109 protein-coding genes and 4 pseudogenes (2 of these 113 cut by a window edge) are annotated in these 115,343 nt (G+C 37.1%); 77 read left to right on the top strand and 36 right to left on the bottom strand.

Annotated elements, in window-relative coordinates; genetic code table 11:
- Positions 1-818 carry the start of a urocanate hydratase gene (hutU, locus tag GLW08_RS03360; RefSeq protein WP_160847153.1) on the bottom strand. It extends 841 nt beyond the left edge of the window, so only the first 818 of its 1,659 coding nucleotides appear in the window; it begins with the start codon at positions 816-818; its stop codon lies beyond the left edge, outside the window.
- A 27-nt stretch (positions 819-845) separates the two neighbouring features.
- Entirely contained in the window at positions 846-2,348 is a 1,503-nt protein-coding gene (hutH, locus tag GLW08_RS03355; protein WP_202406392.1) for a histidine ammonia-lyase, read from the bottom strand.
- A gap of 340 nt (positions 2,349-2,688) precedes the next feature.
- Between hutH and GLW08_RS03350 the strand changes: the two genes are divergently transcribed.
- Entirely contained in the window at positions 2,689-3,246 is a 558-nt protein-coding gene (locus GLW08_RS03350; RefSeq protein ID WP_160847151.1) for an NAD(P)H-dependent oxidoreductase, read from the top strand.
- A 452-nt stretch (positions 3,247-3,698) separates the two neighbouring features.
- Here GLW08_RS03350 and GLW08_RS03345 read toward each other — a convergent pair whose 3' ends face one another.
- Complete coding sequence (locus tag GLW08_RS03345) at positions 3,699-4,040, bottom strand: DUF3889 domain-containing protein (RefSeq protein WP_160847150.1); 342 nt, start codon at positions 4,038-4,040, stop codon at positions 3,699-3,701.
- Between the two features lie 196 nt (positions 4,041-4,236).
- A pseudogene (locus tag GLW08_RS22350) lies at positions 4,237-4,515 on the bottom strand (3D domain-containing protein); the annotation flags it as partial.
- Positions 4,516-5,046: 531 nt separating this feature from the next.
- On the opposite strand from GLW08_RS22350, the gene GLW08_RS03335 reads away from it, so the two are divergent.
- A complete protein-coding gene (locus GLW08_RS03335; RefSeq protein ID WP_160847148.1) occupies positions 5,047-6,147 on the top strand; it encodes a M24 family metallopeptidase in 1,101 nt (366 codons plus the stop codon).
- A 103-nt stretch (positions 6,148-6,250) separates the two neighbouring features.
- On the opposite strand, the gene GLW08_RS03330 is transcribed toward GLW08_RS03335, so the two are convergent.
- Entirely contained in the window at positions 6,251-6,820 is a 570-nt protein-coding gene (locus GLW08_RS03330; RefSeq protein WP_160847147.1) for a 3D domain-containing protein, read from the bottom strand.
- A 332-nt stretch (positions 6,821-7,152) separates the two neighbouring features.
- Here GLW08_RS03330 and GLW08_RS03325 point away from each other — a divergent pair, with 332 nt between their 5' ends.
- A complete protein-coding gene (locus GLW08_RS03325; protein ID WP_160847146.1) occupies positions 7,153-8,850 on the top strand; it encodes a BCCT family transporter in 1,698 nt (565 codons plus the stop codon).
- Positions 8,851-9,145: 295 nt separating this feature from the next.
- On the opposite strand, the gene GLW08_RS03320 is transcribed toward GLW08_RS03325, so the two are convergent.
- Positions 9,146-9,484, bottom strand: a complete 339-nt coding sequence (locus GLW08_RS03320) for a hypothetical protein (RefSeq protein WP_160847145.1) — start codon at positions 9,482-9,484, stop codon at positions 9,146-9,148.
- A gap of 163 nt (positions 9,485-9,647) precedes the next feature.
- Here GLW08_RS03320 and GLW08_RS03315 point away from each other — a divergent pair, with 163 nt between their 5' ends.
- The 7 genes from GLW08_RS03315 (at position 9,648) to GLW08_RS03285 (ending at position 17,903) form a co-directional block, all read left to right on the top strand.
- The gene (locus tag GLW08_RS03315) at positions 9,648-10,523 is read left to right on the top strand and encodes a DUF1028 domain-containing protein (protein WP_160847144.1); all 876 of its coding nucleotides are present in this window, start codon (positions 9,648-9,650) and stop codon (positions 10,521-10,523) included.
- Positions 10,524-10,891: 368 nt separating this feature from the next.
- Positions 10,892-11,458 (top strand): RNA polymerase sigma factor SigX, encoded by a 567-nt coding sequence (locus GLW08_RS03310; protein WP_337193909.1) that lies wholly within the window; start codon positions 10,892-10,894, stop codon positions 11,456-11,458.
- The gene (locus GLW08_RS03305; protein ID WP_160847142.1) at positions 11,445-12,611 is read left to right on the top strand and encodes a zf-HC2 domain-containing protein; all 1,167 of its coding nucleotides are present in this window, start codon (positions 11,445-11,447) and stop codon (positions 12,609-12,611) included. Before GLW08_RS03310 ends, GLW08_RS03305 begins: the two co-directional genes overlap by 14 nt.
- Before the next feature lie 64 nt (positions 12,612-12,675).
- Positions 12,676-13,629, top strand: coding sequence for an ABC transporter ATP-binding protein (locus GLW08_RS03300; protein WP_160847141.1), 954 nt, complete (start codon positions 12,676-12,678; stop codon positions 13,627-13,629).
- On the top strand, positions 13,613-14,476 hold the full coding sequence (locus GLW08_RS03295) for an ABC transporter permease subunit (RefSeq protein WP_160847140.1): 864 nt from the start codon (positions 13,613-13,615) through the stop codon (positions 14,474-14,476). Before GLW08_RS03300 ends, GLW08_RS03295 begins: the two co-directional genes overlap by 17 nt.
- Before the next feature lie 561 nt (positions 14,477-15,037).
- The gene (locus GLW08_RS03290) at positions 15,038-17,314 is read left to right on the top strand and encodes a YcdB/YcdC domain-containing protein (protein ID WP_160847139.1); all 2,277 of its coding nucleotides are present in this window, start codon (positions 15,038-15,040) and stop codon (positions 17,312-17,314) included.
- A 391-nt stretch (positions 17,315-17,705) separates the two neighbouring features.
- Positions 17,706-17,903, top strand: a complete 198-nt coding sequence (locus GLW08_RS03285) for a hypothetical protein (protein ID WP_160847138.1) — start codon at positions 17,706-17,708, stop codon at positions 17,901-17,903.
- A 95-nt stretch (positions 17,904-17,998) separates the two neighbouring features.
- On the opposite strand, the gene GLW08_RS03280 is transcribed toward GLW08_RS03285, so the two are convergent.
- The 4 genes from GLW08_RS03280 to GLW08_RS03265 all read right to left on the bottom strand — a co-directional run bounded on the left by GLW08_RS03280 (position 17,999) and on the right by GLW08_RS03265 (position 21,805).
- Positions 17,999-18,793, bottom strand: coding sequence for a hypothetical protein (locus tag GLW08_RS03280; RefSeq protein ID WP_160847137.1), 795 nt, complete (start codon positions 18,791-18,793; stop codon positions 17,999-18,001).
- Positions 18,790-19,389 carry a sigma-70 family RNA polymerase sigma factor gene (locus tag GLW08_RS03275; protein WP_237458283.1) on the bottom strand — a complete coding sequence of 200 codons (600 nt, stop codon included), beginning with the start codon at positions 19,387-19,389 and terminating at the stop codon, positions 18,790-18,792. Before GLW08_RS03275 ends, GLW08_RS03280 begins: the two co-directional genes overlap by 4 nt.
- Positions 19,390-19,781: 392 nt before the next feature.
- Positions 19,782-21,074: a Na+/H+ antiporter NhaC family protein gene (locus GLW08_RS03270; protein ID WP_160847136.1), complete on the bottom strand. Its 1,293-nt coding sequence runs from the start codon at positions 21,072-21,074 to the stop codon at positions 19,782-19,784.
- Positions 21,075-21,457: 383 nt separating this feature from the next.
- Positions 21,458-21,805 carry a general stress protein gene (locus GLW08_RS03265; RefSeq protein ID WP_160847135.1) on the bottom strand — a complete coding sequence of 116 codons (348 nt, stop codon included), beginning with the start codon at positions 21,803-21,805 and terminating at the stop codon, positions 21,458-21,460.
- A gap of 233 nt (positions 21,806-22,038) precedes the next feature.
- Here GLW08_RS03265 and GLW08_RS03260 point away from each other — a divergent pair, with 233 nt between their 5' ends.
- From GLW08_RS03260 to GLW08_RS03230, 7 genes are all read left to right on the top strand, one after another.
- Positions 22,039-23,013, top strand: coding sequence for a C40 family peptidase (locus GLW08_RS03260; RefSeq protein WP_160847134.1), 975 nt, complete (start codon positions 22,039-22,041; stop codon positions 23,011-23,013).
- A gap of 302 nt (positions 23,014-23,315) precedes the next feature.
- The gene (locus tag GLW08_RS03255) at positions 23,316-23,723 is read left to right on the top strand and encodes a YkvA family protein (protein ID WP_160847133.1); all 408 of its coding nucleotides are present in this window, start codon (positions 23,316-23,318) and stop codon (positions 23,721-23,723) included.
- Between the two features lie 176 nt (positions 23,724-23,899).
- Positions 23,900-24,823 (top strand): ketopantoate reductase family protein, encoded by a 924-nt coding sequence (locus tag GLW08_RS03250; RefSeq protein WP_337193888.1) that lies wholly within the window; start codon positions 23,900-23,902, stop codon positions 24,821-24,823.
- 141 nt (positions 24,824-24,964) lie between these two features.
- Positions 24,965-25,522: a hypothetical protein gene (locus tag GLW08_RS03245; RefSeq protein WP_160847131.1), complete on the top strand. Its 558-nt coding sequence runs from the start codon at positions 24,965-24,967 to the stop codon at positions 25,520-25,522.
- An 18-nt stretch (positions 25,523-25,540) separates the two neighbouring features.
- The gene (locus tag GLW08_RS03240) at positions 25,541-25,885 is read left to right on the top strand and encodes an aminoglycoside phosphotransferase family protein (RefSeq protein ID WP_160847876.1); all 345 of its coding nucleotides are present in this window, start codon (positions 25,541-25,543) and stop codon (positions 25,883-25,885) included.
- A 610-nt stretch (positions 25,886-26,495) separates the two neighbouring features.
- A complete protein-coding gene (thiT, locus tag GLW08_RS03235; protein WP_160847130.1) occupies positions 26,496-27,059 on the top strand; it encodes an energy-coupled thiamine transporter ThiT in 564 nt (187 codons plus the stop codon).
- 97 nt (positions 27,060-27,156) lie between these two features.
- Entirely contained in the window at positions 27,157-27,972 is an 816-nt protein-coding gene (locus tag GLW08_RS03230) for a hypothetical protein (RefSeq protein WP_160847129.1), read from the top strand.
- Between the two features lie 137 nt (positions 27,973-28,109).
- Here the strand turns inward: GLW08_RS03230 and GLW08_RS03225 are convergent, their stop codons facing one another.
- Complete coding sequence (locus tag GLW08_RS03225) at positions 28,110-28,250, bottom strand: hypothetical protein (RefSeq protein WP_160847128.1); 141 nt, start codon at positions 28,248-28,250, stop codon at positions 28,110-28,112.
- Between the two features lie 190 nt (positions 28,251-28,440).
- Here GLW08_RS03225 and GLW08_RS03220 point away from each other — a divergent pair, with 190 nt between their 5' ends.
- From GLW08_RS03220 to GLW08_RS03190, 7 genes are all read left to right on the top strand, one after another.
- Positions 28,441-29,064, top strand: coding sequence for a methanogen output domain 1-containing protein (locus tag GLW08_RS03220; protein ID WP_160847127.1), 624 nt, complete (start codon positions 28,441-28,443; stop codon positions 29,062-29,064).
- Positions 29,065-29,337: 273 nt separating this feature from the next.
- Complete coding sequence (locus GLW08_RS03215; RefSeq protein WP_160847126.1) at positions 29,338-30,327, top strand: NADPH:quinone oxidoreductase family protein; 990 nt, start codon at positions 29,338-29,340, stop codon at positions 30,325-30,327.
- 154 nt (positions 30,328-30,481) lie between these two features.
- Complete coding sequence (locus tag GLW08_RS03210) at positions 30,482-31,786, top strand: lysine N(6)-hydroxylase/L-ornithine N(5)-oxygenase family protein (protein ID WP_160847125.1); 1,305 nt, start codon at positions 30,482-30,484, stop codon at positions 31,784-31,786.
- A gap of 123 nt (positions 31,787-31,909) precedes the next feature.
- Positions 31,910-34,852 (top strand): ATP-binding protein, encoded by a 2,943-nt coding sequence (locus GLW08_RS22215; protein ID WP_160847124.1) that lies wholly within the window; start codon positions 31,910-31,912, stop codon positions 34,850-34,852.
- A 93-nt stretch (positions 34,853-34,945) separates the two neighbouring features.
- Entirely contained in the window at positions 34,946-35,683 is a 738-nt protein-coding gene (locus GLW08_RS03200) for a LytR/AlgR family response regulator transcription factor (RefSeq protein WP_160847123.1), read from the top strand.
- A gap of 1,139 nt (positions 35,684-36,822) precedes the next feature.
- Positions 36,823-38,253: a hypothetical protein gene (locus GLW08_RS03195; protein ID WP_160847122.1), complete on the top strand. Its 1,431-nt coding sequence runs from the start codon at positions 36,823-36,825 to the stop codon at positions 38,251-38,253.
- Between the two features lie 729 nt (positions 38,254-38,982).
- Positions 38,983-39,750: a sporulation protein gene (locus GLW08_RS03190; RefSeq protein WP_237458274.1), complete on the top strand. Its 768-nt coding sequence runs from the start codon at positions 38,983-38,985 to the stop codon at positions 39,748-39,750.
- Positions 39,751-39,783: 33 nt separating this feature from the next.
- On the opposite strand, the gene GLW08_RS03185 is transcribed toward GLW08_RS03190, so the two are convergent.
- From GLW08_RS03185 to GLW08_RS03165, 5 genes are read right to left on the bottom strand one after another with little or no spacing between them, the layout of a single operon-like run.
- Positions 39,784-40,887 carry a GerAB/ArcD/ProY family transporter gene (locus GLW08_RS03185; protein WP_160847120.1) on the bottom strand — a complete coding sequence of 368 codons (1,104 nt, stop codon included), beginning with the start codon at positions 40,885-40,887 and terminating at the stop codon, positions 39,784-39,786.
- Positions 40,884-42,005: a GerAB/ArcD/ProY family transporter gene (locus GLW08_RS03180; protein WP_160847119.1), complete on the bottom strand. Its 1,122-nt coding sequence runs from the start codon at positions 42,003-42,005 to the stop codon at positions 40,884-40,886. The genes GLW08_RS03185 and GLW08_RS03180 overlap by 4 nt, the downstream gene beginning before the upstream one ends.
- 29 nt (positions 42,006-42,034) lie before the next feature.
- A complete protein-coding gene (locus tag GLW08_RS03175) occupies positions 42,035-42,253 on the bottom strand; it encodes a hypothetical protein (protein WP_160847118.1) in 219 nt (72 codons plus the stop codon).
- A complete protein-coding gene (locus GLW08_RS03170; protein ID WP_160847117.1) occupies positions 42,254-43,459 on the bottom strand; it encodes a Ger(x)C family spore germination protein in 1,206 nt (401 codons plus the stop codon).
- A complete protein-coding gene (locus GLW08_RS03165; protein ID WP_160847116.1) occupies positions 43,456-45,066 on the bottom strand; it encodes a spore germination protein in 1,611 nt (536 codons plus the stop codon). Before GLW08_RS03165 ends, GLW08_RS03170 begins: the two co-directional genes overlap by 4 nt.
- 199 nt (positions 45,067-45,265) lie before the next feature.
- Between GLW08_RS03165 and GLW08_RS03160 the strand changes: the two genes are divergently transcribed.
- The 8 genes and pseudogenes from GLW08_RS03160 to GLW08_RS03125 form a co-directional block, all read left to right on the top strand.
- Positions 45,266-45,847 carry a metalloregulator ArsR/SmtB family transcription factor gene (locus tag GLW08_RS03160; protein ID WP_160847115.1) on the top strand — a complete coding sequence of 194 codons (582 nt, stop codon included), beginning with the start codon at positions 45,266-45,268 and terminating at the stop codon, positions 45,845-45,847.
- Between the two features lie 866 nt (positions 45,848-46,713).
- Entirely contained in the window at positions 46,714-46,947 is a 234-nt protein-coding gene (locus GLW08_RS03155) for a hypothetical protein (RefSeq protein WP_160847114.1), read from the top strand.
- 311 nt (positions 46,948-47,258) lie between these two features.
- On the top strand, positions 47,259-48,278 hold the full coding sequence (locus GLW08_RS03150; RefSeq protein ID WP_160847875.1) for a MoeB/ThiF family adenylyltransferase: 1,020 nt from the start codon (positions 47,259-47,261) through the stop codon (positions 48,276-48,278).
- A gap of 17 nt (positions 48,279-48,295) precedes the next feature.
- Entirely contained in the window at positions 48,296-49,081 is a 786-nt protein-coding gene (gene modA, locus GLW08_RS03145; protein ID WP_160847113.1) for a molybdate ABC transporter substrate-binding protein, read from the top strand.
- Between the two features lie 14 nt (positions 49,082-49,095).
- Positions 49,096-49,761, top strand: coding sequence for a molybdate ABC transporter permease subunit (modB, locus tag GLW08_RS03140; protein WP_160847112.1), 666 nt, complete (start codon positions 49,096-49,098; stop codon positions 49,759-49,761).
- A 186-nt stretch (positions 49,762-49,947) separates the two neighbouring features.
- A complete protein-coding gene (locus tag GLW08_RS03135) occupies positions 49,948-51,261 on the top strand; it encodes an MFS transporter (protein WP_202406349.1) in 1,314 nt (437 codons plus the stop codon).
- Between the two features lie 367 nt (positions 51,262-51,628).
- Positions 51,629-51,892: pseudogene (locus GLW08_RS22060) on the top strand (helix-turn-helix domain-containing protein); the annotation flags it as partial.
- Positions 51,893-51,906: 14 nt separating this feature from the next.
- Positions 51,907-52,191 (top strand): annotated as a pseudogene (locus GLW08_RS03125) (transposase); the annotation flags it as partial.
- A gap of 157 nt (positions 52,192-52,348) precedes the next feature.
- On the opposite strand, the gene GLW08_RS03120 reads toward GLW08_RS03125, so the two are convergent.
- The gene (locus GLW08_RS03120) at positions 52,349-53,101 is read right to left on the bottom strand and encodes a P-loop NTPase (protein WP_160847109.1); all 753 of its coding nucleotides are present in this window, start codon (positions 53,099-53,101) and stop codon (positions 52,349-52,351) included.
- A 289-nt stretch (positions 53,102-53,390) separates the two neighbouring features.
- On the opposite strand from GLW08_RS03120, the gene GLW08_RS03115 reads away from it, so the two are divergent.
- From GLW08_RS03115 to moaA, 7 genes are read left to right on the top strand one after another with little or no spacing between them, the layout of a single operon-like run.
- Complete coding sequence (locus tag GLW08_RS03115; protein ID WP_160847108.1) at positions 53,391-54,560, top strand: MFS transporter; 1,170 nt, start codon at positions 53,391-53,393, stop codon at positions 54,558-54,560.
- Positions 54,560-56,710: a formate dehydrogenase subunit alpha gene (gene fdhF / locus GLW08_RS03110; protein ID WP_160847107.1), complete on the top strand. Its 2,151-nt coding sequence runs from the start codon at positions 54,560-54,562 to the stop codon at positions 56,708-56,710. Before GLW08_RS03115 ends, fdhF (GLW08_RS03110) begins: the two co-directional genes overlap by 1 nt.
- Positions 56,711-56,741: 31 nt before the next feature.
- Positions 56,742-57,284, top strand: coding sequence for a 4Fe-4S dicluster domain-containing protein (locus tag GLW08_RS03105; protein ID WP_160847106.1), 543 nt, complete (start codon positions 56,742-56,744; stop codon positions 57,282-57,284).
- Positions 57,285-57,326: 42 nt separating this feature from the next.
- Positions 57,327-57,869, top strand: coding sequence for a ubiquinol-cytochrome c reductase iron-sulfur subunit (locus GLW08_RS03100; RefSeq protein ID WP_160847105.1), 543 nt, complete (start codon positions 57,327-57,329; stop codon positions 57,867-57,869).
- Positions 57,862-58,062, top strand: coding sequence for a hypothetical protein (locus tag GLW08_RS03095; protein WP_160847104.1), 201 nt, complete (start codon positions 57,862-57,864; stop codon positions 58,060-58,062). Before GLW08_RS03100 ends, GLW08_RS03095 begins: the two co-directional genes overlap by 8 nt.
- Positions 58,063-58,091: 29 nt before the next feature.
- Positions 58,092-58,625, top strand: coding sequence for a hypothetical protein (locus GLW08_RS03090; RefSeq protein WP_160847103.1), 534 nt, complete (start codon positions 58,092-58,094; stop codon positions 58,623-58,625).
- A 26-nt stretch (positions 58,626-58,651) separates the two neighbouring features.
- Positions 58,652-59,653, top strand: a complete 1,002-nt coding sequence (gene moaA / locus GLW08_RS03085; RefSeq protein WP_160847102.1) for a GTP 3',8-cyclase MoaA — start codon at positions 58,652-58,654, stop codon at positions 59,651-59,653.
- 53 nt (positions 59,654-59,706) lie between these two features.
- Here the strand turns inward: moaA and GLW08_RS03080 are convergent, their stop codons facing one another.
- The gene (locus GLW08_RS03080) at positions 59,707-60,402 is read right to left on the bottom strand and encodes a Crp/Fnr family transcriptional regulator (RefSeq protein WP_160847101.1); all 696 of its coding nucleotides are present in this window, start codon (positions 60,400-60,402) and stop codon (positions 59,707-59,709) included.
- A 386-nt stretch (positions 60,403-60,788) separates the two neighbouring features.
- Here GLW08_RS03080 and GLW08_RS03075 point away from each other — a divergent pair, with 386 nt between their 5' ends.
- From GLW08_RS03075 to GLW08_RS03065, 3 genes are all read left to right on the top strand, one after another.
- Entirely contained in the window at positions 60,789-60,938 is a 150-nt protein-coding gene (locus GLW08_RS03075) for a hypothetical protein (protein WP_160847100.1), read from the top strand.
- A 343-nt stretch (positions 60,939-61,281) separates the two neighbouring features.
- Complete coding sequence (locus GLW08_RS03070; RefSeq protein ID WP_160847099.1) at positions 61,282-61,881, top strand: hypothetical protein; 600 nt, start codon at positions 61,282-61,284, stop codon at positions 61,879-61,881.
- Positions 61,882-61,989: 108 nt separating this feature from the next.
- Positions 61,990-63,009: a hypothetical protein gene (locus tag GLW08_RS03065; RefSeq protein WP_160847098.1), complete on the top strand. Its 1,020-nt coding sequence runs from the start codon at positions 61,990-61,992 to the stop codon at positions 63,007-63,009.
- Between the two features lie 173 nt (positions 63,010-63,182).
- Here the strand turns inward: GLW08_RS03065 and GLW08_RS03060 are convergent, their stop codons facing one another.
- The 3 genes from GLW08_RS03060 to GLW08_RS03050 all read right to left on the bottom strand — a co-directional run bounded on the left by GLW08_RS03060 (position 63,183) and on the right by GLW08_RS03050 (position 65,332).
- Positions 63,183-63,863 (bottom strand): LrgB family protein, encoded by a 681-nt coding sequence (locus tag GLW08_RS03060; protein ID WP_160847097.1) that lies wholly within the window; start codon positions 63,861-63,863, stop codon positions 63,183-63,185.
- Positions 63,860-64,258: a CidA/LrgA family protein gene (locus GLW08_RS03055; protein WP_337193887.1), complete on the bottom strand. Its 399-nt coding sequence runs from the start codon at positions 64,256-64,258 to the stop codon at positions 63,860-63,862. Before GLW08_RS03055 ends, GLW08_RS03060 begins: the two co-directional genes overlap by 4 nt.
- A 192-nt stretch (positions 64,259-64,450) precedes the next feature.
- On the bottom strand, positions 64,451-65,332 hold the full coding sequence (locus GLW08_RS03050) for a LysR family transcriptional regulator (RefSeq protein WP_160847096.1): 882 nt from the start codon (positions 65,330-65,332) through the stop codon (positions 64,451-64,453).
- Positions 65,333-65,408: 76 nt separating this feature from the next.
- Between GLW08_RS03050 and GLW08_RS03045 the strand changes: the two genes are divergently transcribed.
- The 6 genes from GLW08_RS03045 (at position 65,409) to GLW08_RS21555 (ending at position 71,585) form a co-directional block, all read left to right on the top strand.
- A complete protein-coding gene (locus GLW08_RS03045) occupies positions 65,409-65,948 on the top strand; it encodes a DNA topology modulation protein (RefSeq protein WP_337193886.1) in 540 nt (179 codons plus the stop codon).
- A gap of 55 nt (positions 65,949-66,003) precedes the next feature.
- Positions 66,004-66,936: an alpha/beta hydrolase gene (locus GLW08_RS03040; RefSeq protein WP_160847095.1), complete on the top strand. Its 933-nt coding sequence runs from the start codon at positions 66,004-66,006 to the stop codon at positions 66,934-66,936.
- A gap of 179 nt (positions 66,937-67,115) precedes the next feature.
- Complete coding sequence (gene fdhD, locus GLW08_RS03035; RefSeq protein ID WP_160847094.1) at positions 67,116-67,928, top strand: formate dehydrogenase accessory sulfurtransferase FdhD; 813 nt, start codon at positions 67,116-67,118, stop codon at positions 67,926-67,928.
- Between the two features lie 13 nt (positions 67,929-67,941).
- Positions 67,942-70,899 (top strand): formate dehydrogenase subunit alpha, encoded by a 2,958-nt coding sequence (fdhF, locus tag GLW08_RS03030; RefSeq protein ID WP_160847093.1) that lies wholly within the window; start codon positions 67,942-67,944, stop codon positions 70,897-70,899.
- Positions 70,880-71,359: a DUF1641 domain-containing protein gene (locus GLW08_RS03025; RefSeq protein WP_160847092.1), complete on the top strand. Its 480-nt coding sequence runs from the start codon at positions 70,880-70,882 to the stop codon at positions 71,357-71,359. Before fdhF (GLW08_RS03030) ends, GLW08_RS03025 begins: the two co-directional genes overlap by 20 nt.
- A 79-nt stretch (positions 71,360-71,438) precedes the next feature.
- Positions 71,439-71,585: a hypothetical protein gene (locus tag GLW08_RS21555; protein WP_202406350.1), complete on the top strand. Its 147-nt coding sequence runs from the start codon at positions 71,439-71,441 to the stop codon at positions 71,583-71,585.
- A 78-nt stretch (positions 71,586-71,663) separates the two neighbouring features.
- Here GLW08_RS21555 and GLW08_RS03020 read toward each other — a convergent pair whose 3' ends face one another.
- The 3 genes from GLW08_RS03020 to GLW08_RS21790 form a co-directional block, all read right to left on the bottom strand.
- On the bottom strand, positions 71,664-71,798 hold the full coding sequence (locus GLW08_RS03020; protein WP_160847091.1) for a hypothetical protein: 135 nt from the start codon (positions 71,796-71,798) through the stop codon (positions 71,664-71,666).
- Between the two features lie 117 nt (positions 71,799-71,915).
- Positions 71,916-72,119 carry a hypothetical protein gene (locus tag GLW08_RS21795; RefSeq protein ID WP_237458268.1) on the bottom strand — a complete coding sequence of 68 codons (204 nt, stop codon included), beginning with the start codon at positions 72,117-72,119 and terminating at the stop codon, positions 71,916-71,918.
- Entirely contained in the window at positions 72,098-72,358 is a 261-nt protein-coding gene (locus GLW08_RS21790) for a MerR family DNA-binding transcriptional regulator (RefSeq protein WP_237458340.1), read from the bottom strand. The genes GLW08_RS21795 and GLW08_RS21790 overlap by 22 nt, the downstream gene beginning before the upstream one ends.
- A gap of 246 nt (positions 72,359-72,604) precedes the next feature.
- On the opposite strand from GLW08_RS21790, the gene GLW08_RS03010 reads away from it, so the two are divergent.
- Both GLW08_RS03010 and GLW08_RS03005 read left to right on the top strand, forming a co-directional pair.
- Positions 72,605-73,126 carry a GNAT family N-acetyltransferase gene (locus GLW08_RS03010; protein ID WP_160847090.1) on the top strand — a complete coding sequence of 174 codons (522 nt, stop codon included), beginning with the start codon at positions 72,605-72,607 and terminating at the stop codon, positions 73,124-73,126.
- 420 nt (positions 73,127-73,546) lie between these two features.
- A pseudogene (locus GLW08_RS03005) lies at positions 73,547-73,963 on the top strand (VOC family protein).
- 140 nt (positions 73,964-74,103) lie between these two features.
- Here GLW08_RS03005 and GLW08_RS03000 read toward each other — a convergent pair.
- Complete coding sequence (locus tag GLW08_RS03000) at positions 74,104-74,559, bottom strand: hypothetical protein (RefSeq protein ID WP_237458266.1); 456 nt, start codon at positions 74,557-74,559, stop codon at positions 74,104-74,106.
- Positions 74,560-74,748: 189 nt separating this feature from the next.
- Between GLW08_RS03000 and GLW08_RS02995 the strand changes: the two genes are divergently transcribed.
- From GLW08_RS02995 to GLW08_RS02980, 4 genes are all read left to right on the top strand, one after another.
- The gene (locus GLW08_RS02995; RefSeq protein WP_160847089.1) at positions 74,749-75,771 is read left to right on the top strand and encodes an NADP-dependent oxidoreductase; all 1,023 of its coding nucleotides are present in this window, start codon (positions 74,749-74,751) and stop codon (positions 75,769-75,771) included.
- Positions 75,772-76,025: 254 nt separating this feature from the next.
- A complete protein-coding gene (locus GLW08_RS02990) occupies positions 76,026-76,571 on the top strand; it encodes a TetR/AcrR family transcriptional regulator (RefSeq protein WP_202406351.1) in 546 nt (181 codons plus the stop codon).
- A 211-nt stretch (positions 76,572-76,782) separates the two neighbouring features.
- Entirely contained in the window at positions 76,783-77,901 is a 1,119-nt protein-coding gene (locus GLW08_RS02985; protein ID WP_160847087.1) for an MFS transporter, read from the top strand.
- 85 nt (positions 77,902-77,986) lie between these two features.
- Positions 77,987-78,619, top strand: a complete 633-nt coding sequence (locus GLW08_RS02980) for a YczE/YyaS/YitT family protein (protein ID WP_160847086.1) — start codon at positions 77,987-77,989, stop codon at positions 78,617-78,619.
- Between the two features lie 61 nt (positions 78,620-78,680).
- Here the strand turns inward: GLW08_RS02980 and GLW08_RS02975 are convergent, their stop codons facing one another.
- Together GLW08_RS02975 and GLW08_RS02970 are read right to left on the bottom strand one after the other, a co-directional pair.
- Positions 78,681-79,130, bottom strand: coding sequence for a hypothetical protein (locus tag GLW08_RS02975; RefSeq protein ID WP_160847085.1), 450 nt, complete (start codon positions 79,128-79,130; stop codon positions 78,681-78,683).
- 28 nt (positions 79,131-79,158) lie between these two features.
- Positions 79,159-79,914, bottom strand: a complete 756-nt coding sequence (locus tag GLW08_RS02970) for a thermonuclease family protein (RefSeq protein ID WP_160847084.1) — start codon at positions 79,912-79,914, stop codon at positions 79,159-79,161.
- Between the two features lie 136 nt (positions 79,915-80,050).
- On the opposite strand from GLW08_RS02970, the gene GLW08_RS02965 reads away from it, so the two are divergent.
- Both GLW08_RS02965 and GLW08_RS02960 read left to right on the top strand, forming a co-directional pair.
- Positions 80,051-81,190, top strand: a complete 1,140-nt coding sequence (locus GLW08_RS02965; protein WP_160847083.1) for an amidohydrolase — start codon at positions 80,051-80,053, stop codon at positions 81,188-81,190.
- A gap of 759 nt (positions 81,191-81,949) precedes the next feature.
- Positions 81,950-82,984, top strand: a complete 1,035-nt coding sequence (locus GLW08_RS02960) for a P1 family peptidase (protein WP_337193885.1) — start codon at positions 81,950-81,952, stop codon at positions 82,982-82,984.
- Positions 82,985-83,780: 796 nt separating this feature from the next.
- Here GLW08_RS02960 and GLW08_RS02955 read toward each other — a convergent pair.
- Positions 83,781-84,782 (bottom strand): aldo/keto reductase, encoded by a 1,002-nt coding sequence (locus GLW08_RS02955; RefSeq protein WP_160847082.1) that lies wholly within the window; start codon positions 84,780-84,782, stop codon positions 83,781-83,783.
- 166 nt (positions 84,783-84,948) lie between these two features.
- Between GLW08_RS02955 and GLW08_RS21785 the strand changes: the two genes are divergently transcribed.
- From GLW08_RS21785 to GLW08_RS02935, 4 genes are all read left to right on the top strand, one after another.
- Positions 84,949-85,476 (top strand): DUF4367 domain-containing protein, encoded by a 528-nt coding sequence (locus GLW08_RS21785; RefSeq protein ID WP_160847081.1) that lies wholly within the window; start codon positions 84,949-84,951, stop codon positions 85,474-85,476.
- 100 nt (positions 85,477-85,576) lie between these two features.
- Complete coding sequence (locus tag GLW08_RS02945) at positions 85,577-85,774, top strand: DUF4177 domain-containing protein (RefSeq protein ID WP_160847080.1); 198 nt, start codon at positions 85,577-85,579, stop codon at positions 85,772-85,774.
- Between the two features lie 375 nt (positions 85,775-86,149).
- Positions 86,150-88,531: a penicillin acylase family protein gene (locus GLW08_RS02940; RefSeq protein WP_160847079.1), complete on the top strand. Its 2,382-nt coding sequence runs from the start codon at positions 86,150-86,152 to the stop codon at positions 88,529-88,531.
- A 183-nt stretch (positions 88,532-88,714) separates the two neighbouring features.
- On the top strand, positions 88,715-89,932 hold the full coding sequence (locus GLW08_RS02935; protein WP_160847078.1) for a cation:proton antiporter: 1,218 nt from the start codon (positions 88,715-88,717) through the stop codon (positions 89,930-89,932).
- A 312-nt stretch (positions 89,933-90,244) separates the two neighbouring features.
- Here GLW08_RS02935 and GLW08_RS02930 read toward each other — a convergent pair whose 3' ends face one another.
- The 3 genes from GLW08_RS02930 to GLW08_RS02920 form a co-directional block, all read right to left on the bottom strand.
- The gene (locus tag GLW08_RS02930; protein WP_160847869.1) at positions 90,245-90,985 is read right to left on the bottom strand and encodes an NAD-dependent protein deacylase; all 741 of its coding nucleotides are present in this window, start codon (positions 90,983-90,985) and stop codon (positions 90,245-90,247) included.
- A 58-nt stretch (positions 90,986-91,043) separates the two neighbouring features.
- Positions 91,044-91,784, bottom strand: a complete 741-nt coding sequence (gene nfsA, locus GLW08_RS02925) for an oxygen-insensitive NADPH nitroreductase (RefSeq protein ID WP_160847077.1) — start codon at positions 91,782-91,784, stop codon at positions 91,044-91,046.
- Positions 91,785-91,915: 131 nt separating this feature from the next.
- Positions 91,916-92,200 (bottom strand): YrhK family protein, encoded by a 285-nt coding sequence (locus GLW08_RS02920; RefSeq protein WP_160847076.1) that lies wholly within the window; start codon positions 92,198-92,200, stop codon positions 91,916-91,918.
- A gap of 1,222 nt (positions 92,201-93,422) precedes the next feature.
- Between GLW08_RS02920 and GLW08_RS02915 the strand changes: the two genes are divergently transcribed.
- Positions 93,423-93,791 (top strand): hypothetical protein, encoded by a 369-nt coding sequence (locus GLW08_RS02915; RefSeq protein ID WP_160847075.1) that lies wholly within the window; start codon positions 93,423-93,425, stop codon positions 93,789-93,791.
- A gap of 208 nt (positions 93,792-93,999) precedes the next feature.
- On the opposite strand, the gene GLW08_RS02910 is transcribed toward GLW08_RS02915, so the two are convergent.
- Entirely contained in the window at positions 94,000-94,716 is a 717-nt protein-coding gene (locus GLW08_RS02910) for a nucleotidyltransferase domain-containing protein (RefSeq protein WP_337193884.1), read from the bottom strand.
- Positions 94,717-95,048: 332 nt separating this feature from the next.
- On the opposite strand from GLW08_RS02910, the gene GLW08_RS02905 reads away from it, so the two are divergent.
- Complete coding sequence (locus GLW08_RS02905) at positions 95,049-96,026, top strand: ATP-binding cassette domain-containing protein (protein WP_160847073.1); 978 nt, start codon at positions 95,049-95,051, stop codon at positions 96,024-96,026.
- A complete protein-coding gene (locus GLW08_RS02900) occupies positions 96,019-96,798 on the top strand; it encodes an ABC transporter permease (protein ID WP_202406353.1) in 780 nt (259 codons plus the stop codon). Before GLW08_RS02905 ends, GLW08_RS02900 begins: the two co-directional genes overlap by 8 nt.
- Before the next feature lie 730 nt (positions 96,799-97,528).
- On the opposite strand, the gene GLW08_RS02895 is transcribed toward GLW08_RS02900, so the two are convergent.
- On the bottom strand, positions 97,529-97,918 hold the full coding sequence (locus GLW08_RS02895; RefSeq protein ID WP_160847072.1) for a hypothetical protein: 390 nt from the start codon (positions 97,916-97,918) through the stop codon (positions 97,529-97,531).
- A 233-nt stretch (positions 97,919-98,151) separates the two neighbouring features.
- Positions 98,152-98,532, bottom strand: a complete 381-nt coding sequence (locus GLW08_RS02890) for a gamma-glutamylcyclotransferase family protein (RefSeq protein WP_160847071.1) — start codon at positions 98,530-98,532, stop codon at positions 98,152-98,154.
- Between the two features lie 322 nt (positions 98,533-98,854).
- Between GLW08_RS02890 and GLW08_RS22345 the strand changes: the two genes are divergently transcribed.
- Positions 98,855-98,947, top strand: a complete 93-nt coding sequence (locus GLW08_RS22345) for a putative holin-like toxin (RefSeq protein WP_423808628.1) — start codon at positions 98,855-98,857, stop codon at positions 98,945-98,947.
- Positions 98,948-99,265: 318 nt separating this feature from the next.
- On the opposite strand, the gene GLW08_RS22340 is transcribed toward GLW08_RS22345, so the two are convergent.
- On the bottom strand, positions 99,266-99,424 hold the full coding sequence (locus tag GLW08_RS22340) for a hypothetical protein (protein ID WP_423808687.1): 159 nt from the start codon (positions 99,422-99,424) through the stop codon (positions 99,266-99,268).
- A gap of 354 nt (positions 99,425-99,778) precedes the next feature.
- On the opposite strand from GLW08_RS22340, the gene GLW08_RS02880 reads away from it, so the two are divergent.
- The 8 genes from GLW08_RS02880 to GLW08_RS02845 all read left to right on the top strand — a co-directional run bounded on the left by GLW08_RS02880 (position 99,779) and on the right by GLW08_RS02845 (position 109,001).
- Positions 99,779-100,348, top strand: a complete 570-nt coding sequence (locus GLW08_RS02880; RefSeq protein WP_160847070.1) for a class I SAM-dependent methyltransferase — start codon at positions 99,779-99,781, stop codon at positions 100,346-100,348.
- Positions 100,349-100,568: 220 nt separating this feature from the next.
- Entirely contained in the window at positions 100,569-100,865 is a 297-nt protein-coding gene (locus GLW08_RS02875) for a rhodanese-like domain-containing protein (RefSeq protein WP_160847069.1), read from the top strand.
- A 161-nt stretch (positions 100,866-101,026) separates the two neighbouring features.
- Positions 101,027-102,154 (top strand): MBL fold metallo-hydrolase, encoded by a 1,128-nt coding sequence (locus tag GLW08_RS02870; protein ID WP_160847068.1) that lies wholly within the window; start codon positions 101,027-101,029, stop codon positions 102,152-102,154.
- 264 nt (positions 102,155-102,418) lie between these two features.
- Entirely contained in the window at positions 102,419-103,558 is a 1,140-nt protein-coding gene (locus GLW08_RS02865; protein WP_160847067.1) for a hypothetical protein, read from the top strand.
- A 22-nt stretch (positions 103,559-103,580) separates the two neighbouring features.
- A complete protein-coding gene (locus tag GLW08_RS02860) occupies positions 103,581-104,720 on the top strand; it encodes a 5,10-methylene-tetrahydrofolate dehydrogenase (RefSeq protein ID WP_160847066.1) in 1,140 nt (379 codons plus the stop codon).
- Between the two features lie 197 nt (positions 104,721-104,917).
- A complete protein-coding gene (locus GLW08_RS02855; RefSeq protein ID WP_160847065.1) occupies positions 104,918-106,681 on the top strand; it encodes a sensor histidine kinase in 1,764 nt (587 codons plus the stop codon).
- A complete protein-coding gene (locus tag GLW08_RS02850) occupies positions 106,674-107,417 on the top strand; it encodes a LytR/AlgR family response regulator transcription factor (protein ID WP_160847064.1) in 744 nt (247 codons plus the stop codon). The genes GLW08_RS02855 and GLW08_RS02850 overlap by 8 nt, the downstream gene beginning before the upstream one ends.
- A 144-nt stretch (positions 107,418-107,561) precedes the next feature.
- Complete coding sequence (locus GLW08_RS02845; RefSeq protein ID WP_160847063.1) at positions 107,562-109,001, top strand: carbon starvation CstA family protein; 1,440 nt, start codon at positions 107,562-107,564, stop codon at positions 108,999-109,001.
- A gap of 72 nt (positions 109,002-109,073) precedes the next feature.
- Here GLW08_RS02845 and GLW08_RS02840 read toward each other — a convergent pair whose 3' ends face one another.
- Complete coding sequence (locus tag GLW08_RS02840) at positions 109,074-110,264, bottom strand: hypothetical protein (protein ID WP_160847062.1); 1,191 nt, start codon at positions 110,262-110,264, stop codon at positions 109,074-109,076.
- A gap of 308 nt (positions 110,265-110,572) precedes the next feature.
- On the opposite strand from GLW08_RS02840, the gene GLW08_RS02835 reads away from it, so the two are divergent.
- From GLW08_RS02835 to GLW08_RS02815, 5 genes are all read left to right on the top strand, one after another.
- Positions 110,573-111,781, top strand: coding sequence for a hypothetical protein (locus GLW08_RS02835; protein WP_160847061.1), 1,209 nt, complete (start codon positions 110,573-110,575; stop codon positions 111,779-111,781).
- A gap of 95 nt (positions 111,782-111,876) precedes the next feature.
- Positions 111,877-112,821, top strand: a complete 945-nt coding sequence (locus GLW08_RS02830; RefSeq protein WP_160847060.1) for an NAD-dependent epimerase/dehydratase family protein — start codon at positions 111,877-111,879, stop codon at positions 112,819-112,821.
- Positions 112,797-113,735: a lysylphosphatidylglycerol synthase transmembrane domain-containing protein gene (locus tag GLW08_RS02825; RefSeq protein ID WP_160847059.1), complete on the top strand. Its 939-nt coding sequence runs from the start codon at positions 112,797-112,799 to the stop codon at positions 113,733-113,735. Before GLW08_RS02830 ends, GLW08_RS02825 begins: the two co-directional genes overlap by 25 nt.
- Before the next feature lies 1 nt (position 113,736).
- Positions 113,737-115,233: an alkaline phosphatase family protein gene (locus GLW08_RS02820; protein WP_160847058.1), complete on the top strand. Its 1,497-nt coding sequence runs from the start codon at positions 113,737-113,739 to the stop codon at positions 115,231-115,233.
- Positions 115,196-115,343 carry the 5' end (the start) of a glycosyltransferase family 2 protein gene (locus tag GLW08_RS02815; protein ID WP_202406354.1) on the top strand. 611 nt of this gene lie beyond the right edge of the window, so only the first 148 of its 759 coding nucleotides appear in the window; the start codon lies at positions 115,196-115,198; its stop codon lies off the right edge, out of view. Before GLW08_RS02820 ends, GLW08_RS02815 begins: the two co-directional genes overlap by 38 nt.

The raw sequence follows: 115,343 nt of genomic DNA, 5'->3' as shown, positions 1-115,343 counted from the left end.
ACTGGAATATATCCATTTAATGGATCGTGTGCCGAAGTTTGGTCGGTGACGATGTCAATATTCACATTTCTGCTCAATATATCTTCATGAACTTCGGCTGCATTTCCTAAAAGACCAATCGATAGCGCTTCCCCTTGTTGCTTTGCCTCAACAGCCCATGCAAGGGCTTCGTCAATCGAGGTAGTCATTTTATCAAGATATTTGGTTTGGAGTCGCTTTTCTATACGGGAAGGATCGACTTCAACTGCAATCACGACGCCACCATTCATCGTTACAGCAAGTGGCTGTGCACCACCCATACCACCAAGTCCAGCAGTAAGCGTGATGGTGCCTTGTAGACTTTTATCAAAATGTTTTTCTGCCAATGAAGCAAACGTTTCATAGGTTCCTTGCAGGATACCTTGTGTACCTATATAAATCCAGCTACCAGCAGTCATTTGTCCATACATCATAAGCCCTTGTTGATCAAGTTCATGGAAATGCTCCCAGTTGGCCCATTTCGGGACTAGGACAGAATTGGACAACAGTACACGTGGTGCTGCTTCATGTGTTTTGAAAACAGCTACCGGTTTACCAGATTGAATTAACATCGTTTCATTGTTTTCTAGTCGTTGTAAAGTAGAAACAATGGAGTCAAAAGCTTCCCAATTTCGAGCTGCTTTACCTATCCCTCCATAAACAACCAATTCCTCAGGTTTTTCGGCTACTTCAGGATCAAGGTTGTTGTAAAGCATACGAAGAACAGCTTCCTGTTCCCAACCTTTACATTCTATCTCTAGTCCTTTTTTTGCATGTACTTCTCTTTTTTCAGTAGTCATCCTTTTATTCCTCCTTGGAATTTCGATTTAGGGGGAGATCTTCCATGAAAAATCAGTTTCTCTTAGCCAATCCGTAAGTCGTTCAATATCCTCAGAAAAAACTCTATCTTCCTTAATAGAAGGAACAATCTGACGAGCTTTATTGTAAAGAGAGGAAGTGCTCGAGCTCAATTTGATCTTTTCACGGTGTTCCACTGCTTGCATGGCACAAATTAGTTCGATAGCTAAAACACGTCTACTATTTTGAAGAATGGTATAAGCGTGCCTTGCTCCTATTGTTCCCATGCTGACATGATCTTCTTGATTGGCAGAGGAAGGAATGGAATCCACACTGGCAGGGTGAGCCAGCGTTTTATTTTCAGAAACGAGTGATGCAGCAGTATACTGCATAATCATTGCACCGGATTGTAAACCTGGTTTCGCACTCAAAAAAGGTGGGAGGTCATTGAGTTGAGGGTTAACTAGTCTCTCTACTCTTCGTTCTGAAATGTTAGCCAATTCTGCAATACCTATTTTCATGAAATCCATTGCTAAAGCAATGGGTTGCCCATGAAAATTACCACCTGAAATAATGGTTTGACCGTCTTCGAAAATAAGGGGGTTATCTGTAGCGGCATTGGCTTCGATTTCTAGCTTCTCTTTCACATAATCAAATGACTGCCACGAAGCTCCGTGAACTTGTGGGATACATCGCAACGAATAAGCGTCCTGTACTCGCATCTCTCCTTGATGGGTAACTAGCTTGCTACCTTGAAGTAGATGATTCATTCTTCTTGCCACATCTATTTGTTGAGGATAGCCTCTAGCTTCGTGAATAGCTGGGTGAAAGGCATCAATAATACCGTTTAATCCTTCCATTGTCATAGCGGCAATCCATTCGGCTTGGTAGGCGAGTGTCTCTACTTCTAAATAGTTTATTACACCTTGAGCAGTCATTGCCTGTGTACCGTTAATAAGAGCTAGACCTTCTTTTGCTTTTAACTCAACTGGCTTTATTCCAAGTAGGTCAAAAATTGTTTTAGTAGCATAAACCGCTTCCTTATAATATACCTTACCTTCTCCTGTAAGAACGAGTGCAAGATGAGATAGGGGAGCAAGATCACCTGATGCCCCTAATGAACCTTGTTGAGGAATAACGGGATGAATCTGTTCATTGATTAAGGTGGTTAATTGTTCTACTATGGCCATCCTTATTCCCGAATACCCTTTAATAAGAGCGTTTATTCGAAGCAGCATAATTGCCCTTGACACAATTTTGGGAAAAGGTTCTCCAACCCCACAGGCGTGAGATCGAATGAGGTGCTGTTGGAGTTCATTGACATCTTGTTCATCAATTTTCACATCACTAAATTTTCCAAAACCAGTATTGATACCGTAAATGGTACGACCATTTTTTACGATTGATTTGACTGCATTTCTACTTTTTTCCACTTTTTGAATAGAAGCTGGAGCAATTTCAATTCGTTCGTTGTCGTAACAAACTCTCTTTATTTCTTGTAATGAAAGAGTATGACCCGTTAATGTAATCATCGAATCAAACCTCCTTTTCTCCATAACTTTTTGAAAAGTATGTGATTTGTTAAAAAATACGATTACAGTAACACATCGTCTATATGTGTTTAACTGTTATATAAAGAATTTATCTGTTAGCTTTTTTATTTTTTAAAAATTTTAAAAGTTAATCTTTATTGTATGCTTCCATACAAAAGCGCGCAATCGACTGTGATAAGGTGCTGATTCATTAGCAGGTTGAAGGAAAGTTAGAGATTGTAAGCATAAAACAAGTTAGTTTTAAGAAGGTGATCTTATGGAGTATGATGTAGGAAACAGAAGATAATCTTGCTGATTAAATGATATAAAGGAGTATGATATGGAGAATATATTGGTATTAAACGGTCATGAGTATTACAAGCACTCTAGAGGTGAATTAAATGGCATTTTGTTTCAATATATAGTGGAAAAATTATCTAACCATTATCATGTAGATACTACCGTTTTACAGGATGGTTTTGATAAAGAAGAAGAACAACGAAAAGTAAAGTGGGCTGACTATATTATCTATCAGACTCCAATCTATAATTACAGTGTTCCTGCGCTGTTTAAGAAGTATTTGGACATCACACATGAACATGGAGTTTACTTTACAGGTAAAACAGACAAATATGGTATTGGTGGGGGCAAATTGACCGGTAAAAAGTATATGTTCTCTACAACGTGGAATGCACCAAGTTCTGCTTTTCATAACAAGGATTTGTTTTTTGAAGGGAGAGGTGTCGATGATGTTTTATTCCATCTATATTTGAGTCATAAATATGCTGGGTTGCAAAAATTACCGACGTTTTCCTGTTTTGATGTCAAGAAAAAGCCAGATGTAGAAGCGTACTTAAGAGATTTGAACTCACACTTAAGTCACTATTTCAAGCTATGAATAATAAAAAAACCTTTTCAATTTAATGTTGTAACGCTTAGTTAAAGGATGCTGTTGGTTTTAAAGAAATGAAAAGTTATTCAACAAACGAGGCATAGTGTGGAAGACTTGAATTCGAGATAAATCTGGTAATCCCGAAAGAGGGATGTTTCCGTAGATTTAGTTAGAATAAAGGTGGTCGTGGAACAACTCGCGTCCTGCCGGCGAGCTGGCGAGCTACCTTCAGGGAAAAACACCCTCAGGGGATCTTGCCTACCTCTTTCTCCGACGGGAGTCTCCTTGTTCCACGGCCACCTCCTGCGGGGGAAAACGGAAACATTGCGAAGTTAGAGAGGTTGAGGTATTTGAATATCTTCTGACGGTCTACAATGGGGCAATAATGGAATGTTAATAACAAGCTTTAACAAAGCCTATTGTAAAAAGCTCAGAGAAATGGTTCTCTGAGCTTTGGTTTAGTTTCCTTTTTTAATGCTAATGTTAATAAATTTCTCAGTCTTCGTATCAAACTCAATATCAACGTAAACTGGGTACTCTTTACCACTTTCTCTTACCCACAACTTGAATTGTTCTACAGAAGTACCATTTTTGGACGACCTTCCAATGTGAAGATAATCCTTCACCTTAGCATTTGGATATTTTTCTTGTGTCTTTTTAACAGCCATTTGGCCCCACTTAGCATAGGAAGGAATCTCAGGTTGTGCAACAACTCCTTGAATTACTGGGGAAGTGGGTAGGACAAAGGGATTGTTTATAATAGAAGAAACAAAAACCAGACTAATAAGTATACGTGTCATAAACATAACCTCTAACCTTTTTTATTAGTACAGAAAAGCAAAAAATTTTGGCGCTTATATATCTAGCTCCAGCGCTTTTCTTTATTAGTGTTTGTGTAGTAATAATGAATATACACGATTTATCGTGAATGAGCGGTATAGTTTGACCTATTAAAAAAAAGATGCCCTTTACAATAGGGCATCTCTTTTCATGTCTTTAGGATAGAATTGTAACCTTAACTTGTTTACGACCGAAATCAAGTGCGTTTTGTCTGCTTGGGATGAAGACATCAATGCGGTTGCCTTGGATGTCACTCCCAATATCACCTGCAACTGCAGTTCCATATCCCTCTACATGAACTTTCGTGCCTAGAGGGATAACATTTGGATCTACTGCAATCACTTTTTGATTAGGATTTGCTTTAAGGTTAATACCAGTTCTTGTTACTCCACTACAACCAGCGCAATTTGCTGTATAAGCTGTTGCTTCCATTGTAATCGTTTTGTTGGATTGTGTTTTTTGTTTAGATTGTGCTGCTTGTCCTTTTTGTGAAGATGCGTGCTGGACAGCTTTCTTTTCTTGTTCATTTATATAGGTAACTGTTGACGTTTTTTTATCTAGATTTGTTTTGTTTTCACTAACGTTTGCTGCATCTGTATTTTCAGTTGTGTTCTTTAAGGTTTGTGCATGCAGTTCTTTATTCTCTAGTAAAGTTGTACCTGCAAAACCTAGGCCAATGAGGATAGTAGCGATAGACGTCATGATTAATTTTTTCATGATATTCCTCCTGTCTTTCTTCGACTAATAAAATTATAACAATGGACCTAGGACAATCCCATTAATGGCTGGTGACATTTAGGCTACAAATTGAAGACAAAGGTTACAATAATTACAAATAACAACAGTTTTGTATTCCTGCTGTCATACTACATAGCTGTGGAGGTCTTTCCGGTTTTTTGATAATAACGTATTATAGAAAGAGGAGAGTACATAACTTATCTGAAGGTTAATAGAAGGGGTGTTATCTTGAGAAATCGAATAAATGAATTAACCAGTTGGATGGAAGAACAACAAATAGATGTTGTATTTCTAAACTCTACAGAAAATGTTTTTTACCTTACTAATTTCCATACAGATCCCCATGAAAGATTAATGGGACTGTTTATCTTTCAGAATGCTGAACCTTTATTTATATTACCAGGTATGGAAAAGCAGCAAGCTATTGAGGCAGGTTGGTCTTCTGAAATAATTGGTTATGCTGATCATGAGGATCCATGGCAATTAGCTAAAGAAGCGATTGGAAAGAGAAAACTTCCTGAAGTGAACCAGATTGCCTTTGAGGAAGAAATCTTACCATTTCGTCGAAGTCAAGCTTTGATTGGATTATTTCCGCATGCACAAGTATCTTCTGCAGAGAAAAAACTAAATTATATGCGGGTTATAAAAGACCAATCTGAAATTGACATTATGCGTAAGGCAGCTGATATGGCTGATTATGGCGTGAAAGTCGGTGTGGAAGCACTACATCAAGGTGTAACTGAGATGGAGGTTCTCGCTACCATTGAGTATGAATTAAAGAAAAAAGGTATTAGAGAAATGTCCTTCTCAACGATGGTCCTGTTTGGTGAAAAGTCCGGTCATCCTCATGGTAATCCAGGAAAGCGATCATTGAAACCTGGAGATTTTGTATTGTTTGACCTTGGCGTTGTGCTTGATGGATACACATCCGATATAACGCGTACGTTTGTGTATCAAGGTGCTAGCGATGAGCAGGAAACCCTTTATAACACCGTTCTTAAAGCTCAAATGGCCTCCCTAGAAGCGAGTAAGCCTGGTACAAGAATTGGGGAATTGGATCAAATCGCACGTGACATTATTACAAATGCTGGTTATGGAGATAGATTCCCCCATCGTATTGGTCATGGTTTAGGTATTAATGTCCATGAATTTCCCTCTATGAGCCATCTAAATAATGATAAGCTCCAAGTAGGGATGACATACACGATTGAGCCAGGTATTTATGATCCGAATATTGGCGGCGTTCGGATTGAAGATGATGTGCTGATTACTAAGGACGGTTACGAGACGTTAACCTCTTATCCAAAAGAGTTGCAAATTATTAAATAGTTATATGTACTGTGTGTTTAACGTCCTTCTTCTCTTGGGAAAAAGATTATAGATGCAAAAAATAGCCCCTATACATAGTAAGGGGCTATTTTGCATGACTAAATTAAGCTTCCTCTAAGATTTTAACAGTTACACCATGGCGACGACCAAAGTTTAGCGCATTGTTACGGTTTGGTATAAAAACATCAATGCGGTTACCTTGAATAGCACTACCGATGTCACCAGCTACTGCTTTTCCATAACCTTCCACATGAACGATAGAACCAAGAGGGATAACACTTGGATCGACTGCGATAACCTTCTTGTTAGGATTTTCTAAAAGATTGATTCCTGTTTTCGTAATACCTATACAACCATCGCAATTTGCTGTGTAAGCTGTTGCCTCAACTTTAAGCGTTCGTTCTACGTTTTGTTCCGTTTTTTTTGATTCCACATCCTTAGAAGCGTTGTCGTTGTTTAATGTTGGTGTATCTTTTTTCTTAGCAAGATTCACACTCTTAACAGGAATTTCAGAAGCTAAGAATGCACTTGGTGCTTCATCTTTCTTGGTCGTTTGATTAGCTGAGGAAACGGTACCCTCCTCCGTTTCCAATGCTTGTACATGAAAAGCACTCAGACCAATATATCCAAAAAAGGCAACGGCGCCTACAATTATTCTCATTATTCTATTCATGGTTAGATCCTCCTCGATATTCAATTACCTATAAACACCGCAAAAAGCCACTGATTCTATCTAGAATCTGCTGCTTTTTATGTTAAAAGCGTTACATACATTTAAAGGAATAAAACAAAATGCCATTGATTTGTTTTCCATCGTGTAAGTTAACATGCCTATACAAGTCTGTAAACCATAGTAGTATGTTTTTTATAAATATTATAAATTGATAAAAATTTCAAATTCTATTATTAAAAGAGATTTCTTTCATCTAGCATAAAAAACCTTTTCTTGTTCAATATAAGAGTACAACATAGTACAAAGCCATCAAGAAAAGGAGATACGTTATCATGAACAAAAATCGGCTTATCGATTGGCCTACATTCTTAGGAGCATTTATCTTACTATTACTCGTTATTGTTCCGTTAGTAATCTTTCCTGATAAAGGAGCGGAATACGTTAATCTTGCTAACACATTCGTTACTACCAACTTTGGAGTACTTTATCTTTTAGTTGGATTGGGGATTTTCTTCTTCCTAATATATGTTGCAGTTAGTGATAATGGCCGAGTTAAATTGGGTGAGGCGAATGAGAAACCGGAGTTTAATAACTTCTCATGGGCTGGGATGTTATTTTGTGCAGGGATTGGCTCAAGTATTTTGTATTGGGGCACAATTGAATGGGCGTATTATTACCAAGGTCCGCCATTCGGAATTGAACCTGGTACAGAAGAGGCGATTGCATGGGCATCTACGTATGGTATTTTTCACTGGGGGCCCATTGCATGGGCAATATACACACTACCAGCCTTACCGATATCGTACTTTTACTATGTACGAAAAAAACCTGTTTTAAAAGTTAGTGAAGCAACTCGTCCATTGATTGGAAAGTATGCTGATGGACCAGCAGGGACAATTATTGATGTATTATTTATGTTTGGCTTGCTAGGTGGGGCAGGGACTACACTTGCGTTAGGTACACCAATGATTGCAGAAGGAATCAATAGCTTAACAGGACTACCTGTAAATATGGTTATGAAAACATTTATATTGGCTCTTGTTACAGCGATATTCGCAATCAGTGCTTACTCAGGGCTCCGAAAAGGGATTAAAATTTTAAGTGATCTTAACTTATGGTTATCTTTTTTCTTGCTTGCCTTCGTTTTTGTTGTAGGGCCTACGAGGTTTCTTTCTGAAACAACTACAAACAGTATTGGGTTATTATTGGATAACTTTTTCCATATGAGTACATGGACAGAACCTTATAATAAATTGGGTCCATACGATAAGACAGGATTTCCAGAAGCATGGACCGTTTTTTATTGGGCATGGTGGCTAGTTTATGCACCGTTTGTTGGATTGTTTGTAGCCAAAATTTCACGTGGACGATCTATTCGCCAAATGATTATTGGTACAATACTTTACGGAACAATTGGAAGCGTATTGTTCTTTGGTATTATAGGAAACTACGGGTTAAATCTACAACTGACTGGACAATTTGATGTAGTGGGTATCTTAAACGACCAAGGTGCTCCAAAGGCGATTATTGAAATTATAGGTCAACTACCGTTAGGGACCTTTATGATTTTCATCTTTACGATTTTAGCCATTATTTTCTTGGCAACTACATTTGACTCAAGTTCCTACATTTTAGCCTCTGTTGTACAAAAAGAAGTAGAAGATGAGCCTATAAGGTGGAATCGTTTATTCTGGGCATTCTCCCTGTGTTTACTTCCACTAGTATTGATGTTCTTAGGTGGACTCGGTACATTACAGACAGCAGCAATTGTAGGAGGGTTTCCACTTCTCTTCATAATGATTATGTTGGGGTGGTCCTTCATGAAAGCATCTACGAGTGACATTCAAGCATCAGAACACTATAAGCCGAAGACATTTGCTTTAAATTATAAGAAGATTCTTGAACGAGTTCGACGTCGTAAGAAGAAGAAACAAGACAAGAAGCAAGGACCTGTAGATGCTCATTTTGAAGAGGAAGAAAAGGATAAAGATCGTGGCGAGGATGATAAGCCACATAATGATAGAGAGTAACTTACAAAGCGTGTTGAAGATAATAAAGAAATAAGGAAGAGGGTTTCACCCATGTGGATGATTACCCTCTTTTGGTGCTTGTCTAGGAAATAGAAAAAATGTTGTCTTGTGGAGTACCTAATAAGTATAGAGGCCAAATCCAGCTCCAGCGCGCAACGACTAGTGTATTTCCCTCACTTCAGTACGATAAGTTAACATCGGATCACTCATGTTTTTCGTGTTTCCTTTATCTCCTGCTTATTTAGGTAATGTTCTAAGGTGAGTTGCTATAAACCTACGTGATGTGTGCTTCAGCTCATTCGTCGCTAGACGGATGCTCGCGATTTTGTTCTTCACAACAAAGTTGTTTCTTTTGTAGTGATAATATTGTTAAAAGTATTAATAACCCAATGAGCGAAATCCAAGCACCGATTATCGTCCCTTTATACCATATCAAGGGTGCATCTTCATAGGCGTAATAAAACCAATATAATAAAGCAAGGTAACCAAATAATATGTGAATCACCATTGAAACATAAACATGAGGAACATAATATGGAGTGTATCTCATCATAAATCTTGAGTAGGAGTATCCAATCGGTACACCAAGTAGAACAATAAACATACAAAAAAACATCATGAACAGATTCATCACATATACTTCTCCTTCTTTTAAGCTGTAATGGTATGTAGTTTAGGTTAAGATAAAAATGGATAAACATGTTGAAAATTAAAAAAATATAGCCTTTTTACTACGTTGTTATGAAACAAAACAATACCTAATACAATAAAGAAGATGAAAATAAGGAGGAATATAGGTGAGTTATAGTTCGAATCATCTTGTCGCTACATTTTCTGTCGTAGGTTATGACCCTGCAACAGGAGAGATAGGTGTAGCTGTTCAATCAAAGTTTTTAGGAGTAGGCTCTGTTGTTCCATGGGCTAAAGCTGGAGTAGGGGCTGTTGCAACTCAATCCCTTGCAAATCCTTCTTATGGCCCTAGAGGATTATCGCTTTTGGAGCAAGGTGTAGAGCCTGAAGAAGTAATCAAACATTTAATTAATGAGGATAGTGGACGGGACATGCGTCAGGTAGGAATCGTTGATGCAAGAGGTGGTTCTGCTACATATACAGGGGTGAATTGTTACTCATATGCAGGAGGGCATGCCAGTGATAATTATGCTGTTCAAGGAAATATTTTAGTTGGGGTAGAGACCATTCAAGCAATGGCTGAAGCTTTTGAAAAAACGTCAGGTTCTCTTGCGAATCGTTTGTTAAAATCCTTGAATGAAGGACAACAAGCAGGTGGAGATAAACGTGGTAAACAATCAGCAGCCCTTTATGTAGTAAAAGAACAAGGGGGATACGGCGGTTATAATGATCGGTTCATTGATCTTCGAGTAGATGATCATGAAGACCCTATTCGAGAACTTTATCGTATTTACCACTTGCAACAGTTGTATTTTGGTGTAACAAAAGAGGAAAACATAGCTGAAATCAAAGGCGAAGTAAAAGAGGAACTAAGAGAGCAGTTAAAACGCTTAGGTTATATCCCAACAGTCCACGTTGTCGATTCTATTTTATATAAAAATTTCACTGCCTTTTTACACCGAGAAAACTTCGAAGAACGTGAACTGGAAGAAGGTTTGATTGACTTAGAAGTGCTGGATTTTATGAAATATAAATCAATTTGAAGAACTCCCTAATCACCCTATCATTAACAGAAATAAATCTCTTTCTCAATGGCTACCCATACTCAGGGTGGCTTTTTTTCATTGAATTTATAAAAATGTTTGCCTATGTCAAACTTTATAAGTTATTCAGATTACTACATGCAGGCCGGATTTTGTTTGAAGAAAATAAGCAAAAGTTTTTAGTTACTACAATATGTCTATAGACGACGAACAACGTGTTCTGAGATTATCTTTGCCGTTTTCTAGTAATTACTACATATATCATCTATGATATAAAGAAAAATATTTTTTATATAAACCTGTCACAAATATAAATAAACTGGTGTCTCCTATATGAAAGCTGTTCGAAAGGAGGAGCTGCTTTGGAGGTGAAGGCTACTGTGATAGAGAATTTGAATACGACATCACAAGATAACGATGCTTCCTATATTAGGTTTCAACGACTCTTCAAAACGTACTATCCACGAGTTGTTCGAAAAGTGATGACTATTGTGAAGAATAAACAAGCAGCAGAAGATATAGCTCAAGAGGTTTTTATGAAGCTATATCATACTGATTGGGAAACGATTGAACATATGTCTGCGTGGTTAATGACTACTGCGGTGAATACAGCATACAATAACATTCGTTCAGAAAAGCGTCATAAAGCTAGAGAAGAGAAACAAACTCATTATTCTGAACAAGCAGTCGCTTCCATAGAAGAAACATTCATGATAAAAGAAAATGTTACAGAAGTTCAAGAAGTATTAAAGAAATTAACAGAACGAGACCGGACAATACTTTTGTTAAAATACTCCGGATATAATTACTATGATATAGCCTCTGCCATTCATGTTGAACATAATTCAGTGGGGAGCTTACTGGCCAGAGCTAAGATGAGGTTTAAAAGTACATACAATCAAATGAAAGGAGAGGGTTCAAGTGAACTGCGCTAATCTTGGATTACTTCAAGCCTATTTAGATGATGAACTAACAAGAGAAGAGAAGAAGGAAGTAATGCAGCATTTAGAAACCTGTGAATCATGCAGATCGTATGTGCAAGAACTCCAAGAGTTAGATAGTTTGGGATCTGAAAAGTTAGGTGAAGCAAATGTTGAAGTAGATTTAGAAGCAGCTTGGAATCGCTTCGAGCACCAATTTATGAATAAACATGACCAACCATCAAAAACATTGAACTCTCAAGAAAAGGAAATCTCATTAAAACCAAAAAGGGGATGGGATCACATGAAAAAAGCAACAAAACGATGGATTATGACAGGGACAGCAGCTGCAACAATTCTTGGGTCTTTGGCAATTCCACAAGTTCAAGTAGCTGCGGACAACTTTTTATCCATTTTTCGAGTCAACCAAGTAGAGATGGTTAAAATGACCGAAAATGACTTGAGAGAAGTTGAGCGCTGGGTAAGCCGCCAAGAGGAAGGTACGATGAGTCTAAATGGGTTAGGTGAAATTGAAGTATCGAATTCTAATGAGCATCAAAGTTTTGATGATGGAAATGAAGCTAATCAGGCTGGGTACAACGTCCCTGCTATTTCAGGTTACGATATTGAACATGTCAGTGTGGAACCTACCTCAAAAATAACCTTTAATCTCAATGTAGAGAAAGCTAATGCATTGCTTACACAAATCGGAGCGGAATCAACATTTGACCAAAACCTAGACGGCAAACCTTTTTCCGTTAAAGTACAAGATACAATTAGTGTACATTACGAATCAGATGGAAACTCTGTATCCTATACGTCCATTGGAACACCTGAAATTTCAGTTCCAAAAGGTGCATCGGTGAATGAGTTGCGTGACACAATGCTTGCGTTACCGTTTATTCCTGAAAATGTAAAACAACAGCTGGAAAGTATTGATAACCTAGAACACACTTTACCGATTCCATACGTGCAGAGAAATGGTAGCAAGTCAGAAGAAGTCAGCATAAACGGTATGAAGGGATATGCAGTTGAAGAGCAAGGTAATACCTTTTTGGTATGGCAAAGTAATGAACAAATTCATATGTTAGAAAGCTATGCTCATGATGGTGAGAATGTAACTTCTAAAGGTCAACTAGTTGACATGGCTAACCAACTAAATAAGTAATGTTATCTATTAGAAGAAAATTGGCTGATTCCAGTATAGGGGTCAGCCCCTTTGTATGGGAGGAATGGAAAACGTGAATGTGATTGAAGCTTCGAACTTAACGAAAACCTATGACGGTAAAGGTGGAATCTCCAATGTTACGTTAGAAATTGGTGAAGGAATTGTTTATGGTTTTTTAGGACCAAATGGTGCAGGAAAAAGTACATTTGTACGCACTATGCTCGGATTATTGAATCCTACCGGTGGTGAGGGAAAACTGTTAGGGGAGCCTATTGGAAAACCTGAATCGCGCGAAAAGGTAGGCTATTTACCAGAGCTATTTCGTTATCCAGACTGGTTAACAGGTCGAAAATTGCTGGAAAGCCATGCTGAACTATGCAATATGCCTGTTAGAGGACGGAAAAAGCGTATTGAAGAAGTCATTGAGCTAGTTGGTTTAACTGGGAGAGATCATGAAAAGATTAAAGGATATTCAAAAGGAATGTCACAACGTATAGGATTGGCATGTGCCTTATTAAATGATCCAAAGTTAATCTTTTTAGACGAGCCAACCTCAGCACTTGATCCAATAGGAAGGAAAGATGTTCGAGACTTAATGCTATACCTTAAAGACCAAGGTAAAACCATCTTTTTGAATAGTCATTTGTTAAATGAGGTGGAGACCGTTTGTGATCATGTTTCTATCGTACATAAAGGAGAGCACATTGTTCAAGGTGAGTGGCGACAACTTATGATGATTGAAGCTCAAGTGGAAATCGTAATTGCTGCAAGCTCTAATCAATATATGAATCAACTTCCTGAGTATGTAAAACATCATGAAAAGAAGAATGACGAAGGTGAACTGACACGGTGGACAGTTCAAATGGAAAAACAAGAACAAGTACCTGCACTTATTTCAAAGTTAGCATCAGTAGGAGTACCGGTATTTGAAGTTACGCCAATAACTCCCCACTTAGAAGATGTGTTTATGCATTGGGTTAATCAGAAAGAGGAGGGTGCTTATGTGGACAATCTCTAAGCTAACCTTTCTAGAAATTGTGTCTAAGCGTATCTTTCTAATAACCATTTTAATGACGATTGCGTTCGTTACTCTTTATGGAGTTGCTATTCATTTTGCTGTGCAAGAAACAGGACCCATGATGAGTAACACTATGGATAATGCGTTACAAAACAAATTCTTCGCTTCCCAGTTATTAGGTGTGGGATTATACTTTTCCTCGTTTATCACAGCTTTGCTTGCTATTCTTTCAAGTGTAAGTTCAATCGCAAGCGAAGTGGATAGTCATCAAATAGATACGTGGCTTATGAGACCTATCTCCAGAACGCAATTTGTTTTAGGGAAAGTAATTGGCTTAGGTGGTTTGTTGGTAATGTATGCCATTGCGCTATTTATAAGCATCACGTTAATCCATCAAATTGTTGGAGGAGAGATGATGGAGTTACCTATAGGTGCTCTCCAAATAATGAAAGCTGTAAGTATTTTCATCCTCCAGCCTATTATTCTCGTAACTCTTGGTGTCATGTTAAGTACACGTATGTCTACCTTAAATGCTGGTATAGTTCTCATTATTCTTTATGGAGCGGCTTTTATTGGTGGTTTTGTGGAACAAATTGGTTCTCTGATGGAAAAGGCGGCATTGATTAATATTGGAATTGTGACAAGTTTAGTCTTTCCAGTTGACGCAATGTATCGTAAAATGACTGTGCTTTTATTTGATACAGCTGATAATCCAATTAGTTTTGCCCAACAAGGGATGTTCGCTAGTGCTTCAGCTCCAAGTAACTTTATGATTATTTATGCTATCTCATACGGCGCTATCATGCTTTATATAGCTATTGTGACTTTTAAAAAACGAGATGTTTAAAAAATGCTGATGTATGGTTTCATACATCAGCATTTTTCTATGTCTCTTGTCTCCATATCAATCATTTAGTAAAAGAGGCATAATGTGGAAGATGAAGTCGAGATAGTTTGATTAAAATTGAGAGGTAATGGTAATTGAGGAGATGAAGAGAGCAAAACGCACCCTGGAGCGAACATAAGAAGTGTTGAAAAGATCAAAACTAATCTTGGAGTGTTCTAGCTCAAGCGCCAAGCTACTAGCAAACTTGCTGCTGATAAGTCAACATCGAATCGCTACCGCTCTCCGTGTTTCCTTTATCTCATATCCAGGTGAAGTTCGATTAAAACTTTTGTTCTATATTTTTGAAACGTTTTTGTCATACGTTCGTAAAGATTAATAGCTCAAAACTGGTCATTTATGGAATGATTGTAAAAAAATACAGCGTTTCTGTTTCCAAAAAAACATAGATATTGTAAGCTATATATATAGTAACTTTTTTCCAAATAGTCAGACACCAAGAACCAGTTTTTCTGAAAACCTCTTTCAAAGGGTTACTGTAATAAAAGAAAGGGAGAGAGATTAATGAAGAAAAAGTGGATGTCGGGTGTGCTATGCACCGCATTATTAGCAGGAAGTGTAACACCAACTTTAGCGGAAACTTCCTCTAACGTAAAAGTAGAAAACATGAAGACTGCTGCATTACAACAAGCCATTAAGGACGCTGATGTTTCAAGAGAAGAAGCTATAGAAAAAGCTAAATCTTTTGTTGATCTATCTGAAGATTATCAAAATGAAAATGTTCGGTTTGATAATAATATGAACGGCGTTACAGTATGGTCTGTATCTTGGAGTAAACAAGAAGATGGGAACCATCATCACATTGATGTCCGTGTAGATGCTGAAACAGGTGACGTCATTTCCATGAATAAGCATTTTCACGGGGAGCAACCTAATCGTGCATTTTCTCCAGATTTCGAGTATGAAAAAGCTGTGTCCATTGCCAAGAACTACATAGTAGATGAGTTTCCAGACAAAATGGGCAAACTTTCACTTGATGAACAAGCAAATGAACGATATCAAGAACGACCGTTACGACAGCAAGATGCATACAGAGTCCACTTTAATCAAAAAGTGAATGATATTCAATTTGATCAAAATAATATTCAAATTGAAGTTGGGGCTGATGGTGAAGTTAGAGGTTTTCACTATAGTTGGCGTTCAGATGTTAGTTTTGAGGAGCCTGAAAATGTACTATCAAATGAAAAAGCTTTCGATCTCCTTGAAGAGCAAATGAATGTAGAACTACGCTACCATATAGACCCTTATCTAGAAAAACGTACAGGGGAAAAAGTGGAACCAAGTTTAAAATATACTCCAGTGTTGAATGACTATGAACATGACCTACCTGCATATATGGATGCTCAATCAGGTGATTGGTTAAATTATGAAGGGAAGCTACTATCAGAAGTAGAAGAACCTTATGAAGTAGCAGAAGAGCCCATTGCAAAAGAAACTGCCTCAAAAGAAGTACCTGGCGAAGAGCTTACACAAAAAGAAGCGATTCAAGTAGTTGAGGATACATTTGATATTCCAGACAAATATACTCTTGAAGATGCTCGTTATGAAGATTATAGTCCTATGCCATCTGAGAACCCTACCTGGAGATTTCATTATAGAGATCAAGAGCAAGCAGCTCCAATGAGTCTTAGTATCCAAGTGGATGCGAAAACAGGACAAGTATTGAGATTTCAAGATGATATGATGTATCGCTATGGCGAGGTATTACCAAAAGACTTTGAAGTGAACACAACGAAAGATGAAGCTAAAGAGAAAGCACTAGAAGTCGTGAAAAAAGCTGCGCCTTCGAAGCTAGATCATTTATATGCAACAACAGTACAAGAAAGCACATATAATGGCAGTGATAAACCGATTGCCTATGATGTAACATTTGTTCGTAAAGAAAATGGAATATTAGTTGAAGGTAATGAGGCGAGAGTTTCCATTTCCACCAAAAATGGTGAATTGCTTCGCTATAACATGCGTTGGAATGATTTAGAATTCCCGAGTGAAGACGATGTATTATCAAAAGACAAAGCTAAAGAAGATATTCTATCTCATTATTCAATGGATCTAAGTTACCATTTACCAAGAACCAGAGAAGATGAAGAGCGTGTTACAGATGCAATGCTTGTTTACCAACCTACACGAGATATTTCCCAGTATAATGTGTTTTATGATGCTAAAACAGGGAAATGGATTAATGCAGAAACAGGAAAAGAATATACAAATGGTAGACAAAAACCTAAAGATATTGATGATCATAAAGCGGAAGAAGCGTTATTTACCATGGTTGAATATGGAGTATTTAAGCTGGATGATGAAGGTAATGTGAATCCTGATCAAACGGTTTCTCGTGGTGAACTTGTTAAGTATATGATGGTTGCACTAGGATATGATCGTTATTATTCTTCACAAGATATCGATATGTTTGATGATGTATCAAAAGAAAATGAGAATTATCGATATATTTTAACAGCAATTCAACGAAATATGCTTGATCATGATGCTGATAATTTCAATCCTGATGAGGATGCAGAGCGCGAATTTGTGGCGAAACTGTTAGTTACAGCACTAGGATATGACAAACTTGCGAGCATGGATGGGGTATTCCAATCTGGTTTCAATGATTCAGGTGATATGGAATTCGAAGGTCACGTTGCGTTGGCAACTAAATTAGGAATTCTTAACTCAGAAGATAGTAGCTTTAATCCTAATGAGGATGTAACGAAAGCACAATTTGCTCAAAGCCTATTAGCCTTTCTAGAAGTAGAAACAAAATTAGATAAACTACATTACTAAAAGGTGCGAGAACGTCAGGTATTTACCTGACGTTCTTTTTATGTGCTAGGATTAATAAAAATATAGACTTGTGTATAACCTAATAAGTTATATAGGCCATGCATATGTTCAGATCCCAGCAACTACTGTGCTTCCCTCAACTCCTTAGAATAAGGCAATATCGTATCTCTTACGATTTTCGTGTTTGCTTTATCTCCTATGGAATCAGGTGAAGTTCTGGAAAAATGGAGGGTCGATTAAGACCGCTACGTCACGCAGCAACATCGTTCCACCAACTTATGTCGTGTAGGTATCAGCAGATACGACGCTGAACTGGCGCTTTCGCTTTTCTTTATGTGTTTATTGAGGTAATTAGGATAACCTATTCTTATAATAAAAGGATGTGTTAGCGTTGCTTTGGAATGCCATAGTTTTATTGATTGGAATGGTCATGGTAACCATAGGTTTTCTGTTACGATTTAAAATACTGACTTTGAATCGATTAAATGATAATCAGGATGAAATAATAGCAAGAGTTGGAGGGATGGTGTTGATTGTAGTTGGAACTATTGTGTTAATTATCCCTTTGCTAATAGGTGGGGAGATGTGAGAATTGGACAAAAAGATAGCCCCGGCCTTATCGCTAACCGGAGCTTGCATGGCATTTCTTTTATTCGTTTAATCTTGAATAGGGAGGAAACTTACTCATGGGGAAGTGACCTTTTGATATTCCCCGTTCTGAATAATGCCATCCACGGTAATGGATCTTACAATAGGGGAGGAAGTTGATCCTTCCGTGTGTACATATTCAGAAATAACAAACTTCATATAAGCATCATTCTTAGTGCCATCTTGCAGAGTGTTAACAATAGCATCTGCATTGTTTAATTCAACCAACATCATCCCTGTTTGATCTTTTGAGAAAGGGAGCTTAGATTTGGTTAAATCATTTATATGAAACAGATATTCATCTGTATCATCCTTTTTTCGGAGTGTTCCTGAAACAACGACATCTCCACTAAACGTATATGTCCTTGGAGATTCTTGTCTAATTTCTTTTAAAGTCATTGCATCAACTTGATCTCCAGGCTTCAGGGAATCATAGTCATAACTTTCGGATTTCATTTCAGGCGTTTGTTGAGGAACAGCTATTGATCCTCCACCTCCAAAAGAGGTGTCCGATGAATTTTGTGTGGATATACTCTTATTGCTAATGGAATCCCGAACATCATGATTTTCTACGACAAAAGGTTGTGTTGTAAAAGAACCTTCCATATCACCAATTTGATTAACAGTCAGACCACCGATTAAAAGGGTTACAGTTGTACATACGGTAATTGCAGCAGGCTTTAATAAATATGTGGTGAATTTTGGTCGTTTAGGGTATGTTTCCTGACTTATGGTTTTAAATACATCCTCTTTGTCCTTCGATGAAAATGATGTCGGTATCTCTTCTTTATAATGATTTTTCATACCTCTCAATTTTTGATCCAAGCTCATGACAGATCACTCCTTTGATTGCTTCTTTCCTCAAGGATATTCGCTAGTCTGGTTCGCGCTCGATTCAAACGAGTCTTAACACTTGATTCTTTTTGGTTAAGAGAATGAGAGATTTCCTTAATAGAAAAATCATTAAAATAATAGAGAATCAGCACTTCACGATACTTAATGGGGAGTTGTAAAATGAATGTCATAAATTCATGTGACTCGCTTTCATCCACAATCTGTTTTTCTGGTGTCTCATTATCTTGTGACTCCGTAAGATACGTAATCATTTTTTGAAACAGATTGTCGTGACGAGTATGAAAACTCCTCAAATAATCCTTACTCTTATTAATCGCTATCGAAAAAATCCATGTTCGAAGGGAAGACTTATGCTGAAAAGTGTGTAGCTTTTTATATACGGTAAGAAACGTTTCTTGAGTAATATCATCCGTATCTGCTTGATTTTTTACATAAGTGTAAATAAATCGTTTCACATCGTCTCCATATTCATCCATAATTTTTTCAAGAGCTTCAGTAGAGTCCATTTCTAGTACATTTACTGCCTCTTCTTGATGAGAAGGATGTTTTTTGACCATAATTTGTTCTCCCATCCTGCGTCATCCTTTCGCTAATGAATCCTATGATTAATAGTGCGTTCATGTATAAGACGTGACGACTTTTAAATAGGATTCACTTTTATGAAATTTTTTAAAGAAGAGCTCTGAGAGTCCGTTTAGCGACGTACAAACTTGCTGCCCACAAGACGTAGGTTGGTTTGAAGTTGCTGCGTGACGTAGTGTTTTAATAGAACCACTTCTAAGTTCTTTTGAGATAAATTAAACACGAAGAGCGTTAGCTATCAGATGTTGACTTACCGTGATGAGGGTGAGGAAGTTGCTAGTCGCTAGGAGCGTTTGGAGCAATTTATTCTTTATGCAGTAAAAAATTAAATTTTTGAAAGGGAAAAAATTGTGGCCCTAATGATCGGGCCACACATTATTACTTAAGATGATGTTTTAAACCTCGGGAAATTAGTTGATATGGCAATAGTCCCCATCACTGCTATTAACATTGGGTAAAAGGAATATGGGATTATGGCTAAGGGTGATATTTCACCAAACTGTGCTGCAGTTAGTAACTGTGCACCATATGGGATTAAACCTTGTATTGTACAAGAAAAGATATCAAGTAAGCTAGCAGATTTACGAGGGTCTATTTGATAATTATCTGAGATTTGTTTTACGAGTTGTCCTGTTGTAATGATGGCAATGGTATTATTTGCTGTAGCTAAGTTTGTCGTACTGACAAGACCTGCAATACTAGCCTCGGCACCTTTTTTTGAACGAACACCTTTCGATAATGCATTCATGATAAATTGAATACCACCATTATTTTGGATCATAGCTACTATGCCGCCTAGAATGATAGTTAATAAGATCAATTCAGCCATACCAGTCATTCCCGATGTAATTTGTTCCATAAACTTCATTAGAGAATAGTCTGATGTTGTCAATCCTATTATACCTGCTAAGAGGATACCTCCCAGTAATACTGCTAGAACATTAGCTCCTAATAATGCAGCAATAAGTACCCCGAGGTATGGAAGAATATTCACCCATTCAAATGATTCTGCAGATACAGTAGAGGTACTTCCTAATGTTATTACAAAAAGAGTGCCTATGGTAATAAAGGCTGCAGGCATTACGATGAAAAAATTGGTTTTAAACTTATCTTTCATTTCTGTTTTTTGCGTACGTACTGCTGCAATGGTAGTGTCAGAAATAATAGATAAGTTGTCTCCAAACATTGCTCCGCCCACAACCGTAGCAACAGTAATTGCTGTTGGAAGTTCAGTTTCGCCGCTAATTCCCACTGCAATAGGTGCCAATGCAGATATGGTTCCTACTGAAGTACCCATGGCTAGTGATATAAAACTGCCAATAATAAAAATTCCCACAATAATCATATTTTGAGGTAAATAGGTTAAAGCAAAATTAACGGTCGAATCGACAGAACCAATTCCATTTGCCACTGCAGAAAATGCTCCAGACAATAGAAAAATCATAACCATAATCATGATATCTGGGTGTCCTGCACCTTGAGCAAACTGTTCAACTCTAGATGATAGACTTATCTTTTTGGAGATAAGTAATGATGTAATAGCTGCTAATACTGCGGGTATTAACATAGAAACTTGATAAAAATCTCCTGTTATCATTCCAGCCAGAAAAAAAGTTGCTAAAAAGACGATAAAAGGTAATAAAGAAAGCGGGTTTGCTTGGGCAGATTGCTTCATGATGTCACCTCTTCCTAAACGTTGATGTATAGAATGAATTAAATATTAGCGCTATCGCTATTTAAACCTCTTATACGTTAAATCGTTAAGGTGTTAATGTCAATGTGAGTGCTTACCAGAATAAGAAATTGAAATTAGTTTTGCGGAAGGGGGTTCTTAAAAAATCTGAGCAATAAGTATGTAATACAAAACATTACAAATTTGTTACAAATCGTTTTTATTTTTATCGGAAATCATAAAGTAGAGTAGCCCGTTTTACGCAGCAACATTGAATCAATACGTTGTTTAGACTACACTCCATACGTCGCCAATGGGCGTGCCCTTCTTTGCCCTAGCAAAAAATAAAGGAGCATTCGGGTGGAATGCTCCAGATTAATTAGTAATTAGATAATGTTGTCTACATCTTCAGTCTCTGTAATAAGTAATAGTACTTTACCTTCGTCAAGGCGTTCCTCATACGTTTCTGCTTCTGTTTCGAATAAGCCTAGGTCCTGAAGCTTATTACGAAGCTCATCTCCTTTTTTGTTAAGCATATTTCCTACAGTTTCACTGATATTTTGTTCTTTAAAGCCAACTGTATTTGCATCAGAATTGTTTGCGATTCGTTCTGTACGATCATCATCATGACTCATTACATAAATATTATCTTTGTGGATTCCGTGATTAGAAAGTTTTTGTACATCGTTTTGAAGTTTTTCATCATTCGTATATTCTCTTACAAATGGTTTCAATGTGATACCCCCCTAATTCAATGTTTCATTGTCATTATTCCCCATACATTGAACTCGAAACTTGTTAATGTGTGATACTTTTAAGTTGAATATGAATATAGGGAAGCTTATTTTGATATCTCTGAAAAGAAAATGTAATAAACCTGTAAAGTTATGTCGCCCATTTTTTTGGTAGAATTGGTTCTAACAGCATAAGTCGAACAAATTAGATAAAGAGATGGAGAGTGAGCATTTTGAAAAGACACCTTTTGGCAATGGGGATGGCGATAGCGCTGATACTAGGATTTGGTCATGCGCAAGAAGTTTCGGCAGCATCTGAAGGAGAAAATTTAATTGCAGCTGCAAAAAACCATATGGGTACACCTTACGTTTTTGGAGGAGCATCACCTAACGGTTTTGATTGCTCAGGCTTTACGCAGTATATGTTTAAGAAGATGGACATTGATATTCCTCGTACAACTGGATCACAAGCTAACGTAGGAGAAAAGGTTAGTAAATCTAATTTAAAAGTTGGAGATTTAATATTCTTTAAGAATACATATAAGCAAGGCATTTCCCATGTAGGAATTTATGTAGGTAACAATAAATTTATTAGTGCTACATCAAGTGAGGGTGTTGATGTTGTATCTTTGGATAATCCTTATTGGGGACCTAAATATGCTACGGCTCGTAGAGTAGCAGACTTTGATAAAAATGAGTTATTCCCAGATCTTTCTGAAGATAACAAGGCATTTGAAGCAGTTAAGACTCTTACAGCTTCAAAAATCATTAATGGTTATAGAGATGGCACTTTTAAGCCTGATGTTTCCATTTCTCGTGGTCAGGCGGCAGCTCTTATTAACAATGCATTAAAAGTAGATACAAATTCATCTGTTTCTTTCCCAGATGTAGCAGAAAATCACACATTTGCTGAAGACATTGCAGCTATGAAGAAAACAGGTATCATTAAAGGCTTTCCAGATGGCAACTTCAAACCAGACGAAACAATCGCACGCTGGCAAATGGCGATTATGATGAATAGAGCATTTGATTTGGAAGAAAAATTAGCAGATAAAGTACAAACGACAAATGGTGATGATAACCATGCTATTGAACTTCTTAGTGCTTCTGATGAATCTGGATACTTCAAAGCAGATTCATTCAAGTCAAGCGCTGCTACAACTCGCGCAGCATTTTCAGTGGCATTATATCAAGCTATGAATCAATAATAGTATTTATAAATAAGACGAATGAATAGCCTCTTCGGTTTCAGGAGAGGTTATTTTTTTTATCAAAATAGCTTCTATTTAGTAGATTTAAGTTGTAATGAGAAATGTTATATTATTTATTTATATAATACCCATCATATTTCAATTGCAAACCATCTATATAATAAAAAAATAGCTTATTATATAAATAGAAATGTAAAGATAGGGAAAAGGTTACTAAGGTTAGTTATTGGTAAACATAGATTAAAAATCAAGGTTTCTCTAGATACTATCATGGCATTGAGTAACAAGGAGGTATATATATGGAAAAAAATCTAAACCAACAAATTGTACCGTCAACAACTGGTAAGGATAAGTTTTTTTCCAAAGATGAATTTTGGAGCAAATTACAATTGTTTGCCAAAAAAGCAGGACATTCAGTAGTCTACGCTGCATTGCTTTTATATTACACGTTACAAAAGAATGATCTGCCAGTTTGGGTTCGAACAACGATTATCGGATCATTAGGTTACTTTATCTTACCTTTTGATCTTATTCCGGATTTTGCTGCGGGAGTTGGCTATACGGACGATTTTGGAGCGTTAGGGGCAGCGTTGCTGCAAGTTTCCATGTACATTGATGAGGAAGTGAAACAGAAAGCAAAAAACAAACTCAACATTTGGTTTGGTTCAGAAGTAGATACGACAGTTGTGGATCAGAAGCTATTTTAGAAGATTAGAATAACAAGTGTTAAAAGTCTGCTCTATTATCAGAGCAGACTTTTTTTAGGGTTTTTTGTGAAGTGTGATGCTGGTAGAGGTATCATAAACGTAGAGTGATTAATGTTAATGTAGGGGGAATTGTAACCAAAAGGTAGCGTTTTCTGATACACTAATTGTGAAAAGAGGTGGATGAATTGAATATAACAATACTTGGAGCAGGAGCCATAGGAGCTTATTTCGGAGTTCGATGGGAGCAAATCGGACACCAGGTTCAATATTTAGTTCGCTCTAGAAGATCTGAACAATTACGCAAACATGGGGTGCACCTACATAGTGTTCAAGGAGATTACACCCTTGAACAACCTTTTGTGGTAGAGGACGTAAGTGACATAGAATTTACAGATTTAGTGATCTTGGCAGTAAAGGGTTATCATTTACAAGGTGCAATACCAGAGTTGAAGGATTTGGTACAAAAAGGTGCTAAAGTATTGCCTTTGTTAAACGGAATTGAACACATTTACACGTTGCAGGATGAGTTAGGTGAAGAGAACGTTATAGGTGGATTGTCATATATTATTGCAACATTAGATGAAAAAGGGCATGTAGTTCATTCCAGTCAGTTACATGACATTCATTTCGGCCCCCTTCATTTTTCGCAACATGAACTATGCAATCAATTAGAACATGTTTGTGCTGATGCGAATATGAGAGCGAAACAAAGTCAACATATTATGGAAGATCTTTGGAAGAAGTACATGTTTATCACTGCGTTTTCGGGTGTTACAACAGCTGGGAACTTTACTGTTGGAACCATACGTGAAGAGCAAGTAACGTATGAAGCCACTAAGAATGTCTTAAAGGAAATGAAGATTTTAGCAAATGCTTTTGATATTCCGTTAAGGGAGGAAAGTATTCAAGCAGGGATTTTAAAATTTGAATCATTACCAGATGAAGCTACTTCTTCTATGCATCAAGATAAACGTAAAGGCTTGCCTCTAGAAGTGGATCATTTGCAAGGTGGGGCATTAAGGTTAGCACAAAAAGCCGGCATAAGCTTACCTTACATTCATATGTTATATTCATTGATTAAACCATATGAGCGAGGATAGTAAAGGAAAACGGGCTTATTAAAAAAATAAGTCCGTTTTTACACGCTCTGCAAAACTGAATGTAGGAAAATGCAGCTAAGCTTCTGCTCGTACTAAGGACATGTAAATCAATACATTTTCTTTTAAATGGAAGGGGGTATAATGGTGATAAAACAAGAATCATTTATGAAAAATGTCCGGCTTCATTTTAATGAACAGGGAGAGAGATGGATAAACGAATTGCCATCCCTGCTCTCATATTGTGAAGAAAGGTGGGAGATGAGGATAGAGGAACCATACCATTTATCCATTAATTATGTAGCTCCCGCTACGATGAAGAATAATAAAGAGGTTGTAGTAAAAGTGTGCATTCCTGGAGTTGAGTTTCATGATGAAGTCATAGCAATTAGCTTATTTCAAAATCAAAGAATGAATGCACTCTTTGATTTTGATCTTAATAAAGGTATCATAATACTTGAAAAACTAACGCCAGGATATACGTTAGCAGAAGTAGGGGATGAACAAAAAGAGACGCTTATTGCAGCAAGGTTACTGAAAAATCTTCATATAAAGGTTCCAAAGGAGTGCCCTTTACATACTACAAAAATAAGGGAAGAGAACCTTGAGGAACTGGTTAGGAAAAATCCTAGTGGTTTAGGGCCTATTTCAGCTCAGATGTTTCAAAAAGCATTTGAAATTTTTACATACTTGAATCAATAAGCGCGTCATGACTGGCTTCTGCATGGAGATTTCCATCATTATAATATCCTAGCATCAGAACAACATGGATGGATGTCTATTGACCCCAAAGGGCTGGTTGGGGAAAGAGAATATGATCTCATCCAATACATGCTCAATAATTTACCTGGTAAAAATGCTTACCAAACTATTAAAGATCGGGTAAATGTATTTACAGAAGAATTGTCCCTTCAAAAAGATCGCTTACTCTTGTGGGGATACTGTCATTCCGTTTTATCTACAGCCTGGACAGTTGATAAGGAAGGAAGCTTCGCACAGCCGTTTTTTGACGGAATTAGCATATTTGATAATCTTTATAGAGAATATTATAAATACCCTCTATAAAAATACTATTATTATCCACAAATGAAATAATGGTAAAAAAAGGAAAAGAAAGACTTAGTTCCTCTGTCATTTTACTGTATAAATGAAATCTCAAACAAAAATTAATCAAATTGCATTCTTTTCTAATTTGATAACGTTTGTTCCTTATAGGAAATTATTAAAATGTTTTTTTGTACACCTATATCCCTTTATATAGGCCACTTCCAGCAACTAGTATCCTTCCCTAACCTCCGGTCGATTAGTCAACATCGAACCAAACTATGTCGTGTTGGTCGCAGCATATATGTTGCTAACAGGGCACTTGCGCTTTTCTTTAGTTACGTCCTGTAGCAAACTAAACCGACTTCTCGACTTGCTTGCAAGAATAGAATCATATTCTTATAATTAGTGACAAAAAACAGTGTATCAAACCACAAGGGGAGCCTAATTGGCTGAGAGTGAAGAGTTTGTTCTAACCCTTATTGACCTGTTAAGTAATACTAGCGTAGGGATGTGGCTTTCGTGATGGTTCATAGTAAATAGGTCTTCTCCATCTCAGAAGCAATCCCTTGCTTTACTTTTTTGTTTTATTTTCTAGATTGCATCAATAAAAAGGGAGGGGAGTACAACTATGCAACACACTAGGGTTTTGTTTATGATAGAAATGTCTATTTTTGCTGCTATTGGTTTGATTCTAAGTCTACCATTTTTGTCTATTCCATTATGGCTCCAAGGGGGATCAATTTCATTTGTGATGGTTCCTATTTTAATTATGGCTTTTCGATGGGGAGTTAAAGGGGGAGTCGTGACAGGGGTCCTTGTTGGTTTGTTGAATTCTGTTATACAACCTTTTATTGTCCATCCCCTCCAATATATAACGGATTATCCATTAGCCTTTGCTTTAGTAGGAGTGGCGGGATTGTTTGCTAGTTCTATTCATCGTGCGTTACATGATAGACATACAAAGCAGTTTATGACGATTCTTATATTAGCTACGTTTCTAGGAAGTGTACTGCGATTCTGTAGTCACTTTTTGGGAGGAATTGTGTTTTTTGATTACCTAGCTCCTGAAGACACATCTGTTTGGGTATATTCTCTGACATATAATTTAGGGTATATGTTTCCTTCATTTTTGGCTTGTGCCGCATTACTAAGTTTTATCATTTGGAAGCAACCGCGATTGATTCGGAGATGAGTTGTGAGTAATACGTCCTGAATAATAGTATAGATGTGTAAACCTCTCTCTTTTGTGAAATAGACATACGACAATACATAAGACAGGGGTTTTGACAATGAAGTGGAAGCTATTTCTGATTGGAACAAGTATTATATGCTTGTTGAGTGCTTGTAATAATGAAGACCAAGTGACACCACAAGATCAAAATAGTCAGGAAAATCAGCAAGAAAGTGAAACAAATGGAGAAAAGCAAACACCTAAAAAGGGTGAAGGAAATCAGGTGAAACTAACCTTCCAGCCCGCTGACGTGAAGAAGTTAAAAACAACGCAACCTAAGGATGAATGGGAAAAGGTAGGGACGAAAGCAGTTAGTACCACTAAAGATAAAAAAGGATCCCTAATGTTTTATAGTCCATTTTCCAAACAGAAAGAAACTAATTCCGAAAAGAAAAAGGTAAAAGCTATTTTAAACGTAAATGATACCTATTATGACATTGGCATTGTAGGACAATATGGTATGGATACGGTCGATATACAACAAGTGGATGTTACCAATGATGACCAAACCGAAATACTCATTACTGGAGGTATGGGACCTACATCGAATGAAATGAATGTCATAGGCTTCCAAAATGAGAATGTAGTGAATCTATTAACAGCAGGTAATGGTGATTTGATAAACATTGACAATGATGATTCGAAAGAGCTTGTATCGCATTCTAAGAGAGCTTTACCTCCATATGTTTGGATTTATCGATGGAATAAAGATCACTTTGAAAAAGCAGATGTCGCTGATGCTACCACGAGTAAGGCCGCTCTGATTAAAAATCAGGGAAACCAAAAGGTTATAAAAGTAGTCAAGGAGAAACAAGACCCCAAATACTTCCACTATAGTAAAGGTAATCTAAAACCCGTTACAGTAGAGGGGTAAAAGCGAGAGGAGCACACACTGTGCATACAAAGCGGGATTCACTTATGCGTAATAAAATAATTAATTGATTTGAATTCCACCAAATCCTTTTGTGAAAGATTTCCGGGGGTGTTTGTAGTAATCCCCCCGGAAATTTTTTATTTGTGAGTGTATGCAATTAAAATAATCTGCTCATCCGACTCGTTTCTAAATTCGTTTTCTAACGCTTTAATTTCATGGAGCATTTCATCGGATAGATCGGCTGTGTTGTATTCTTCCATCATGGACTGGTTTTCCATCCTGACACCTCTTTCTAATTTTGTATTAGGTTGTCTCAAGATGGATTATTCATTCCAAGTTCATTAAATATGTATAGGAAATGTTTGCTTGATTGAATTCTTTGAAAAATGTTTACGAAACTCGGATTTAGTGTAATAGTAGTATAGCAAATACATCATTTTAGTTAGGTAAGAAACAGGGGTGAATGTGATGGGAAGTCAATTAAGTAGCCAGCTCTTTTTGTCGAAATTAATCACCCAATATGCCAACATACATCAACGAAGTGTTGGTGCGAAAGCTGAAGAATACATTCGTCAGTTAGGGATACGAAAAGGAGAGTGGATAGAGGGGTTCTTTTTAAATCATTATCATACGTTAACTGTGGATGAGTATGCCGAACTAATTATAGATATTAAAAATGCAATCGGAGGTCATTTCGAAATTGAGTCTGTTCATCCTGATTGTGTAGTGGTGAAAGCTCATCAATGTCCATTTGGGGATGTAGTTAAGGACGCACCTCATCTATGCATGATGACATCCAGTGTGTTTGGTGGCATAGCTTCTCGTCATTTTGGGTATGGTAAAGTTACTATTAAGGAACGAATTGCTAACGGGGATGATGGGTGTAAGGTTCATATTTATTTTTCACCGAATGAGTTAGATGGTGAGGAATATATAGATTTACCAGTAACTCCAGAGCAAGGTGATCCTTTTGCTTGGGAAGAAGAGACCATCAAAATGTTAGGAGAAGAGTTGCGTAAAAGCGATGACATGGTTTCTGAGTTGTTGACAGAGATTGAAGAATTAAAAAAACAAGTCAACAATCAACAATAACTATATCAGAGAGTACAGCGTTTTGCCTTTACTCTTTTTTTATAGTAAAGATAGTAGTATGAGTTGGTGATTCTTACATGTAAGGCGTAGATGAAAATCTGGGAGATAAAGGTTCGATTATATCAACATCGAACCAACCCACGTCCTATGGGATCAGTTTGTACTCCGGTAAACGGACGTTTATGCTTTACTTTATGCGCAACATTTGCTGATTTAGTTTATTACATAGTATGGTGAAAGGGTTAGTCTTCAAATAAAGAAGGGAGTCTATTTATGACATTTCGTGCATTACTAGCAACAAAACAAGAAGACAAAGTTACAACTGAAATAGTACAACGAACAGAAGCAGACTTGCCTAAAGGAGATGTAACCATAAAGGTTGCATATTCAAGTGTAAATTATAAAGACGGATTAGCTACAGTTCCTAAATCAAAAGTTGTCCCAGAATACCCAATGGTACCAGGGATTGATTTAGCAGGTACAGTGGTGGATTCTGCAGATGAACGTTATCAAGAAGGCGATCAAGTTATAGTGACGAGCTATGAACTTGGTGTTTCACATGATGGCGGTTTTAGTGAATATGCCCGTGTTAAAAGCGAATGGATTGTCCCTTTACCTGATGGAATGAACATGAAAGAGGCTATGACATTTGGAACAGCAGGGTTTACAGCTGCATTATCGGTTCATAAATTAGAACAAAATGGATTGACACCAGAAGATGGCCCAATTCTTGTTCAAGGTGCTACTGGTGGTGTAGGTAGTATGGCTGTTGCTATGCTATCGAAGCGAGGGTTCAATGTAGTGGCTTCAACTGGAAAAGAATCAGAAGCAAACTTCTTAAAGTCTATTGGTGCATCAGACGTAATAAGTCGAGAAGATGTAACCCCTGAAAAAGTAAAACCATTACAAAAGCAAACATGGGCTGGAGCAGTTGACCCAGTTGGTGGTAAGCCTCTAGCTTCTGTGCTCAGTTCAATGAAGTACGGAGGAGCAGTCGCAGTAAGTGGTCTAACAGCAGGGGTTGAAATCCCGACAACAGTTATGCCATTTATCCTTCGAGGAGTAGATTTATTAGGAGTTGATTCTGTTTACTGTCCTATGGAGACTCGTAAAGAGGTTTGGGACAGAATTGCTACGGATTTAAAGCCAGATCAGATGAATTCAATTGAACATGAAATTTCCTTGGAAGATCTACCACAGACATTAAGTGATATTTTACAAAGTAAGGTTAAAGGACGTACTGTTGTAAGGTTAGGCGAATAATATTATCAACAAATTTGGAATAATAAGGGCATCTACCATTACTGGTAGGTGCCTTTCTTACTTCGCATTAAAGTTACAGGATGTTACATTTTGTGCTAACATAAAAGTAGAATACATAAAATACACGATGGTAATTCAACTGAGGAGTGACGGAATGAAAGAACATAAAACGATGTATGATATAATTGGCGTAGGGATTGGACCGTTTAACTTAAGTTTTGCTGCATTATTGGAGAATCAACCTGAGCTTGACGCACTCTTTTTTGAGCAAACTAAAAAATTTAACTGGCACCCTGGTATGTTGATTGAAGGGACAGTTATGCAGGTTCCGTTTATCGCAGATCTGGTAACTATGGCAGATCCGAAAAGTAAGTACACGTTCTTGAATTATGTAAATGAACATGAACGCATGTATCAATTTTATTTTTTACAACGACTTGATATTCCAAGAAGAGAGTATAATGACTACTGTCAATGGGTAGCTAATGAAATTAATAGTTGCAAGTTTGGAAAACGAGTAGTAGATATTCGCCACATAAATGGAGAAGAACATTATGAAGTAGACATTATGAATGTTGAGACAGGTGATAAAGAACGGTACAGAAGTAGACATATTGTAATGGGGACGGGAAGTGTTCCTACTATGCCTCCTTCCTTTCGAGATTTGCCTAATGAGGATGTATTCCACACTGCAGAATTTCTATCTCATCAAGAACGGTGTAAACGTGCAGAATCTATTACTGTGATTGGTTCTGGTCAAAGTGCAGCTGAAACATTTCGTGAGCTTTTAAAGGAGCAACGTGATTATGGGTATCGGTTAGATTGGATTACTAGATCAGGTTTTGCGTCTATGGAAGAATCGAAATTAAGTTTAGAGCACTTTTCTCCAGATTATGTTGATTATTTCTACCAGCTTCCTCAAAGTCAAAAGGAAGAAGTCTTTGCAACACAAGACTTATTTTATAAAGGAATAAGTAATCATACCATAACAGATATTTATAACCTCTTATACGAAAATTCAATAGGTACAGAAAAAGTGAATGTTGGTTTGCGTGTCTTATCTGAAGTTGAAGATATTAGCAAGAAAGATGAAGGAGATGCATATGAAATTAAATGTTTGCATACTCAAAAGCAAGAACGGTTCACTCATGAAAGTGAAGTGGTAATAGCAGCCACAGGTTACAAACCATATGTACCAGACTTCATTCGCAATTTAACATCTCTATTAGAATGGGACGAGGAAGGTCGTTACAAAGTTCTTAGTGATTATCGTCTTGCCAAAACAAAAGATAGTAGGAATGAAATTTATGTCCATAGTGGAATTTCGCATACACATGGTGTTGGCTCTACCAATTTAGGTTTGGCTGTTCATCGAAATAAGGTTATTATCAATCATCTACTAGGGGAAGATGTATATAAAATCCCTAAGAAGAATGTATTCCAAACCTTTGATGTGTAAAAAACATCAATGATCAGCTAGTCTAGTCTAGTTGATCATTTTTTGCTGTCAAAAATTATACGTGAATAGTAATAAACTACCTTCTATTTAAGGTGATGGGTTCAAAAGAGAGGTGAATATTAAGTGAAGCAACACCCTCAAAAACGGCCACTTATGAAATGGATTTGGAGTTCTTTTATTCGGACTGCACTTATTCCGTTGTTAGTGGTGGAATTGTTATTTATAGGCATGTATTTTGTTACATACGAGTGGTCGAAACGTACAACAATTGATTCTTTAAGAGAAGAGGCTCATCAAGATCTTAAGCAAATGGCTTCTAGAGAAGGAGAAGTTATTGCGAATCAGATTCAATCGATTTCCAATTCTACGAACTTGTACCGGAAACAAGTTATAAATGCATTACAAACACCCGGGGAATTCTCACCTGAAGATCGACAGCGACTAGGGTACTCTGGGGAAGGTGTCTTTTATTCAAAGCGCAATCATGATAGTGATGGTGCTGCAGTGTACTACAGTGCCATAAGGTCACCTGAACAACATAATGAAGAAAAAGTAGCTCAACTCCTGTCCACTCAATCCCTTATGAAGGATATATATGAAACACACTTGTTAGCTTCTGCAGTGTATATGAATACGTATGATTCACTAAATATTATTTATCCCTATTTTGATGTGTTAGACCAATATTCCCATAGTATGTATATTCCTCAGTATAATTTTTATAATAAAGCTACGGAGGAACACAATCCATCAAGGGAAGTTGTTTGGACGGATGCCTATTTAGATCCAGCAGGTAAAGGTTGGATAGCTTCATCGATTGCACCTGTATATGTTCAGGACTCTCTTGAAGGTGTAGTAGGAATTGATGTGACGATATCAAATATAGCTAATAAAGTATTAGACTTAAATATTCCTTGGAGCGGCTTTGGTATGTTGGTTGAGAATGATGGAACAATTCTTGCTCTGCCAAAACAAGGAGAAGAGGTGTTTGGGGTTACAGAATTGAATGAACACACCTACCAAAGTGCAGTCATGCAGAATACGCTAAAACCTGATGAATTTAATATGTTTAAGCGCCAAGAAACACAGGATATTGCGTCGGTTATGGATGGGAAAACGAATGGTATGACACAAACAAACCTAAATAACGAGCAACAACTCGTTGTGTGGTCAACCATTCCTGAAACAGGATGGAAGCTTATGGTCGTAGTGAATGAAAGTAATATTTATAAAAATATATCTACTGTAAACGCTCATCTTATAAAAATTGGTGCACTTATGATAGCTGGGTTACTTTTAGTCTATTTATTATACTTTATCTATCTATACCGCAGATCTCATCAGATGGGTCTTCAAATTTCCGGTCCTTTGGTGGAAATGAATGAAATGGTAGATGACATAGGAAAAGGAAATTACTTTCAAAGCCAAAAGTCCTTTTCCATTGCAGAGTTAGATCAAGTATCCAGTAGTATTACAACGATGGGACTGAATTTAGGAAAGGCATATAAAGATTTAGAAAGTGCTCAATCTGAAGTGGAAGAAAAGGAATCAGATTTAAGGGCTTTAATATCCTCTATTGATGATGTAATCATGCGTATAGATTATGAAGGGCGTTATATAAATATATGGACGAGTGATGAAAAAAAATTAACACGACCAAAAGAGGAACTAATCCGCTCATCTATTCAAGAAATATTCCCTAAAGAAGATGCTGAATTATTTATGTCTACTATTAAAGAAGTAGATCGTACAAAACAATCACAAAACCTTGAATATTATATCCAAACAATGAGCGGGCATCGTTGGTTCCAAGGACGGTTATCACCGATATATGGTTCCGACGATCAACAGAAACATTTCGTGCTAAGTGTAAGAGATATAACAGATTTAAAAGAACTACAAGAATCTCTTCGACATGCAAAAGAAGAGGCTGAGCGTGCTTCTGCTGCTAAATCTGATTTTTTATCTAGCATGAGTCATGAACTTCGTACACCAATGAACGCTATCTTAGGTTTTGCTCAACTACTTGAATTTGACGCAGAAGAGGCATTAAATGAGTCTCAATTAGAGAATGTCGAAGAGATCATCAAGGCAGGTAATCACTTATTAACCTTAATCAATGAAATACTCGACTTAGCAAAAATAGAATCAGGAAAACTTACTGTCTCCATAGAGCCAGTCGAAATCGCACCAGTAGTTGAGGAGGTATTGAGTATTACTCAGCCCTTAGCAGATAGACGAGAAATCACACTGGAACAATCCATAGAATCATATAAGTCAACGTATGTTTATGCTGACCGGACCAGATTAAAGCAAGTGTTGCTCAATCTATTATCAAATGCAGTTAAATATAATGAAGATAAAGGAAAAATTCGTTTTAGCTGTTATACACAAAACAATTACATGCAATTCATTGTAGAGGACTCTGGCTTTGGGATAGAAGAGGAAGAAATGCATCACATTTTTGAACCATTTACCAGAGTGAAAGAAAATAGTCCAATTGAAGGTACAGGCATTGGATTAACGTTAACAAAGCAGCTAGTTGCATTGATGAATGGAACCATTTCGGTGAAAAGTCAAGTCGGGAAAGGTAGTACATTTTGGATTGAACTTCCTTTAGTAGATGAGGTCGAGGAAATAAATCATTCTCAGTCAAATGAACAGGAAGGTAGACCTTTTACCTTCCAAAATAAAAAGAAGTTATTATATATAGAAGACAATCCAGCTAACCTGCATTTAGTTCAAAAGATTCTTCGAAAATATGAGGATATTGAATTGTTTTCTGCAGTAAATGGGGAGATAGGGATAGATTTAGCGCAAGCACATGAGCCTGACTTAATATTAATAGATTTAAATTTGCCGGGGATAGATGGATATGAAGTGCTTGAAAAACTAAGAGGAATTCAAGAAACAAAAGATATAACAATTGTAGCAATCAGCGCCAATGCAATGCCAAGAGATATAGAAAAAGGTCTTTTAGCTGGTTTTCATGATTACATGACCAAACCACTTCGTGTCTCTCACTTCTCTGAAATGATTCGTAGATACATGTACAAAGAAGATTGAGAAAGTGTGGTAATATGCAACAAACCCTAAACAAAGTAACCGTTTTCGCTTATACTAGTACTATAAATATTATAAAGTTGTAGGATGATGCACATGCCATATCGCATTTTAATAGCAGATGATCAGGAAGCTTCGCGAAAGCTACTTCGACAAATGATTGAAAAAATGGTAATGGATTCGTTCGAAATTATCGATGAGGCGAGAGATGGGGAAGAACTAATAGAAAAAGCACTACTACATCAACCTGATTTAGTCCTTTGTGATATAGAAATGCCGAAAATAAAGGGAATTGAAGCAATTCGGGAGATTCAAAAGAGTATGCCTTCCCTTGATTACATTTTCACCACTGCGCATGAATCATTTGCTGTCGAAGCATTTGAATTATATGCAGTAGATTATGTATTGAAGCCTATTCAAATGAGCAGGCTTATGTTGGCCTTGGAAAGAGGAAAGGCTATATTGGAAAAGAAGCAACCTCAACAATCACAACGAGCAAATGCATTTTCGCGAATTCCTATACGATTTAACCGTTCTATGTATTACATCCAGGTGGATGATATCTTGTTTATTGAAAAGAATGATCGTAAGTCGGTTATTCATACATTGGATGAACAATACTCTTCATCTGAAACGCTGGAATATTTTCTTGATTATCTAGACAATCGCTTTGTTCAGTCTCATCGTTCCTTCATTATCAATCTCACACATGTTGCTAGGATACAAACTTCGGGAAAAAGTTATCTAGTGTATTTTAATGGGTACGAAGAGGCGGCTCAAATTTCAAAACAAAATATCCAACGTGTCCAGCAACTATTGGATACACCTATATAGAAGCAACGGAATTCGTTGCTTCTTTTTTGTAGTCTAGCGTACTATAAAAATGTTGGTTTGTGTAAAACTTAATAAGTATAGAGTAGATGTCCCTCTCCAGCGGCCAGCGACTAGTATGCTTCCCTCGTCTCCGTACGATAAGTTAACTTCGAATCACTCATGTTTTCGTGTTTCCTTTATCTCCTACGGATTAAGGGGAAGTTCTGGAGGGGTGGAGGTTCGATTAAGACGGCTGCATCGTGCAGCAACATCGAACTGACCTACATCGTGTAGGACGCAGCATATACGTCTCTAAACGGGCGATTGCGCTTTTGTTCCATTGGGGATAGGTCTGAAGCAAGCTGCCAAGGTTCATAGCTAGATTAAATTATAACCAAATCTGCTACATTCCCCTTTAGTAAGAAAAGAAATACTCTAGTTTGTGTTAAAAAGGTAATTATTGGGGATGAATAGGTGAAGGTTGCGCTTGAATGGGGTGTTTTTGTGTCTATAATAGTTTTTATCGTTTTGACCATTTTTTGGTTTATTGGTAATCTATAGTTGAGGTTTATATTTGGTAAAAAAGCATTAGGTCTTTATTCCTTGTTGGAGTTACTTAAATTTCTCCCTTTCTTTTATTAAGTAGCATAAAAGATAATACTCTTTTCACCGCATTAACCTCCTTAAGCTTATATATAAAAAGAACCCAAATTTGGGAATAAGAGACGACTGGAAATAAATATAGAGACGGAAAAAGCAATGCAGCTATGCATTGCTTTTTTTAGTAAAGAAAAATAGGTTTTAAACTTACATTGTCTAGCTCCATTTCTTAGCTCCTACCGCTTAGAAAATTTCTTGCTCCTCCTTACGATAAGTCAAAAACCGATTGCTATCCCTCTATGTATTTCATTAGTTTTATACAGAATCAGGTGAAATTCTGTGGTGATGTAGGTTCCATTAAGACCGCTGCATCACACAGCAACATCGAACCAACCCATGTCCTGTGTGAATCCTCGCTAACCTGACGCTCCGAGTTTTCCTTAGTACACTTAAATGGTAATTAATTGTACCTTTTCAATATACTTTTCCGTATCACTTCTATAGGCGTATGTGCATATAGTACATCACACTACATGTTAGTTTATAGGGAGTGGTTTGCCATGGAATTATCTGTTACGCATTGGTTATACGCAGCCATTACTTTACTTATCATTTTGACGATGGTTTTTCGAAAAGGTGTTGTATTACCAACGTTATTAGGTACATTTATTGTGGCGTGGGTATATAAAGGTGATGTTGTAAGTGGTTTTACTGCAGTATTTAATGCAAACTTAGTCGCTGCAAAGGAACTGTTTAATATTTTCTTAATCATTACATTTATGGTAGCTCTTTTACAGGCATTAAAGGACCTTGGAGCAGATAGAAGGATGATTCAACCGGTACAAAAGGTGATGACAAATGGTCATATTGCCTATTTTGTTTTGGTTGGTATTACGTATGTCATTTCACTATTCTTCTGGCCAACTCCAGCGGTTCCTCTGATTTGTGCGTTGTTAGTACCAGCAGCTGTTCGAGCTGGTTTACCAGCTATGATGGCTGCAATGGCTGTTGCACTAGCAGGTCAAGGAATGGCGTTATCATCTGACTATATTATGCAAGTAGCGCCTGGCCTATCTGCTAGTTCTGCAGGTATTGAGCCATCTGAAATAATAGATAAAGCGCTTATTCTTTCCATTATTACTGGGGTAGTAGCAATTGGTTTAGCTTATATGTTAAATAGGAAGACAATCCGTGATAAAAATGATCCACTAATAGAAGGTGAATTAAACGCACTCCAAGGGTTGGCAAAAAACGAACATAAACGAATCTCTAAAAGCAAGGAAATTGGATTATGGAGTAAGTTGTTTGCAATCCTCGTTCCCATGTCGATGGTAGCGGTTATGATTTTTATGGTTGCTACAAAATTAGGATCAGGTCGGATGGGAGGGTTCGAAGGTGGAGATGGTGCAGCTTTTATAGGCGGAGTAGCGGTCATGCTTTTGTTACTGGCAACGGTAGCTTTTGGTCGTCACCGTGCTCTTGACTACATTAGCGATCACATAACAGATGGGTTTGTATTTGCATTCAAAGCGATGGGACCTGTGATACCCATTGCTGGTTTCTTCTTTCTAGGGAGTGCTGATTTTTCTGGAGCAATACTTTCCTTAAATGACCAGACACCCCCAGCATTATTATTTGACCTTGTTCAATCATCCCAGGAGTATTTACCACAGAGCAACTTGTTAGCAGCCTTTAGCATCCTTCTTATAGGGATTATTACAGGACTAGATGGGTCTGGTTTTTCTGGTTTACCATTAACCGGAGCTCTGTCTGGAGCGTTAGCTGGTAATGGTATGGATCCAGGAACACTTGCTGCAATTGGTCAAATGGGCTCTATTTGGACCGGGGGAGGAACTATTATTGCCTGGTCATCTATGATTGCCATTGCAGGCTTTTGTGGAGTTCCCGTATTGGAACTAGTAAGGAAGAATTTCTTTCCTGTAATAATAGGTTTAATAGTAGCAACTGTATTGGGTGTGATTCTTTTATAACATACTGCGAAGAGCATTGTAGTGTAACTACAATGCTCTTTTTTGAATTATTTTTTCCATTATAGACGCATAATCTTGAAGGCTTTGAATTCGAGATAACTTTTCTGGGAGAGGGATGTTTCCGTTGTGTTAAGTGAGAGGAAAGATGGACCGGGAAATAGCTCGCTTTCCTGTGGCTCACACGACGTGAGGTCGCTCGAGTTTACTACAGGATGTAGCGAACTCAATCCGTTAAAACATGGGCTCCGGAGCGACTTTCCCTACTTTTGGAGCGAGAATCGAAAAACAGGAGCTACTTTTGAAAATAGGAGCCTCCACCCAATTTCCCGGCCCATCCTTGCATTCTTTTGGTTTAACGCCATGTTTCCATCCTCCCGACTAAAGTAAAGGTGGCCTGGGAACAAGGGGACTCCCGCCGGAGAAAGAGGTAGGCGAGATACCCTGACGGCGTTTTTTCCCGAAGGTAGCTTGCCAGCTCGCCGGCAAGACGCAAGTTGTTCCAAGGCCATCTTTATTCTAACTAATGCAACGGAAACATTCCTTTTATAATGAACAAAAAGAAATTATCTCGAATGCAAGTCTTCAAGATAAACGGCTTTATTTGGAACAGGTAAGAAGAATCAGTAAGCACAAATTCTTTTGATGTAATGCATTTCCCTATGAAATGATAGAAACCTTGTCGTATCATGGTTCGTAGAAAGTATGTAAGATTTTATACGGAAAGGATGAATGCTATTGTTTAAGAAATTTATGGCTAGTCTAGGTGTGGGAGCTGCTAAGGTGGATACACAACTAGAGAAAGAAAGATATGTAGCAGGTGAGGTAGTGAATGGGAAAGTTGTAATGAAAGGTGGAAATGCTGCGCAACAAATTGATCGTATCAACCTTTTCCTTATGACTGAGGTAATAAAGGAAGTAGATGATCGCAAGGTGCGTGAAGAGGAAGTTCTTCATAGCTTTAACATAACAGAAGCCTTTACATTACAAGAAGAAGAAGAGAAAGAAATAGAGTTTTCTTTCAGATTACCACTTGATACGCCTGCAAGCTTCGGTCGGCTTCCGATTTGGTTTCAAACCGGATTAGACATTCCAATGGCGTTGGATCCTCAGGACCGTGATCATATTCATGTAGACCCATCAGAAAATGTTCAAACCGTATTAACGGCTGTTCAGCATGATCTTGGCTTTTCTTTGAGAAAAGTAGAAGTTGAATTTGCAAAAAATCATCAAATTGTCCAAGAGTTTGAATTTTCTCCAGGTGGAAAGTTTAGAAGTGACTTAGATGAATTAGAAATACTTTTCTTTCCAAAAGAAAGTGGATTAGATCTTGTTTTACAAGTGGATCGTCGTGCAAAAGGGTTAGGAGGATTACTTGCTGAAGCCCTTGATGCAGATGAAAGTTATGTACGTACTCACTTTACAAATGAAGAACTTTCAGAAAGCCCTTCCGAGGTGGCGGAGAAATTAGAGCAAGTGATTTCCCGATTTTCTAAATAATCGTTCCTTCCCCCAAGTATTTGATCTTGGGGGTTAGTTTTTTGTTAGTTTCTTTTGAAAAAACGCAATGGAAATCAGAATGGAAGGCAGTACAATTTGCATTGGGACATGTATATAAAGCGGTACTATCTTCAGACCTACTTCTGTGTGCTCTATATAATTTTCACTCATAACAAGCGCAATCGTAATCATCATTATTCCTAGTGTTATAACAAATGATCCTTTTCTATTTTTAGGTATGGATAATAGGTCATTCAATCCAATAAAAGCAACGTAAAAAAGTAATGCAATCTTAAAAAAACCTGCCATTACCATTAATATAATAACAATAGGATCTAGTCTTTGAATAAAATCCTGAAGATTAACCATAGAAATCGTATCAAGTACTGGAACAGCGGAACTTTTTGCCCAGTTTGGCCCTAACACCGAAATAATCGTAACACTCATAAATGTAATGATAAGGCCACTTAACAATACTCCAAACAAACTTGTTGTAGCAAGTTTCTTCTGCTCATTTACATAAGGATAAAGCATACTAAATGCAATAATCTCTCCAAATGGAAACGTTATCCCTGAAGGGAAAACATTGGACCAAACATTTTCCCAGCCCTTATCTAACATTGGTTGAAGATGGGCTAGTTGTGGTAGTCCCATTATATAGACAAAGAAGATGAACAATCCACCCATTAGCAATGCCCAAGGCAAAAATATTTCTCCAGTACGTGCTAATACCTCAATTCCTAAGTATGCACCAAAACCAATTATGATTGTGAATAAGGAAATCGTAACAAAGAGAGGGGTGCCATGAAGGATAGTAATAGCTAATAAATCCCCGAAATCACGAAGAACCCGGGCTCCAATATAAAAGAAATAGATGCAATAGAGTAGCGCAATGGGATATCCAATTAATTTGCCAAGTACTTTGATAACAGATTGAGTAAATAACAAGTCTGGGTAATAGGAATACAATTTTAAATAACCCATAAGCAATCCAAGTCCACCAAGCAAACTTAAAAGTAAGACTATCCATGCGTCTTTTCCAGCATTTAATGAAAGACCGACTAGAAAGGTGCTGCCTAATTCAAAAAAAATGATAAGAGTGAATAATTGATTTCGATTAATTTTTTCATGCATCATTGGTTTTTACCTCGTTTTTTGACCTTTGAAAATCTATTGCGTATAGTTCCAACAATCCATAGTAGTAAGGGATATACACCACCGAATGTTATGGAAAAAGCAATCCACGTTGTAGAATCCCATTCAGATGCAAATAAAACATTAGGATATACAATCAATGAAAGACAGATACAAACAATGGCCATAGGAACTAAAATCAAGCGGTAATTCTTTATTTGAAAGGTGTACGTGATAGCTTGAAGAGTTCCATAAAAGTAAATAGAAAGCTTGAAAAAAACAGTCAATATCCAGGAGATAGCCAGAACAACTTCCACTCGCTCAATCATGCCTTCAAGTTGGATATTTTTCGCTAACATGTAGGTAGGGACCGATTGTATGGACGTTAAGGTATCTCCAAGTACTGTTATGGTTATGAAGGTAATGCAGGTTATGAAAAAGATACCAATGGCATAAGGGCGGAAGAAAGTATTACCCTTTTTAGAATTCTTGTTGACTAGTTTAGGATATATAATGAAAAGGATGAACATAGTAAGTGTTGAATTTGATAATTCAAATAAAGTAGCTGATAAGACAGGGCTTATCCCTTCTTCTAGTATAGGTTGAGCATGGTGTAAATTAATATTGGGTAGGCTAGCAAGGATAATAAATACTAGTAAAACTAAAATCCAAGGCACAAAAATTTCAGCAGTCCTTGCAATGGTTTCTATACCATATAACAAGCCCATTATAATAACAGCCATAAATAAAATATTGACATAAACCGTAGGAGTTGAATGTAAGATATTCATAGCCATAAAATCGCCAATTATATACAGGACAGTTGCTGAGGTAATCATTCCAAAAACTCCAATAGAGAGAGAAATAACTCTACCTAGCCATTTACCAAACACCCTTTCATTGATTTCTAACAAATTGCAATTAGGATATTTTATGGAGATATGATTTAGGAACCACAAATATACTAAACCAATTGGAAGAACGAGTAACACACCTAACCACCCATCCTGTTTTGCTGCATCAGTGGCTGAACCAGGAGTAAGCAAAATAGATGTACCGATTACAAACAACATGAGTAATATACCAAATTGTCTTTGATTAATTTTTACTTGGCTGTTCATAATCAGGACCACCTTTCAATTATCAATGCTCACATGGATAGTAATTTTAACAATGGTTGATAGATAAATGTAATGCCTTTTAAAGGACTAGGAATGGGGAGCTCCAAGAATAATGCCACAGCAAACATAGTACTTAAAAAATAAAACAGAGAAAACACAACGAGATCTATCTTTTCATAATGTTTATAGATATGTTTCCCATTAATAACGGCTATAGTGATAAAGGATAAAGCTAGTAATAACCACATTTAGGATCCCTCTTCAACTTCTTTTTGGAAAGATTCAGTGATGGTGCCGGTACGAATGATTTCTACTTTTGTGTTTACCTTAAAAGTTAAATTCTGATATGCTGTATCCCAATTATTCTTAACTGATTTCCAGTACGTTTTGTCTGCGCGGTGAACATATTCCCCAAACCCAAAAATGTCACTATTAAATTCCGTTTGAGTTGCGTTAATGACTTCTTCCATAGCTGAGTTCAGTTTTTTCTCTAGTTTTTTTTCGACTGTTTTTAGAGATTCTTCTTTTGACAAATCTAATTTGCTACATTGAACATCATCTATATCTCCTTCTACTTTCACATTGATTGTGATATGTGGTTGGTTGTTATTTACAGTAGCTTTTATCTTTGATTCTGAATTGGAAACTTCAATTGTGACATTGCCATCTTCCCCACAAGACATATATTCAGCAGTGCTACTTACATTATTTGTGATGTAATTAAAACCTTTTGCTTGTGGTGTGTTTAACCAACCTACAAGTTTATCTCCCTTAAAAACACCAAGGTTATCGATGATCACATTAGCTGGCGAAGCTACTTGTTCAACATTTTCAACATGACTTCCAACATCAGCAGTGGAGGTGATATAGACCCCTGTTAAAATAGGCTCCTTACCTTTTGAGATAATACTATTAATTAATTCTTGAATTTTAACGGTCTTCGTTGGTGCCCAGTTTTCTTCGGAAATTTGCATAGACGTGTACATTTTATTGGCGGGAACTTTCTCCAGTGGCGTTAAAACTTTTAATAAGTCTGCAGCTTCAATTCCTTTAGCTACTGCAATATGAAAATCGGTTCTAAATTCATGATCTCGAGCCAGAAAGTCTAATGCTTTTCCAATTCCTTCTTCAGCTAACTCTTCACCAAATACTACTTTTCTTGTGTGCGAATAGTATCCCATTCTAGGTGTGATTTTTGTCATTTCCCGAATAGCCTCAAATATGGATCGACCGGTACTTGTATAAGTGGATACAGCAGTCCTAGTAGTCATTTGTTTTGCCGTAACTTCTCCGGGATTGATAATTTGGACAGTGTAATTGTACTCATCACCTTTTTTATCTATACCTATTCCAGTAACAAGGGCGATTTGGTCTAACTCTTTTTTACTCCAACATCCAGACAGCAAAAGTGAAATCAAGCATCCGATTACAACATATTTGCTTATCCTTTTCATGTCTTTTTACGACCTTTCCTTTTGAATAATTTTCGTTTTTTAGGAGTTGGTTCTGGTTGTTTTGTATCCTCTCGAATAATATTAGTTTGATTAATAAGTCGAGGTCTTGAGAAGAGCCCCCATCTTGGGAAACGTAAGATTACATCTTTTTGATCATCTTTTATATAAGGGGCCATTGGGCTCAAGTATGGAACTCCGAATGAACGAAGACTTGATAGATGTAAAATCATGGCAATAATGCCCAAGAGAATACCATATAATCCGAAAGTAGCTGCTAACACCATAAATCCAAATCTGAGCATCCGAATCGAAATAGCAAAGTTGAAACTAGGAGATACAAAACTTGATATTGCTGTTAATGACACCACGATAACCATAGCAGATGAAACCAATCCTGCTTCTACAGCAGCCTGGCCCAATACTAATGCTCCAACTATTGATATGGCAGAACCAACAGCTTTGGGTAAACGTACCCCTGCTTCACGTAATATTTCAAATGTTAGCTCCATTATGAGTGCTTCGACAAAAGCAGGGAATGGAACACCCTCTCGTTGGGAAGATAAGCTAATTAATAGAGATGTTGGAATCATCTCTTGGTGATAGGTGGTTAACGCAATGTAAGCTGAAGGTGTAAGCAAAGCTAGAAAGAAAGATAAGTATCGTATGATTCTTACTAAAGTTGCAAAATCAGCTCGTTGATAGTAATCTTCCGCTGACTGAAAAAACTGGATAAACAGAGCAGGTACAAGCAAGACAAATGGGGACCCATCCACAATAATGGCAATTCTACCTTCTAATAATCCTGCTGCAATACTATCTGGTCTTTCGGTATTATACACAGTGGGGAAGGGAGTGTACGTATCATCTTGAATGAGTTCTTCTATATAGCCACTATCAAGAATAGAATCAACATCAATTTTATTGAGACGTTTATACACTTCTTTTACAATTTCATCGCTCGCTATTCCATTCATGTAAGCCACAGCAACGTCTGTTTGGGTTTTTGTACCAATGGGCTTTGTTTTAATCCATAGATTTGGATCTTTAATTCTTCTTCGTAATAGAGCTGTGTTCGTCCTAAGCGTTTCAGTAAACCCTTCTTTAGGGCCTCTCACGACAGCTTGAGAAGAAGGCTCTTCTATTTTTCTTGCTTCCCAACCTCTAGAATCAATGGAGAATGCTTTTGAACAGTTATCAAGTAATAAAATGGTTTTTCCAGAGAGGAGATGATTAAATACTTTATCCATTTCCTCTACTACTTCCATTTCAGCATTAGTTAACGTGTGTTTTTTTAACAACTCAAATGTAGAGTTATGTTTTGTAACGGATTGTTTAAAAGTAGTCTCACGAATTTCAGACATTAACGTCCTTAGGATGTAATCGTGTATGAAGTCATCTTTGACTAGTCCATCAGTAAAAATTAGCCCTAATTTGATGGAGCCACCTTCTCCAGCTTGGAAATTACGAAAGATAACATCCGTACTACCTCCGAGTGTCTGTTTAATGTAATCCATATTTTTTTGTATAGAGTCATACAAATAGGGGACAGATTCTTTTCCTTGGTCACTATGTTCTTTTTTTTGAAATAATTTCGTCCAATTAAACATGTAAAAACCCTCTGTCTATATTAAAAGTCGAATAATTTTGATGATAAAAAGTGAATCCATAGTAGTTCTATCTTTTACGAAACCAGGAAAATCATACTACTTACGCCAAATCAAATAACTAAAGATAAGTTGACAATCTTTAGTTATTTGATTATCATCTAATTAGATGATAATCGAAATAGATGGGAGGTGGTAAGTCATGCAATTAGATAAAGTCGTTCAATTTCATAAAGTATTGGGTGATCCTACCCGTATTAGAATCGTAACGTTACTAAAACATGGGCCGCTTCATGGTCAGGCAATTGCCAATAAACTTGGATTACGACCACCGACGATTACGCATCATGTGACAAAACTTCGAGATGCCGGGTTGGTTTTTCAACGGAGAGATCGAAACACAATTTATTTTTACTTAGATGAAAAAAAGCTGGAACAAAATGCGAAAGCGATTCTTACAATGGGGGAGGACACGAAAATGAAGCAAGATATGCAGGTTGATGAGAAAGAGAAACTTTCCATAATAAAAAATTTCTTTGCAAAAGATGGCTCTTTAAAGCAAATCCCAAGTCAACGAAAAAAGAAACTAGTGGTGTTAGCTTATTTAATTCGTCAAATTGAATCGGGTAGAATTTATGAGGAAAAAGAAATTAACGAAATTATTCTACCTTTCCATGAAGACTATGCGACGATTAGAAGAGAGTGGATCATGAATCACTTTATGTATAGAAAGAACAATCAATATGAATTGAATCCAAAAGAAATGTGGCCGTTAATTTTTTAATTGATTCATCTTAGATATTTCTATAGCTTATTCCATTTTAGCCCCATTATCTTGAAGACTTGGATTAGAGATATATTCAAAAGGTGATGGGTCCGATACTTGAAATGTGGAGGGGGGGGTCGCTTTCCTGCGGGCGAGCTGGTGAGCCTTCTCAGTCGCTTTGCTCCCTCCGGGGTCTCACCAACCTCTTTCTCCCGCGGGAGTCTCGTAGTTCCTCTTCACCCCCAGACGGGTAATGCTATCGGACACGCGGCCAAATGTTGTATGCTCCCGAAAGGACATATTAAGCCCTTATTTTTAGTGAAAACCCTCTTTGGTTCGATCTTACGGACAAATAAAACTTTATTTTTTACAAACAGCGAACTAAATGTTCATTAGCTTTCTTGCCACAGCATTTTTTGTTATGAACCAATTGTGATACTAGAGCTTACTAGGGTGTAGACCGTCAGAAAATATTCAAATACCTCAACCTCTCTAACTTCGCAATGTTTCCGTTGCTCCCAATACTAGCAAAGATGGCCGTGGAGGGCTTGAGTAGGCTTGCCAGCTCGCCGGCAGGACGCGAGTTGTTCCACGACCACCTTTATTCTAACTAAATCTACGGAAACATCCCTCTTTCGGGATTACCAAATTTATCTCAACTACAAGTCTTCAAGTTATGCCTCTTTTATTGAATAACCTTTAGATATAAATCAATGAGGTTGTGAAATGTTGTATTTTGTAATTAATATATTTTTCTACAAGTTTAATTGTACGGATAGTTGATAAAATGATAGATTTGGGCATTATTATATTGAAAATTCACAAAATTTAAGGGATAATAGATGGAAAGGTAGATTTATACTTGAGTAGGAGGCGAGCTCCCATTGAACTTCAAAGTTATTGCATTTTATAATGGCGCGACGGAAATTACTTTCGAGATGCCAAGTAGGGAAGAGGTCTTGTTTTGTGACTATTATGCCGCCAAATGCTTTGTGAATTCATTGAAGGAGCAACATACTTACCATCGTTATCAATTTCAAATTGTTGATCTACAGGGTAAGCTCTTACCCCCAATCAAAAGTCAAGGTCATTCTATGGCTTTTATAGCAGAAAAGTAAAATTTCAAGACGATGAGCATTTGTGCTCATCGTTTTTTATTTGAAGTTAAGAAAATATATGTTCTGGCGCTTCCATGTCTAGCTCCAGCGCCTATCTCCTCGGGGTCTAAAGCAAATCCTCTCTGTGCAAAAATCGCCACGACGAGGCTTTGCTTAAGCTGTAGGAGGTGAACAAGGCGCCCTGAGCTTTTCTTTGTCTTTTCTCGATCTAGTTAATCATATAGAGACAAAATAATGTAACATTTATGGTCTGCGTTTTTATCCAAATCTTGTTATGCTTGAAGGGAAATGGTAGAGAGGATGAAGAAATGATGAGTACACGTTATTCTCGTCAAGAGCGTTTTAAGGCGATTGGAGTAAATGGTCAAAAACAAATAAGAGATAAGCATGTCCTCATTGTAGGCGCAGGAGCTCTAGGAAGCTCGAATGCAGAAGCACTTGTTAGGGCAGGCATTGGTAAACTAACTATTTTGGATCGTGATTATGTAGAGGAGAATAATTTACAGAGGCAAACACTTTACACAGAGCAGGATGCTGAACAAAGAATGCCAAAAGCCATCGCTGCCAAACAACATTTACATAAGCTGAATAGTGAAGTTGAAATCGAAAGTCATGTAACCGACTTGAATGTTCAAAATGTACAAGCCTTCGTAGAGGATGTAGACCTTATAATAGATGGCACAGATAATTTTGATACGCGATTTATGTTGAATGACATTGCTCAATGGAAGACCATTCCTTGGATATATGGCGCATGTGTTGGAAGCACAGGAACAATAAAGACATTTATACCTGGTGAGACGCCATGCTTACGGTGTCTTTTAACCCATTTACCATCACATAATAGAACCTGTGATATATCTGGTATAATTGGTCCGGCTGTACAAATGGTTGTAGCGTATCAGGTTGCTGAAGCATTGAAGATCATAGTAGGTGACTTAGATGCGGTTAGGAAAAAACTAGTGTATTTCGATTTATGGAACAATCAACATTATGAAATGGGACTAACGTATGCAAAGAACGTACAGTGTCTTACTTGTGGGGAGAATCCTACTTTTCCGGCTCTGTCCGAAACAAATTCAACAAAGGTAGCCGTTTTATGTGGACGTAATACAATCCAAATTAGGCCACCTAAAATGAAAACATTAAATTTTGATGAACTCGAACGTGTGTTTCTACAAGAAGGATTTCCTGTCTCTATAAATCCCTATTTATTATCCGTTAAAACCCATCATAGACGTATGGTGTTTTTCCGTGATGGAAGAGTTTTTATTCACGGAACGAATGATATTTCTGAAGCGAAAAATTTATACTATCGTTATTTAAGTTAGAGCAAGGAGAAAAAGGCATGACTATAAACACTTGGTTCAAACTCATAGTACTGCTAGTTTTAAGTATTTCAATGGTTGGATGTAATAGTATAAAACCTTCCCAAACAAAGGAGATAACCATATCTGCTGCTGCTAGTTTGAAAGAACCATTAGTTACATTACAAGAACAATTTGAAAAAGAAAACCCCAAAATTGAGCTTTTTTTTAATTATGGTGGTTCAGGTGCATTAAAAAATCAAATTGTACAAGGAGCTCCTGTGGATGTTTATATATCTGCGAATAAGCAGAATGTTCTTGATTTAATCAATGAAGAAAAGATGAGACAGGATGGTGTTGTTGACTTGTTATCTAATCAACTTGTTGTTATTAAATCAAAAAGGGAAGAAAAAGTGATGACTTTTAATGACTTAGCTCAGAGTAATCAAAAGTTTGCGATTGGCCATCCAAATACTGTACCTGCAGGAATGTATGCTAAAGAAGCTTTAACATCAATTGGATTGTGGGAGACATTACAAAAACAGCTTGTGTATGCAAAGGATGTCCGTCATGTTCTGTCTCTTGTTGAGCAAGGTTCTGTAGTGGGGGGGATTGTTTATCAATCTGATGCTCGCTCTTCCAATAAGGTGCAAGTCATGAAACGAGTTAGTGAAGATACATATTCCCAAATCATGTATTCTATAGGCGTGATTGACGATTCTTCGAATAAAACCATTGCCAATAGTTTTGTTTCCTTCTTAACAAATTCCAAGGCTCAGAAGGTGTTTGAGGATTCTGGTTTTGTACCACTTAAGATTAAGGAATAGATGTAGGTGAAAATATGTACGAACAGTTTTGGTCGCCAATTCAATTGTCAATTGTTGTTGCCTCGATAGCTACACTTCTAGTAGTTTTTATTGGTACCTTGTTAGGGAAACGATTAAGTTCTGCAACATTTAAAGGGAAAGTATTCATTGATACAGCTCTGTTACTACCTATTGTATTACCACCATCCGTTATTGGTTTTATGTTAATTGTATTCTTTGGTGAAAACAGTCTTGTAGGGAGGGGAATCAACATTTTATTTAATCAATCTATCCTTTTTACCTCTACAGCTGCTGTTATTGCTGCCTCAGTTGTAGCTTTTCCTTTGATGTATCAGAGTGCCAAGGTGGGTTTTAGACAAATCAATCACGATATTGAACAAGCTGCTCGGGTTGATGGGGCAAATGAATTTCAAGTGTTCGGACGAGTGTCACTTCCACTAGCTAAACAGGCTTTAGTTACAGGTGGACTTCTAAGCTTCACGAGAGCGTTTGGTGAATTTGGTGCTACATTGATGTTTGCAGGAAACATACCCGGAAAAACACAAACCATTCCAACTGCTATTTATGTAGCGATGGAATCAGGCGAAATGAGAACAGCTTGGTTATATGTAGCGATAAGTATATTCTTATCCTTTTTATTACTTACTTTAACGTATGTTATACAACCAGAAAGTGATTGAAATGGGAAGAGCACGCAATCGATTTGTGAACATTTCACATCTTGTTTGTGAACACTATTTGACAACACGCGAAAGTGTGATATAAGTCACATCTGTAAACCCATTCTCTCTCTTACTATAAACGTAAGAAATCATTGGCCATGATGAATCTATTTACGTTTTTAAAAAAGCGGGAGGGGAATATAGATGGGAATTGAAAAATTAGAAGTGGTTTGGAATCCTGAAAACCAGGAATTTTGGGAGCGTGAAGGAAAGAAGCGAGCAAGTCGAAATCTTTGGATCTCTGTAATGGCTCTTATGTTAGCATTTGTCGTGTGGCAGATATGGTCTGTTACAGCAGTTCGTTTAAACCAAGTTGGGTTTGCATTTTCACAGAGTGAATTATTTACACTTGCAGCATTGCCAGGTTTAGTAGGAGCAACACTTCGAATTTTCTTTACATTTATGCCTGGTATTGTAGGGGGACGAAATTGGACAGTAATTAGCACAGGGGCATTATTATTGCCAGCCATCGGAATTGGAATTGCAGTTCAAAATCCAGGAACACCATTTGTTGTAATGGCATTGTTAGCTGCATTGTGTGGGATTGGAGGAGGTAACTTCTCTTCTTCCATGGCAAATATTAGTCCATTCTTTCCAAAGCACAAAAAGGGTACCGCTAATGGTATTAATGCTGGGTTAGGAAATCTAGGTGTTAGTTTAGTTCAATTTGTAACACCGATTATCATATTTGTACCTTGGTTAGGGATGCTTTTTGGGGGAGGCCAGGAATTGACTGAGGGCAATAATATATTTATTCAAAACGCTGCCTTTGTTTGGGTGTTACCGATTTTGTTTGTAACAATCCTAGCGTTTTTTGGAATGGATAACTTACCAGAAGCGAAGCAATCATTTAAACAACAATCAGCTATGTTTAAAGAGAAACACACATGGATTATGGCTTGGTTATATACGATGTGTTTTGGATCCTTTATTGGTTACTCTGCAGCGTTTCCTTTATTGATAAATTCTGAATTTCCAGAGACAAATGCTGTTGCATTAGCGTTCTTAGGACCATTAGTAGGAGCAGGTATTCGTCCAGTTGGTGGTTGGCTTGCTGATAAAGTTGGAAGTGGAGCAAAAGTTACTTTCTATGATATTTTATTACTTATTGTAGCAACGCTCGGAGTATTATATTTCCTTAATGCTGGAAATGTTGGCGGTTTCGTAACAATGTTCGTTGTTCTATTCTTTGCAACAGGCATTGCGAATGGGTCTACATTCCGAATGATCCCATTCATATTCGTAGGGGAAAAAGCAAATTTAGCTGCGCCAATCTTAGGTTTCACAGCTGCCATAGCAGCATACGGAGCATTTGTCATTCCAAAGGTTTTCGGTTGGTCCTTATCTACATTCGGAACGGCAAACATCGCTTTATATTTATTCCTTGGATACTATTCCATTAGCCTAGTAATCTGTTGGTACTACTACTCCAGAAAAAATGCAAAAGTGAAATGTTAATAGTTATAGCTAAGGAGTAAACGAGAGGTTTGGCTTACGAAAGAAATGTCGTTTAATAAAATTGTTTATTCAACAATTGAGCATTTATTTAAAAGACTATTTCCAGAGATGATTTTCACTTCTACTCAGAAAAAGTGAATGCTATATACCACATTCTGGTGATAGGTCATCACCGCAAGCGAGTTGTACCATATCCTCCTTTTCAATGTAGCGGACTATTATGTATGAAAATGGTATAGGAATCCCATACGAATCTTCAGCAATATATATGGGGAGGTGAAGTTAAATAACAAAAAGCTTAGAAAAAATGAGATGCTCCCCCTAAGGTAGACAGTATAAAATAAAACTGTTTATCTTAGGGGGTTTTTTGTATGTCGAGAAGTTCTTTTTCCACTGTGGACTTACTATTATTAACCTTATTCGTAACGAACATTATTCCATCAATGAGGTTGCTTCTATGTATAACTTGAATTGGTCTACGATTCGATTCTGGATACATAAGTTTGAAACTCTTGGTGAAGCTGGACTTGAAGAAGCAAAATCAAATACATCCTACTCAAAAGAGTTTAAGCTGAATGCGGTCAAAGCCTATTTATCAGGAAGGTACTCGATACGTGAGGTGGTAAGGAAATGTGGGATTTCCAGCATAGTGATCGTGGGTTTTAATATATTTCACATGGTTTTAAACGAAAGATAGATAAAGCAGGAATACACCAAAGCATGTCTAGAGTGGGTAGGTGTATAGATAATGGGCCAATGGAATCCTTCTGGGGAACACTTAAATGTGAGAAGTATTATTTACATAAGTACGATACGTACGAAGAATTGCCTTCAGCCGTAGAGGAATACATATACTTTTACAATCATGAAAGATATCAAGAAAGATTAAACGGCCTTAGCCCTATGGAATATAGAGCTAAAGCCGCTTAAGACTTTATATTATTTCCACTGTCTACTTGACAGGGGGCACCTCAGTTTTTTCTCTGAGCTTTTTTGTGTTTAATTAAGAATCTAGCTTAGTAGCGAGTTAATTCAGATGTGAATTAATTCGTTATGAATCTGTCTTTAGTGAAATCCTCTATTACAATTACACTCTGGAAGTTTGGTTCGTCTTTACTAAAACGTTCTTAGCCAACGATAAGAAATAATCATGTAGGACAGTGCCTTCTTCATACAAAACAGGTGTTGTTCCGTCTGGATAAGGTGGTTCTATGGGTAGAGAGCTAATTAATTCTGTGTTCAATGTATCAGCTAATGTTTCTCCTCCACCTTTTCCAAATAGAAAATATTGATCCTTTGTACCAGGTGGTGTGAAGAATGCCATATTCTCTACGACACCAATAATTTCATGATCCGTTTTGATTGCCATAGACCCCGCGCGTTCTGCTACGTGTGTAGCAGCTTCATGAGGTGTGGTCACTATAATTTCCTTGCTTTGTGGAATAAGTTGGTGCATATCGAGCGCGACGTCCCCAGTACCTGGTGGTAAGTCCAAGATCATATAATCAAGTTCTCCCCATTGTACATCACTCCAAAAATGATTGACCATTTTACCAAGCATTGGCCCTCTCCATACAACAGGTTCATTTCCTTTAATGAGGAATCCCATCGACATGACTTTAACACCGTGCGCTTCTACAGGTATAATTCGTTCATTTATTGTTTTTGGTCTAGCTGAGATTCCTAATAACTTAGGAACACTAAACCCATATATATCTAGATCTACTATAGCGACCTTTTTTCCAAGCTTTTTTAATGCTAGAGCAAGATTTACGGATACGGTTGACTTTCCAACACCACCTTTACCACTTGTTATAGCAATAACTTCTCCTGAGAACATTCTATCTCATCCTTCCTCATTCTCTTTTGTTTTATTGTAACGAGTGAGAAGCAAACAAGAAGTGATATCTATCACACTTTGTAATGAAGGATTGCTATGTTCACTTAATTGTAAAGGTTTCCATAAGACTAGACAGCTTTTATTTGTGACAAAAAAACAACACCAATGAAACTTCAGATCAAATAGTGACATTCATCACAGTTTAGTGATGGGATGGACCTTTACAATGATATTAATAACAACGACGTCCAAGATAGCTCTATTCCAATAGGACAAAGGGGGAAAAGGAATGAGCAGTATAGAAAAATCGTTTTATTCCAAAACGAGTATGTATGCATTTTTTGTTGTGTTGATATTATCGATATCGGTATGGATTTCTACAGGTCAGTTTAAGCATATGGATATGGCCTTATTAGGTTATTTATTATCCTCATTGATTTTTGCAATAGGCTTAACTATCCGAATGTGTGCTTGGTTATTACGTCCTGCTACACATAAGGTCATTCATAGAAGCTTTAAAAATTTACGAACACGCGAGCGGAAAAATAGAAACTTAAAATCCGTCTTCATAACTGCTCTTGAAAATATCTTTCTTCAGAAATTCATATTTAAAAGAGGACTGTATCGAGGAATTCAACATTGGTTGATTTCATGGGGGTGTATTGGTTCGTTTGCGATCACATTTGGATTAACTTTTGGTTGGATGCGATTTGATCTAATTGATCCTGAAACATATCAAATTGTCGTGTTCAATATACCAACGATGATTATGCCGGCCCATGGCCTATTAGCTGAAATAATCTACAATGGCTTAAATATAACAGCGTCCTTAGTATTAATCGGAGCTTGTATGGCACTCTATCGACGCATTAAAGACAATGATGTAAAAGTTACTCAACGATTCGAATTTGACATTCTACCTTTATATATCTTACTTGCTGTTACGATAACAGGATTATTTTTAACTGTCTCATATGTATTGTTAGAAGGCTTCATGCACCACTATTTAACATTGATTCATCAAGTAACAGTAGTCATTTTATTGATTTATTTTCCGTTTGGTAAGCTATTTCATTTACCAATACGTCCACTTACGACAGCAGTTCCGATGAACTATCAAGAAAAAGTTCAAATCGATACAAGACCATGTCATAGCTGTGGTGCAATGTATAGTAATGATGATCAAATTAGTGATGTAAAAGGGATATTGGATGTTCAATCTTTTGATTTGCAGTTAGAGGATGGCACCTTTTTAGCTGATTATTGTCCAGCTTGCCGAAGGAGAATTCGGGTGATGAAGCAATTAAATATGGGAGGATCCCAAGGAAATCCATTCCAGCCTATCGAAACGAGAAATGGGATACAAATGTCCGGATTTGGAAAGAAACGAAGCGAAGACTTTTATGAAAGTGATTCAAGTGAAAACAAACAAACAACGGTACATGGAGGGGATCAGTAATGAGTGATTTTGTCGCAAAAAAAGGCGTGAAGAATTTACAGCACAAAGATGAAAAACTAATTACAACGCACTGCTGTTATTGTGGAATGCAATGTGGAATGCATATTCGAGTCCACAAACGTACTGGTGAGGTAAGAGGTGTAGAGCCGCGTTATGACTGGCCAGTAACGATGGGGAAAATGTGCCCTAAAGGTGTGACAGCCTATCAAACTATTGAACATGAAGACCGTATCAAAAAGCCTCTTATTAAGAAGAATGGTAAGTTCGTGGAAGCATCATGGAAAGAGGCACTAGATGTAATAGAGAAGAACTACAAAGGCCTACAGTCTGAGTACGGAAAAGATGCGTTGTCTGTTTTCGGTGGGGTCTCCATGACAAACGAAAAATGTTATTTGGTAGGGAAGTACGCACGGGTAGCGTTAGGCACTAGGTATATTGATTATAATGGTAGGTTTTGTATGAGTTCTGCTGCAGGAGGATTTATTAGAACATTTGGTGTAGATAGAGGGTCAACACTTCCATGGCCTGAACTTGAGCATAGTGATTGTTTCTTTATGGCTGGCTCAAATACAGCAGAATGTCATCCTACTAGTATTCAATGGTTTTGGAAAGCCAAGGACAAAGGTGCAAAAATGATTGTCGTTGACCCTCGGGAAACGCCAACTGCGCGTGTTGCAGATGTTCATTTAGATTTAAAACCTGGAACTGATTCCGCCTTAGCGAATGGAATGATGCATATTCTTGTTAAAGAGGGTTATGTAGATGAAGCGTACGTTCAGGAACGATGCAATAATTATGAGCAACTAATAGAACAAGTAGCACAGTTCACTCCTGAATATACTGCCGAAAAAACCGGCATCTCTGTTGAAAAGATTCTAAAAGCTGCCCATATTTTCGGACGTTCAAAGCGTTCAGTCGTCATGTTCGCTCGTGGTGTGGAGCAGCAATCCAAAGGTGTAGATAACGTTGCCCTATATTCGTCTATGTCTCTATTAAAAGGTCATATTGGTAAATTTGCTTCTGGAGTAGCAACCTTTACTGGTCAAGGAAATGGGCAAGGTGGTCGTGAACACGGACAAAAATCAGACTTGTTACCAGGGTATCGTAAATTAACAGATCCAGAAGCAGTAAAATATATCTCAAGTGTGTGGGGGATTGACCCTGAAGAGATGCCAAAACCAGGAGTCTCTGCATACGAAATGTTTGATGAAATTCAAAAAGGCAATATTCGCGCGATGCATGTTATTTGTAGTAATCCAGCTGTTTCTGCACCGAATACAGAATACATTTGGGACGGCTTTAAAAAGTTGGATTTCTTAGTTGTCAGTGATTTTTTCTTATCTGAAACAGCAGAATACGCTGACGTCGTACTTCCAGCTACTTCCTGGGCTGAAGATGAAGGGACTACGACGAATATTGAAGGTAGAGTAATACGCATCCGAAAAGTACGTGAACCATACGGGGATTCCAAAACAGATTGGGAAATTATGAGTGAGATTGCTAAACGTATGGGTAAAGGAAAATATTTTGATTATAAAAATGTTAGTGAAATTTTCGAAGAATTCCGTATAGCTACCAAAGGTGGAAAAGCCGACTATTACGGAGTTACGTACGACAAGATTGACGAACAAGATGGGGTGTTTTGGCCTTGTCCTTCTGAGGATCATCCAGGAACACCAACCATGTTTAAAGAACGATTCGCCACAGAAGACGGGAAAGCAAATTTAGCTATCGTAGATTGGCGGGAACCAGGAGAAATTCCTACAGAGGATTATCCGCACATTTTGACGACAGGAAGAGTGGTGTACCACTACTTAACTGGTAACCAAACACGACGAGTAGATTTTCTGATGGAACAGTGTCCGATGCCATATGTAGAGATGCATCCAGAGCTTGCTAGTCAATATAATTTCCAAAATGGAGACTTCTGTAAATTAACTACAAGACGTTCTTCCATGACTGTTGAAGTGAAATTAACGAAAGCAATTCGAGAAGATACGGTATTTATTCCTTATCATTGGGGCAAAGAATTGTCTGTCAATCAATTAACAAATCCATGCTTAGATCCTATTTCTCGCATGCCAGAGTTTAAAGTATGTGCTGTGAAGATACAAAAAGTAGCAAAATATGAGATGCCTTCTCCTATCTAGAGAAGGCTACCACTTTTAAGGAGGTCAAATCATGAATAAAATTATGTATCTTGAATTTGAGCGTTGTATCGGGTGTCGAGCTTGTCAAGCTGCTTGTAGAGAATGTGGGGACCATGATGCGAAGGAACGTAACTATGTAGAGTATGTAGATTTCATGGAAAGTCGCCAAACCTACCCAATGCTTTGTATGCAATGTAAGGACCCTGCTTGTGCACGAGTGTGTCCGGCAAATGCGATTCAAATTACCGAAGAAGGTGTCGTCCTTTCTGCTATGGAAGAGAAATGTATCGGGTGTCGAAATTGTACGTTTGGTTGTCCATTTGGTATTCCTAAGTTCGATTTTGAAGAAAACAAAATGTACAAATGTGATATGTGCTATGACCGATCTAAACATGATATTGCTCCGATGTGTGCATCTGTTTGTCCTAGTGATGCCATTCGTTTTATTGATTATGATGAAATGATGCAACTTCGTCGTAAGCGTACTCAAATGAATTTAGTAGAAGGAAAGAAACCTCAAGAAGGAAACAAATGGGAGTACGTGCCTGAATTCTTTGGCGTTTATAGTGATTGATAGAACTATAAAGGGTATCGGCATGTAAGGAGGATGAACAGAATGGTGGATGAAAAGAACAATCAAAATCAAAGACAAAACCAGCGTAAAGCTGACGACGATATGATTAATTTAGTCGATAACTTAAACAGAAGCGAAGATCTACGATTTAATCGACGAGCGTTTTTAAAATCAGCAGTAGGGGCTTCTCTTACATTAGGAATTGCTACACTACCTTTTTCCATCAAAGCCATGATGGATGACAGGGAAGAGGATTCAGAGAAAGTAGAAATAGGGAAGCTCTCTGAACTACCAAAGGGAGAATCACTAGAGTTTCATTATCCAACTGATAGTGAACCTGCATTATTAGTTCATACGAAAAATGGAGAATTAAAAGCGTATAACAATAAATGTACCCATCTTCAGTGTCCAGTTTTTTATGAAAAAAAAGAAGAAGTATTATTATGCCCGTGCCATCGTGGTTTCTTTAACGTTGATTCAGGTCAACCAATGGCTGGACCTCCTCAGCGTGAATTACCGAAGATTTTGTTAGAGGTAAAAGGGGATGTCGTCTACGCTGTTGGGAGGGAAGTACGCCATGGGTAAAAAAATATGTTGGGTAGCTATATTATGTAGTATTTTCCTCAATGTCGTAATGCTTCAATGGACGATAGAAGCTTTTTTTGGTAAGGAATTTGAACATGTTTATATGTACACAATCATCGCAATCGCTTCATCATTCATAGCCTTACTCTTCTATGGAAAGTGGCGTAAGCTTGATAAACATGAGCGTGCGTAACGAACTGACGAAGGAGAGGAGTGAGACTTATGCTTCAAGCAACCTTGACCGATTGTAATAATACCCTTTTACAAGTAGCTTTACAAGATGAGAGATTAAAGTCTACATCAAAGTGCTTCACCTTCGGGGAGGGACAGATATGCAATCTGTATCCAAATCTAGAAGAGAACAGCCTATTGATTCAATTCCGAGGAGACCTAACGTTAGAACAATATCGTGCTATCCATCATCTTATCAAGTCTATACAAGAGAGAACAGTTGGAGACTTAGATGAGTCTGAATGTTTATTAGGTTATTTAGGAAATGGAGAAGGAGCTTATATTGTAACGAATTGGGAAGAGTGGTCAACCTTTTTGCTAAGAGCAAGTTTGCGCACATTAGAAGGGCAAAAAGTTAGAGTACTAGATAAAGGTCAGGAAATTGGAAGTGGAATGCTTGCAGAATATGATATTATTCAAAGCGACGGTGGAGGATGTATTCCCTCTTGTAAACTAATTACATTGTTTGGTGAACGAACATTCAAAGGTGAAGCTCTTCAAATAATACCAACAAATGAATGGTAGATAACTAGAAAGTTAGGTGGGATATAATGAACAACAAAGATGTGTATAATCGACCATTACAAGATTTGCGAATATCGGTAATCGACCGATGTAATTTTAGATGTACGTACTGTATGCCAGCAGAGATTTTTGGGGTGGATCATCCGTTTATGAACGAATGTGACTTGCTTTCCTTTGAGGAAATAGAAACGTTAGCTACGTCTTTCGCCCATTTAGGGGTGAAGAAGATTCGCATTACAGGTGGAGAGCCATTACTTAGAAGCAACCTTGATGAGTTAATCAAGAAGCTAGTGAACATAGAGGGAATAGAAGACATAGGCTTAACGACAAATGGTATTTATTTACCCAAGTATGCACAGCAATTAAAGAAAGCAGGATTGAAGCGGGTCAATATTAGCTTAGATGCGATTCATAATGATGTTTTTAAAGAAATAAATGGCAGGAATGTAGGGGTTAGTCCTGTACTAAAAGGGATAGATGCTGCTAAACGAGCGGGGCTAGGTGTGAAGTTAAACATGGTTGTCAAAAAAGGAATGAATGACCATCAAGTTATCCCGATGGCCAGTTATTTCAAAGATCAGGATATTTCCTTACGCTTTATTGAATATATGGATGTCGGAAATAGTAACGGATGGGACTTTAAGAATGTGATGACAAAGAAAGAGATTTTAGATCAGCTAACACAACACTTTGATCTATCACTGGTAGATTCCAATTACTTTGGAGAAGTTGCCCAACGGTATAAATATCAAGGTGCTATTGGGGAAATTGGATTTATCACATCTGTTTCTGAATCTTTCTGTTCTAGTTGCACTAGAGCCAGAATTTCTGCAGATGGAAAATTATATACATGTTTATTCGCTAATAAAGGATATGATTTAAAATACTTATTACAAAGTAACTCAATATCTTATATCACAAGTGAAATTCAGAACATATGGAGTAGAAGAGATGATCGGTATTCCGACGAACGTAATGAAGCCACTCCATCACGAGAAAAAATCGAAATGTCGTATATAGGAGGGTGAAAACGTCGCTGTATTAAATCAGAGGCGTTTTTTTTCGGTTGCAAATCCTTCCATTAATCAATTTCACATATATCAATTGGACAGTTTTCACAACCTATGACATCTCGTAAGTAGTCTAAGTTATGAATCGTAATCTTACCTTTTTGAATGCTAACAATGTCCTCTTTTTTTAGATCACTTAACAACCGATTAACCACTTCACGTGATGTCCCACAAAAACCGGCTAATTCTTGGTTCGTAAGCTTCATATCAATTAAAAATCCATTGGCTGATTCTACACCATAACTATTTACCATTCGAATCAGTGTTGAATAGAGAGCACCTTTTTTACCGTATAAAATTAAGTCGCGAAATTTAGTTTGTGTTCTTCGGAAGTGGTCGCTCATCCATTTCATAAATTCAATAGCTAATGCATTATTATGAGAGAGCTTTTCTTCTAGTTCCTCTTTTTTAATAACTCCGACTTCGCTATTTTCTAGAGCCTTAGCACTTAAAAGGTATTTCGCTCCTTCACTAAATAGCGTTAGTTCGCCCACGATTTCGTTAATGCCACATATTCGTAAAGTGAGCTCTTTTCCATCAGGAGTGTTTTTACTTATTTGGATACGACCAGATTTAATAATATATAATTCATTTGCGAGTTGTCCTTCTTGAAATAAAAATGTCCCTTTTGGAATATAGGTATGATGATTAACGGTGCTTAGCAATTCGGTTAAATCGTTCGATAATGTTTTCGAAGATTGTGCCATTCAAACACCACCCATTTATAGTGAAAAGATTCATCCTCTTTTATAATATATTTTCTAAATCTTTCCTGTTTATTATCATAACAACAAAAACGAATTTCTTCAATATTGCATTCTAGTATCATGAAAACACAATAATAGATAGGGATACTTATGTTGTGGAAGACTCTTCATTCACTATCAATAAAGGTGTTTAATTATATAACATAAGCTTTACAAACTTTGTTATATTAATTCCTATATACTAGTTTGTAAATTAAATCAAGTGTGGTATGTTTCAAAATATATTCATTTTAAAAAGGTTAGGCGTAAAATAATTAAATTTACTACGATTTACTTAAAATTTCGCAGAGTATCGCTCAATATCAATATAAAAGGAGGGCTTTAAGATGAATATGTTTGTAAAAGCTCGTGGACTATTTGAAAAAGACTACCAATCTAGCCAAGAGATTACACACTACAATGCTTCTATGCAAGGTGGAAAATCAAGAGCAAGCAAATCACAAGCTAAGCTCAGAAGAAACCCATTTAAAAAATAAAAAAAGAGCACGAATTTATAAATATGACATGAAATGGAAAAATACCTGATTTGTAAATAGGTTATGAACGATGTTCGAAGCTTTATTCACCAAAGATCACAGGTACTTTCCATCGTTTTATTTCTTGATTTTTCTTACTGATGAATCCCTCGCTATTTTCTCCACACTGCAATTATTCTTTATACCAAGAACATAAGTAACATCTACTCTTTTTTGTATCCTCAATTCCTAATCACATTCCAATGCTATAACATTATTATTTTTCTCCATTGTCTGTTAGTTGGCACCACACCTGTGTAATAATGGTAATAATGATGTTTTAAAGTAAAGGTTGTTCATAAAGATGAAAAAACATAAATATATAAGTTTGTTAATTGTTGGTGTTTTTCTTGTTCTTCTCAGCACTCCTTATATAGTAGTAGTCACATTTGATTTCTACCCAAATGGATACACGTATAAAAGTCTTGAAGGGGAGTTTTACATTCAACAATTAAATCCAATAAGTCATGTTGAAGAAGAAATATCTATTAATGAAGATACCGGTAGTAGACTGATAGTGGGTCGGTATGAAGCGAGAAGTAACATTTTGGATATCCAAGCTTGGTACCGTAAATCAGCTGCTTCTTTAGGGGTGTTGCTTGGTAGTCTTTTTTTTCTTTTTATTCCAAGAACTTATCATAAAAATGCATTTAGGGAACTGAAAGTAGAGCTGGAAAACGATATTCCTTCCCTAGTAAAAAAAATAACTACATTGCCAAAAGAAATGAAATCCGATTTCCCTCGACTGTCATATTGGTTGTTCGAGAGAGAATTTCCTAACCTAATCGGGGTGGTTTCTCTTATTATCTCGCTCTTTATGATCTTTAATAGTTTTTTTCATTATCCAGCATTAGAAGTTCGTGAAGTAGATACTATCGTAAAGCGATTACTGAGTGCTAGTTGACTAGTTCATTTCATTCTTGCTAGAAATGTTGAAACTGATTGCTCTCTTTTTCGTATTACTTAGTAAATAAGGTATTTAGTAAAACTTACAAGAATGGGGAGTTTTACCATGATAGGTTGTACAGGGATAGTTGGGTTTATTTTTGTTTTTTTAACGTTTTACGGTCTTAGTATATTAATCAGTCTAATAACTGGCATCGATACGTGGATTATTATTAGCTTTCTTTTTATATCAACACCGGTTTTGATCATTTCTTATTTTGTATTTCTAAAGAAACGAAAACGACGTGCGAACTTTAAAGGTAGTGTTACGTATCATGTGGATGAGATTCAGCTCGATGAGATGGTGACTGGTAGTAAATCCATTATATTGGATAAAGGAACCAACGAAATTAGGATTCATAAAGAGCTACATATCCCTTTTTACTTTCTTTTAGGTGTCGAGAAAGAGCAAACTGTGAAGGAAGAAAAGATGTCTATATCATACTTGAATCAACACGGAAAAGAATCAGTACTCCGTATGAAGGTTAAGAAATCAACAGACTTATTCAAGAATTTGAATGGGTTGGAGGAAAAAATTAAGCATATTAAAAATCAAAAGAGAGAGTTATATTCTACTCTACCATCTACCTTTTTTGTAATTGAGAATATTGGATATATTAAACAATTTCTTGATTTATTTGGTGAACAGAAACTAAGCACACCATCTAATAAGATGAAAGATTATACTCTAGAAGCGATGGATGATCATGAGTTGAACCTTCATTTATATGATGAACATACTGGAACTTATAAACTACTTACCTTTGCCCCTTCTAAAATTGTAAAAGTAATCGAAAATGATACGAAAAATTGCTTCTTACTGATTTTCTCTATAGACGGATTTCACCTCACTAATACATTCACGCAAGACAATGGATTAATTCATCGGGTACTGTATAGTAGTCAACACAATGATTGGATAGAAGATGGACCGTGGCGAGCAGATGTGATTGGAATGCTACAGTTTATAAGTGAAGTGGTAAAAGAAACAACTTGGGAATGGCATACTGATACTGAATGGAAAAATGTGCAACTTAAAAGCGAATCAGAACGCAAGCGCGCTTATACAAACTTAAATCAGTTGTAAAGGAAAAGAGCTAGCGATTTCTATAAAAATCTCTAGCTCTTTTCTTAATCTATCAGTCCCGTGAAGTGGAAGGGGGGATAGAGCTAGATGTTCAAATATCAAAAGAGATATCCGGATATAATGAATCCGTACAATAAAAGTGGGGGTGTGTTAGTTTGGAAGAACTAGCTTTCTTACATAAATAGGTGCTGGAATGATGGAACCCAGGTGTTTCCCCATAAGAGGGTTATACCAGCAGCGATGATCATGGCTAGGCTAGAGAATGTTCCTTCTTGGTCACCGAATTCAAATGCTTTAGATGTTCCGGCTCCGTGGGCGGCCATTCCAAATGAGAGCCCTCGAGCTATAGGTGATTGAATGGATGAAAACCGAATGACATAAGGACCTACAATCGAACCAATGATACCTGTACAGACAACAAATGCTGCAGTCAGTGCAGGTACACCACCGATTGCCTCAGATACTTCAATCGCAATTGGCGTCGTTATAGATCTTGGTAAAATACTTGTCATCAACGTGCCACTTAAATGAATGAAATAACCTAAAAAGAAGGATGAAAGAATAGCAAAAATCGAACCAGCCGTGATACTTGTAATAATCTCTACAATAAATTTCTTAATTAATGCGTAGTGTTTATAAATTGGAATTGCAAAAGCAACAGTAGCAGGTCCAAGGAAATAACTAATTACATCTGTACCTTGTTTATATTGTTCAAATGGGATATTCAGCACCAACAACATTATAATTAATACGGTTGGTGACACGAATAAAGGTGTTAATAAAGGATGTTTCCACTTTTGGTAGAGCTTTTTACTTATAATATAGATAAGAATGGTGATAACTAAATACGTCATTCTGTTTCCCCCTTCCTTCTTCGTTTAGCTAGTTGGTCAGCTACAATACCCGTCACCCACATAACTAGAATGGTACTAATAAAGATAACCAACAATAGTTGAAATCCATTCCAACCTGCTAAGTCAGGGTATTGGACGATACCAACGGCGGCAGGAATAAAGAAAAGCAACAACTCTGCTAGTAACCATTTACCTGCTTGTTCGATCCAGTGAAGCTTAACGAGACCAGTTTTCAATGCTAGGAATAACAGAATTAATCCAATTATGCTTCCTGGAATAGGAAGGTTAGTTAAGTGCTGAAGTGCAAGCCCGATAAAGAAGAAGACGTTAATAAGAATAAATTGAACGAGTAAAGTGACAATGTTTTTGTAAATGCTTACACCTCCTGAACACACGAAAAGAGCCGCATTACGGCTCTTTTTATCGAGTGAATCTATTGTAGAATAATCTATTAATATGTAAGTTACATATCTCGGAAATACTTTAAAATTTAGGATTTTTCAAAAGGAAAATGATTCTATCGTAACTATAATACAATTACATTCATAATAAAAATACATATATATTATCTAAACCATAACCAAAAGTTATGATCGAGAATCTTTTATAAATTGGATAAATTCTCGAGTTGCAAAGGATAAGTATCGATCTTTTTTTATAATAAGTTCAAGTTTCCATGGGATAGAAGGGTTGGTTAGGGGAATATCTTTCACATCCTTAGAATGTATCTTTGCACAAATAGATTCAGGTAGAATAGCAATTCCCATATTTGCCCGTACCATCTCAACAATGAAATCCCACTGAGAGCTTTCTAATTCAATGTGAGGTATAAACCCTTTTTCCAGACAATGATTCCTTACTAAGTCATGCATGGCGAAGTCCTCTTGAAATAATATGAATTTCTCTTTTGATAATTCTTTTAGTTCAATTCGTTCTAAGCTTGCTAAAGTATGATGGTTAGGTATGACAACTTTCATTTTTTCTTCTGTAAAAGGTATGGATTCAAAAATGGATTGATCGACCGGTGCAACAGCGATAGCTAGTTCTACATGCCCCTCAATCAAACTTTGCTCCATTTTTTTGGCACCATATTCAGTGATTTGTATAGAGATACCTGGATAGGTTTGACGGAAGTTTGCAATAATCTCAGGAAAGAAAAGCGTACCTATCAGAGGAGGAAGTCCAAATGATATAGCCCCTTTTTGGAGATGAATGGTATCATAAAGGGACGTGGTTAGATCTTCCATCATACCTAATACTCGTTGAGCCTGTTCTAAGACTGCTTGACCTGCATCTGTAAGTTGAATTTGTTTGTTTGAGCGATCGAGAAGCGTAACCTCAAGGTTTTCTTCAAGATTTCGAATCATTTTACTGAGTGCAGGCTGAGAAACGTTAAGATGCTGAGCAGCTTTTGTAAAGCTTTGTTGCTGTGAAACTTCTAGAAAATATTGTAAATGACGTATATCCATTGTATTGTACCTTTCCTTTGTTGATGAACTCTATTATATGAGATGGAAGGAAGGAAGGAAAGGAAGGTGACTTTATTTGAATCATGAGATGAGAAAAATTATTGTGATTGGTTCCCCTGGTTCGGGAAAGTCTACGTTTTCTAAACGGTTAGCTTCTCGGTTAGAAATACCTGTTTATCATTTAGATGTATTGTTTTGGAATCCTGGATGGGTAGAATCTTCAAGAGAAGAACTTAAACGTAACCAATACCAGTTAATCACTCAAGAAAAGTGGATTATTGATGGTAATTACAGAAGCACAATAGATATTCGTATCAATGCAGCAGATACGGTTATACTTTTAGATCGCTCAAGATGGCTTTGCCTATTTAGAGTCTTGAAAAGAAGGATAATCTACCGTAATAAAGTTCGTTCTGATATGGGAGAGGATTGTCCTGAACGAGTACATCCTACTTTTATTAAATATGTATGGAAATTCCCTGAGGATAAGCTTATACCTCTCAAGGAAACATTGGCTAAGGTTCGAGATGATAAAAATGTGTTCGTTTTGACATCAGAATATGAAGTGGAACAATTTCTAGAGTCCTTAAAAGGTAATTGGAATGCACGGATGTAGTTGAAGAAATTAGGTCATGCTATTAGTAAACCATGTCGTACTGTAGGTGAAGAAAATGGAGCATATAGAGTTTAAACAAATATTAGCAGCATTAGGGGAATGGGACACTCCTGTTGATTTTACAACACCCGTCCAGCCAACGAAGAACATTAAAAGGTATTTGGATTATTATGGACTTGATTTCCAAGATGTCGATTTTCATTTTGGTAGTGTACAAGCAAATGGAAAGAAAATTATGGTTCAGATGCATGCCCCGAAAGAAGCGAACGTAACGGTCTTGTTGCTACATGGCTACTTTGATCATGCCGGTCATTTAAAACGGATTATTAAGTATTTAACAGATCAGCAAAAACGAGTGATTGTGTATGATTTACAAGGCCATGGTCTTTCAGGAGGGAAAACGTTATCCACCAAAGAATTTACAAACTATGGTATTACGCTAAAAGTTGTTATAGACAAAATTCAGAGTCAACTACCTCGGCCTTACTATTTGATAGGGCATAGTACTGGTGGAGCCATCATTGTAAATTACCTTCTAAAAAAACGAACCCATCCTTTTGAAAAGGTTATTGTGTTAGCGCCACTTATTCGATCAAATTATTGGTGGGTAACCGTTGCTGGGTACTATGTATTGAACCCATTTTTAAACAAAGTGTTTCGACGGTATCGAAAAAACTCTTCTGATAAAAGTTATTTAAAGTTTGTTAAACGAGATCCTCTACAGCATAATCACATACCTATTAAGTGGTTAGAGGCATTGATAGAATGGAATAAAAGTATTCAACATGCTGAGCCAAGTGATGAAACGTTAACCGTTTTGCAAGGTAACCGAGATCAAACCGTCGATTGGGGTTATAACGTGAAATTCTTGAAGAAAAAGTTTCCGAATGCTGATATTATTCAAATCGATCAAGGTAAGCATCATCTATTTAATGAAGGAGATGATGTTAGTAGAGACGTCTTTCAAATCATTAGTGACAAGTTATAACAATTCAATAGCTAAATAACAGGAAAAAGACTTCTTTAGCGAGAAGTCTTTTTTAATACTTAATTGTGATCAATCATTCGTTTCCTGATGTTTTGTTAGGTAGCGAATATTGAAAAGGTTTTCACAACATCAAAAAAAGGAATAGAATAGTACGATCTTATGAAGAGGGGGCAGACAGTATGGGCGAGAATATTGTTGATTCCTGGAATATACAAAAATATCATCGAGGTACATATATGGAAATCGAAGATGAGATTGCTATTGAATTTGCTTTAACGGTTGTTATTCAAGGGGAAGAGTACGCAACGATGATTTGCTCTCCCAGTGCACTGGAAGAGTTAGTGATCGGTTTTTTAGCATCCGAAGCACTCATTCGCTCTTATGAAGATATTCAATATATACAATTAGATTCAGAATCAGGTTTTGCATACGTGGAATTATTTACTGATTTACCTGAGAGGTCTTATGGAAGGACAAAACGGTTTATCGGTTCTTGCTGTGGGAAAAGTCGTGAATTTTATTTTGATCAAGATGTTAAGACAGCAAAAACGATTATGAAAAAACATGTCCTTTCTGTACAACAAGTTTTTACCTTGATGGATACATTCCAACAGCATTCCGAAGATTTTAAGAGGACAGGTGGCGTTCACCAAGCAGCGCTTGCCAATAGAAATGAACTGTTGTATAAAGCAGTGGATATTGGCAGACATAACGCTCTAGATAAAGTGTATGGATATCTTTTGAAAAATCAAATATCGAGACGTGAAAAGCAGATTGTGTTTAGCGGTCGCATCTCATCAGAAGTACTGGTTAAAGTTTCAAAAATTGGAATAGGAACATTGCTTTCACCCTCCGCACCAACAGATCTAGCATTAAGACTAGCTGAAGACTTGAACATCACGACAGTAGGGTTCATTCGACAAAATCGACTAAATGTGTACACGGGTCAAAGTTATATTCAGGAAGAACCACCTCTTATTGACATCCGGTAAAGGAGGAAATGAAATGAAGGATCATACTGTTGTGAACGTTAATGGAAAGGAATGGTTAGCTGAACCTGGTCAGCCATTAATTAAGTTATTAAATGAAGCGAATGTAGACTTGCCACAAATTTGTTATCACGAATCTTTAGGTCCTATTGAGACATGTGATACATGTATAGTAGCTATTGATGGAGAAATCAAGCGGGCATGCAGTACAAAAGTAGAAGCGGGTATGGTCGTATCGACTGAGGAAGAAATAGTATTTAAAGCACAAAAAGAAGCATTAGACCGCATCATGCAAAATCATGAGTTATATTGTACTGTGTGTGATTACAATAATGGCTCCTGTGAGATACATAATACAGTTGCTCAATATGGAGTCGAACACCAAGGCAAACCTTTTGAGTCGAAACCATATGAGGTAGATCGATCTGGTTCCTTTTACAGATATGATCCAGATCAATGCATTTTGTGTGGCCGATGCGTTGAGGTATGCCAGGATGTACAAGTAAATGAAACACTCACAATAGACTGGGAACGTCAGCAACCTAGAGTCATCTGGGACAATGATGTTCCTATTGATGAATCGTCCTGTGTCAATTGTGGTCAATGTGTTACGGTATGTCCTTGCAATGCATTGATAGAAACAAATATGGAAGGTGAAGCTGGATACATGACAGACCATAAACCTGGCTTATTACGTTCCATGATTGAGTTAACAAAAAAAGCCGAGTCAGGCTATGGGCCCTTATTAGCTGTATCGGATACTGAAGCTGCTATGCGTGAGGAACGAATCGATAAAACCAAAACAGTGTGCACCTATTGTGGGGTAGGTTGTTCCTTTGACGTTTGGACAAAAGGACGTGAAGTGTTAAAGGTTGAGCCGCAACCAGGGTCTCCTGCGAATGATATCTCTACTTGTGTAAAAGGCAAGTTTGGTTGGGATTACGTCAATAGTGATGAGCGTTTAACGAAACCACTTGTAAGAGAGGGAGACCATTTTAAAGAAGTCGATTGGGATACAGCATTAGATCGTATCGAACAGGAGATGACCAAACTTAAAGTAGAGGATGGACCAGATTCCTTAGCCTTTATATCTTCTTCAAAAGCAACAAACGAAGAGTCTTTTGTCATGCAAAAGTTTGCCCGGCAAGTTATTGGAACAAATAATATCGATAATTGTTCCCGCTACTGCCAAACTCCTGCAACAAAGGGTTTGTTTCGTACTGTTGGTCACGGTGGTGATTCTGGATCTATTGATGATATTGCATCAGCAGAACTTGTTATTACTATAGGTTCAAACACTGCTGAATCACACCCGGTATTAGCCTCTCGAATAAAAAGATCACAAAAGTTATTTGGACAAAAGCTATTTGTATTCGATATACGCAAGCATGAAATGGCTAGACGTGCAGATGAATTTTTCAGTCCGTATCCTGGTTCTGATTTAGTTTGGATATCGGCAGTGACGAAGTATATTATTGACCAGGGATGGCACGATGAGTCGTTTATCCATGAGTGGGTAAATGGCTTTGATTCCTATTACCAAAGCCTAGAGACTTTCACGTTAAAGTATGCGTCTGGTGTTACTGGTTTCAGTGAAGATATGCTAAAGCAAATTGCAAAGTCGATTAGTTCAGCTGAGACCGTTACTATTTGTTGGGCAATGGGAGTGACGCAACACCAGCAAGGAAGTGATACGAGTACAGCTATATCCAATCTATTACTTGCAACAGGAAATTACCGCAAAAATGGTGCAGGTGCTTATCCGTTACGAGGACATAACAATGTGCAAGGATGTAGTGATTTTGGAAGTATGCCGAATTTTTTACCTGGTTATGAATTTATTACTGATGATGACGCAAGGGGTCGTTATGAAAATCTATGGGGAGTTGAACTTTCGAGCGAAGTCGGAAAAGATAATCATCAAATGATTGAAGCCATACATGAAGGAAATGTAAAAGGCATGTTTGTACTTGGAGAAGATACCGGTGTCGTGGATTCAAATATTAATTACGTTACGAAAGCATTTGAGAAACTGGATTTCTTTGTGGTGCAAGATTTATTTTTAACGAAAACAGCAGAGTATGCTGATGTGGTGTTACCTGCATGTAGCAGTCTTGAAAAAGAAGGGACATTTACGAACACAGAAAGACGGATTCAGCGTCTGTACCGTGCGATGGAACCGTTAGAGGAAACAAAACCCGATTGGGAAATTTTAACCTTACTTGCCAAGAAATTCGGGTATGACTGGGGATATCACCATCCTGAACAAATTATGGATGAAGCGGCCTTCTTAACACCTTTGTTCGCAGGGGTTACGTACAAAAGATTAGAAGGATATAAAAGCTTACAATGGCCCGTAGCGCCCGATGGATCAGATACTCCGTTATTGTTTACAGAAGGATTCCCCTTTGAAGATAGAAAGGCAAAGTTCTTTGAGATTTCATACCAAATGGACTATTCAACCAATGAAGAATTCGATTTGCACGTAAACAATGGGCGGTTGCTCGAGCATTTTCATGAAGGGAATATGACTTATAAATCACCTGGCATCACTAGAAAAACACCAAATGCATTTGTCGAAGTATCACCTGAACTAGCTGAAGAACGTGGTGTGCAAGAAGGAGCCCTCGTACGTTTAACATCTCACGCAGGAGTAGCAACGACTGAGGTGCATATTACCGATCGAGTAAAAGGAAAGGAACTATATTTACCACTAAATGATAATGGTAAGTCTGCAGTGAACTTTTTAACTGATAACAGTGTAGACAAAGATACCAATACACCAGCTTATAAGGAAATTGCAGTGAAAATGGATGTTTTAAAGAAAAAAGGGAAAAGTCCGATTCCGTACAATAACCATCGAAGAGGAACTCCCCAACCTCAAATTGGTGTGTATGTTGAAAGAAAATGGGCACGTGACGATTATATCTTTCCTGGAAAGAAGGTGAGTGACCATGGCAAAAGCGATAACTAAAATCAAACGCATGGAAATGAACCAGGAGCAGATACGTGCGAAAAAAGCACAAAAGCTTGAGGACGAAATTGCGGATAACGGAGAATCATTAGAAAAGGCCATAGAGTTAATTAGAGCATTGGATGAAGCGGGCATGTTAGAAGCACTTACCGCTTTGGTGAAACACAAAGAAGATGCCATAGAAAACATCGTCACAGAAGCGAATAAAGAGCGCTATTCTAATGTCTTAGAAAATATAAGTGGATTTATGTTCTTGTTAGGAGAAATCGATGTTTCTAAGGTTCAAGAATTATCAACACGTTTGAACCAAGGGATGGAAGGAGCAATGAAAGGAAGTAAAAGGGAAGAGAAAACCTCCGTTATGGATTTAGCTAAAGCTTTAAGGGACCCAGAGATTAATCAGGGAGTGACTATGATGCTTCACTTTTTAAAAGGGTTAGGAAGAGCTCCAGAAAATTAAAGTTATCTATACAATTTCATCCTACCGTTGATAAAAAATCAGCCCCTGCACAAACTATTGATTATAAGGAGGGGTACAGATGAGTAAAAAGAAGAAACATGAATCTCATAATGGTAGTCAAAAAGGCAGACCATATAGCGAAGCGGAAGATACGAAGAATGTAATGGCAAAAGAAGAGCTTGAAAAAGCAATTCACCCAGAAAGAAGTACAATGGATGATGGGTAAGTCAATGCATAATGAGAAGAAGGACGTTTGTTTATTAGACGTCCTTTTTTTTACTTTTAAAGAAAGCATAACTGGCACTTACATGTCGCCTACTTCGAGAAGAGACCAGGCGTTTCGCTTTTTCTTACATATTTTTTGGTCATCATGATATACAATCATCGCTTTACTTAAAAAGGCAGCTAGCCCTTCTTTGTGTTTATCAATGTTTTTCATGAATCGTTCATCTGTTATTACAAATCAGCTAACCCTCTGAAGATGTCAAGAGAGGAATCATAGAAGTTATTTGTAATAAATTGGTGTCATCTAGTTACATTGCGCTGTACTTCAGGATTATGAGGGCCTTGATTCATACGAGTTGCAATAGCTTGTAAATATCATTTGTTTCTTTTCTAATTCTTTTCCAATTTGTGCAGTGTATTGAGATGTCCTTTGTTCAGATTGTGTTACAAGATCATTGGGATACGTTTGACGTACTTCCTCGGCATAGTTCTTTTGGTGCTCTTCTATTTCTTTTATTTCAAATCCTTTAAACATTTCTGTTTTCTCCATTTCCTTGCCATGTTCCAGAGCCTGTATGGATTGCTGTATTTGCTGTAACGAGATACCCATTTCTTTGATAAATATCGTTGAAGCCTTTTGAGGTTTTGATTTGTATAAAGTCGATAACCGGCCGGTGTTATCGATTCAGGCTGTAGTAGTTCAATCTCATCATAATGATGTAGCGTGCGTACGCTCACGCCTACTAAGTTTGTTACTTCTTTTACTTTATACATTTTCACTCACCTCCTAGTTTTTATAGTAGAGTATCACGTTACGTTAGAGTCAATGGAGTATTATAAAAAAAGTTTATGTAACAAACTTAAGGGAATCCAATTTATTAGGTAGTTAAGATAGTCTATCATAAATACATAAAAATTCGATAAATCCCATAAAATTCCTTATTTTGTGTTATCATTTTAATGAACAATTTTATGTGAGAAATTTCAGAATAATCACTATAAAAAGAAGGGTGGTTCTATATGTCCTATCACGAAGTATCCATACGCCCAATGTCTCCGACAGATTTCTTGTTAATGACCAAGTGGCTTCAAGACGAAGAAGTACTTCAATTCTACGGAAATCCTAATGATCCATACTCGTATGAACGCATACTAGAAAAATATAGCCCACGATTGAATGGTGAAGTAAATGTACCTCCATTTATTGTTGAAAAAGATACTGATCCAATCGGTTTTATGCAATCCTACCCTGTAAAAAAAGAAGATGCAGAAGCATGGGGACTACCTGAGAATAAAACTTATGTTGGCATCGATCAATTTATTGGCGAACCTAGATTATGGGGGAAAGGTATTGGAACACAAATGGTCAAACGCTTCGTAGTTGACATAATGATCCAAAAAAATCCTGATGGAATTGTACTAGATCCTGAAGTTTATAATACCCGTGCCATAAAGTGCTATGAAAAATGTGGATTTGAAAAAGTCTGCAAAATTGAGAACGGCAGTAAATGGTTACTTGCGTATTGGAAGTCATCTCAATAGTATAACTATATGAAGGGGTAGGGAGGACAATTTTTTGTAAAGAATGTATGAATTAGTCTGAACATTGTAACCTTCGTTTATTTAATTCATACTATGAAGGTTTACCTAAGTTATAATTCCTTCTGTATATAGGTTTGAAACTAAACATGAGGGGAGTTATTGCTATCGAGAGTGTAATACCTTTTATCTCAATAGGGATTATAGTGCTAGTTATTGGAATAGTTAAATATAGAGATTCCAAAAAAGAGAAAGTCTACTCAAAGAGGAAAGAGATTACAGAGTTGGAGAAACCAAGTGAGAATGCATATGAAAAAGCTAAAAAAGGTAAATCACTAGGGAAAGGTGGGGGACCATTCTAACAAATGTATAATGAGTTTATAATCAATTGGGGTCTACAACCCTAAATAAGGAGATAAGTTTATGGAATCATTCTTGAAACGTGTAGGTACGACTTATATCCCGGTGATGAATGTTCAACTGTCTTCTAATTGGTATCAAGATAAATTAGGTGCTATAGAAAATTTTTGAAATGATGAAAAAGCGATATTAGAATTCGCAAATCAAAGTTTCTTTCTTGTGAAATCTCAAGAAGGACAACATACTCAGTTCCTTGATTATAATGGGAATGATCACTTTACATTAACGTTTGAGGTAGATGGATTGAATAACCTTAAGAGATTTCATGAATACCTTAAGAATAAAGGTGTATCTGTTGGAGAAATGGAAGACCGAGGACATCCGGGCAACAACTTTGTATTTTATGATTTAAATGGAAATACTTTTGACGTGTGGAGTGAGTTAAGTCCAGAATACAAAAACATTGAGAATTGTAACTAGATTCTAGCTTCTTACTCTCATACTCTAGAGATAAGGAAAAACACTACATATAAAAAGTAGAGACAAGTTACTAACTTGTCTCTACTTTAATAGGGAATATTATAAAAGTGAGGGTGTATAAACTACTTTTGAAGGTCCACTTACAACGTCTCTAAATCACTTAAAAGAATTTGCTTGCTGTTTTCATCGGTAATTTCCTTAGCATAAGTATATGCTAATTTTTTTGCAGACGCAGCATTTTCTAGTTGTCCTAATACTCGAAGGGATCGGGAGAAAGCTTCATGAGCACAGCCGATAAAAAAAGGATCAAGCTCCTCACTATATGTTAAACAAAGTTTTGCATAATGGAGTGCGTTTTCCCCTTGTCCCATAACAGCATACACTCGAGATAACTGCCAGTATCCAATCGATAAATTTTGATTTGTATGAGAAGGGACCTGTGTCCAGTGCCATAGTGAAGAATGACATACGTGTATCATTTGATCATTTTCCTCGGATGTGCGATGTTGTTTCTCTAGCAACCTCCAAACATTATTAAAGCAAGATACTGCTAACTCCTTATGGGGAATACCGGTTTGATCTTTCGTCATACTCATGGAACCATCTCCTTAATAAAGGTTGTTTTTCTCTTAATTTATACGTTCTAGGTAGGTGTTGGAAATCCTTCTACATCCTTCAAAAGTCTTAATATTTCCAAAATGTGCTTGTTGGAAGCCTTATTCGTTGATAGATAAAGTATTGCTTTGCTAACGTAAACATGTAAACTCATTGAAAGGAGATTTATCATGAGTCAAGAAAATGAACAAATCGTTTTAGCAAATCGTCCTGAAGGATTGCCGACGCATGAAAATTTCACTTACGAAACGATTGATACGAAGCCGCCTCAAAAAGGGGAGGTAGTTGTAAAAAGCTTATATATTTCAGTAGACCCTTATATGCGTGGTCGAATGAGTGATCAAAAATCTTACGTAGAACCATTTCAATTGAATGATGTTATATCTGGCGGAGTTGTTGGTGAGGTTATTGAATCTCAAGACAATGACTTTGAAGTAGGGGATAAAGTATTTGGAATGTTAGGGTGGAGACGTTTTAACGTAGTTCCGTCCAGTCAAGTACGTAAAATAGACGGTAAGCAGGCACCACTTTCTGCTTATTTAAGTGTCTTAGGATTAACAGGGCTAACTGCTTACTTTGGTTTACTTGATATTGGTCAGCCTAAAGAAGGCGAAACAGTTGTCGTTTCTGGTGCAGCTGGGGCTGTAGGCATGGTTGTTGGCCAAATTGCAAAAATTAAAGGCGCCCATGTAGTCGGGATTGCAGGTTCTGATGAAAAAGTCCGCTATCTAGTAGAAGAATTGGGCTTTGATGCTGCGATTAACTATAAAATGGTAGAAGACGTTCAAGAAGCACTTGCAGGTCTTTGCCCGAATGGAGTAGATGTATACTTCGATAATGTTGGTGGCGAAATATCAGACGCTGTTTTAAATCTACTCAATTCTTTCGCAAGAGTTCCATTATGCGGTGCGATATCTTCCTATAACAGAACAGATGCTGATTTAGGACCTCGAGTTCAAACGAAACTGTTGAAAGCTCGAGCAGGTATTCAAGCATTTATCGTTGGTGATTATGCAGAACGTTTTAGCGAAGGTGCGAAAGATCTAGCTAAATGGTTATCAGAAGGTAAGCTAAAAAATGAAGAAACTATTATTGAAGGGTTTGAGAACATCCCAGAAGCATTTTTTGGTCTATTTCAAGGTGAAAACTTAGGTAAGCAACTTGTAAAAGTAGCAGAGCCAGATCAGGAATAAACTACCCGAACTTTCTACGCTTCATTTAATGTAGTACCAACCAGCACCCCTATCGTAATAGGGGTGTTTTTTCTTTGAAATAGTTCGGATGAACCTAAAGACAGATGAATCAGGCTAGATATGTTCACTTATGATTTCTTTTGTCGATACCATATTCCATACCAGAAAGATTAAATGAAAAATCCTTGTATTAATTAAGCTATCATGCTAACTTGAAATTAGAATGAACGTTCTATCTAAAAGGAGGTTTGCCATTGAGTGAGAAACGAAAACAATTATTGAACGTTGCAGAACAACTTTTTTATGATTATGGATTCCATGGAGTAGGATTGAAACAGATTATCAAGGAAGCCAATGTTGCAACCATGACATTATATAATCATTTTTCTTCAAAGGATCGTTTAGTAGAAGAGTCTATAAAGAATCGAGCAGAACGATACTGGTCCTATCTTAATGCTTCGTTGGAAAAATTAACTGAATCTCCATTTATTTCAATCGTACAACAGCACGGAAAATTTCTAAGGGACGTATCCCCACAAGGTTGTATGTTCTTAAGAGCTGTGGAAGTATATTCTGGTACGGATAATAATATTACTCAGATTGCTCGAGATCATAAAATGAAAGTTCTCCATTTTTTCGAAGAATTGGCTATAAGCAATGAAATAAATGATTACAAAAACTTTGCTTATCAATTTATGTTAATCATAGAAGGCGCAACGTCTATGACCCAAGTAACAAATTCCACGCAAGCAACAGATCACGCCATTACAATGACAAATATGTTGTTAAACCAATACTAACTAACAACGGCATCCTTCCTCAGGATACCGTTTTTCATTTGCATTTTTCTATTTTTCTTCAAAGACTTGTATATCATTACGTTTACTATAAGTTCTTCACAATTATAAGAAGGGTGACTGTGTCAAACTGCTTGCTATAATGAAGGCTATTTTTAATCTGAAAGGTAGAAAGAACGTTCTATCTAAGTTTCATGTGAAGGTGGTATGATGTATGAAATTTACTAGACTCGTTTTTCCTGGTGTATCTATGATTGCGGTCACTTATGGACTTGCACGTTACAGTTACGGGCTTCTTTTACCAAGTATTGATGAGACTTTTCAAATGTCTGATTTGGTTTCAGGTATTATTTCATCTCTTTTTTATCTTGCCTATTGTTTTACGATTATTTTCTCTACTGTTATGACCTCAAAAAAAGGACCAAAACCATTGATTTTGCTAGCTGGTATATTTGCGGTGAGTGGTTTACTCATTATTAGCAGTTCATTATCAGAATGGATGCTAGCACTCGGAGTTCTTCTGGCTGGTGGAAGTACAGGGTTAGTATCACCTCCTTATGGTGCTGCCATTGCCTTTTGGATAAAACAACCTCTTCAAGGAAAAGCCAATACATGGATTAATTCAGGAACAAGTATTGGCATTGTAATGACTGGGGTAGCTGCTATTTTATTAACCCCACATTGGCGTTTGACTTACTTTATTTACGCTATATTGGCACTGGTCATTCTCATATGGAATAAGAAGATTCTCCCAGTACCTGACTCTACGCTTCGCATCCAACAAGGAATTCTTTCCGTACGTGGGTTGAAAGGGGCAACGTCTATTATTACAGGGTCCGTTCTTATGGGGATTTCAAGTGCTTGTTTTTGGACATTTTCTAGAACATATATTGAAGTTGCAGGTAATTATAGTAATCTAGAACTCTCCTTATTTTGGGTGGTTATTGGGGTCTTTGGAATCCTAAGTGGTTTAGGAGGTACGGTTATCGAAAAGATTGGCTTGCAGTCCGCTTATACACTTTTTGGATTACTAATGGGTATTGCCCCAATCTTGTTGTTTATAGAACCAGGGAACATTGTAGTAGCATATGTTGGAGCTGCCCTATTCGGTATTGCGAATTTATTTATGTGTGGGCTTCTCATCGTTTGGGGCATTCGTGTATTCTCATCAAATGCTTCACTTGGGATTGGAGTGCCTTTCTTGATGCTTTCCATAGGTCAAGTGATTGGTTCTGTTTTAGCAGGAACGTTTATAGGTGAGATAGGATATGGTATAACGTTCTGTATATTCGGCATTATTTCAGCAGTTGCCTCTTTTTTAAGAACATCTTAAATTGATAATAGGTGAAAGCACTTGAAACTTTATGGTGATTAGGATAATGTCAAAGGATGCCTTTAACTATATGGGAGGGATGAAGATGAATCGTATCTATTTAAGAGCTATGTATTATACATTTGGTATTGTGATTCTGACGTTGGGGATTGCTTTGACGATTCTTTCAAAACTAGGTACGTCACCTTTTGATGCTCTCCTTGTCGGATTATATAGAACGTTTGGGTTAACCATCGGTAGTTGGGAGATTGTAGTCGGTTTCAGTATGGTTGTTTTTAATGCTATTGCTGAAAAACGTCGTCCAGAAATAATCGCCCTTGTAACATCTTTCCTTACTGGAATTGGGATAGATATATGGATTCATGTATTCGATGGATGGGTTGAGCCCAGTTCCTTGCTCACCCAAATTTTGTACTTACTACTTGGTATGATTGTTTCTGCATTAGGGATTGCGATAAATCTTCAAGCTGAATTTGCTCCCAACCCTTTTGATCGCATGATGCTTGTTGTGAAAAATTTAACCGGGACAACGGTATCATTTTCCAGAGCATTGATTAGTCTTTTCCTCGTCATACTTGCTGCGTTTTTTGGCGGGGCGATAGGTTTTGGGACAGTGTTGATTGCCTTTTTAAGTGGGGCAATCATTCATATGTTTATGAATGTTATTGATTCTCTTGATAGAAAACTTTCAAAATATATTCCCACTATAGAACATTAAAAGGCGCAATTCTTTCATAAAAGAATTGCGCTTATTACTTAGAATTGATGCTAGGGAAGAGTTACAATTTTTCTTCATCTATCCATTTGGTATATTTAGCAGTGCTTACTATTGCTGTTAATAATACCAATAATAACATAATAACCCACATGGCAAGTGTACCTGGCGTATAGGTTTCCATCGCCTGTGCATGGGTGACAACCCAAGTCCCAAATCCAAAGAACATAAGGTAAAAAGCTAAGGAGGGCAAAAACCACAAAATACGATTGAGTTTATTGATAGATATGTTTCTAGAGTCCCAATTCTTATAATCAGCTACAAACGTTAGGATGGTTAAGAGTATAAATGCAAGTCCAATTAGAGCTCCATAAAGAGTGTTATGTAAGAGGTTTTGGTCCGGATTTGACCCTACTGTACCTGTTTGTGCTTGCGATTTTGTATAATAGCGTATACCCAAACCTAGATAGTACACAAGTGTACCGGATAAGTAAATAATTCCTTTTGCTTTCATCAACTCACTCCAATATCATGCTTGTATCTTATGGAAGGCTTTCACATGCGATGCCGTCTCCATCGCGATCAAGTCGGTGTTTATCTTGTTCTGGTCCTCCTGCTGCGGTGAAGAATTGCTGAGCTACTTCTTGTGTGGAGAAATGACTGCAATCTCTATCTTTTCCATTAGGATTGTATGGAAGATCACCTATATTGTTATTCTCTTGGTCATTTTGTTGTGGCTGTTGATCTATCACTTCTTCTCGAAACCCTTCTTCGGTAACATATCCATCTATACTCCATATACCTTTATGTTCAATTTGAGCTTTCTCTTCTGCTCCTCTTAATTGCTCTATGTATTTGTCGTTTGGTGGGTACACATACCCTACTCTAGCTAGTCCTTTAGCGACCACTTTTTTATTGTACATAGTACCATCAACATACACGTAGGCAAGTAAGCGGTCGTACTTATCTCGTTTGGTAGTACCTATTTCCAACGAAATGTGCTTGTTGTTCAAACGTTTTTTTGCGAATGCGGTAGCTTCTGGTCCAAATGGTTGAACTGGTTGACTTGGATGCTTTGTCTCGGGTGTATCAATCAAAAGCATTCGAACTGTGTCTTTTTTACCGTTTATTTTTACGGAGATCGTGTCCCCGTCAATGATCTTTACTACTTCGGCTTGGATTCTCTCCTCATGTTCACTTTGACTAGAAGTAGTAGACGGGCTTGGTGATTCAGAAGCACAGCCTGTAAGTACTAGAGCGAGAATAGTACTTAAGATTCCCTTATGTAGTACATTCATTCGATGACTCCAATCTAATTCTTTTAAATTATTACTTTAACACAAAGGAACCATGGATGAAATTTTATTAATTGTCTGTTTATTTTCTTATTGGAAATAGATTACACTAATTATAATAGAGAAGGAGTGATGATTTATGATCGCAATTATAAACGCTAGTGGCTATGATGGAACAGGTGAAACTTTTGATGAAAGTACCATATTTATAAATGATGGTATCATAGAAAAAATATCAAAGGAAAAGCCACCAGAGAACTATGAAACTATTAATGCAAAAGGAAAAATAGTAACACCAGGTTTAATAGATGTACATACTCATTTAGGTGTTTTTGAACAAGGAATAGGACAAGAAGGACATGATTTTAACGAAACAAGTAATGCAACGACAGCTGAAATAAGAGCGTTAGATGGGATTAATCCTTTCGATAAAGGATTTGAGGATGCCAGGTCTGGAGGAGTAACAACGGTTCAGATTCTCCCAGGGAGTGCAAATGTCATTGGCGGTGAAATGGTTGTTGTAAAAACAGCAGGTACAATTGTGGATGAGATGGTACTAAGAAACCCTTCAGGATTGAAAGCTGCTACTGGTGAAAACCCAAAGCGAGTTCATGGAGGGAAAGGTAAGCTTCCAAACACAAGAATGGGTGTTGCAGCTTTACTACGAAAGAAATTAATAGAAGCACAAAACTATGTAAATGCCCTAGAAAAAGTTGATAAAGAGCGGAACTTGGAGATGGAGCAAATCGCCAAAGTGCTAAACAATGAGATACCTCTCCGAGTACACGCTCATCGATCAGAAGACATAGCCACTGTTCTAAGAGTGAAAAAAGAATTTGATATCGATATCACGATTGAACATGGGACAGAGGGGCATATGATGATAGATTATCTTACAAAACATAAGGATGTAAGCATAGCTGTAGGTCCGACTATGACTTCTAGATCTAAAATCGAATTAGCAAACCGCGGGTGGAATACACTAACAGCGTTTGCCGACGCTAATATCCCATTTACGATTACAACAGATCATCCCGTAGTTACGATTGAGCACCTAATAACTAGTGCTATTATGGGAGTTAAACACGGACTTGACGAAGGTTTAGCTATGCAAGCTCTTACTCTTCATGGTGCCAAACATCTGGGGATTGCAGACCGTGTTGGATCCTTAGAGAAGGGTAAGGATGCTGATTTAGTTATATGGAGTGGAGATCCATTTGACTTACGAAATAGTGTTGAGCAAACGATGATTAATGGGGAATGGGTATTCAATAGCTAGTGCCGTTGAAACAATAATCTACTAAAAGATTGGGCAGTAATATATTCTGCTGAAAATAAAGTATTACTAATGCGATAAACAAGCTTAAAAAATTCGAATCCCAACTGCGTGGATTTTTGATTAGTATTCGTTCCATTATGGAGGTTATTACGAATAAAACGAAGGCAGAAATTACAAAATTATAATAATTGTGAAATTCAGAGATTTTTTCTGCAATCCTCTGTCGCTTATATGAATCACCTGTCGTAAGAGAATAGCTTTCTGCAATACTTCCCCATGCATTGTGTTCATATATATTATCTTTATTTGCATTATATGAGAATCCAAAGGCTAGTTAAGAGATTAGGAAGAGCATGAGGGCCAAAAACGATTAGACATATTAAAAAATAATCACTATCTTTTTTAGAAATGATAATAACCCTCTTTTACTGTTCTGTTTGAATCTAGTTCCAGTATGTTTTATATCTTGTAAGAGAGTCGTTAAATAATATTTCATAGAATCTCCTTATTAACTGTAAGGCAAGTAACTTATCGGTCATAGACATCTAGCTCCCGTGCTTTTAGAACTAGTGTTTCACTAATCTTTGTAAAGCATTTGTACTTACTAACATCATGATAAACCTGCTGTTAAATACACTTTTCTTTCCATTATCTTACTAATGATTTTTTTCGCTTGCAAGATGGATTTCCCGGGCAATGATAGTGTATATAAAATACTACATGATAATAATTAACCATGTGACAAAGGAGAGTGAAAATGTGAGGAAACGAGTTAGAGAATTAGGTGTAATAATAGGTGATCTACCTACTGGTGAACATAATGCAATAACGGATGTACCAAGTGTGCTGGTGGGCCATGTTACCTTATCTGAGGATTTAGGTAATGAGGATGTAATTCGTACCGGAGTAACTGCGATTCTTCCTCATCAACAAAATCCTTATCATCATAAAGTGCCCGCTGCAACTCATGTTATGAATGGATACGGAAAAGCAACTGGCTTTGTTCAAATAGATGAGTTGGGTGAAATTGAATCACCAATTATGCTTACAGGTACATTTACAACTGGATCAGTACTTCAAGGAACAATGGAGTATATGATGGGATGTACTCCAGAAATAGGAGATACAACTGGGTCTATTAACACGGTTGTTGGGGAGTGTAATGATAGTTATTTACATACCGCAAGGACATTTGCTGTAAAACCAACCCATGCCATTCAAGCAATTGAGCGAGCAACGTCAAATTGTGAAGAAGGTAGCGTGGGTGGAGGGACAGGTATGACATGCTATCAATATAAAGGTGGGATAGGAACATCATCCCGTATCGTGCAAGAAAAATGGACGGTGGGTGTACTTGTGAACACAAATTTTGGACTTCGAGGTGAATTTGAATCAGGACACTATAAAGCTCCTAGTAAGGATCATGATACACCAGCCGGTTCAATAATGGTGGTTATCGCAACAGATGCCCCTGTTTCCGATCGCCAACTAAAACGCATTGCAAAAAGGGCATCAGTTGGGATCAATCGTACTGGTGGAAGAGTACATCATGCAAGCGGAGATATTATTATTGCTTTTTCTAATGCCAATGCTCGTACTCATTTTAGTGAAGAAGAAGTTGTCCATTCCACCTATATTAAAGAAGATACAAAAGCATTTCACTACCTGTTACAAGCAACGATAGAAGCAACGGAGGAAGCGATTCTAAATTCATTGACCATGGCTGAAACCACCACAGGAAGAAACGGTAGAATAATAGAGTCGATCTCATATGACGTGTTTGAATCTCTGTAGTAAATTGCTGGTATTATTCACTCATTTACAGTAGGTAGACGGTCATATGCTTGTTTTAATATTTTTTGTCAGTGGTCTATGCCATATAAGAAGCATAATCTTGAAGAATTAAAATCGAGATAAATTTGGTAATCCCGAAAGAGCGATGTTTTCGTAGATTTAGTTAGAATAAAGGTGGCTGTGGAACAACTCGCGTCCTGCCGGCGAGAGTCCCCTTGTTCCACGGCCACCTCCTGCGATGTTGGGAGAAACGGAAACATTGCAAAGTTAGAGAGGTTGAGGTATTTGAATATCTTCTGACGGTCTACACCCTAGTAAGTTCTAGTATCACAATTGGTTCATAACAAAAAATTCTGTGGGAAGAAAGCTAATGAACATTTAGTTCGCTGTTTGTAAAAAATAAAGTTTTATTTGTCCGTAAGATCGAACCAAAGAGGGTTTTCACTAAAAATAAGGGCTTATATGTCCTTTCGGGAGACATACAACATTTGGCCGCGTGTGCGATAGCCATTACCCGGCTGGGGGTGAAGGGGAACTACGAGACTCCCGCGGGAGAAAGAGGTTGGTGAGACCCCGGAGGGAGCAAAGCGACTGAGAAGGCTCACCAGTTCGCCCGCAGGAAAGCGAGTTGCTTCACCGTAACCCCCTTCCACGTTTCAAGTATCGGACCCATCACCTTTTGAATATATCTCGAATCCAAGTCTTCAAGATAATGGGGCTAAAATGGAATAGTCGAATACAAAAAGAGCTTGGAATTTTATAATCCAAGGCTCTTTTTTTAGTAGGAATATAACTATTATAGATTTATATCCTGGCGACTAGGTGGCGCCATGAATTCAGGGCCAACAGGGTCTTTTACATGTTTAACAAGAATATCATCTATATCCTTTTGGGTTTGTTCATCAATTTTGAAATCCATAACCTCATCAATTGGATTCATTTGGTCAGGTCGACGGGCCCCCCATAGTGCTGTACCTGTTCCAGGCTGGTCAAGGATGAATCGAAGTGCTAAATGGATGATGCGCTTGTTAAAACGATCCTGTGCAAGTTGATCAAGTTCATTCACTGCATTAATATATTGTTCGAATCGAGGTTGTTGAAACTTTGGATCGTTATTACGTAAATCATCACCTTCGAATTGTTTATCCGTTTTCATTTTTCCCGTCAATAATCCACGACAGAGACTACCATATAATAGAGTGTGTAAGTTGTGCTCCTGAACATATGGAAGAATGTCTTCTTCTATTCCTCTTTCAAACATATTATAAGGTGGTTGAACGGTATGAAGCGGAGCTGCCTCACGGAATGTATCCATTTGTTCAGGGGAGAAATTACTTACTCCAATGGAACGAATTTTGCCTTGTTTGTATAAATAATAGAGAGCTTCTGCCGTTTCATGAATTGGTACAGTAGGATCTGGCCAATGCACTTGATAGATATCAATATAATCCGTCTGAAGACGTTTTAATGAATCTTCAACTTCTTTATGAATACGTTCTTTGGAAGCGTCACGGAAGACTTGTTCATCTTTCCAGTTCAGTGCTACTTTTGTGGCAAGTGTTATATTCTCGCGTCCACCGTACTGTTGAAGAGCTTTCCCGACAATTTCTTCTGATGTGCCAAATCCATAAACTGGAGCTGTGTCAATTAGTCCAATGCCTTTATCTAAGGCTGTGTGGATTGTTTTTATGGATTGTTGTTCGTCAGTACCACCCCACATCCAGCCTCCAATTGCCCAAGTACCGAGACCGATACGTGTCGTTTCTATTCCAGTATTGCTTACATATTGTTTTTCCATTATTTCCACCTCCATAAGTTGTAACCTTTGCTATTCTTAGTGGTTGTACCCGTTTGGCGTAGAATTTAACCATTTAGATATGCATAGATTGAAGTCAAGGAACATAGCATGTTTGTTATCTGAAATGAATAAGGTACTAATAGTAGCTTGTCTAGGAGGAGTCAATGTGATTAAAATCTCTCAACGTTTGTTGATGTTTTTCTTTTTAAGTTTGTTTATTGGAATAGGGATACTGGGGCTGATACGCGCTGAACAAGTTGTGATCCCGCAAGAGGCAGTTGAGGCCAGTGATGCAATTGAGTTGCCTCAACCTCTTACCAAAGTAAGCAATGTTATGGAAATTGAGCAAGCTGTGGGCTATTCGGTCCCTACATTAACCTATCTTCCAACTTCTTATGAATTTGAAAGTATGGGGTTTCGAGAGTCCAAGAGGTCTTACCTGGTAAGGCAAACCTACATTAATCCAGGAAAGGGGCATTTAATATTTGAGCAAAAGCCAATCAGCCAGAAGGAGCAGAAAATTGGGTATGAGGAAAAGGTAATTAACTTTGATTTTAAAAAAATTGCGTTGTATAGCAAAAATGGTGGTATTTATGAAGCTGTTTGGGAGACACCAACCTATGTTTATTCTCTATCTTCAGTACGTCCTTTTCCTTTGGAAGAATGGAAAAAAATCATACTTGGACTTCAATAAGGTGGCGATATGAAATTGGTTAAAAATTCAATACATGGATATAGAAGCATCGAAACCGGGTAAAAAATATAGAGAAGTATTATGAAAGGGAGGCTACGTTATGTACCGTTATAAATTTGTTGAGGCCACTATTGGTGGTGTCTTTTCTGAACCCTCCTATCGTCAAATCATTGATGAGCACGCGAAAGATGGTTGGAAGCTCGTTCAAGTATTGCCCATTAACTACAATGGTCATGGAAAACCAAAATCGTATGAAGTTATTCTAGAACAAGTTGCAAATGAAGAAGCAGAGGAGTAGTCTTGTTAATTCAAGGCTACTCTTTTTTAACAGTAAAAAAAGCATAAGTTTTTGGCTCTTCCATGTCTAGCTCCAGCACAAAGCGACTAGCAAACTTCCTGCCACTCCTTACAATAAGTCACCATCGGATTGCTACCGCTCTCCGTGTTTCCTTTATCTCGAAAGGATAAAGAGGAGGTTTGTTTCTGGGGTTTGGAAGTTCGGTTAAGATCGTTGCGTCACGCAGCAACATCGAACCAACACACGTCCTGCGGCCAGCAGTTTGTACGTCGCTAAATGGGTGCTTGCACATTTCTATTATTCACATATGAGTGGAATTTGCAGAAAATTCATACTATAATAATGCTATTATAGGGCGAATAAAGGGGGAGTCTGATGGAGGTTGTTCAGCAAAAGAAGGGAAAATCAAAACTTAAGCGATGGCAGAAAGTATCCTTAGTAGGACTTGGTATATTCATTGTACTAATTATATCGATGTTCATTTTTGTAAACGGTTACATAAATAGAAACTTACCACAAATCGAAGGGAAAGCTTCTCTGCCAGGACTATCTGAATCAGTAGAAGTCATACGCGATGATGAAGGTGTACCACACATAAAAGCCAACACAGAACGAGATTTATTTATGGCACAGGGTTATATCCAAGCGCAAGATCGCCTATTTCAAATGGACATGGCTAGAAGACAAGCATCAGGGCGTTTGAGCGAAGTGGCTGGAGAAGTGGCATTAGAGCGCGATAAGTATTTTCGAACGTTAGGATTAAGGCGAGCAGCAGAAAAATCATATCAAACCTATTCAGAAGAGGCAAAACAGGTAATGGAATGGTATGCAGCGGGAGTGAATGGCTTCATTGACCAAGCAAAATCAAGTAATAGCTTACCAATTGAATTTACTTTAATGGGCGGGAAACCAGAGAAGTGGACTCCAATTGACTCCTTAACCATAGGAAAGTACATGGCATTTGATTTAGGAGGACATTGGGAGCGACAGGCATTTAATTATTTTCTTTTGCAAAATCTTCCTGAAGAAAAGGCGTATGAACTATTTCCAACTTACCCCAAAAATGCACCCACCATTATGAAAGAGGAAGAAATAAATGTTTCGTCTTTGCTGAAGGAAGCTGTTCTGCCACATCCTTTCAATGGAAGTAACAATTGGGTAGTAAGTGGGAATAAGACTTCTTCCGGAAAACCGTTATTAGCAGACGATCCTCATTTAGGATTGGCTACACCATCTATTTGGTATCAAATGCATTTATCATCTCCTGATTATGAGGTGAGTGGTGTAATCTTTGCAGGGATTCCAGGTATCATTCTGGGACACAATGAAAACATTGCGTGGGGCGTTACCAACACAGGACCTGATGTACAACAATTATACTTAGAGAAACGTAATCCTGATAACCCAAATGAATTTTTATTTGAAAGTGATTATGAAGAAGCTACTGTAATCAATGAGGAAATTAAGGTGAAGAATGGGGACAACGTTAATTACGAAGTTATAGAAACACGACATGGTCCTCTCATTTCAGAGTTTGCCAAGAAGAGCGGCAAAGAAACTGCTTTATCGCTTCGATGGACGGCGCTTGACGCTTCAACAGAATTAGAAGCAATTTTAGAAATCAATCAAGCTAGCAATTGGGAGGAATTTGAAAAAGGGCTAGAGAAGTTTTTAGTTCCAGCTCAAAATTTCGTGTTTGCCTCTAAGAATGGCACAATTGCTTATAAAGCAAATGGAAAAATTCCAATTTATGAGGATGGTTCAGATGCATTATTGCCTTTAGAGGGATGGGAACAAGAAAATGAATGGCAAAAATTTATCCCATTTGATGAGTTACCTACAATTATAAATCCTGAAAAAGGGTTTATTGCTACAGCGAATAATAAGGTAGTTGGAGATGAATATCCGTATCATATTTCAAACAACTGGGCACAACCTTATAGATACCAAAGGATAGAGGAAGTTTTACACGAAAGAAATAAATTAACGACCGATGATATGAAGAACTTGCAAATGGATCAAAAAGACCTACGAGCTCAAGAATTTGTCCCTATTTTCTTAGAACATGTGGATGAGCAAGCCGTGAATGATTACGGAGCAAAGGCTTTACAATTATTGAGAAAATGGAATTATGTAGATGATGTTGATGCCCCTGAGCCTCTTATATTTAATAAATGGATGAAGACATTTACCGATCGTTTATATGAAAAGCAAATCCCAGAGGGGATGATGGGATTTTTTAAAGGTAGTGGGCAAACCACAGATGAACTTATTAGGAAAGCCTCTAGTGGAAAAAATGTTACTTGGATTGAAGAACAAGGTGGGTTACCAAAAGCATTGGCTCTATCGTTAAATGAAACGATCACAGATCTTATTGACGAGAATGGAAAGGAAATCACAAGTTGGGAGTGGGGCGATTTTCACAAAGTGGAATTCACTCATCCATTATCTAGTGTGGCATTTTTAGACCGTTTCTTTAATCCAAAAGATCCAAAACCTGTAGGAGGGAGTAAAGTCACTGTTATGGCAGCTAGCTATGACTACAGTGAAGGGATTGTTGATCATGGAGCCTCTTGGCGGTTTGTGGCTGATTTAAATAATTTGTTATCTGCAAGTCACTTAGTCGGCCCAGGTCAATCTGGACACTTTCGCAGTAAATGGTACCATAGTCAGCGAGATAATTGGGTGAATGGTGGATACCATGAAACGAAAACAAAGGGTTACGAAGGAGAAAAATTGATGTTACAACCTGAATAATAAATGGAGCACTTTTCAAACTTTTGAAAAGTGCTCTTTTTTTAACAATGAAGAAAAGATAAGTTGTATAGGAACATCTTTAAAAAGATAGAAAATGGAATTAGATTATATATGAAAGGGTAAGATACACAGGAGTCCACTTTTTATACATATGTGTCCATTGATTAATCTAGGAGGTTTACTATGCACGGATTTCATGAGGTTTTTATTCAGATTTTAATATTACTTGCAGTGTCAGTAACAGTTATTGGTATAGCAAAAATTATAAAGGAACCATACTCCATTGCTCTTGTGCTTGTTGGAGTGTTACTCGGTATGACTGAGGTTCCCTATATTGAAGAGGCTGAGCAATTTATTACACAGTCGACGGTGTTTCACGCTATTATTATTTCATTATTTTTACCTGTATTACTAGGGGACGCAACATTAAAAATGCCATTCCCTCATCTAATGGAATTAAAGAAAACAGTTATGTCATTAGCATTTCTAGGGACGTTTTTATCCTTCATCATCATTGGGTTTAGTGTTCATTTCTTACTTGGCTTACCTATAGTGGTATCCTTTACTTTTGCAGCTCTAATGAGTGCAACAGACCCAATTAGTGTTATATCAATTTTTAAGGACTTAGGTGTCCCTCAAAAATTCAGTACTATTATGGAAGGGGAATCCTTGTTTAATGATGGTATTGCAGTAGTGTTATTTAAAATTTCTACATTATATTTATTAACGTATATTGATATGGGAATAGCAGGAGTAGGAGAGGGAGCTTTAATGTTCCTTAAATTTGCCCTTGGTGGAGCTATTATTGGTCTGGTTATGGGATATATATTCTCACAAATCATACGAGTTTTTGATGATTATCCATTGGAAATTGCACTTAGTATGTTGTTGTTTTTTGGAAGTTACTTCATTGCAGAACATTTCAAAGTATCTGGAGTAATTGCTGTTGTAATAGGAGGGTTACTGTTTGGAAGTTACGGTAAGAAAATTGGAATGTCTGAAGAAACAAAAACCAATATCAATACATTCTGGGATACGATTACACTCCTCGCTAACTCCATTATCTTTTTAATGGTGGGGATTGAGATACGAGAAATTGATTTTTCAGGAAAATGGGGGCTTATTGCTTTAGCAATTGTAATCGTGCTTGTCGGGAGAACCATTGCACTATATACGTCAACAAGTTACATTAAGCATTTAGGTGCAAAAGAAAAAATATTATTAAACTGGGGTGGATTAAGGGGAAGTCTTTCCATTGCTTTGGCGTTAAGTCTGCCTGACGATTTTGATGGCCGTGAGGAAGTATTACTCTTAACCTTCTCAGTTGTGCTTTTCTCCCTTGTTGTTCAGGGCTTAACATTAAAGCCATTAATCAAAAAGTTAGGGCTTGCGAATAAGTAATAATAAATCCCAGCCGTCGTGGCTGGGATTTTTAGATAGTTTAGCTCATTTTAAAAATGTTTGCATGTATATAACTTAATAAATAAGTTATCGAGGCTATGTTCAGCTCCAGCGCCCAGCGACTAGCATACTTCCTGCACCTCCTTACGATAAGTCAACATCGAACACTTGCGCACTTGGTATTTCCTTTATCTCAAAACGATTCATAGGGAGTTCGATTAAAAACGCTGCGTCACGCAGCAATATCGAACCAACCCACGTCCTGTGGGCAGCAGTTTGTACGTCGCTAACCGGCGCCCTGAGCTTTTGTTCCTACATGCTTTGTTTAATTTTTTGTATAACTTGTGTTAAATTATCGTGAACTACATAATCAAACAGCTCATCTTTTGCTGTTGGTTCACGATTAATTAGAATGGTTGGGAGGTTACGTTGATATTTGGCGTAATCTGGTAAGAAATTAAACGGCATAACGAATAAAGACGTGCCTAATACAAGTAAAACATCTGCTAGATCGATAATTGCTTCTGCTTTATCATGCTGTGTGATAGGATCTCCAAAAAGAACAATGTCAGGCTTTAAGATATCGTTACATAGATGACTACCATAAGTAGTAGTACAACGCGGTGTTTCATGCTCCATAACATGTGAGAATCCATATTGCGTGCCACAGGTAGGACATGTAGCTGTGGTGAGTGAACCATGGTATTCAATAATACGGTTGTTACCAGCTTTTTCGTGTAGGCCATCGACATTTTGAGTAATAATCGGGACCTCTTTTCCATTGTCTTCTAATTCGTGTAAAAAGGCATGAACCTCGTTAGGCTGATAATTGCCTACTAATTTTATCTGAAAAATGTCTTTATATTTTTTCCAAAAATCTACAGGGTGTTCATGAAAGTAATCAGAAGACATATAGTACTCTCTTGAACGGTCCTGCTCCCAAATCCCACCAGCAGATCGGAAATCAGGAATTCCACTTGCAGTACTTACACCTGCTCCGGTAAGAACTGCAATACGTTTTGCTTTCTTTAAGGTAGTAGCTATCGCTTCAATTTGATGCATCCAATCACCTCTTACTTAAATCTAGGGGAACATGTTGAGTTACTACATACTATCTTTTGTTAAATCCTTTTGACTGAACAAATTCAGATACATCCATACGCATAGGTTTCTGGAATCGACGAAGCATTTGTTCTGTCCATGAATCAATTCGGTTATTTTGGCTCCGATGTTTATAATATTCTCTTATTGTGTTATCAAACATTTCAAGTTCGGTTGTTTGATCTTTCTTATATTCATTTTCAAAATATATACCTGCTTTGGAGAGGCGAGGTTTTTGTTCTGGTTGTTTTTCAGGATAACCTATCACCATTCCGAATAAAGGTATGACGTGATCCGGTAATGAAAGTAAGGAATCTACTTGTTGGATGTTATTACGAATGCTACCAATAAAACACATACCTAACCCCATTGATTCAGCCGCTATCGCAGCATTCTGAGCTGCAAGAGCTGCATCAATAGAGGAAACCAAGAGGTGCTCTGTATTTTCTAAATTTGCGAGCATATTTTCTTTTTGCTCTTGCGTAGCTTTTTGTTGATGTCGATATAAATCAGCACAGAAGATAAATAGGTGAGCATTATTTTGTACATAATCTTGTCCTGTAATACGAGCTAGTTCTGCTTTTTTCTCTTCATCTGTTACGCCCATAATGGTATAGGCTTGCATATAACTTGAAGTTGAAGCCATCTGAGCAGCCTCTATAATAGAAGAAATTTGTTCATCTGTTACTTTTTCATTAGTGAACGCTCGAATAGACCGATGGTTTAAGAGGGTTTGTAATGTTTCGTTCATAGCTAGACTCCTTTGTGTTGTATTCAAATAGGTGAAAACAAAATAAATCTCACTGCATTCAAGCAATGAGATCATCTCCTGCTATTATATAAAAACAATACTGGGAAAAGAAAGTAATCTACTTTATATATTTATTGCAATGAGTTGTCTTTTTGGACACGTTTAAAATGCACTCTATGAACAATGCGAATTAATGGACGAATTAATAACTGAGCGCTACCAAGTACAAATAAAGTGGTTCCCCATATTTTAGTAGCTTCCCAATAGAAAAAAATACTTCCAATTAAAAACCAAAGCCCAATAAGCACATCATTTACATTGTATAAAATAGTGTAACGTTGCTTAAAAAAAACTTCATACCGTCCTAAATGTAAATCTATTTCATTTTTACTCTGATTTTGATTTGTTTGACTCATCTTTCACCCTCCTGATATTACCCTTATATCCACAAAGGTTATTATTATAACGTCTTTTTTTATTGGCACTTAATATTTCTGTTTAAAAATGATAATAGTATTTAGGAGAATACAAAGAATAACCGTTTACTCAACAATTGAGGCATAATCCTGAAGACTTGGATTCGAGATAAATTTGGTGATCGCACAGAAAGAGCGATGTGCCCGTAGATTTAGTTAGAATAAAGGTGGCCGTGGAACAACTCGGTGCTGCCGGCGAGCTGGCAAGCCTCCTTGAGCCCAAAAATCGGGGCTCTGTGGGGTCTTCCCTTGCTCTTTCTCCGGCGGGAGTCCCCTTGTTCCACGGCCACCTTTGCTAGTATTGGGAGCAACGGATACATTGCGAAGTTAGAGACGTTGAGGTATTTGAATATCTTCTGACGGTTGGTTTACACCCTAGTGAGTTCTAGTATAACAATTGGTTCATAACAAAAAATTCTTTGGCAAGAAAGCCAATGGACACTTAGTTCGCTGTTTGTAAAAAATAAAGTTTTATTTGTCCACAAGATCTACCCAAAGAGAGTTTTTACTAAAAATAAGAGCTTATATATCCTTTCGGCAGACATACAACATTTGGCCGCGGGTCCGATAGCCATTACCCGGCTGGGGGTGAATGGGAACTACGAGACTCCCGCGAGAGAAAGAGGTTGGTGAGCCCCCGGAGGGAGCAAAGCGACTGTGAAGGCTCACCAGCTCGCCCGCAGGAAAGCGAGTTGTTTCACCGTAATCCCCCTTCCACTTTTCAAGTATCGTACCCATCACCTTTTGAATATATCTCGAACTAAAGTCTTCAAGATAATGGGGCAAAAATGGAATATAAAAGCTTCAGTTGTTTGCTACATATCAATAGATAATTACCATTACTAACTATATTAAAGTTAATGTTTATTTAAATTAAGATGAGCTTTTGATGTTAACAAAAAGATAAGATATGTTATCATAATATAAAATACCTGAAAGTTATTAAATTCCTATGTAAACCGAAAAAAAGTCATATACAACTAATGTACAAATATTCAACATTAGTTATTCGGTGATATGAAGACCAACCATTATATTAGAATAACATTAAAAGTGTAGTTTACTTTCTACTAAATGATATTTATAAGGAGTTGTTATGCTTTAGACGCTTACCATCCGTACTTGTACTTAACAGCTTAGCCTACGTAGAGGTGAGGATATAATGGGGGAACTAATTGACCTTGAAATCAGACGAGCTAGAAAAGAATTAAAGGAATATACAAATTCCAAAGGTATAGCCTATGAGATTTATTTGACTGTTGTGAAATATATTAATGAACATCTTGATGAAGGTTACAAAAAGCCAGTTGAAAATTTAACAACAGAAACCCTGTTAGAGCTTGTGTACCAAGGTGATCGGGAGCGATTTAAAGCAACATTTCAAGAGCTTATGCACTACTGGAAATTAGATGTAGATATGGAAGATGTGCAATCCTTAGAAGGTATATTTACAACCTTTAAAACGGTTGGGGATTTGTGTATCTATCTTGAGAAAAAAGTCAATAAGCGATCTGATAAAGAGGGAAAATAAAAATTAAGAAAAGCTTAGATAGCCCTGGTGGCAACGTATAGATTGCGGCCTACAACAACGTAGATTGGTTCGATGTTGACTTATCGATTTGAGGTGAGGGAAGCACACTAGTTGCTGAGTGCTGTAGCTAGACATGTAATTGTCAGAACTTATGCTTTCTTCACTTGTAAAAAGGCTTGTCTTTCTCAAGACAAGCCTTTATTTAGTATCAAATGTCGTTTGATTTTCCTACTGAAAAACCATCAAACAAAGGGCCACCGAAAGGTTCTAACGTTGACTCAACCAACTTTTCAATTTCTTCAGTTTCACCAGTTCGATAAAATTGATCAAATGCTCTTGTAAATTGTTTTGCAAAATCTTCATCATATAGTTTTAAAGAACGAATCACCCATTTTCCTTTACCAATCCATTGCTGGTTTGTACGAAGATAAAATTCGTGTAATTGATCAGCTAGCAGATTGGCTGTGAAAATACCCTCTGCACGATGTGTTGCTCCTTTTATATCTTCTGCCGTGTCGGTGATGAAATAACGTTTTAATTGAATGGTTTCCTCATTCCATACTTCAGGACCTTCAGCTAGTCTATTAGCGGCTTCTTCCTTTATACTATGGATATGCTTTGCTCCTTTTAATGGCATACCTTCTACTATCATTCGTGGTAGACTAGGAATCCCTTTTTTACAATCTTCATTAAAGAACTCCCTGTAAGAAGTTTGATTATGTACAAAGACTTCCACAGGCCAATTTAAAGAAAAAAAAGACTCTCGATAGGAATTAGCAATTGAAAAATCAAACACAACGATATCTAAATCGGATGTTTCTGTAGCCTCATATCGAACAACACTCCCAGCTAAAATGGCTGCCTGGCTATTGGGATAACGTTCTTCTACAATCTTCTTCGCATCCAAAAATGCTTGTTCTTTCACCCAATCATCCTTTCGAAAATTTAGGTAATGTCTACATTGTAATCTTTGTGGAAAAAATATGAAAGTGATTAGAATATAACTGATTTGGCTTACTAATAAACCCCTTATGTTTAAGCTCATTTAATAGAAGATCATTAGCTGTAATTCCTCCATACTTTTTGATTTTACTGGATCCAGTAGTAGAGTATTTCGTAGTTGTGTTTATTATATAACATAGTACTTTAAGTATAATCGGGTTAAATAAGCATTATTGTGTGCATTAGGAAAAAGGAATGATTATAAGGAAAGAGAATAAATACATATACAAAGAACAAATAGGGGGGGCAAAGAAAATGGTGAAAGGTACAATTGAAGTTGAACACCTTACGAAAACATTCAAAAAGGGAAATGTTCAAGCTGTTAAAGATGTAAGCTTTAATGTTAAGGAAGGCGAGTTCTTTGCATTTCTTGGACCGAACGGAGCAGGTAAATCAACTACTGTTCAAATTCTAACTACACTGATAAACGCTTCATCAGGTAAAGTGGAAGTTGCTGAACAGGATGTCATTCAACAGCCTCATGAAGTCAGAAAGTACATTGGTGTGGCTCTTCAAGACACCGGTATTGATCCAAGCTTGACTGGAAGAGAGATGTTGAAACTGCAATGTGGTATTTTTGGATTTAATAAAGAGGAAGCTTCAAAGCGTACAAAGGAATTATTAGAAGTTGTTCAATTAACGGAATCGGCTGACCGTATCTGTGGGAATTATTCTGGTGGAATGCGTCGCCGTCTTGATTTGGCGCTAACACTTGTAAATAAACCAAAGATTTTATTCTTAGATGAACCCACAACAGGACTGGATCCGTCAAATCGGAAGAGCATATGGGAATACTTAGAACGTTTAAACAAAGAAGAAGGTACAACCATATTTTTAACTACCCAATACTTAGAAGAAGCCGACTTTTTGGCTGATCGAATTGCAATTATTGATGGAGGAATGATTGTGGCAGAAGGAACTCCTGCAGAGTTAAAGTCGCAAATCGGAAATGATTTAATTACAATGGATTTTTCGTCGGAGGAAGAAACACATCAAGCTATGGAAATACTAAATGAAGAACTTATGGCTACAGACCTTGTCAATAAAGGACAACAACTCGTTATGTATGTTCAGGACGGAACAAAACGTTTAATGGAAGTGGTACGTGTACTTGATCATCATAGTATTCCGATTCAGAGCATTAATGTTGATTCTCCAACTCTAGATGATATCTTCCTCAAAATCACTGGAGAAGGTATTCGTGACAAGAAAGGGGAAGTTCAGCATGGGTAATGGATTGGTAAAAGACATTTGGTTACTATCAAAACGTAGTGTACAAACGACATTAAGAAGTCCTTTCTCCTTTATTCCTAATTTGCTTATCTCTATGTTCTTTTTAGTGGTGTATGAAAGTGGTTTAAGTGGCATTTCACAATTACCAGCCTTTGATGGGGCGGATTATCTCGCCTTTATTCTTCCTGTTTCAGTTGTTTCCGCTGCAATAGGCGGTGCTGGGGGAGCAGGTCAAGGGATTGTGAAAGATATTGAAAATGGCTTTTTCTCACGATTACTGTTAACCCCTGCTTCGAGGCTTTCCATTGTTCTGGGACCAATTATAGCAGGGATGCTTCAGTTGTTTGTGCAAACACTGCTGATTATTATGGTCGCATTTTTCATGGGACTGAACGTAGAGACTGGTTTTTTTGGTATTGTTATTGTTCTACTAATTGCGATTGGGTGGGGGCTAGCATTTGCAGGGTATTCAGCAGGTGTAGCATTAAAAACTAAGAACGCTCAAGCAGCACAAGCAGGTACATTAATCTTTTTTCCGCTAATTTTCTTAAGTACGACATTTGTACCTTATGAATTAATAGAAGCGACGTGGTTGAAAGTAGCTGCTACGATTAATCCAACCACTTACATCTTTCAAAGCATGAGAACCGTCCTCATTGATGGCTGGCAATGGTGGGAAATTGCTCAAGGTTTCATCGCCATCATCATTGCATGTGCAATTACTATAACGTTCGCAGCTGTTTCAGCTAAGAAAGCTGTCAGTAGAGGTTAAAATCTTCGTGAATATTAATTTGATTGGTGAGTCCATTAGTTTCATGACATGGTATACCCCTAGCCAATAGGTTGGGAGTTTTTTGTTAGTAACGAAAACATAAGATCGGTTAAACTAATCTCTAGCTTCTGTACCTTGAGCTTTCTTTCCTTAATTTTTGTACACATCAATCCCATAACATCATAGAATAAGAAAAAGAACGAAGTGAGGCGATCGCATGAGATGGAACGATTTCTTGGATTTATTAGTTCTACTCTTATTATGTGGTGGCGTTATCCTTCATGCTCAGGAACTTATAACAGATTTTATGATTTCAATTATTGCAGCGCCCAGTATGTTCTATATTATGGTACTCAGTGATATCATTAGAAGGAAGACAAGGTGACTGCTTAGTTAGAGAAGCAAAGCCCTATAAACAAAAACCGGCATCGATAATGATAAGTAGTTCGGTTTTGGAGCACAAACATTAAAAATGCAATATTAAATTGAGCATTGAATTGCAACGCAAATTGATGCTCTTTTTTCATTGTTAAATCAATACTAACGTGTATTTGGGATAGTGTTTTGCACATAAAATTGTTGTCCAGTTTACATTGATACAATAATTATTGAAGAGCTATTAAATCACAAGCAAATAACCAATGTAATTTTAGGTACCAAAAAGAGCAAATCCCTTATCGGAAAATGCTCACTTTTCTTTAACTAATGCGCCGTTATTCAAAAAGCTTTGTTATTTAGGAGTAACTTTCAAGTCTTTTCCTATAATTTTAGTAGCTTTGTAAATCACCCCTGTTTTATGGGATTTAATATCAAAATAGCCATTATAGTTATCCCAAAATTCACGATTGTGAGAGTTTTTTTCAAGAATATTTAATATGTTGTTAAACATTGCAGTTGCTTCTTCTTGCGAAGGATGCTTTTCAACCAAAAGTCTAAATTTTACTTGCTCCTCGTCCTCGGTATATGAACCCGCTGTTGTTGATATTTCATCTAATTGTCTTAAATAATCTTCTGTCTTGCGTACTGATTTAGAAATATCTATTTCTTGCTGTTGATTACAAGCAACTGCTAAAAGCAACATAACAAATAAGACGTTAAATAACAATAACCTTCTTTTCATAAACATCCCCCACAACAATTCTGTGATTATGTTACCACAAAAACCTAAATGCTCTTATTGAAAATTTCTGGTGAAGTTCTGTGGGAGGGTGGTTTTGGAATTGTGGACGTTATGGAATAATGGAGATTCGATTAAGACCGCTACTTCACACATCAACATCGAACCAACCTATGTCATTTAGAACGGAACTTATTTTTGGCGAAAAGGGCTTACTGAGCTGTTTATAAATAGCTCTATTTGGTCCGTTGGAATGTTCTCCAACAGCCAGAAGTAATCTCTTTTAGGTCAATAGCCTTTGCGTAAGAATAGATATATACATAACCTTCTATATCGTTATTCTTGTCTTTAATCCAAACTCGTTCATAATGGTTGTTTGAATGGTTTGGCTCGTATCCTTCAAGATTATCCATTTCAGCTAATCCTTGTTCAGAAACCGTAAACCATTCTCCAGTAACGGTGTTAGCATGGTCTAACACAAGAGCAGGAAATGATCCCACATGAAATAAACGCCCTGTTACGTTCCCATTTTTTCGATCAATAAGGTAGGGAGAAGCGATATGGTGATTGTTCTCACCTGGTAACAGAGTTCCGTAAATAAACACATTATACGTCATGGTTATACCTCCAAAATAATACAGGTTGTGAATAGGATAATAGAAATTGATAAAAATGTACTGAGTGTTTTAAGCAATAATGACAAGGTTTGTTTCCATTTTATGAGCTTTTATAATTGATTGTTTCGTGAGTTAATAGTAGGATATAGAAACAAAACACGAACATACATTCGTAATTTTGGGAAAATTATGGTACAATCATATGTGATAGCTTTCCTAAGGTAGTAAATTTTGGATGCTCGTTTTTAGATAATAATCTATATGGCTATCTAAGTAGACAAGCGGTATCTAATAAAACCTATTTACCCTCAATGGAAAGGGGGTGTGTAGTATAGGTATCTATGAAGTATTAACATTAATGATTGCATTTGGAAGTCTTATGGTGTTGATTGTCACATCAAACCATAAAAAATAACCCCCTATGGTGGTAGGAGGTTAGTCAATTTTGTTCCTAACTGAGAAAGCTATCAGGCTGTGGCATAAGCTACAGCCTTTCCTTACAATAATCATACCATAATTTAGGGCATAAGTCACATTTTCTGCAATTTTCTTTGCCTTTCATAAGATTTATAACAAGTAGGGAATATAAAATTTATCCTTATAAGTACCATTAACCATAAGGGACTTATATCTTGTACCTTCAATCGAGAAGCCAGTTTTTTGATATAAATGTATAGCTTCTTTGTTAGTAGTAATGCCGTAAAATCTAGTCTAAGTAAATGATTGTTTTTGCCTAATGAATGATTTCCTTTAGAAGAAGAGAAACTATGCCTTGAACTCTATAGTCTTCGTGAATACCGATGACAAGTTTAGCACTGTGTTTTGTTCTAGTAGTGGTACCCCTTTTTGCCATCACATACCCTACAAAAATTTGGTCTACGTATACAGCGATAATTGTAAAATTGGTTTGTGAATAGATTGATCATGGATTTTGGTTCATCAATAGATTCTTTACGCTTAAAAGGGTCAAAGAGCATATTACCTGATTGATCAACTTGATGTAGAAGTTTGTTCAAGGAAGAAGCTTGAATGTTGTTCTCAAATAACAAATTCATAATAGTAATGAGACTCTTTTTATATAACTGATTTTTATTCTTTACGGTAAGAAATATGTAACTAATATTTGCTTAGCGTACCATAAAGGTTTTGAAACGTTTAAAATACGAAAGAATTTGGTATATTTATGTACATAGAGATTATAAAATATTCCCTCTAGGGTATCCCTACTTTATGGAAGGAGATTATTATGAGTGAAGATAAGGTTTTTAACAAGGATAAGGCACAGAAATTAATTGATCCTGAGCGCGAGAAAATCGTACCAATTAATAAGGTGTTAGAATTATTGCAACTAAATGGTGACGAAAAAGTAGTTGATTTAGGAGCTGGAAACGGATATTTAACATTGCCAATCGCTAGGGAAACGAAGGATCGTGTAACAGCTGTAGATTTGCAGTTTGAAATGTTAGATATGCTTGATCAACGAGCAAACGACGAAGAGCTCACAAATATTGATCGATTAAACACAGATTTGTCTTCATTAAATTTACCAGATAGTTCTTTTCAAAGAGCTGTGGCGGCATTTGTGCTCCACGAGGTACCAAGCCTTTCACAGACCTTGGAGGAAATTGGGCGTGTTTTAACGGAACATAGTCGTTTTCTTGTATTGGATTGGGAAGCTGTGGAATCAGAACAAGGTCCTCCATTAAATCATAGAATTTCTTCTACGGAAATGGCTGAACAGTTAGCTAAAGCAGATTTTGAAGTTGAAGTAGGTCATTTTAATAAGGATGTTTATTATATTGTGGCTACCAAATAACTTAGGTATCTAACACACGTGTTGACGAATGTACCAATTTGTTTTATTATACCCCTAGGGGTTAATTGATGGTGGGAAACAAAGCATTGGAAATGCAAAGAGCAACAACCATTGTTATCCTAACAATAGGCATCAGAAATTGATTGATGCAATATGGATTATAAAACTTATAAAGATATACTCTTAGATGAGGGTATGGAAAAAATAGGAGGTAATATTTATGCGTACAATGACTGCTGAAGAAGTTCGTAAACAGTTAGAAGAAGGTAAAACACTTAATATTGTTGATGTTCGTGAGGACGAGGAAGTAGAAGAGGGTAAAATTCCTGGTGCAAAACATATCCCTCTAGGTTCAATTGAAGATAGACAAAATGAACTAGACCATAACAATGAGTATGTAATGGTATGTCGTTCTGGTGGTCGTAGTGGTCGAGCTACTGAATTCCTAGAAGCTAATGGCTATGAAGTCATTAATATGGAAGGCGGCATGTTAGCCTGGGAAGGTAAGACAGAGTAAGTTCCTAAGATAAAATGACTTGCCATCACAGGTTTTATACAAAACGAACCTGTGGTGGTCAATCTATTTTAATATAGAAGTATGGTGAACAATGGATAGGTAAATACTTTTTACCGTATCCAATTTTTTTCATCACTAAAATACGGCAGGGGGTAAAAAAGATGAGTGAACCGTTAAAGGCACAGCAAGTTGCTAATAAAGTATTGAACCAAAAACCTCTTTTCATTTTGGATGTGCGTAATGAAAGTGAGTTTCAAGATTGGAAAATAGAAGGAAATTCAGTGGAAATTATAAATAAACCGTACTTTGATTTGTTGGAAGGTGTAGATCACATTCTTGATGAACTACCAAAAGAAAACGTTCTAGTTGTTTGTGCAAAAGAGGGATCTTCTATCATGGTAGCAGATATGCTAGATGAAGCAGGTCTTAAGGAAGTGTATTACCTTGAAGGTGGTATGAAAGCGTGGAGTGAATATCTAGAGCCAATCAAAGTAGGTGATCTTTCTGACGGAGGGGAGTTATACCAATTTGTACGCCTTGGTAAAGGTTGCCTCTCTTATATGGTAATTAGCCAAGCAGAAGCTATGATTATAGACGCGAATCGAATGATTCAACCTTATTTAGATTTTGCAGAAGACCATGGACTTACTATTAAACATGTGGCTGATACACACTTACATGCAGACCATATTTCAGGGGGCCGAAAAATTGCAGAGGAAGTAGATGCTGCGTATTGGTTACCACCTAAAGATGCACCAGAGGCTACATTCCATTTTGAATCACTAGAAGATCAAAAAGAGATTCAAGTTGGTAACACAAATATCCAAGTAGAAGCTTTATATACTCCAGGCCATACGATAGGGTCCACTTCTTTTGTGATAGATAATCAATACCTTCTTTCTGGAGACATTCTATTTGTTAAATCAATTGGTCGACCTGATTTAGCTGGTAAGGCTGAAGACTGGGTTGGGGATCTTCGCAACTCACTTTATAATCGTTACAAGGAGTTATCTGAGGAATTACTAGTACTTCCGGCTCACTTTGGTTCAATGGACGAGATGCAAGAGTCAGGAATTGTTGGTAAAAAGCTAGGTGAACTATATAAGGATAATAAAGGATTGCAGGTTGATAATGAACAAGACTTTCGTCGTATGGTAACAGAGAACTTACCACCACAACCAAATAGTCATGAAGAAATTCGTCAAGTAAACATGGGGAAATTGAATCCTGATGAGGAAAGACAACGTGAAATGGAAATTGGACCAAACCGTTGTGCAGTAAGTGAATAAAAGAATATTAAATGAAGTAAAAGAAACCGACTATAACAAAAATAGTCGGTTTTTTTAGTTCATCTATGAAATTTATATTAAAATAATGTTTTATTCTTATTAGAGGTGGTATCTTCTTAATTGCATTACTTATTTAACGTTTTCTGTTTATGTGATTTATTATAGATACAACGATGGCTACAAACAGTTTATTGTTGCAAGATACAGGGAATCAAAAATACACTTATACTTGCTGAATCTCAAAGAAGAAGGGAGGGGAGTTTTATGGAAAAAGTAAGAATAGGTATCGTTTCAGCTCCAGAATTACCAACAGATATTGCTCGTAAGATAATAGATAAATTACCGTCTTTATTAAATAAACATATAGTAGGTGACATTACTTATTCTGTTGATTTAGAAGCCGATCCTTTAGTAGGGGCTGCAGAAAACATAGACGATACATTAGATGAAGCTGTTCAACGCAAAAAAGATCAACAGTGGGATTTCGTAATATGTATAACTGATCTCCCTATTTTTTCAGGAAAAGATGTTGTAGCTGCTGACGCAAGTGTTCGTCATGGATTTGCCCAAATATCAGTCCCAGCATTTGGTTCAATGCCAATGAGGAAAAGGATACAGAATGCAGTGGTGCAAATGATAAAAGAATTGTATATCCCCAGAACCCTTGCACAAGAATCGAAAAAAAGCAAAAACCTATTTCAACAACAGTTCCCATTCTCTAGATTAAGACGTAAAACACCGAATAATGAAGAAAACGTGGATGTTCGTTTCGTCATAAGTCCTAGAATGACTGGGAAAATGCGATTAGTATCAGGGATGACATTTGCTAATAGACCTTGGACAGCACTTGGATCTTTTAGGAGGGTATTAGCCTTAGCATTTGCAACAGGTTCTTATATATCTATTTTTAAAACACCTTGGAAACTAAGTGTCACTTATTCAGAAGAACGTTTTATAATCTTGATGATTATTGCGATATTAAGTATGGTGGCATGGGTTATATTTGCTCACAATCTTTGGGAGAAACCAACAACTAAAGGGGATAAGCGTTTACGCAGGTTATACAATCGTACTACTTTCCTCACATTATGTGTCGCGGTTATTATAAACTATGTTGTTCTATCTATTATGTTTCTTGGTGCGATTGCTATCTTTGTTTCACCTGAGTTATTTAAAGCATTTACTGGTCTAAAAGAAGAACCAAGTATTTTGTATTACTTTCAACTTGCATGGTTAGTTACATCACTCGGTACATTGACTGGAGCAATAGGCGCAGGTCTTGAGGATGAATTGGTAATTCGAGATATTACGTATGGATATAGGCAAAAAAGACGGAACAGCGAAATCCAATATGGGGGAAAAACAAATACCTCACAATATGCTTCCCCAATTAAAGATGAATAAGAGTGATTAGGAGGTGAACACCTTGCAAAATGTTAAGATAGGTCTTATTCCAGCACCAGAACTACCAACAGAAATAGCTGAAAAATTATTGAATACACTTCCTGATCAATTCAATCATTTTATAGATTCAAGTGTTTCGTTTGAGATCGCACTAAACATAGATCCGATGACTGGTGCAGCAGAGAATGTAGAAGAAATATTATATAAGGCATCGGACTTGAAGGAGAAAAAGGGTTGGGATTATGCTATTTGTTTAACAGATCTTCCTATCTTTACAGAAGGGTACGTAGTTGCTGCGGATGTCAGTGTTAAACATGGAGTTGGTCAAATATCGATTCCTGCTTTTGGGTCGATGCCCATAAAGCGTAGGCTAAAAAAGGCAATTGTACAATTATTTGGAGAATTGTACTTTCAGTCCTCTACATCAGGGGAATCAACCTCTGGTATGGCTCAAGGAGCAATTCGTCCAAACCGTAATCAAACAGCCTTCCGGTTACTAAAAAAGCAATTTCCTATTTCTCCAGTTCGTAGAATAGAACATAAGGGAGATAGTGAGATTGACATTCGATTCATTGTTGTACCTCGTATCAATGGAAGATCTAGAATATTGATAGGAATGGCTCATGCCAATAGGCCATGGGGGATTATGCCATCCTTTAAAAAAGTAATAGCACTAGCATTTGCTACTGGAGCTTTTGGACTCATTTTCCCAACATTATGGCAGTTAAGTAATTTATTTACTAACTTTAGATTGATTACCTTAACAGTCATCGCAATTACTGGAATGGTAGTTTGGATTGTGTTAGCTCATAACCTATGGGAAAAACCAGCTTATCGTAACAAACCAAAAATACGTAAACTATATAATAACGCTACGTTAATAACGTTGGTAGCTGCAGTTATGATGTATTATGTAATGTTGTTTACCTTGTTCTTTGTAGCCGTTGTAATTTTCATACCACCAGGGTTCTTTAAAGAAATGGCATTTCTTAATGAACCTGCAGGTGTTTTGGATTATTTAAGGTTATCATGGCTTTCAACCTCGATTTCCACTATTGCAGGTGCAATAGGAGCGGGGTTAGAAAACGAAGAATTAGTCCGCAATATCACGTATGGATACCGTCAAAAAAGACGATATCAGGAAGTACAACAATACGACTAATAGAGTAGTATTTTAAAGAAGATAACGAAATCGAGTTGTTTAAAAAAATAAAAACCAAGTTAGCACCTCAATGAATATTGGGGTGTATTTATTTTGTTATATTGAACAAAATATTACTTTACTATTTTTATACCCATAGAATTCTATATGTGTTGTATACTAAAATAATTGGAATCGGTAACAAAAAGGAGATCATCATGATTTATTTATTGTTAACTATGCTTGAAAGAGTAGGTATTATCGTTACGGTTGCTTTTTTGACGACAAGGCTTACCTTTTTTAAAAATATGATGGATGAACAAGAATTGCAAAGAAGTACAATGGTGAAAATGATGGTGTTTTTTGGTTTATTTGGCATAATTGGTACCTATACTGGTTTATCTGTTGATGCATATTCGTATGATATTTCAAAGTGGACATTTTCATTGGCTCAAGATGAAGCGTTAGCTAATTCTCGTGTAATTGGAGTTGTTATAGGCGGTCTTCTTGGGGGATGGAAGGTAGGTCTCGGCGCTGGTCTACTAGCGGGTTTTCATCGATTTACATTAGGAGGATTTACAGCCATCGCATGTGGAGTAGCTTCTATTGTAGCAGGGTTACTAGCAGGTTTTGCACGGAAGAAATTAAAATCGAATGCCTTTCAATCTTTATCTGTTCCTTTAATTGTAGGCATGGTAGCAGAAACAATACAAATGGGGATTATTCTCTTGGTTGCTCAACCTTTTGAAGCTTCGTGGAATTTGGTGGAAAAGATTGGATTGCCTATGATTGTGTCTAATGGAGTTGGATCTGCATTATTTATTCTCATTATTCGGAACGTATTACAAGAAAGAGAGCAGGTGGGGGCAGAGAAGACACAGAAAGCTTTATTACTTGCTAAGCTTACAACATCTCATTTGCGTTTTGGATTAAATCGAAAAACCGCTCAAGAAACGTGCGAGGTGATTCGCCAAGAAGTTGGTGCGTCAGCGGTTGCCATAACAGATCAAGAAGACATATTAGGCTATGTTGGTATGGGACATGACCATCATCAACAAGGTAAGCATATCCAAACAGATGAAACCAAAGCCGTGATTGAAACAGGTCAAGTATACATATCAAGAAGAGAAGCAATTCATTGTCAGAACGAGGATTGTCCTCTTCAGTCAGCTGTGATTGCTCCCCTCAATTTAAAAGGTGAAACGATAGGAACCCTCAAATGTTATTTTGAATCTGAAGAGGCGTTATCAAAAGTAACAATTGAGTATATCACAGGTCTTGCTGCTCTTTTAAGCCAGCAGTTAGATATTAGTGATAACGAACGAGTCAATCAACTTGCGAAAGATGCAGAAATTAGAGCTCTACAAGCACAAATTAGTCCACACTTCTTATTTAATGCATTAAATACGATTGTCTCTATGATCCGTTTAAAACCCGATGAAGCACGAAAGCTACTCGTAACATTATCAAGGTATTTACGTCAGAACATCAATGGAACGAAAGAGAGGTTAATTTCACTTCAGCAAGAACTTCAACATGTAAAAGCTTATTTATCTATTGAAGAAGCTAGATTTAACGATAAACTCCATGTTGAGATGAATATAGATGAAACAGTTCTATTTAAACAAGTCCCGCCCATGACCTTGCAACCTATTATGGAGAATGCGATTAAGCATGGATTAAAAGGAATGAAAGAAGAGAGTGAAGTAACAATCAGGATACATACGGAAATGGAAAAGGTTTTTGTTTCCATCGAAGATAACGGATGGGGAATGGAAGAAAACAGGTTGGAAGAGTTGCTCACAGAATCTGTTGAGTCACAGGAAGGTACTGGTATTGGTTTGGTAAATGTCAATCAACGTCTTACATTGATTTATGGACAAGAAGCATCACTAAAGATTGATTCAAGAATTGGAGAAGGTACCAAGGTATCTTTTCAACTCCCATTATATGATGATGAAGGAGATTTTCTTAATGAGTAATCAGATTAACGTTATGATTATAGATGATGAACCTTATAGCCGTGTTGAATTAAAGCACTTGTTAACCTCTTATGAAGATATCAGTGTGTTAGATGAAGCAACTTCCGGGGAGCAGGGTTTAGAGAAAACAATTCGTCTTACGAATATCCACGTCCTGTTTGTTGATATAGAAATGGGGAAAGTATCTGGTATGGATCTTGTTGATTCGATACAAAACCTAAAACATCCACCCCATGTTGTTTTTGCTACTGCACATCCAGACTATGCAGCTAAAGCCTTTCGATTTGAAGCAATTGATTATTTACTAAAACCCTTCTCAGAAGATGAAGTAGAGGAAACTGTGAAACGTATCCGAAATGTTATTCATACTAAACAATCTTCTACTAATGAAGTCCCGAATCAAGTGAAAGGTAAGTTAGCGATAGAAACAGAAGACCGTATCTATTATGTACTACCTGAAGATCTTTTCTATGTAGAGGTTGATAATGGGGAAACAAGGGTACATGCCCGTGAAAAATTCTTTACCACTAAGCTTTCATTGAAAGACCTTCAAGAAAAATTAAGTGACTTTTCCTTCTTTCGAACGCATAAAAGTTATCTTGTGAATTTAAAAGAAGTAGAAGAACTAATCCCATGGTTTAATGGTGCTTATCAATTAAAATTAAAACATATAGATGAAGAGATTCCAGTAAGCAGAACATATGCAAAGGAATTAAAGAGTAGGTTAAGTTTGTAAAGATGCAAGTAATCTTGTGTTGACGACATCTTAAAGTGGATTCTCTACATGTTATCTTCAAACTCCCCAATGAAAGCGTTTCATTTTATATAATGAGTGTGTAAACTTATTGAAAACGCATACAAGCTGGGAGGGGGAGAACATATGATTACTTTTATTATTTCCATTTCATTATTAATTATAGGTTATTTCACGTATGGCAAATTTGTTGAAAAGACTTTTGAAGTTAAAGAAGAACGAAAGACTCCAGCTTATACAATGGGCGATGATGTAGATTATCTTCCAATGGGGACAAAGCGGAACTCTATGATTCAATTGTTGAATATTGCAGGTGTGGGACCTATATTTGGTCCAATTCTAGGAGCACTTTATGGGCCGGTTGCCTTTTTATGGATTGTATTAGGATCTATATTTGCAGGAGCGGTTCATGATTATCTGACTGGAATGATTTCACTTCGAAATAAAGGCGCACACATACCCGAATTAGCTGGTAAGTTCTTAGGAAAGCCAATGCGACATATTGTAAACGCATTCTCGGTTTTACTATTACTATTAACTGGTACGGTTTTTGTTTCAGCACCTGCATCTTTAATTAATAACTTAACTTCAAATTGGATCGGATTAAGTGCAATTGTTGGAATTATTTTCATTTATTACATCATTGCAACGGTATTGCCTATTGATAAAATCATCGGTAGAGTGTATCCGATCTTTGGTGCACTATTACTGTTGAGTGCTATTGGCATTGGATTCGGTTTAGTAGTAACCGGCGCACCAATTCCAGAGATGTCATTAACCAATATGCACCCTGATAATCTACCAATATTTCCACTATTATTTTTAACGATTTCATGTGGGGCGCTGTCAGGTTTCCATGCTACACAGTCTCCAATCATCTCTAGAACAACACAACGTGAAGGACAAGGTAGGAAAATTTTTTATGGCATGATGATTGCTGAAGGTGTCATCGCAATGATTTGGGCAGCAGCTGCGATGAGCATCTTTTCGGGTAACGAATTAAACCAAATTATTGCTGAAGGTGGTCCTGCTGCAGTTGTAAGTGAAGTTTCTAAGTCTATGCTAGGTGCAATTGGTGGAACTATAGCCATTATAGGTGTTATTATTCTGCCAATCACATCAGGGGACACATCGTTTCGTGGTCTACGAATGATTATCGCGGATTACTTTAAAATTGGTCAAAAGAAAGCAGCAAATCGCCTATGGATTGCGTTTCCTGTATTTGCTCTATCTTTTATCCTTACTAAAATAGACTTTTCCCTACTTTGGAGATATTTCTCTTGGGCAAACCAATCTACAGCTATGATCGCGTTATGGATTGGGGCAATGTACTTGATTTTATCTAAGAAGAATTACTTTATTGCTATGATACCAGCAACATTTATGACATTTGCGACAACGACGTATATATTCTATGCAGATATTGGTGTCGGTCTCTCTATCGAAATAGCATATATCATTGCAGGTATTATTACTGTAAGTGTTATTGCATTGTTTTATAGAACAGCTCACAAACGATTACAACAGCCAGTTTCCTTGGACGATGGATATGATCAAGCTGCATAATAGTAAGAACCCCTTTATGGTAGTTTCGCACATAAAGGGGTTCTTCTTGTTTAAGCTATAGTGATTGTTTTATTATTTGGCACCACCTACGCTTTCATCTAACCATTCAATAATTTTAGAAGAAATTTCATGATTATTTTTATCTATCATCATAAGATGTGAATTTCCATTAATACCTTGTTCTGTAAGTTGAATGACCTTTCCAGTACCACCATTTTCATTAATAAGGTCTATAGTTGTTTGAACAGCTTGTAAGCGACCTGTTTGATTACGTGACTCTAAATAATCTCCATAAATACCTAAATAAGGTATATCAGCGAATGTTTGCTTTATTTCTTCCTCATTGGTAGGAGAGCCTACGGGTTCTATTGCGATAATTCCTTTTACTAAATCAGGACGTTGGCGAGCTACTTCATATCCAATTTCTCCACCCATAGAGTGAACCATTAATATGGATGGCCCTTTTTTCTCTAATAAGGCTATAATGTTATCAACCTCTGTTTGGTTAACTCGGGATTGACCATTGCCACCTTTACCACTTCCAGTATTATTTCCACTCTCTGAACCAGCTTGTCCTTGTGCATTACCACCTTGATCAATAGCATTACCGCTTGAAGATTGACCCTGTTGACCACCTTTGATCTTTGCATTCCCTCCACTATTAGACGTGCTACTTTTTGACATCTCACTGCCTACTTGCATTGGAATACCAGCATAAAATTGATCGAATGCTTCAGCTGGAAATTGACCTTCAGGGTAAGGTTCATTAGTAGCTGAACCTAGCCCCCAACGTTTCCAAATCGATTGAGAGTCCCATTTAGATAAGGAGTTATTTGCTTCTTCTTCTGATAGTCCTGCACTGGAAAGGTCAGAAGTATCAACCGTATAAACAGGATGTCCCGCTTTGGCAAAGTCATATGCCCATCCGTTACGATTATCTGGTGTGCTTTCGTAGATGTTAGCACTAAGTCCTAGTCCAGGTATCATGACCACAGATTCTTTACTTGCGTTTTTTGGAATAAAAGAATGAATGAGAGTTTGTGAGTTTTGGGAATCTCCGATATAAAAATCACTCATTTTTTCAAGTGTTAGACTATCAGAAGAGGTAGAGTCGGATGTTGTATTATTTAATTCTTCATTATTACTGGTTTCTTTTGTTGTTTCATTCTTTTTTTCTGCTGCATTTCCATCTTCATTGTCGGAATTTTGACATGCTCCTAAAATCAAAAGAATAGCGAGCATTGGTATGGATACTTTCTTCATAGGCTATGAACCTCCTCCATTCGTTTTTTGATTCGTGTAGACGCATCTACACGAATATAGTACAAAAGTGAAAAAGCAGAATTATGGCACTCATATGTAAAAAGTGTGTAATTACTATAATGAGTTTGACAGTACAATTTTGTTAAGCTCCTTAGACGACTTTCATTTTCTAATATTGTTCCTAACAAGAAAAGGTTTTGAGAATAAATCTCATTTATGATATTGACTATGAGAATCATTCTCTATATAATTAGTTTTGCAATTGAAACTCATTGTCAATTAAAATACATACATTCAGGAGGAGCTATATGATTTATAAAAGTAAATTAATATACTTACTATTAGCCATTGGACTTGTTCTATCAGCCTGTGGTCAAAATGAACAAGGGTCATCAGAGGGTGAAGAATCAGAAAAAGAAACAACAAATAGTAATGAGAATAAAGAGGCATCAGATAAAGCATCAAGTGAAACAGAAGAAGGTGCAAATTCTGAAGAAGAGGATGCTGGTTTTGTAGAAGCTTATAAACAGGGAAAAGAAGAGCTTGCCAAAGCTGAAGAAGATAAAGAAGTTGATTATCAGAAAGTGATAAAAGTTTATAATAATAATTTAAAATCATTAGTTGAGAAAAGAGATAGTAGCATTGACCAACAAATTACTACAGCGTTAGAGGCTGGAAAAAATGGAGAATTGGATGGTGCCATAGTTAAGCAAATTTTCGATAAGCTATCTCAAAAAGTTTTTTATTTAACTATTAAGCATGAATTCCAAGAAATCAACGAAAACTGGGGTAACACAGAAGAAGTTAACGCTGAGATTGCTGAAGCAAAAGAATTCTACCAAGTATTAGAGGGTACTGTAGAAAAGCGTGATGCTGCATATGAAACAAGCATGGTTGACCAAATTCAAGCAGGCTTCACTGAAATAGAAAAAGCGGTGGAAAATGACGATCAACTTGCCTTTCAATTAGGTAAGCAAGTAGTAGATAAGACGTTGATGAAGACATTCTATCTTGCTGCTGGTGCAATGCCTCATGGTTACGCAACGAAAGCTGCTAAAGAAGCAGAGGAAGACCCAGCACACGCAAAGGTTGAACAAGCAGAGGGGTGGGCATTCTATCAGTCTATCTCTAGTTATCTTACTGAATATGCGAAAGAAGATGCAGCCATTATAGAAGAGAATTTCAATCTAGAGACAGATGTCAAAAAACTTGATCCAGAAGCGGTTAATAAAGCATTTGTACGCGGGTTTTCTAAAGTAGCTTTACATGAATATGAAGAGAGCGAAGAGAACTGGGGTAAAGATAAATCTGTTATCACAGCTTTAGAAGGCGCACTATTCATTGATATGATTTCACGTGATATCAAACGGATGCAAGGTGAAGATATGGCAAACACACTAAACGAGCAAGCACAAACTTACCTTGATGCTGTTAAAGCAGATGAAAAAGAAAAAGCGATGGACGTCCTTGAAAAAATAGAAGGCACTTTAAATTCCATCAACGAAAAAACGAAGTAAAACAGCCTTAAATAGGTTAAGATAGTGTAAGAAACCTTGTTTTATTTAAAACAAGGTTTTTTACTATGAATACCGTGGATAACGAGGTGTAACATTTGCATATTTTAGTAACGGGGGGAGCAGGCTTCATCGGAATGCACGTATGCTCATACCTTCTAAGGGACAATCACCAACTCACAATTGTAGATAACTTAGATCCTTATTACGATCCTGACAGAAAGAAAAAACAACTGGAACAGGTCAAGAGGACTGGTGATTTTCAATTTTATAATGTTGATTTAAGAAATGAAGATAAATGTTTGTCTGTGTTCAAAGCAAATCATTTTGATGCGGTAATACACTTGGCTGCATTACCTGGCGTAGCATATTCTATTAAAGAACCATTGGCGTATGTTCAATATGATATTGAGATGACCATTAATGTTTTAAAAAGTGCAGGTGAGACAGCTGTTCCACATATAATTTTTTCATCCTCATCATCTGTTTATGGAGATAAAGCAAGTCTTCCGTTATCAGAGGAGATGGCAGATGGGAAAGTTGTCTCTCCATATGCTGCATCTAAATTTGGTGCAGAATCATTTTGTCATTCTTATCAACATATATATGGTTTTCAATTGTCCATTTTACGTTTCTTTACCGTATATGGACCATGGGCAAGACCTGATATGGCGATTCCAAAATTTACACATCAATTATCAGAAGGATATCCAATAGAAATATATGGAAATGAAACTGCGCGTGATTATACATACATTGATGATATCGTGGAGGGAGTGAATGCTGTCCTCTACCATAAACACCAAAACGAAACCTTTAATCTAGGGTATGGAGAACCTATATCCATGGAAAGGTTGTTGGAAATTTTTCGACAGCACTACCCTTCAATGGAGATTATACAAAAACCTTGGCGTACTGGTGACGTAGTAACTACTTGGTCTGATATCACAAAAGCAAAATCGGAACTTGGTTTTAATCCTACTACTTCCATTGATGAAGGAATTAAAAGAATGGTTCAATGGATAGAATCATGGAAAGGCTAAAGCGCTATGTAGAATGGAGTGGCAGAATTTTTACTGGTTTGCTATTTATTTGGTTAACCTATGTAGCCTTCGATCTTTCCTATATTTTAGAAGAAGTCGAGCATCTTTTTGATGATATAGGCCTCGTTATGATGATGACGTGTTCTTACTTTGTTGCTTTCTTACTTCGAGCAAAAGCATGGCAATTATATATAGGGAAACAGGTTGGATACAAGCGGTTTGTAGATGGTATGTTATATAGTCTATTTTTTAATCATCTACTTCCCTTCAAAGCAGGGGATATTATTCGAACCAGTTATCTTGCTCAGTCTAAGCTAGTAAATTGGAAGAAAGCAGTAGAATCAGTTGTAGTTATGCGCTTACTGGATTTAATTATTCTAGGTTCTATTGCTGTTATAGGTGTGGTTTATATAGGGGTGTCTTTATCATTTGTATTTCTAATTGCACTACTATTGGGCACAGCATCCATTATAGGGGTCTTGTTGCTTAAAGATACATGGAGACAAATCTTGTTTTACTACATAAGAAATGTTTTTTCTGTTATATCCTCAACAAATGGATTGATTCTTTTCATCATTGTTTTTTTAAGCTGGTGCTTAGAAGCAGTAGTCGTGTTAGCTGTCTCTACTCAGTTCGAATTATCCATAACCTACTTGAATGCTCTTTGGGTAAATAGTTTTACGATTGCAGGGCAAGTCTTTCATTTTTCACCTGGAGGTATAGGAACTTATGAGAGCTTTATGAGCTTTGCTCTTAGAGCTTTTCAAGTCCCTGTGAAAGATGCATATACAATCGCCATTATTACACATGGATATAAATTTATTTTTTCATTCATAGTTGGTATTTATCTCATAGTAAATGTACCTATCTCTTGGAATACAATGAAGGATTGGTTGAGAAGAAAGGAAGATTAATATGAAACAAGCATCAACGTTCGAGGTGATTGCTGCTCGAGGATGGAATTTATTAAATGAAGGTAAGCCGTTCACACCAATCTTTGTTGTGGGCACGATGCTCCTTTTTTATGTAAGCCTTTGGGGGGATCCTATGTTTTGGCAAACGATAGGACTCAGTCTATTTTTAGTTCTCCCGTTGTTAGCGCTCTTTTATTACTATGACTTTCCGTTAATGTTACGTAATTATTTGTGGTTACCGTTTGTGGCTTACTTAATAGTATGGAGTGATGTAAATCTTCCTTTATTAATGTTTGCAACCGGACTATATTTCTTTTTTACAGTCTTCTTCTGGGGGACTTTTTATTATCATTTACGGATTGGAACTTCATGGTTTAACTTTACTCGTTTTTGGAAGTTAGTATTAAAAAATAGTGACTCTACTAGTGGTAATGCACAGGAACAGTTACCTAAATTTTTATTGCTTCTATCGTTATGGGAGTTATTCCACAAGAGGATGTATAGCGACCTCGAGGTTGATTACATGGCTTATATCTGGTTTTTACTAGGGGTATGGGCTTTAAGTTGGATTCTTCACCGATATCTATTTGACTGGAAGCCAGCGGAGAAGGCGACCTTTACAGAACCAGTAGATGAAATCGATCAGCCTAGTGATAAAGTTGTCATGATTGTGATTGATGGCATGAGAAAGGAACGATTTCAGGAAGCGAATACGCCATTTCTAGACAAACTAAAACAAGAGGGTACAGAGTATGCTCAGATGGAAACTGTATACCCTGCTAGAACGGTTGTTTGCTTCTCATCTATGATGACAGGCACATATCCAAAGGAACATGGTATAAAATCCAATATGGTATGGAACCTAGGTATTAAAGTAGAGTCCGTTTTTGACTCTTTACGTAAAATAGGGAAAAAAGGGCGTCTCTTAGGTGTCGCACACTTAATTGATGCAATGGGGGACGATGTTGAAGCTTATACAGCTGTTGCACACAATGATTCTGTAGATCGAAATATATTAGAGAATGCGAAACAAATGATGGAACAGGAAGATCTAGATTTTTTCAATATTCAGTTGATTAGCACCGACCAAACAGGACATAGTCGAGGTGTCCTTTATGATGATTATATTCAAAAAATTGAAGAAGCTGACAGTCTGATTGAAGAGTTTGTCTCATGGATGGATTCAAAAGGATTTATGAAAAATACTACGCTACTTATTTGTGCGGATCATGGACAAGCAGATGGTATTGGAGGACATGGGCATCTTGATGAAGGAGAAAGATATGTACCATTCTTTATGCATGGCCCTTCCATTGAATCCGGAAAAGTAATAGAAGATAAACATAGTCTTATATCCGTTGCTCCCACAATTGCTCACTTATTACAAGCTCCTTGTCCAAACTATAGTAGGGGTGAAGTGCTTACTGACGCATTGAAACTAGCAAGAAAGGAACCTGATTATGAAACAGAAAGTCATCGTATTCCTACCAGCTCATAATGAAGAGGAATCAATCGAAGAAGTTATAAACAAAGTTCCACGTACTTTTCATCCTCAAATCAGGGTGGAAATCCTTGTTATTGATGATGGTTCTAGTGATAAAACTGTAG

Origin of the sequence: Pontibacillus yanchengensis (assembly GCF_009856295.1) — a bacterium.
Taxonomy (GTDB): Bacteria; Bacillota; Bacilli; order Bacillales; family BH030062; genus Pontibacillus; species Pontibacillus yanchengensis_A.
This window is presented reverse-complemented; position numbering and strand designations above follow the sequence as displayed.

Coding starts and splice junctions, on each gene's coding strand:
- GLW08_RS03000 (WP_237458266.1), bottom strand. CDS start 74,559: ATGAGTATGACGAAAGATCAAACCGGTATTCCCCATAAGGAGTTAGCA.
- GLW08_RS03245 (WP_160847131.1), top strand. CDS start 24,965: ATGGTGATAAAACAAGAATCATTTATGAAAAATGTCCGGCTTCATTTT.
- GLW08_RS03275 (WP_237458283.1), bottom strand. CDS start 19,389: ATGGGAGAACAAATTATGGTCAAAAAACATCCTTCTCATCAAGAAGAG.
- GLW08_RS03165 (WP_160847116.1), bottom strand. CDS start 45,066: ATGTTTAATTGGACGAAATTATTTCAAAAAAAAGAACATAGTGACCAA.
- GLW08_RS02955 (WP_160847082.1), bottom strand. CDS start 84,782: ATGGAAAAACAATATGTAAGCAATACTGGAATAGAAACGACACGTATC.
- GLW08_RS03025 (WP_160847092.1), top strand. CDS start 70,880: ATGGCAAAAGCGATAACTAAAATCAAACGCATGGAAATGAACCAGGAG.
- GLW08_RS03120 (WP_160847109.1), bottom strand. CDS start 53,101: ATGTTCTCAGGAGAAGTTATTGCTATAACAAGTGGTAAAGGTGGTGTT.
- GLW08_RS02835 (WP_160847061.1), top strand. CDS start 110,573: ATGATTTATAAAAGTAAATTAATATACTTACTATTAGCCATTGGACTT.
- GLW08_RS02820 (WP_160847058.1), top strand. CDS start 113,737: ATGAAACAAGCATCAACGTTCGAGGTGATTGCTGCTCGAGGATGGAAT.
- modB (WP_160847112.1), top strand. CDS start 49,096: ATGTACGAACAGTTTTGGTCGCCAATTCAATTGTCAATTGTTGTTGCC.
- GLW08_RS03350 (WP_160847151.1), top strand. CDS start 2,689: ATGGAGAATATATTGGTATTAAACGGTCATGAGTATTACAAGCACTCT.
- GLW08_RS03060 (WP_160847097.1), bottom strand. CDS start 63,863: ATGACGTATTTAGTTATCACCATTCTTATCTATATTATAAGTAAAAAG.
- GLW08_RS21790 (WP_237458340.1), bottom strand. CDS start 72,358: ATGTATAAAGTAAAAGAAGTAACAAACTTAGTAGGCGTGAGCGTACGC.
- GLW08_RS02880 (WP_160847070.1), top strand. CDS start 99,779: ATGAGTGAAGATAAGGTTTTTAACAAGGATAAGGCACAGAAATTAATT.
- GLW08_RS03280 (WP_160847137.1), bottom strand. CDS start 18,793: ATGAGCTTGGATCAAAAATTGAGAGGTATGAAAAATCATTATAAAGAA.
- GLW08_RS03210 (WP_160847125.1), top strand. CDS start 30,482: ATGAAAGAACATAAAACGATGTATGATATAATTGGCGTAGGGATTGGA.
- GLW08_RS03215 (WP_160847126.1), top strand. CDS start 29,338: ATGACATTTCGTGCATTACTAGCAACAAAACAAGAAGACAAAGTTACA.
- GLW08_RS03225 (WP_160847128.1), bottom strand. CDS start 28,250: ATGGAAAACCAGTCCATGATGGAAGAATACAACACAGCCGATCTATCC.
- GLW08_RS02870 (WP_160847068.1), top strand. CDS start 101,027: ATGAGTGAACCGTTAAAGGCACAGCAAGTTGCTAATAAAGTATTGAAC.
- GLW08_RS03300 (WP_160847141.1), top strand. CDS start 12,676: ATGGAAAACGTGAATGTGATTGAAGCTTCGAACTTAACGAAAACCTAT.
- GLW08_RS02905 (WP_160847073.1), top strand. CDS start 95,049: ATGGTGAAAGGTACAATTGAAGTTGAACACCTTACGAAAACATTCAAA.
- GLW08_RS02945 (WP_160847080.1), top strand. CDS start 85,577: ATGTACCGTTATAAATTTGTTGAGGCCACTATTGGTGGTGTCTTTTCT.
- GLW08_RS02915 (WP_160847075.1), top strand. CDS start 93,423: ATGGGGGAACTAATTGACCTTGAAATCAGACGAGCTAGAAAAGAATTA.
- GLW08_RS02965 (WP_160847083.1), top strand. CDS start 80,051: ATGATCGCAATTATAAACGCTAGTGGCTATGATGGAACAGGTGAAACT.
- hutH (WP_202406392.1), bottom strand. CDS start 2,348: ATGATTACATTAACGGGTCATACTCTTTCATTACAAGAAATAAAGAGA.
- GLW08_RS02890 (WP_160847071.1), bottom strand. CDS start 98,532: ATGACGTATAATGTGTTTATTTACGGAACTCTGTTACCAGGTGAGAAC.
- GLW08_RS02985 (WP_160847087.1), top strand. CDS start 76,783: ATGAAATTTACTAGACTCGTTTTTCCTGGTGTATCTATGATTGCGGTC.
- GLW08_RS03270 (WP_160847136.1), bottom strand. CDS start 21,074: ATGAAGCAATCTGCCCAAGCAAACCCGCTTTCTTTATTACCTTTTATC.
- GLW08_RS02850 (WP_160847064.1), top strand. CDS start 106,674: ATGAGTAATCAGATTAACGTTATGATTATAGATGATGAACCTTATAGC.
- GLW08_RS02825 (WP_160847059.1), top strand. CDS start 112,797: ATGGATAGAATCATGGAAAGGCTAAAGCGCTATGTAGAATGGAGTGGC.
- moaA (WP_160847102.1), top strand. CDS start 58,652: ATGAACAACAAAGATGTGTATAATCGACCATTACAAGATTTGCGAATA.
- fdhD (WP_160847094.1), top strand. CDS start 67,116: ATGGGCGAGAATATTGTTGATTCCTGGAATATACAAAAATATCATCGA.
- GLW08_RS21795 (WP_237458268.1), bottom strand. CDS start 72,119: ATGTTTAAAGGATTTGAAATAAAAGAAATAGAAGAGCACCAAAAGAAC.
- GLW08_RS03070 (WP_160847099.1), top strand. CDS start 61,282: ATGAAAAAACATAAATATATAAGTTTGTTAATTGTTGGTGTTTTTCTT.
- GLW08_RS03095 (WP_160847104.1), top strand. CDS start 57,862: ATGGGTAAAAAAATATGTTGGGTAGCTATATTATGTAGTATTTTCCTC.
- modA (WP_160847113.1), top strand. CDS start 48,296: ATGACTATAAACACTTGGTTCAAACTCATAGTACTGCTAGTTTTAAGT.
- GLW08_RS03180 (WP_160847119.1), bottom strand. CDS start 42,005: ATGAACAGCCAAGTAAAAATTAATCAAAGACAATTTGGTATATTACTC.
- GLW08_RS03325 (WP_160847146.1), top strand. CDS start 7,153: ATGAACAAAAATCGGCTTATCGATTGGCCTACATTCTTAGGAGCATTT.
- GLW08_RS02900 (WP_202406353.1), top strand. CDS start 96,019: ATGGGTAATGGATTGGTAAAAGACATTTGGTTACTATCAAAACGTAGT.
- thiT (WP_160847130.1), top strand. CDS start 26,496: ATGCAACACACTAGGGTTTTGTTTATGATAGAAATGTCTATTTTTGCT.
- GLW08_RS02980 (WP_160847086.1), top strand. CDS start 77,987: ATGAATCGTATCTATTTAAGAGCTATGTATTATACATTTGGTATTGTG.
- GLW08_RS02840 (WP_160847062.1), bottom strand. CDS start 110,264: ATGAAGAAAGTATCCATACCAATGCTCGCTATTCTTTTGATTTTAGGA.
- GLW08_RS03020 (WP_160847091.1), bottom strand. CDS start 71,798: ATGAAAAACATTGATAAACACAAAGAAGGGCTAGCTGCCTTTTTAAGT.
- GLW08_RS03255 (WP_160847133.1), top strand. CDS start 23,316: ATGGAAAAAAATCTAAACCAACAAATTGTACCGTCAACAACTGGTAAG.
- GLW08_RS03010 (WP_160847090.1), top strand. CDS start 72,605: ATGTCCTATCACGAAGTATCCATACGCCCAATGTCTCCGACAGATTTC.
- GLW08_RS03115 (WP_160847108.1), top strand. CDS start 53,391: ATGAGCAGTATAGAAAAATCGTTTTATTCCAAAACGAGTATGTATGCA.
- GLW08_RS02920 (WP_160847076.1), bottom strand. CDS start 92,200: ATGAGTCAAACAAATCAAAATCAGAGTAAAAATGAAATAGATTTACAT.
- GLW08_RS03150 (WP_160847875.1), top strand. CDS start 47,259: ATGAGTACACGTTATTCTCGTCAAGAGCGTTTTAAGGCGATTGGAGTA.
- GLW08_RS03345 (WP_160847150.1), bottom strand. CDS start 4,040: ATGACACGTATACTTATTAGTCTGGTTTTTGTTTCTTCTATTATAAAC.
- GLW08_RS02970 (WP_160847084.1), bottom strand. CDS start 79,914: ATGAATGTACTACATAAGGGAATCTTAAGTACTATTCTCGCTCTAGTA.
- GLW08_RS03105 (WP_160847106.1), top strand. CDS start 56,742: ATGAATAAAATTATGTATCTTGAATTTGAGCGTTGTATCGGGTGTCGA.
- GLW08_RS03295 (WP_160847140.1), top strand. CDS start 13,613: ATGTGGACAATCTCTAAGCTAACCTTTCTAGAAATTGTGTCTAAGCGT.
- fdhF (WP_160847107.1), top strand. CDS start 54,560: ATGAGTGATTTTGTCGCAAAAAAAGGCGTGAAGAATTTACAGCACAAA.
- GLW08_RS02940 (WP_160847079.1), top strand. CDS start 86,150: ATGGAGGTTGTTCAGCAAAAGAAGGGAAAATCAAAACTTAAGCGATGG.
- GLW08_RS03200 (WP_160847123.1), top strand. CDS start 34,946: ATGCCATATCGCATTTTAATAGCAGATGATCAGGAAGCTTCGCGAAAG.
- GLW08_RS02975 (WP_160847085.1), bottom strand. CDS start 79,130: ATGAAAGCAAAAGGAATTATTTACTTATCCGGTACACTTGTGTACTAT.
- GLW08_RS03075 (WP_160847100.1), top strand. CDS start 60,789: ATGAATATGTTTGTAAAAGCTCGTGGACTATTTGAAAAAGACTACCAA.
- GLW08_RS02895 (WP_160847072.1), bottom strand. CDS start 97,918: ATGAAAAGAAGGTTATTGTTATTTAACGTCTTATTTGTTATGTTGCTT.
- GLW08_RS03090 (WP_160847103.1), top strand. CDS start 58,092: ATGCTTCAAGCAACCTTGACCGATTGTAATAATACCCTTTTACAAGTA.
- GLW08_RS03135 (WP_202406349.1), top strand. CDS start 49,948: ATGGGAATTGAAAAATTAGAAGTGGTTTGGAATCCTGAAAACCAGGAA.
- GLW08_RS03160 (WP_160847115.1), top strand. CDS start 45,266: ATGCAATTAGATAAAGTCGTTCAATTTCATAAAGTATTGGGTGATCCT.
- GLW08_RS02845 (WP_160847063.1), top strand. CDS start 107,562: ATGATTACTTTTATTATTTCCATTTCATTATTAATTATAGGTTATTTC.
- GLW08_RS02875 (WP_160847069.1), top strand. CDS start 100,569: ATGCGTACAATGACTGCTGAAGAAGTTCGTAAACAGTTAGAAGAAGGT.
- GLW08_RS03290 (WP_160847139.1), top strand. CDS start 15,038: ATGAAGAAAAAGTGGATGTCGGGTGTGCTATGCACCGCATTATTAGCA.
- GLW08_RS03185 (WP_160847120.1), bottom strand. CDS start 40,887: ATGATGCATGAAAAAATTAATCGAAATCAATTATTCACTCTTATCATT.
- GLW08_RS03190 (WP_237458274.1), top strand. CDS start 38,983: ATGCTATTGTTTAAGAAATTTATGGCTAGTCTAGGTGTGGGAGCTGCT.
- GLW08_RS03100 (WP_160847105.1), top strand. CDS start 57,327: ATGGTGGATGAAAAGAACAATCAAAATCAAAGACAAAACCAGCGTAAA.
- GLW08_RS03050 (WP_160847096.1), bottom strand. CDS start 65,332: ATGGATATACGTCATTTACAATATTTTCTAGAAGTTTCACAGCAACAA.
- GLW08_RS03170 (WP_160847117.1), bottom strand. CDS start 43,459: ATGAAAAGGATAAGCAAATATGTTGTAATCGGATGCTTGATTTCACTT.
- GLW08_RS03175 (WP_160847118.1), bottom strand. CDS start 42,253: ATGTGGTTATTACTAGCTTTATCCTTTATCACTATAGCCGTTATTAAT.
- GLW08_RS02855 (WP_160847065.1), top strand. CDS start 104,918: ATGATTTATTTATTGTTAACTATGCTTGAAAGAGTAGGTATTATCGTT.
- GLW08_RS03080 (WP_160847101.1), bottom strand. CDS start 60,402: ATGGCACAATCTTCGAAAACATTATCGAACGATTTAACCGAATTGCTA.
- GLW08_RS02865 (WP_160847067.1), top strand. CDS start 102,419: ATGGAAAAAGTAAGAATAGGTATCGTTTCAGCTCCAGAATTACCAACA.
- GLW08_RS02995 (WP_160847089.1), top strand. CDS start 74,749: ATGAGTCAAGAAAATGAACAAATCGTTTTAGCAAATCGTCCTGAAGGA.
- GLW08_RS21555 (WP_202406350.1), top strand. CDS start 71,439: ATGAGTAAAAAGAAGAAACATGAATCTCATAATGGTAGTCAAAAAGGC.
- nfsA (WP_160847077.1), bottom strand. CDS start 91,784: ATGAACGAAACATTACAAACCCTCTTAAACCATCGGTCTATTCGAGCG.
- GLW08_RS03065 (WP_160847098.1), top strand. CDS start 61,990: ATGATAGGTTGTACAGGGATAGTTGGGTTTATTTTTGTTTTTTTAACG.
- GLW08_RS03195 (WP_160847122.1), top strand. CDS start 36,823: ATGGAATTATCTGTTACGCATTGGTTATACGCAGCCATTACTTTACTT.
- GLW08_RS02935 (WP_160847078.1), top strand. CDS start 88,715: ATGCACGGATTTCATGAGGTTTTTATTCAGATTTTAATATTACTTGCA.
- GLW08_RS03040 (WP_160847095.1), top strand. CDS start 66,004: ATGGAGCATATAGAGTTTAAACAAATATTAGCAGCATTAGGGGAATGG.
- fdhF (WP_160847093.1), top strand. CDS start 67,942: ATGAAGGATCATACTGTTGTGAACGTTAATGGAAAGGAATGGTTAGCT.
- GLW08_RS03330 (WP_160847147.1), bottom strand. CDS start 6,820: ATGAATAGAATAATGAGAATAATTGTAGGCGCCGTTGCCTTTTTTGGA.
- GLW08_RS03220 (WP_160847127.1), top strand. CDS start 28,441: ATGGGAAGTCAATTAAGTAGCCAGCTCTTTTTGTCGAAATTAATCACC.
- GLW08_RS03230 (WP_160847129.1), top strand. CDS start 27,157: ATGAAGTGGAAGCTATTTCTGATTGGAACAAGTATTATATGCTTGTTG.